Origin of the sequence: Xenorhabdus indica (assembly GCF_014467235.1) — a bacterium.
Lineage (GTDB): Bacteria > Pseudomonadota > Gammaproteobacteria > Enterobacterales > Enterobacteriaceae > Xenorhabdus > Xenorhabdus indica.
The window spans coordinates 72,743-158,636 of record NZ_NKHP01000008.1; the positions used below are offsets into that span (position 1 = coordinate 72,743).

An 85,894-nucleotide genomic window follows, 5' to 3' on the forward strand; every position below is an offset into this window, starting at 1 on the left:
GGGCTTTGAACGTCTGGTGGCTTATGTCACTGGTGTATCAAATGTACGCGATGTTATCCCATTCCCACGGACACCAAGAAACGCAAGTTTCTAATGAATCAGCTCAATAAATAAGCAAAGTTTAATCCTAAGAAAAGCCAGCATTTGCTGGCTTTTTTCATTCTATGGCGAAAACAGTGCAAAAAAAGTTCCTTGACATTTACAATTTGAAATATCTATTTTCATTTCGTTACTAATATTGTGCTTTTGTAGCATTTTGAAGGTGGATAAAACCTATGACCAATGGAACACTGAGCGCAGATTAATAAGACACTTGATACCCATAAATAGTTCCAAAAACTTTAGTGTTCTGTTTCTGGCAGTAACAGATGTCTGAATAACACCAATGAGGGTAATAATAATGAAGCGCAATATTCTTGCAGTGGTAATTCCAGCTCTGCTGGTTGCTGGTACAGCAAACGCAGCCGAAATTTTCAACAAAGATGGTAACAAACTGGATCTGTACGGTAAAGTAGACGTGCGTCATCAGTTCTCCGATAAGAGAAGCAAAGAAGATGGTGATGCTTCTTACGCTCGTATCGGCATCAAAGGCGAAACTCAGATCTCTGATCAACTGACTGGTTTCGGTCGTTGGGAATACAACCTGAAAGCTCACACTGAAGAAGGTAAGCAAGATACTGCTACTCGTCTGGCTTTTGCGGGTTTGAAATTCGCTAACTACGGTTCACTGGATTACGGTCGTAACTACGGCGTAAACTACGACATTAACGCATGGACTGACGTACTGCCAATCTTTGGTGCTGATTCCATGGCTAAAACTGATAACTATATGACTGGCCGTGCTACTGGCCTGTTGACCTACCGTAACACTGACTTCTTTGGTCTGGTTGATGGTCTGAACTTTGCTCTGCAATATCAGGGTCAAAACAGCGATCGTACTAAAAACAATCGCAGTGGTGATAAAGCAAACGGTGATGGTTACGGTTTAGCTGTTACTTATAACATAATCGATGGTCTTACTGTTGGTGGTTCTTACGCTAACTCTGCTCGTGCAAATGGCCAATGGAATACTAGTTATGCCCACGAAAAACATGCATATGCCCACGGCAAACGTGCAGAAGCATGGAACATCGGTGCTAAATACGATGCTAACAACGTATATCTGGCAGCAATGTACGGCGAAACTCGCAATATGACCCCTGGTTCAGTAAAAATTGCTGGTGACGAATACAAAGGTATTGCTAATAAAACTCAAAACGTTGAATTAGTTGCACAATACCTGTTCGCTGACTATGGTCTGAAACCATCTCTGGCTTATGTTCAATCCAAAGGTAAAGATCTGAATCGTAACAACGATGTCAAAGGTATCAACGCTGATCTGGTTAAATATGTTTCTGTAGGCTCTTACTACTACTTTAACAAAAACCTGTCTACCTATGTTGATTACAAAATCAACCTGTTGGACAAAAAAGAAGGTCAAGACACAGGTGCTCGTAACGTATTCGGTGTTGGCCTGACTTATCAGTTCTAATCATTTCTGATAAAACTGTTTAACGAAAAGTTAAACAAATTTATCTTAGAAAAGCAGCGCTCTGGCGCTGCTTTTTGTATTTTACTTTACTGTTTTTTCTGACTATTTTCTTCACTCCGTAAACTACTTCACAAGATTTTATTCTTTTTACTACTAGTGGTTGGCAAATGAGTTCCTTAAGGTTACCCTGAGCGGCGTATAACTCATTTTGGGCTTAACTCTCCAAATTTTGGAATTGAAAAAATGTTTGAGAAAATCACCGCAGCGCCTGCCGACCCCATCCTTGGTTTAGCAGATAGTTTTAAAACTGATCCCCGCGAAAATAAAATCAACCTGGGTATTGGTGTCTACAAAGATGAAACCGGTAAAACCCCTGTCCTGACGACCGTTAAAAAAGCAGAAAAACTCCTGCTGGAAAATGAAACCACTAAAAATTATCTGGCAATTAGCGGATTACCGGAATTTGGTCGCGTAACTCAAGAACTGCTCTTCGGCAACACCAGCACTATCGTTACTGACAAACGCGCCCGTACTGTACAAAGCCCAGGTGGAACAGGTGCGCTGCGTATTGCCGCTGATTTTATTGCTAAACAAACCAATGCCAAACGTGTTTGGATCAGCAACCCGACCTGGCCAAACCATAAAGGCGTTTTCACCAGCGCAGGTTTAGAGATCCGCGAATACAACTACTACGATGCGGAAAAACACGCACTGGATTTCGAAGGTATGCTTGCCAGTCTGTCTGAAGCACAGGCAGGTGATGTTATTCTGCTGCATGGCTGCTGCCATAACCCAACCGGTATTGATCCAACCGCTGAACAGTGGCAGAAACTGGCAGATTTATCTGCGGCAAATGGCTGGTTGCCTGTATTCGATTTCGCTTATCAGGGTTTTGCCAAAGGGCTGGATGAAGACGCCGAAGGTCTGCGCATTTTTACTAAAAATCACAATGAACTACTCGTTGCCAGCTCTTACTCCAAAAACTTCGGCCTGTACAACGAGCGTGTAGGTGCTTGCACTATCGTTGCAGCAGATAGTGACACCGCAGAAAAAGCATTCAGTCAGGCGAAATCTATTGTTCGTACCAACTACTCCAATCCACCAGCACATGGTGCATCTGTAGTAACAACCATTTTGTCCAACGAAGAACTGAAAACAGAATGGATTCAGGAATTGGCAGCAATGCGTGAACGCATTCAGCGCATGCGCCAGTTGTTTGTAAACACGTTGCAGGAAAAAGGGACAAAACAAGATTTCAGCTTTATCATCGCTCAAAATGGTATGTTCTCATTCAGTGGTCTGACTAAAGAACAAGTTGAGCGCCTGCGTGAAGAATACGCTGTTTATGCGGTTAGCTCCGGTCGTATTAACGTAGCAGGCTTAACATTGGAGAACATGGTTCCTCTGTGTGAAGCTATCGTTGCTGTGCTTTAACTTTCATAGGTACATAAAGCATCCTGATAATAAAGCCGCTTATTTAGCGGCTTTATTATTTTTACCTCAAAATCCTGGGCCTGAAAACTAATTGAGCGGTTTTACAAAAAGGGGTTAGTTTTTCGCTCATGGCCCAAGGTTGACATTGGCCCATGTCCGGGAATAAATTGATAATCATCTCCCAAAGGTAACACTTTTTCTTTAATAGATTGAATCAACTCATCATAATTTCCACCCGGAAAATCCGTGCGCCCGATACTGCCTTTAAACAGTACATCCCCCATTGAGATTAATTTCTCAGTATGATTAGCAAAGATAATATGCCCTGGAGTGTGTCCCGGACAATGCAAAACAGAAAGTCGGATGTAGCCTATTTGTAATGTATCCCCTTCATCCAGCCAACGTTCAGGAGTAAAGGATGGGCATTCTTTGACACCAAACATCTGACACTGAACTTCTAATGCTTCTATCCAATACGCATCGGCTTTATGTGGCCCATGAACCGGCACATTAAAATGAGTAGCAATATCAACAGTTGCACCAACATGATCAAAGTGACCATGTGTCAGTAAAATTTGAGTTAACTTTAACCCCCGACGTTCTATTTCAGATATCAGTTTTTCAGCTTCACCACCGGGATCAACAATTGCAGCCTCCAGAGTTTCCTCGCACCAGATCAACGTACAATTCTGCATCGCAGCGGTGACAGGCATAATGTGGTATTTCATTGTATTACTTAACTCCACAATCAGGATAATTTCTTAATATACCCAATAAATTTTCAAGTTATAGCACTGCGAACAGAGAAACAACTTGAAAAATGAAAGAATATATTAAGATTACCACGTCCTGACCGGGCCTGTATCAATATGAATAAAATTACTTTTTGGATAGAACCCTACTCCACCTGCTCTCATCTTCAATGCCGCCTTACAAATATGTGTCAGCTCCACCCCATCGATATGAAAATCCATTGCCTGACCACGGGTATGATAACTATGTTTTGCCACACCAGAGCTTTTATGGCGTAACATATTATTAGTTTTTAATGAACGATAGCCCGATATCAACTGAATAGATTTATTTATTCCCATTATCATTTGTAATAAGTAAATCTGGTCAAATAACTTCGGATCAATTGTTTTGATTTCATTTTGGCGATAATCACGGAATAAATAATTCAGACGATCAAGTTCGGATTTGTTATATTGGTGACCGTCAAAAAATTCGGTTTTAATGGTTTCTCCGGTATGGAGATTATCTATATGCAGGCTTCTGGGGCGTAGAGTTGTCAATGTGGCTAATGCATGTTGAGGCAATAAACCTAACCCCAATGCAACCATACCTACGCCGAGCCACTTACGGCGGTTATGATCAATATTATTCATGTATTATGCCCTGCTATTCTATGATTTATCCCCCATTGTCTTTCAAGATATGGCTTTATTCTTTATTGACTATATTTTGAAATTCATAGAGGTATATAGATAATTTCAAAACTATATTAACAATTATATTTAATCAATTAACAATACAGCAACAAACAAAAAATATTTCCTCCTACTTTTGTATATTACTGTAAATTTACCAGTTAATATTTGTGATCTGCTTTACGTATCACGATTTATATTAAACACAATTTAAATACTTATGTTGAATTAATGCAAAATATTATTTGAACGGATTAAGATAACTACGTTGTAATTAAAAGAAAAACAACCAGAAGGGATAAAAAATAAGTGGCAGAAAAAATAGCAGTGAGAAGATAAATTCCTTACTTTCACTGCATAGATGCGATTATTAATCTTTTCATTTATAATTTAATAAAAATTATGGTGACAATATATCTCGTTTGATTGCCAAAAGTTGGGACACCAGTTCAGATTTTTTTCTGGCATTGCTATCATATTCATAAATATCTTCCCGATATTGAGGCTTTCCTTTTTCATCGACCCAAGCTGTCTGATAATAAAGGAATACTGGGATTTTTTTCGGTATATTCACATACCTTGTTGTCCATGTTCTCAAAGAATTATTCACACGATGTTTATCCCAACCCGCATCTCCCAATAGCATATTGGCTAATTCAGGTGCTTTGTTAACACGTACACAACCTGAACTAATCGCTCTCATTTCCCGATTAAATGATGCCTGATTTGGTGTATCATGCAAATATATTGCCTCTGAGTTTGGCATATTAAACTTAAATCGTCCTAATGAGTTAGTTGGGCCCGGAGCTTGCCGTATCCGATAAGGGAAATTGCCAGGTGTTATTACTCGCCAATTAATTGATGAGGGATTGATAACTGTAGCATCACTATGCCAACTGGAAAAAATAGTATAACCACGACTACGAAAATAATTGGGATCACGCATGGCTCTTGGTGCTATATCTTTGCGGATCATACTGACAGGAACAGTCCAGGGAGGGTTGATTACCACATTATTCATCTCACTGCTCATAATCGGTGTCTTTCGGCTTGGACGTCCAACAACAACTTTAGAAGTTAAGACTTTTTCGCCATCCAAATAATAAAATAACGAATAATTCGGAATATTCACTAAAATTGCGGTAGGAAGATTCTCAGGAATAATGCGTAATCGCTGCATATTCAAAGCCATAATTCTGGCACGAGTTTGTGGCGTAGTATTTAGCCATACCCTTGTAGATTGCCCAATAACACCATCAGCAGGTAATCCATGTAAAGATTGAAAGCGTTTTACAGCAGCGACTAACTCTTTGTTATAAAATTGATTTTCTGGCCTGACTACTGATGCATCCAAAGTATCAGCTCGGATCAATATATTTCTTAATACGGTGACACTTTTACTACTTTGTCCGGGTCTTAACGTTTCTTTCATCAAAAATTCAGACCACGGCTGCTTATCTGATAATTGTTTTAGCATCTCACTGCGCATATTTTCATACATAGAATGATTAGGAGATAATCCCGAAATATAATCACTAAGGCTATTATGAGAAATATTTTTTTGCCAATTATCAATTGAAGCAGAAGAAGGTAAATCGATTTTATAAGGTGTTTTGCTATATAACCATGAATCCCCTTTCTTATGAATGTTATTAATGAAATGAAGATAACCTAGCATAGCATCAGATAGAATAACATCTCGTCCCATATCACTTAATTCAGGAGAATTAAGTTGCACAAGCCATTTTCCAAATTGGGGCTGAAACCCTGCTAACGATAAATCAAATAATTGTCGTTCAAAATGTTGTATAGCATTTTCATCCTGCCATAATGGTTTCATGTTATTTACCGAATACAATCTGGCTAACTTATCAGAGAAAACAGGGATTATTTTTTTCGGTAATAAATTCTGTAATTGTTCCTTACTTTCTTCAAGAGAATTTGTTAAAAATACAGGAGCTATCTGAGTAGTGGTTATGTTGCTATCTGCTTTTTTTTGTTCCCCTGACAATTGCTGGACATCATTTGTTATCAATCTATTTTGTTGATTGGCAAAGATACCCTCTGATACCACTAATATGCTACAAATAAAAGAAAATTTCAGTAATCTTACCGTATTATTTGCCATAAGAGTTCACCTCGCTTTTTATGTATACCCCTCTTTTTCATAGAGACAACTTAATCGACTGAATTCATCAGCCTTAGCACTGTACATGAGATTTACTGGGTATATCTGGCTATCCAATGACTTATTCTAATTATCGGCAGAGCTATTTTATCAGAAGAAAATAATAGTAATTATATACATAATTATTTATTAAGACAGAAAGATTTTCAATTATATACAATTACATGAGTCAAAAGAAAATTTTCACTATAATAATTTAGATTATGTTAATCTTAAAAAAGAAAAGGCACTTAAAGTTCCATTAATGAGAAATAAACATAATAAACTTTTATATTAATATTCTGAGTTAATCACCAACTCTTCTCCAAATTTTCCTGCTTTAGGTAAAAGTTGATAAGAAGAATCAGATGCTCTCTCATCCAGCTAATTTTATTATTTTTACCAGGATCATCACCAGAAAAAATAATAAGGTTCATTTTATCAGCAGGAATATGGAGCTCTTCCTGTAAATATTTGGTCACTGTTTCTGTTTTGGTTTTAGTGCGTCCTGTGATGAATTTGCTCTGGCAATTGTATTTTTGCCTGGGCTATACCGTTTAAACCAACAGCAAGCGCAGTCAGCATCACTTTATGCATCGTTTTTCCTTCTGCCATCTTGGTCACAATGGCATAGAATAATAAACACTCCTATTTCAAAACGTTATCATTATCTTTATAAATTAAAAGCCGTCATTTGATTGAATGACGGCTTTAATCTATTAGTTTAAAAAAAATTATCTTTAGAATATCACTTGAGCTTGCTCTTGCCGCTGTTCGATAGCAGGCACTTCCTGTCCAAAACCTCGCAACCCAACAACATGCACATGTTCCTGATTATTGAAGATTTTACGCACCAGTTTATAGGTTGTCCCTTTCTCTGGGCTGATATTCTCTGGCGCTGCGATAATTAACTGCATATGTAAACGTTCACATAATTCAAACAATGTCGCAATTGACTTTGCATCCAAACGGGCCGCTTCATCAAGGAACAGCAAACGACATGGAGAGATATCTTTGCCACGCAGACGACGGGATTCCTCTTCCCAACTCTGTACAACCATCACCAGAATTGACATCCCCGTACCAATCGCTTCACCTGTGGAAAGTGCCCCACTTTCCGCTTTCAGCCAACCGTCCGAACCACGGTTTACCTCGACTTCCAATTCAAGGTAATTACGATAGTCCAGTAGTTCTTCACCAATTGTTTGAGGTAAACGCTGCCCCATATCGATTTGCGGATTCAAACGCTGATAAAGTTTGGCCATTGCTTCCGAGAAAGTCAGACGCTGGCTATTAAACAGATCCTGGTGCTGCTCCTGCTGTTCAGAAAGTACATCCAGCAAAACAGAGTGGCTTTCACGTACATTCACATTCAGGCGTACACCACCTACCTGACCGAATGCAACAGTCTGCAACCCCTGGTTCAGCATACGAATACGGTTCTGCTCACGCTGAATGGTTTTACGGATGATATTGGCTACACTTTTAGAGCTAATGGCCAATTTTTGCTCGCGTGCTGTCAATTCCTCCGTTAAGCGAGCCAGTTCAATCTCCATTTGTTCAATGGCATCAACTGGATCATCGGTACGAATAATATCCTGACGAATTCTCTCACGCAGATGTTGGTACACAGCGACAAAGAACTGAATCTTACGTTCAGGACGTTTCGGATCTTCAGACAATCGCAATGCGTCACGCAAATGCTCATTATCCGCTACCGCAAGACGCAACGCTCCCAACGCCTTATCTGACATTGAACGTAACGCATCACCATCCATATAAGCCAGTTCACGACGATGGAGGCGACGTTCAACACCATTGTCTTTCACCATCCGCATTACAGCACACCAGCCAGCTTTAGAAGAAACCACCTGATCCCGTTTCAGATAATAATCACGCTCAGATTTACGCAGCTTTTTGTGGAGGTTTTCTATTTCGGCCTCACAGAATGCAATTTGTTTCTCAAGCTGATTAATTCGGGAACGATTAGTTTGCACGGCGGTATGAAGCTGATCACGACGTTCACGGGCACGACTCTCTGCATCGGCATCAGCCTGAACACCGATCTCTTTCATCTCTTGCTCAAGTTCCTGCAACATATCCCGTTTGGTGTCATAAGAACTCTTCAATGAGGCCAATACCTGACTAAACTGAGCACATTGCGATTGCTGCTGGCGCAATTGTTCACGGGCACGGCGGCGATCAGATTCCGCATGTTCAAGACGCTGACGCAGTTTGTCATTCAAGTCACTATTTTCACTAAGCATTCCCGCCGAGTCGCTGTAACTGAAATGCGCACGACGTTGTACTACTTCAGTCAGAGCAAAAGCCTGTTGTTTAGCCTTAATTTGACTATGCTTAGCTGCTTCATAATCCCGTTGTAACTGTTCATGTTGTTGGGGATCACTTTGTAAAACGGAAACCAATGGCTCAAGTTTATTCAGCGCACCACCATACTGTTGTAAGAAACGAACTGCATCTTGTGCTTCAACCATTTCTTCACGCACGGTTTCTACACGATCAATCAGTGTTTCATCCAACAAAATCGTGACTTGCGGAATCAACCGATTCAGTACAGATAAACTCTCTTTTACCTGAGACTGTTTTTGTTGATATTGTTGAGTCTGAGTCTCAAATTGTGACAATTCTCGTTCCAGCTCTGTACGGCGCTGGCTTAGGCTACGAATTTCAACTTCCGGATCGTTATCAAACGCTACGGATAAGTGTTTACCAACAAAACGACTGAAAGCCTGATGCGCACGTTGGATTTTCTGTACATCAAATGAGAGCGTTGCGTAACGCTCTGCCAGTGTATCACGCTCCAGGCTAAGAGCTTCCAGACGGTTTTCCCTTGCCGCCCGCCCAAAAAGTGGCACTTCAGGATAACGGGAATAGCGCCACTGGCGATCGGAGGATTTCACCAGAACTGCATTTTCCTGCTCTTCAAAATGGAATACGCTGTCATCGAATGATTGTGGATCACCCTCAATCAGATAGAGATCTTCCGGGCAATCTTCCAATGCTTCCAAATGTGGACGTACCAGAGAGAGATCAGGTACAACAATCGCATGACGTGCAGGGCCATATAGCGCAGAGAAATAAGGTGCATCGTCAATGGTAATATCATCGTAAATCTCTGAGAGAAGAACGCCACCAAAACGCTCCGCCAGTGCCAACAATCGGCTATCTTCTGCACCACTCGGCTGGCTCAGACGCTCAATCTGTTTTTCGAATTCACGTTTCTGTGCCGCCACATCGTCACGTTCAACAGTGATTTCACGTTCTTGTTCCAGCAACTGCTGCATATATTCCGTAACATCATTACCACTTTCGAACGTTTCACCACTCTGCTCACTAAGTTGGTTCAGCATTTCCTGCGCAGCCAGCCAAACAGGGGCACGTGATGTCAATCCTTGAATTTTCTGCTTGAGTTGCTCAAGTTCTTGGCGCATCTGCATACGGCGCTCACCACTTTTATGCGCACTCTGGCTTAATTCTTCTAGCTGGGCTTCTAATTCACCCTGCAATGCTTCCAGATCTTCCGCCTGATATTGCTGGTGATGGCGTTTACAGAAGTCTTCCAGCAAACGCTCTGCGTTTTGCTGGCTGTTCAACCGTTGTTCCAGTTCAGCCAGTTGAATACGCAATGGTTGAATGCGATCAGCCAAATGACGCTGAGATGGCCATTCACGCAGTACTTCGCGAGCACTTTGCCATGCTTCGCTGCGGCTGACTTCACCAACAACACTTTTTACTAGCTGGTAAGCTTGCTCGAACTGGCTATGAGCGGCATCGGCCACACTCAGCTTTTGTTCCAATGACAACAGGGTTTCTGTTGCCTGCTGCTCTTTAGCCTGATAGGTTTCTTGCCATTCTTCTGCATTTTCTATCGACAATTCAGGAAGCTGGCAAAACTCACGGGCACGTTCCAACGCTTGCAATGCCTGCTGGTATTGAATTGCACGGGTTTGTTGTACATCTAATGCCTGCTGATAATCAGCAAGCTGGCTTTTCAATTCGTCAACTTCCTGTTCAGCAGCCTCAGAAACCGCCTCATATTCGGCCTGCAATTCCTTCGCTTCCTCAACGACTTCAGTTTGTTCTTCCAGTCGATAAGTCAGTTCTTCAACATCAGCCTGGTAACGGTCAATTTTCTCCTGCTGGCGCATGGCTGTTTGCACCAGATTCAGGTGATCACTGGCTGCCTGATAATCCATCTCCAAATCAGAAGATGCGTCATTCTGTTCAGCAAGTTCCCGTGCCATCTCAACATGGCGATACTGTTCCGTCACTAGCTGACGACGGCCCGCAAACAATTCACTACGTAAAGCCAGTGCTTCATCTAAATGGATGCGACGCTCGTTAGCATGACGCATGTAATCAGCCGAAACATATGCCGTCGCTTCAGTGATAAGATGCTTAAACAAATCGCGGTCAGATTGAGTGACACGAATGGCTTCCAGCGTAATACGGTTTTCACGCAGAGCGGCTTCCATATCCTGAAATGCTTTTCTGACACCACTATTTTCTGGCAATAAGTAATCACGCAATGAACGGGTAATGGCACTGGAAATCCCGCCATACAGCGATGCTTCGATCAAACGGTAAAACTTGCTGCGATCACTGGCAGAACGCAGACGTTTTGGGATCACACCTAAATCAAACATCAAGGCATGGTAGTCAGCGATGGAGTTGAATTGTTTGAACTGGACGCCATCCATCTCATCAAGACGCTCTTTCAGTTCATTTAATGGCAGAACCCGCGCCTGACGTTCGCTGATGTTTTCGGTTAATAACTGTGTCGGCTGAATTGATGCAGGGACACCCTGGATCATAAAGGGCTTAATATCAACTTTCCGGTCTCGACCGGCAACCTGCTGCAAACGTACACCGGCAATGATCCGCTGATGACGGGAATTAACAACATCCAGTACAGAATAACAAACACCTGCACGCAGTTTTCCGTGCAGACCTTTATCACGGGAACCACTTGTTGCTCCTGCCTCCGTGGTATTACGGAAATGCAATAGCGTCAGGTCAGGGATCAAAGCCGTGACAAATGCTGCCATCGTCGTGGATTTACCCGCACCATTACCACCAGATAACGTGGTTACCAGTTCATCAAGATCAAACGTTCTGGCAAAAAAGCCGTTCCAGTTAACAAGTGTCAGTGAGCGAAATTTACCGCGTTCAATCATGACTGCTCATCCTCCGCACCTTCTGCTGAATGCACCGATGCTTCTTCGTGTTCACTACCTTCTCGCGATAAGCTACTTTCCACCGACATCGCCTCTCCATCACGGATCATCCGTAACTGAGCTTCACGTGGATCATCACCGCTACGCACATCTGCACCGAAACGAAATACAGCTTCGGTGATCGTAAATTTATTACTGTCATTTTGCAGGAAATAGACCATTCCTAAACGACGCAAACGGTTTAGGGAAGTACGTACTTTTTCCTGTAGTTTTAGTTTATCCAAATCAGAGCCAGTTGAGCGTTGGTTCAGCAATTTCATCAGCTTATTTTCATCTGCCAATGACAACAGCTCTTCATAAAGTTCCTGATAAGTAAATATGCCCTGATTGGATAAACGCTCCGGGCTGAGATAGAGATAGCACAGGATCTTACCCACCATCATATCCAACTCAGACAAAACAGAGCGGGAAATCAGTGTATTTGAACGCGGGCGTAAGTAGAAAAAACCTTCTGGTGCGCGAATTAACTCGACGTTATAACGTGAGTAAAAAGTTTCCAACTCCTCCTGAAAATCCATTAAAAAAGCATGATTATCAAGATCATCCATTCCAATATGACGCCCTGAACGAAGTTGGCTGTCTAATCCTGGAAAAAGTGTGTTGGATAATGCCTGAGCCAGTTTAACTGGCATAAATTGTTCAATATGTGTCGATGACATGTGCCTGCACCTTGGCTCCGTAATCATTAATCGCTAACCATTCCGCTGGCAACCCAGAGAAATCCGCTTCTGCAACGCCCAACCGTACTGCCTGATCCACCAGAATACGTGCCACATCAAAATGACGCTGGCGGGGATGCTGAGCAAGGTAGTCACGCAATACTGCCCCTAAATCCAATGGAAGTTTGGCCTGTTGGTAAATTGCCAGCGCCTGTTCCACCATCTCCGCCAGTTGCTCGTTGATTTCACTAAACTCTTCGTATTCCATTTCCGGTGGCAATTCACCCATGACTTCTTCATTGCGCAATGTTAGCTCTTCATCACGCATATCCAGCAAACGCTCTGCATTCGCGACAGTCAGCACCCACGGGTTATCAAAATAGTGTTGGATAGATTGGCGAAGACGCTGAGCAAAAATGCGGTTTTTATCCATGTCAATGGCAGTTCTAATAAATTTGTGAACATGGCGGTCGTAACCGATCCAAAGGTCAATAGCCTGCTGCCCCCAACTAATAATACGATCGAGTTTGTTTTGCAGATCAAAAACCAGTTTATCAACCAGCTCAGATCCCTCATTTACCATATTGGCATCCTGGATCCGCAGTAGATTAGCCTGTAGTTTATCACCGGCTGCCTCCAGTGTGTCCTGAAGCTCTTTCAGGGTTCCAGAGGTTTCAGACAGTAGCTGCTCACAGTTGGCGATAGCTGCCTGCCAATCCTGATTAAGCAACGCCGCAATATCTGCTTTTACGCTGTTTTGTTGCTCATCCATAATGCGCTGTGACATATCAATACTGTCAAATATTTCAGCTACTGAATATTTAAGTGGCGCAAACACATTGCGATGCCAATGAAATTCATCACCACTTTCTTCAGCAGCTTCAGCAGCACGATGCAGTTCACTGGCAACGATGGAAAGCTGCATGGAAAGACGCAATGTAGAGAATTCACGCTGGCGAATATAATAATCACTAATGCCAATCCCTAATGGAGTCAGGCGATAGATAGCATTACCCTCTGCTAATTCACTGGTAAAACGGCTAAGCAACTTTTGGCGCACCATGTCGTTAATGGCGTTGTTCGCCCTAACCGCAACCGCTTCCGCCGTTTGTTCAAAACCTTTACAAACCTCCCGGAAAGCATCAACCAGCTCTCCTTCACTCATTTCGCCATCAAGACGTTCATTATTCAATACAGCAATTGCCATCAAAAAAGCCAACCGCTCTGGTGGCAACGAAATGGAAAAATCATTCTTTCTGGCCCAGGACACAAGTTCAGGAACAGTCTGGGAATATTCACTCATAATTCGCTCTTTAAGGTAGGCTTGCGTGCCATCACATGAATGTAGCGTCCAAGGCTGATATAGGGCTCTTGTCTGCAATAACGTTGTTCAAGTTCTAGCAACGCTGGAAAATCTGTATCTTGCAATTGGCGACTTTGCAGGTAGTCGTGAAAAACCCTGACTCCTGTTTTTCCGGTTATTTCCATATTGAGCTCAACGAGCCATTGATATACCTGTTCAGGCACTAATGGATTCTGTGGCGATAGAGAACGCTTACGGCGACGCTGAATATTCGGCGTCGCCAAATGAAAATTACCCAAAATGGCATTGCGCATAACTAGTCCATTAGCATTATAAAACATTAATGAGAGTGCACCACCGGGCGTTATTATATCTCCCAATATTTCTATCGCATCTTTTTGATCGGTGATCCATTCCAATACCGCATGGAATAGAATTAAATCAACGGGCTGTTCAATATATCGGCGAATTTCCTGTACCGGACTTTGGATAAATTGCATCTGATGAAGAACGCCACGTTCTTCTGCATTACTTTTTGCCCGTTGGATCATTTCTTCAGAAAGGTCACATAATATTACCTGATGGCCTAATTCAGCTAATTGGCAAGCCATATTTCCTTCACCACCCCCTGCATCTAAAATACGCAGTGGTTGTTGAGGTAAATGGTTCAGCAATTCTTTGATATCCTGCCAGACAACGGCCTGTCTGATTTTACCTTTGGTTGTGCCGTAAATATTACGCGAAAATTTGTCTGCAATATCATCGAAATTGCGATCCCGCATGAAAAACTGCCTCACTTATCAACTAAGTTTGATGTATCTATTGAATATTTATGCTGTCTATTGCTATTTTTTTACTATTGTTATTTTGGCACAGTAATCAGTAAATTCACTACTTTTAGCCCTGAATCTACCCCTGTGCGGTGATAATTCAATCAAACCATAGGCCAATTGATGTTATTCCTGCTTAAAAAATACGTTGGTGCGCTATTAATGCCGCTACCTTTAATCATTCTTATCTCTCTGGCTGCTTTGCTTTTGTTGTGGTTTACCCACTGGCAAAAAACGGGGAAAGTTATTCTGTCACTGAGCTGGCTTGCGCTACTTTTATTAAGCTTACAACCCGTTGCTGACAAGTTGTTACTTCCTGTTGAAGGGAAATATATCCAACGCTACGAGCCTGATACCAAACATACACCGCCGATAAAATACATTGTCGTTCTTGGTGGCGATTTCACTTATAACCCGGAATGGGCACCCAGTGCCAATCTTATTAGTAATAGCTTGCCCAGAGTGACCGAAGGTATTCGGTTATATCGTCTTAATTCTGGTGCAAAAATGATTTTTACCGGGGGTAAGGGTGTTAATTCAATTAGCAGTGCAGAAATCGCTGCTATGGTAGCACAATCTTTGGGAGTTCCTGTAGAAGACACAATAGCATTAAAAAAACCGCTGGATACAGAGGAAGAAGCGATCGAGGTTGAAAAGATCGTTATGCAACAGCCTCTTATTCTTGTCACTTCCGCAAATCATATGAAACGTTCTCTGAAATTTTTCGAACAACGTGGTATGCACCCTATTCCCGGCCCGGCAAATCAACTGGCAGTCACAACTCCATTATATGGATGGGAAAAATACATTCCATCTTCCTATTCTTTTTCCCATACGGAGCGTGCCTGGTATGAAACACTGGGGAAAATTTGGCAAGCAATCAAACCTTCCAGTACGGATAAAGAGAACGAATAATTAGCAAACTCGCGGTAGAAAACCGCTAGCAGTATCACTATATACAAATACAAACCTGCTCATTCTGTTTAATAACACCCAATCCAATTAGGCGGTTCAAATCGCCTAATTACGTTTCTTATGCTCTGAATTCCGCTGGTTTTCAAAAGATCTACTATTCAAAAACCAGCGCATTCAAAATTTCTTATACTCAAAGTGCTGCAAAAGCTTTTCTGGCTGCATCCAGATCTTCCGGTGTATCCACACCAGCACCCGGTGCTTGCAGTGCTTTCGCCACGTGAATTTTTTCTCCGTACCAAAGTACCCGTAGCTGTTCGAGCATTTCGATATTTTCCAATGGACTTGGCATCCATTGTACATAGCGACGAATAAATCCGGCTCTGTAAGCATAGATCCCGATATGGCGCAGGAAATTATCTCCGATAGTCTCTTTGGAGTGCATAAAACGATCACGTTCCCACGGGATCGTGGCACGTGAAAAATAGAGCGCATAACCTTGCGCATCCATGACGACTTTTACCACATTGGGATTGAATGCTTCTTCTGCATCCTGGATTTGTACAGCAAGTGTTGCCATGCCAGCATCATTTCTTGCCAGATTATCAGCAACCTGTTTGATGATTTGTTCGGGAATAAGTGGTTCATCACCCTGAACATTCACGATAATTTCATTATCGGCAAATTGGTATTTGTCGATAACTTCCGCCAAACGTTCTGTACCTGAATGATGATTTTCACTTGTCATGCAGACTTCGCCACCTTCAGCGGCAACTGCATCAAAAACGGCCTGATTATCTGTGGCTACAATTACGCGATGGGCACCAGAACGGATAACCCGCTCCATAACCCGCACAATCATCGGCTTTCCATGTATATCTGCCAATGGTTTTCCGGGTAAACGAGATGAAGCAAAACGTGCTGGAATAATGACAGTAAACATGAATTATCTTTTTTCCTCTGTTGGCAGAACACGTGTTTCATGTTCTAACAGCACGGGAATACCATCACGGAAAGGAAAAGCGAGGCGGTCAATTTTGCAAATCAGTTCAAAATTTTCTTTATCGTAACTGAGCTTACCGTGACATACTGGGCAAGCAATGATTTCGAGTAAACGGTGATCCATACATCCCCCAAATGACGGGCTTGAAGTTTAATGCGGCTCAGAATACCACAAGCGATGCCTCACCGTTAACTCTGTTGTTTTATTCAGGGATCAAGGCACAAATATCACCTAGCATTTTTTGCCCTTGTTCTTCCGGCAAATAGGCAGAAACCGGTAAATACCACCAATTAGTCTGTGCAAACTGAGAACATTTAACAGCATCTTTTTCTGTCATCAACAAATTCTGTTCATTATTAGCTAAAGCCAATAGTTGTGCTTTTTCATAGAATTGATGGTCAGCAAACGCATGAGTTGCTTGCAGATTTACACCCAGTTGCTGCAATGTAGCAAAAAAACGCGGTGGATGACCAATTCCTGCCATCGCCACACCATTGGGAATATCACTGACTTTTCGGGGTTCTCCTGTCCGCAGATTGACGGCAACTTCACCTTTTAATGTCATGGGCAGTTCACCTGTTTCTGGCATTCCTCCATTAACCATAATGGTATTGACGGTATTTAAGCGGCCTGAAAGTTCCCTCATCGGCCCTGCCGGCAGCCAACAACCGTTACCAAAACGGCGAACTCCATCAATAACAACGATTTCATAATCACGCTGCAAAGCATAATGCTGGAGACCATCGTCGGTGATAACAATATCAACGGAAAAATGCGCCAATAATTCTTTGACAGCATCAACGCGTTTTGGAGCAACTACCACCGGCGCACTGGTACGACGCTGAATTAAAACCGGCTCATCTCCCGCTTGTGCAGTAGTCACTTCATCCGTTACCAGCAACGGGTAATGTCCAGATTTTCCACCATAACCACGGGAGACAACACCAACCCGATAACCTTTCTGTTGCAATTGCTCAACTAACCAGATAACCACAGGTGTTTTACCATTGCCTCCAGCGGTTAAGTTACCTACCACAACAACAGGAACAGGAGCTTTCCAGGAACGAAGCAAACCCGATTTATAGCCTAACTTGCGCAAACCGCTTATCAGCCCATAAAGGGCTGATAGTGGCAATAATAGGATATAGAGCCTTGAACGGCCAGACCAAATGTGCTCAATCATTGACCAAATTGCATCCGGTGTAATTGCGCATATGCACTTTCTTTCTCCAACAGAGTTGTATGGCTGCCTCTTTCGGTAATGTTACCATCTTCAATGACAATAATTTCATCAGCATTTTCAATAGTAGAAAGACGGTGAGCAATTACCAGTGATGTTCTGTTTTTCTGCAATTCATCCAATGCTGCCTGAATGGCACGCTCAGATTCCGTATCCAGTGCCGAAGTGGCTTCGTCCAGAATCAAAATCGGAGAATCACGCAGCAAAGCACGGGCAATGGCAATACGTTGACGTTGTCCACCAGAAAGCAAGACACCATTTTCACCAATCATGGTATCAAGGCCATTATCTAATTTTTTGATAAAATCCATTGCGTATGCCATCTCTGCCGCACGTTCAATTTCTGCACGATTGAACTGACCTTCACTGGCATAAGCAATGTTGTTAGCCACGGTATCATTGAACAAGTGAACATTTTGCGATACCAACGCTATCTGGTTACGTAAAGAAGACAATGTGTACTCACGCAAATCATGACCATCAAGCAAAATACCCCCTTCGCTAACGTCATAAAAACGGGTAAGAAGATTGGCAATCGTTGATTTTCCTGAGCCAGAACGCCCAACCAAAGCAATGGTTTTGCCTGCCGGGATTGTCATGGAAATATTTTTCAGAGCGGGGTGATCTTTGGTTGGATAGCAGAAAGTAACATCACGGAATTCGATATCGCCTTTCGCTTTTTTAATTTCCAACTTACCTTCATCTTTTTCCTGCTCCATATCCAGAATCGCAAACAAAGTCTGACAAGCAGCCATACCACGTTGAAATTGTGCATTAACATTGGTCAGAGATTTCAGTGGACGCATTAGAGCTATCATAGATGAGAATACCACTGTAATCTTACCCGCTGTCAGTGCGCCCATAATTTCAGGGAAGCTGGCAGCATACAAGATAAATGCCAATGCAAATGAAGCGATAATCTGGATGATCGGGTCTGAGATGGAATCAGCGGAAACCATTTTCATTCCTTGCTGGCGCATATGGTTACTGACTTTATTAAAACGTTCTGTTTCAACTTTCTGTCCACCGAAGATCAAGACTTCTTTGTGCCCTTTCAGCATTTGCTCCGCACTCGTTGTCACCATTCCCATACTATTTTGCATGTTTTTACTAATACGGCGAAAACGTACAGACACAAGGCGGATAACACCCGCAACAATCGGAGCAATAACAATCAGAATTAAGGACAGTTCCCAACTGTAATAGAACATCAGGACAAACAGCCCGATAATTGATGCTCCTTCCCTGACAACTGTAACTAAAGCACCGGAAGAAGAAGAAGCAACCTGTTCTGAATCATAGGTAATACGAGAAAGTAATGTTCCCGTAGATTGTTGGTCAAAAAAGGAGACTGGCATGCCCATCATATGATTGAACAAACGACGGCGCATCTGCATGACGACTTTGCCGGATACCCAAGATATACAATAACTTGATATAAACCCAGATATGCCACGCAAAAGCATCAATCCAATGACCACCAATGGCATCCACTTCAATACACTCATGTCTGCCTTGCCAAACCCCTCATCCAGCAAAGGCTTTAACAAGGAAAGCATCAATGTATCGCCGGCAGCATTTATAACTAGCGCAACTGCCGCAACTAACAGCCCAACCTTAAATGGTGTGATGATCGGCCACAGGCGGCGAAAGGTCTGCCAGGTAGAAAGGTCTTTATCATTCATTATTGAGTTACCAAAACCAAAAGAAATAGCGGCTTATTCTACTCATGATCACCGCGAATACCAAACCACTGATGATACCACCGTGATATTAACTGCTGTCTATATCCCTCAAGTTTAATGTGATCGTAATAAATATAACCGGTGATCTGCCCTGAAAAATCGGTACTATGCCATTGAATTTTGGCATCTTTATAACGCTGTCTGACTTTCATTGAAGGGAGCTTCCAGGGACTATAACGTGCAACTGAAACCAAAGCATATTCTGGCTTGACTCTGTGTATAAACGCAGCGGTAGATGAAGTATTACTCCCATGATGAGGAACTTGTAAGAATGTTGCATTAAGGTTTTCCCTTTCAAGGCCCAGTAAACGATATTCTCCTTGTTTTTCCAAGTCCCCCGTTAACAATAAGCTATGTTTACCATCATCGATACGGATAACACAAGACTGATTATTACCCACATTTTCTGCTTTTTCCAAAGGCCAGATAACCTGAAAAGTTAATTCCTGCCATACCCATTTTTCACCACGAATACAGGGTAAGTGAGTATGGCCAATAGAAGAACTTCTAATTTGAATATTGGGATATTTTTCACGCAGATATTCCACTCCTCCCGTGTGATCCAGATGATCATGACTCAAAATAATCTGTTCAGGAGTTAACCGATGCCAACGCAAATAAGGCTGGATGACTTTTTCTGCCATACTTCCTGTTTCCCAACGGTTTCCTGTATCGAATAGAACCGCCTTTCCTCCTTTATCAATGATAACAGACAAACCATGCCCAACATCCAGCATTGAAAAACGCCATTGGAATTCATCACCACGTTTAAAATAACAGAGAGCAACTCCAACAGAAGCACATAACAACCCTGCATAGGATTTCCACCAACCAAGTCGCCAAGCAATAACGAAAAACCAACAGGCAAAAGTAATGAAGAAAGGAATATGCCCTGTCTCAATCCATGAATGGGTAAGAACAGGCAGAGGTATTAACGCGAATGAGATAGTGTAATCAACTAATTGCCATAAAAATGGTTGAATAAGTTGGTGCAAAGGTAATATGGCGCTCAGCAATGCCAACATGATCAATGGGACTGTCAGAAAAGAGATTATCGGGACAGCCCATAAATTTGCAATCAATGAAGCAATATTAATTCCTTGAAATAGCAAAAGCTGCAACGGTAATAACATTAACATCATTCCCGATTGCATATGCAATCCACGTAGCCAACTCCATCGCCAACCATAACGAATTTTTTCAGGCAACGGCATCCAGTGAAACCAAAACAGCAACGCCATTACTGCAAAAAACGAAAGCCAAAAGCTATCAGAAAGAATAGCTAGTGGATCAAAAAGTAAAATCAGTGCAGCGCTCCATAAAGCCCACTGCCATGAAAAACAAAAATAACTTCTGCATCGTAAATATATCCAAAGTGTCAACCCTAGCATTGCCCGAATTGCCGGGATCCCCCATCCAGAAAGCCAACCATACAACATTGCAGTCAACCATCCCATGAGGAGCGGGAAACGGAACCCAATCCATTTTGCAGGGAAACAAAGCTGGACCCCTCTGGCAAAACCCCAACCAAATAAACTGGCTATTGTAATATGTAGCCCTGAAATCGCCATTAAATGCGCAATTCCTGTTTGTTGTAACAACAACCGGGCTTGTTTATCTAACCATGCTCTTTCACCAAACAATAATGCCAAAGCAATACCAGCCTGTTTCAGAGATTGTATTTCAGGTGCCAGTTCATTGATTAGTTTTTGTCTGAAATTACAATTACCATTCAATAAATTTGCCTTGATGATTTTGCCATTAAGAGGCTGACGGATTGACAAGGCATATCGTTGGCTATCATAACTCCCTTGATTCAATTGGGCATGAACAGGCCTGAGTTTCACTGTAACCTGCCATTTCTGGCCTGCACATAATGGTATTGAAGAATTCCATAATACCGACGCATAAAGTCCGGGGAAAATATATTTCCCATCACTCTCAATCAATCTGACTCTATAACGTGTTTTTTCTTCTCTACCTGCTTCATTCAACGATGCACTATCAATTATAACGGTTACTGAGCGAGTTGTTTCACTGAAATATATTATTTGAGCCAAAATCTTGTGACCATGCCAGCTCCCCCAAATCAATACCCATAATATCAGTGAAATAAGACGACTTATTTTATAGGGAATAAACCATAAAACCATTGCCACCCCCGCTAAAGCGAGGAGTTCTGTCCATTGAGGCAATTCACCAAATAATAAAAGTGGAACTGTTCCCAGGATAATAATCGCAGCAGCTTGGTTTAATTTGATAATCGGTAAAGATTTTTGCCAAAAAGAGTCCCGACAAAGTCGCTTTCGAAATATTTTCAAGAATAATTTTCGTAAAATAGATAAAAAAACAGTAGAGAGAAACAAAATAGTCTGCTGCATCCATTTATTCCTCTGTATTAAAATTCCATTCATGCAGAGAAGACTATTTGATAATGTGTACTACCGCCAGTCAGTTGAAATTTATTCTGAAAGTGTTTCGCAAATTAATTTTAGAAGAAGAGATAGTTAACAGCAAAATGTGAAATTCATCGCAATAATAAATAAATTTAATCAAAAAATGATAAAAATGATAAAAAAAGAACGGCACCCGAAGGTGCCGTAGCAATTAAGTAATAACTTCTATCTTAGCTGTTGCTATAGATATTCACGCGGTCACGTAATTCTTTACCGGGTTTAAAGTGAGGAACGTATTTACCGTCCAGTTCGACTTTATCACCCGTTTTTGGATTACGACCCACACGCGGAGCTCGGTAGTGAAGAGAAAAGCTGCCGAACCCGCGAACTTCAATACGTTCACCGGAGGCCAGTGTTTCTGCCATATGATCAAGCATTTCTTTCACTGCATCTTCAACGGCTTTAGCCGGCATATGAGATTGTTGCTCAGCAAGTCTTTCAATTAATTCAGACTTGGTCATGGTACCTCCCTAAACTACCGTATTCGGGTAATATTATCGTATCCGAAAAATATTACCCGCCGTTATTGACTTAGATTATTCGCCTTTAGCTGCTTTGAAAGCTTCAGCCATTGCGTTGTTAGCAAAGTTCACATCTTCTTGCTTGTTCACAGAAGCGATAGCATCTTTTTCATCAGCTTCGTCTTTTGCACGAACAGACAGATTGATTACACGGTTTTTGCGGTCAACACCAACATATTTGGCTTCGATTTCATCGCCAACGTTCAGAACTTGAGTTGCATCTTCAACGCGGTCACGAGAAGCTTCTGATGCACGCAGGTAACCTTCAACGCCGTTAGCTAATTCAACTGTAGCACCTTTTGCGTCAACCGCAGTTACTTTACCATTAACAATAGTACCTTTCTTGTTTACAGACAGGTAGTTATTGAATGGATCTTCTGCCAGTTGCTTGATACCCAGAGAGATACGCTCACGCTCTGCATCTACTTGCAGAACTACAGCAGCAATTTCGTCGCCTTTTTTGTATTCACGAACTGCTTCTTCACCTGCAACGTTCCAGGAGATGTCAGACAGGTGAACCAGACCGTCGATACCGCCGTCTAAACCGATGAAGATACCAAAATCAGTGATTGACTTAATTTTACCTTCAACACGGTCGTTTTTGTTGTGAGTTTCAGCAAATTGCTGCCAAGGGTTAGCTTTACACTGTTTCAGACCCAGGGAGATACGACGACGTTCTTCATCGATATCCAGAACCATAACTTCCACAACATCACCAACGTTAACAACTTTAGATGGGTGGATGTTTTTGTTAGTCCAATCCATTTCTGAAACGTGTACCAGACCTTCAACGCCTTCTTCGATTTCAACGAAGCAGCCGTAGTCAGTCAGGTTAGTTACGCGACCAGTCAGTTTAGTACTTTCTGGATAACGTTTAGCGATTGCTACCCATGGATCTTCACCCAATTGTTTCAGACCCAGAGATACGCGAGTACGCTCACGATCGAACTTCAGTACCTTAACTGTGATTTCATCGCCCACATTGACGATTTCGCTTGGGTGTTTAACACGTTTCCAAGCCATATCAGTAATGTGCAGCAGGCCATCAACACCGCCCAGATCAACGAATGCACCGTAGTCAGTCAGGTTCTTAACGATACCTTTAACTTCCATGCCTTCTTGCAAGTTTTCCAGCAACTGATCACGCTCTGCGCTGTTTTCAGATTCAATAACAGCACGACGGGAAACAACTACGTTGTTGCGTTTTTGATCCAGCTTGATGACTTTGAACTCAAGCTCTTTGCCTTCAAGGTGAGCAGTATCACGAACTGGGCGAACATCAACCAGTGAACCTGGCAGGAACGCACGGATACCGTTCAGTTCTACAGTGAAGCCGCCTTTTACTTTACCGTTGATAATACCGGTAACCGTTTCAGCTTCTTCGTATGCTTTTTCCAGCATCAGCCATGCTTCGTGACGTTTCGCTTTTTCACGGGACAGGATAGTTTCACCGAAACCATCTTCTACCGCATCCAGAGCTACGTCAATTTCATCGCCAACTTGGATTTCCAGCTCGCCCTGAGCGTTTTTGAATTGCTCTACAGGAATAGCAGATTCTGATTTCAGACCTGCGTCAACCAATACAACGTCTTTATCGATAGCAACAACAACGCCACGTACGATTGCACCTGGACGAGTTTCGATAGCCTGTAGGGATTCTTCAAAGAGTTGAGCAAAAGATTCTGTCATTTTAATGATCTTCAAGGTTTTAAATTAACGTCCATCTAGCATCCAGCCGAATGGGGTTGTTTTACATACCCCGCAACATTCCTTGTTACAAGGTGTTTTGGCATGCCAGTATATTTTACTACCCACATACCAGAATTCTATATACATCGTCTTGATGTGCAGTTGCAATAGTATAATATGCCAAAAGAGGCAATCTAAACAGGTAATGTTAACGTATTTCTCGCATAACTCAGTGCCTTACCGATCACTTCTTCAATAGACATATTAGTCGAATTTAAGATCAATGCATCCTGTGCAGGCACTAGTGGTGCAACTGCCCGATTGCGGTCGCGGAAATCCCGCTCTTGTATCTCGGACAAAAGGCTTTCAAAGTTAACACTAAAACCTTTTTCCTGCAACTGCAACATACGCCTGCGAGCACGTTCTTCCGCACTGGCATCAAGAAAAATCTTTACTGGTGCATCAGGGAAGACGACAGTTCCCATATCACGACCATCAGCAATCAAGCCCGGAGCAACACGAAAAGCCCGTTGACGGCGTAGCAATGCTTCACGGACACGCGGGAAAGTTGCCGCCTGAGAAGCGGTATTACCCACAGTTTCTGTGCGGATTTCATTACTGACATCTTCACCTTCAAGAATCACTCTGAGCTTACCATTTGCAGGAACAAAACGAACATCCAGATTTGCAGCCAGAGGAACCAGTGAGTCTTCAGACTGGATATTCACTTGATGGTGGATGGCTGCTAGTGCCAATACACGATAAATGGCCCCTGAATCAAGTAATTGCCAATCCAATGCTTCAGCCAGTGCCTGACATAATGTTCCCTTGCCTGCACCACTTGGCCCGTCAACGGTGATTACCGGGGCTATTGCTGTCATTCATTTTCCTCCTTTTTGGCTTTGCATAGCGCTTTCAGCATTGCTTTCCGACATAACAAACGGATTAACTACGAATGCAAAAAATTGCTCAATTAGCAATCAGTAAAATATGCCTTATTATACCTACTCGGAAGGTGAGTGGAATAAATACATCATAATTAATCAACAAATTTCGCCATGAATATATACTCTTTATTTCAGCCGCCATGATACGGCTCGAAATTATTGGGTATAGCTGATGGATTCAAGTTGTTTGAAATAATCGGGGAATGTTTTCGCTGTACAACCAGGATCAAGGATAGTCACTGGGGTATCCGAAAAAGCAACCAATGAAAAACACATCGCAACGCGATGATCGTTATAGGTTTCAATTTCAGCAAACTTCAGTTTTTCCGGTGGAACAATGCGTATGTAATCATGTCCTTCTTCTACTTCAGCACCAACTTTACGCAGCTCAGTCGCCATAGCATTAAGACGATCGGTTTCTTTTACCCGCCAGTTATAAATATTACGAATAGTGGTTTCACCTTTGGCAAATAGTGCAGTTGTCGCGATAGTCATAGCAGCATCAGGAATCGCATTCATATCCATATCAATGCCAATCAATGCGCCACGTTCGCATTCTACAAAATCATTCCCCCAACGTATGGTCGCGCCCATTTTCTCCAACACATTTGCGAATTTCGTATCACCCTGCAAACTGTTTTTGCCAATACCTGTAACGCGGACTGTGCCACCTCTAATCGCAGCAGCGGCAAGAAAATAAGATGCAGATGAAGCATCACCTTCAACCAGATAATGCCCCGGTGATTGGTATTGCCGTTGTCCCTTAACACGAAAGACTTGATATTGTTCGTTTTCCACTGCCACACCAAAACTGTTCATCAATGCCAGTGTAATATCGATATAAGGTTTAGAAACCAGATCTCCTTGAATATGAATTTCGGTGTCATTCAACGCCAAAGGTGCTGCCATCAATAAAGCGGTCAGAAATTGACTGGAAACACTGCCATCTACAACAACTTTTCCACCAAGAAAACCGCCTTTGATACGTAATGGAGGGTAATTTTCTTGTTCAAGATAATCTATTTGAGCCCCGCCTTGACGTAAGGCATCCACTAAATGGCCGATGGGACGTTCTTTCATTCGTGGTTCACCCGTCAGAATAACATCGTTATGTCCCAGACATAATGCAGCAGCCAGTGGGCGCATCGCTGTTCCTGCGTTCCCCAAGAATAGTTCCAGTCCATTTTTACCAGTTATAATTCCACCAATGCCATCCACTTCACAGGCAGTTCTATCATCTGATAAACGATAGGAAATACCCAATTCTGTCAATGCATTAAGCATATGGTAAATATCATCACTATCTAATAAATTGGTCAGATAAGTTGTCCCTTTAGCGAAAGCAGCAAGTAATAATGCACGGTTGGAAACACTTTTGGAACCGGGTAAATTAATAGTTCCATTAATGCAGGATATAGGTTGTAACGTCAGGGATTGCATAAACAGCGGGCTCTCCGATTGGTAACATAATGTATTTTTAATTGATGAGATAGATTCATATCGGGAGGTTTTATTCCTCCCGACCCGATAATAAAATTATTATGCGTTGCGGCGCTCAAAATCTGCCATAAATTCGACCAATGCCTGAACACCTTCATACGGCATCGCGTTATAGATTGAAGCTCTGGCTCCGCCGGCGACTTTATGTCCTTTCAAAGCGTGTAATCCTTGTGAATAGGCTTCTTCCAGAAATTTTCCATCCAGAGCCGGATTTGCCAACTGGAATGGCACATTCATGATAGAGCGGTTTTGCGGTGCGACACGGTTGATATACAGGCTACTGTTATCAATAGCCTGATACAGGCTTTCAGCTTTTGCATAATTCCGTTTTTTGATCTCCTGCAAACCACCTTGTTCTTTCAACCACTTGAATACCATACCAGAGAGATACCATGCAAATGTTGGTGGCGTGTTATACATAGAATCATAATTAGCCTGTACGGTATAGTCCAGAATGGAAGGGGTGTGCTGATGCGCTTTACCCAACAAATCTTCACGGATAATCACAGCCGTAATCCCTGCCGGCCCGATATTTTTCTGGGCACCTGCATAAATGACACCATAACGGCTCACATCAATTGGTGCAGAAAGAATGGTTGAAGAATAATCGGCAACTACAATCTTATCATCGCCAAAATCCGGCTCTTCAAAAATGGCAATGCCATCAATAGTTTCATTAGGGCAATAATGAACATAAGCAGCATCCCGATTTAAAGCCCATTCACTCATTGGCTTCACACTTTTAATGCCATCTGTTTCAGTTAGAATATTAATAACATTAGGTGTACAATATTTTTCTGCGTCTTTAGCCGCACTTTCAGCCCAATAACCGCCAACGATATAATCTGCTGACGTTTTATTGCCAAGTAAATTCAATGGCAATGCTGAAAACTGACCACGGGCACCACCATGGCAAAATAACACCTTATAATTATCAGGTATCGATAATAAATCCCGGAGATCTTTTTCTGCTTCAGCCGCAACAGAGACAAATTCTTTGCTGCGATGACTGATCTCCATAACCGACGTTCCCAGTCCATGCCAGTTGCAAAGTTCTTGTTCCGCACGACGTAATACTTCTGCTGGCAACATAGCTGGGCCAGCACTGAAATTATATACCTGACTCATTAACCCACCCTATCATTATGGATACAATAAAAATCGGACGTACTGGTTTTATCACTCCCGCTTTGCCTCTGCAATGGTTATTACCAGATTCTTTTAACTTGCGGTTAGGCCATGCTGTTTGTAAGATATTAATCCACCCAATAAAAAACTAATTATCTCCGACTAATAATTAATTCAGCTTTCATTATTTGAATTCATATTATTTAATAAAAACATGAATATCAAATTATGTGTAATACATTTCAAAGCCATTCAGCGTAAATTATTTATCAACTATTGATACAGCAAATAAAATAACAACCCCCTGTTATATAAATAAAGAAAAACCCTTAATCATTTGCGAAAGGAATAACAAGGATTCACACAATGATAAATACCACCCCCTATAATTTCGAAAGTAAATCAATATCTCCTACTGACTATGATATGATTAATCTTCTTATACAAAAAACCTCAGAAAACCCTGACCACCATGCAATAATTACAGAAGAACGCATAATCAGTTACCAAGAATTAATCTATCAAGCACGATCATTGGCATTTCACTTATATAATCTGGGTGTGAAATATGAAACTCCCGTCGCTATTTTATTGGAACCTGGAATTGAACAAATCATTAGTCAAGTTGCCATTCTAATGGTAGGTGGAAGTTGTGTTCCTCTCGATCCTGCCGTGCCTGATAACAGGTTATGCTTTATGTTACAAGACTTACAAATAAATCTGACATTAACAACTCACCAATATCAAGATCGCACCTTACCAACAGATTTCGTTATTATTAATCAAGATATACTGGAAGTTTCAAAGACTGAAGATCTTCCTAATATTCATAGAGGAAAAAACCATCGCTCCCATATTTTATTCACTTCCGGAACGACTGGAACCCCCAAAGCAGTTGAAATTGAAGCTCGCGGTATTCTACGTTTCATTGTTAATCCAACTCATATCAATTTAACTGCTACTGATATAATAGCCTCTGTTTGTAATACTACATTTGATGTTTATCTGTTCGAAATCTGGGTAACTTTATTAAATGGAGCTTCAATAGTTATTATTCCAAGAAAAATAATTATTGATCCTTATTTATTTAAAACCACATTAGAAAAGTTCTCTGTGAGCTGTCTGATTATGACGGCCACGTTATTCCACTTAACTGCTCAAACATATCCTCAAGCATTTCGTCAATTACGTTACCTTCTCATAGGTGGTGAAACACTCAATTCACATATTTTACGCCAAGTTTTACAATTCAACCCTCCCCAACATTTCATAAACTGCTATGGCCCCACTGAAAGTGTCATCATGGCCCTAACCTATGAAGCCACATTAGACGAATTAACAGAAGACAATGTACCAATAGGAAGGCCAATTGCTAATGCTGATATCTATATTTTGGATGACCAACAACAACCTGTTGCGCCAAATCAAATAGGTGAGATATATCTTGCAGGCGAGGGGTTAGCCCGTGGTTATTGGAATCGTCCAGAAATTAATGCTCAACGTTTCATGATGATTGACGTTGGGAAAAATAACCAATTAAAAAGAATATATAGAACTGGTGATTTAGGCTGGCAACGTTCTGATGGTGTTTATATGTATGCAGGGCGGATAGATAATCAGATAAAAATACGCGGGCATCGTATCGAAACTGAAGAGGTAGAAACTCAACTATTGAAAAGTCAACTACTACAATCAGCGGCTGTATGCGTCGTAAAAAAAGAGAATACAGAACCCTACTCAATTGCTTTTATCGTTCCTAAAGAACCGGAGGCTTTCTCCAAACAAACACTCACTCAATGGGCAAGTCATCATTTACCTGGCTATATGCATCCCCGGCTTGTCGTTGTTGAACATATTCCTCTTACCCAAAATGGTAAAATGGATAGAGCTCGTTTGCTAGCAGAATATTCGAAGAATCAAAAACAACAATTTCTGTCTCAACTAAATACTAAAATGAGCGAAGAGGAATTGATCGTTTTAAATATTTGGAGTCAAGTCTTAGATAATTACGATATTACGTTAGATAGCGATTTTTTTCAGTCAGGAGGTAATTCATTACAAGCTGCCAGACTTATTATTGATATCGGGAATAAGATGCAGAGACGTTTACCTGTTCAGCTCTTATATGACTCACCCACGCCAAGAAAACTAGCAACAAGTTTACAACAAAACAAGAACGAGCTCACTGATATATGTGCTGTTATGCTTAAAGATAGCCAGCTTCCTTCCGATATCCAGCCGTTATCTCAACCACTTCAACCATGGCTGGATTCAAACTCAGGGCGAGTATTATTAACCGGTGCAACGGGATTCCTGGGAGCTTTTCTCCTACGTGATCTTTTGTTGCAAACTGAAATTAATAAAGTCACTTGCCTGGTACGTGCACATAATAATGAGGCTGCCTTGCTGAAAGTTAAGGAAAACCTGAATCAATATGGTCTATGGAAAGAAGAATTTCTCTCACGATTGCAAGTTATTGCCAGTGATATTGCAAAACCTCAATTTGCCCTGAGCCAACAAATTTATGAAAATCTATCTACAGAATGTGATGTTATTTTTCATTTAGCCGCGCATGTAAATTATTCGCAGCCTTATTCTATACATTACTCTAGCAATATTTTGGGAACACTAAATGTATTACGCTTTGCTGTCAGTAAGAAAATAAAACCTCTACACTATATGTCCACTATTGCTGTTTTTGGTCCTGTCGGGCTTTTCTCTACTGTACCCAGAATATATGAAGATGATGACATAACATCTTACTTGCCTGGATTAAAATATGATTCAGGATATACACAAAGTCAGTGGGTTGTTGAGCAAATAATATGGCAGGCCAGAGACAGAGGAATACCTCTTGCGGTATATCGCCCTGGTTTTATCATGGGAGATAGTTTGACTGGAGCAAGTAATCCTAACGATTTTATATCCAGGTTGGTCAAAGGCTGTATAATGATCAACGCTTATCCACTACTCGTTAATCAACGAAAAGAGTTCGTTCCAATTAATTATGTCAGCCAACTCTTACTTGATATTTCTCGCAATAATCGCAACCTGGGAAAAGCTTATCACTTAGTTTCACCTGACAATAAGCAATCTGTCGATTTAAAACCCTTTTTTGAAATACTTAATCAGTGTGGTTATCACCTCAAAGACATGCATTATTCTGAATGGCTAAAAAAATTAGAAACCGATCAAAAGCTGATAGATAACCCCCTGCTACCATTACTGCCCATGTTATCTGAAAAAGTTTATGGTGAGCTTACACGATGGGAGGTGTACGAAAATATGCCAGCATATGATGCAAAAAATACAGAATCAGCACTAGAGACATCCGTTACATATACATCAATGGATAGTGATCTTCTAAAGCGTTATCTTACTTACTGGAAAAAAATAGGTTTTTTATCATAGTGTAGAGTTTATATTTTATACAATACAGAAAGACGTTTTCAAACGTCTTTCTGCCTGGATCAGGAATTAATATTTAGAAAACATTTCCTGAATTTTTGCTGGATCAGAAGTTTCAGTCAGAGCCAGTTGCAGAAGAACACGAGCTTTCTGCGGGTTCAAACGTTCTGATGCTACAAAACCATATTTGCTGTCATTAACTTCAGCATTCTGAGTAGTGTAACCGAAAGGAATACGGCTAGAGCGAACAACTACAATGCCATCTTTAGCTGCTTGAGCCAGTGTGTCCAAAATGGATTTATAGATATTACCGTTACCTACGCCTGCACTGATAATTCCTTTATAACCATTTTCCACAAATGCTTTTGCTGGCAGATCAGAAGCATTCGAATAGTTATAAACGATACCTACTTTTGGCAATTGGTTCAGTTTGCTGACATCAAAAACAGCTTTATCAGATCTTACTGGTGCAACAGAGTAATAGTTAACTTTACCGTTATGAATAAAACCCTGTGACCCCGCATTTACTGCCTGAAATGCCTGAACTTCAGTGGTGCTCAATTTACTGATGTCACGACCATGAATAACCGAGTCATTCATAGCTAACAAGACACCACGGTTTGCGGAGTTTTTATCTGCTGCTACAGCTACTGCATTATAGAGGTTCAATGGACCGTCAGCACCCAAAGCAGTGGATGGACGCATTGCACCAACCATTACAATTGGTTTACGGCACTGAGTCGTCAGATCAAGGAAGTAAGCGGTTTCTTCCATAGTGTCAGTACCGTGAGTGATTACAAAACCATCAGTTTTATCACAATCAGCATTGATTTTTTTCGCCAGAGTCAGCCAAACTTGATCGTTCATGTCCTGTGAACCAATGCTAACAACCTGCTCCCCTTTCAGATCAGCAATATTTTTGATAGCAGGAACAGCATTCAGCAATGAATCTATACCTACTTTACCCGCAGTATAACTGGACTGAGTTGCAGATTCACCGCCCCCAGCGATTGTCCCCCCCGTCGCCAACACAGTAATGTTTGGCAAAGCAAACGCAGAACCACTGACTAAAGCCAGAAAACTAGCCATTGCTGTTTTTTTGATCTTTTTCATTATTCAACCTCTTGTAAAAAAAGCTATTTTAGTATGTATAAGAGAAATAAATAAACTCTAATTAACAATAATTTTTGGAATTAAATAGAGGAGACAAAAAAAACTCCGTATGATATGCAATTCTTAACAGAAATCGAAGTGAATAAACGATGACGCAAACCTATATCCCAGGCAAAGATGCCGCACTGGAAGATTCAATTAATAAATTCCAGCATAAACTGAACTCTCTCGGCTTTAATATTGAAGAAGCCTCATGGCTAAATCCTGTTCCGAATGTCTGGTCAGTGCATATCCGCGATCGCGATTGTCCATTGTGTTTTACTAACGGCAAAGGAGCCAGTAAAAAAGCAGCATTAGCCTCTGCATTAGGTGAATACTTTGAGCGTCTATCAACAAATTATTTTTTCGCTGATTTTTATCTCGGAAGTCCGATTGCCAAAAGCGGATTTGTTCATTATCCAAACGAAAAGTGGTTCCCTCTGCCGGAAGATGATTCTTTGCCAGAAGGTATTCTGGACGAACATTTGCACCGTTTTTACAATCCTGCTAACGAACTTTATGGCAGTCAGTTGATTGATTTGCAATCCGGTAATGAAGAACGTGGGATCTGCGCATTGCCATTCACTCGTCAGTCCGATAATAAAACCGTTTATATTCCAATGAATATCGTTGGGAATCTGTATGTTTCAAACGGTATGTCAGCAGGTAATACCGTAAACGAAGCTCGTGTTCAGGGGCTATCCGAAGTATTCGAACGCTATGTGAAAAACCGCATTATCGCAGAATGCATTAGTTTGCCAGAAATTCCTCAAGTTGTGATGGATCGCTACCCCGGTGTTGTTGCATCAGTCAATAAATTGCAGGAAGAAGGTTTCCCACTCTATTGCTATGATGCTTCTCTGGGCGGTCAATTCCCGGTGATCTGCGTTGTACTGTTCAACCCCAATAACGGCACATGTTTTGCCTCTTTTGGTGCTCACCCTGATTTCGGTGTTGCGTTAGAACGTACCGTAACAGAACTTTTACAAGGTCGCAGTCTGAAAGATCTTGATGTCTTTACACCACCAAGTTTCGATGATGAAGAAGTTTCTGAACACACAAATCTGGAAACTCACTTTATTGATTCAAGCGGCGCAATTAGTTGGGATTTGTTCAAACAAGATGCTGATTATGAATTTGCCGACTGGGATTTCAGCGGTACAACAGAAGAAGAATTCGCAACTTTGATGGGCATTTTCAATTCGCTTGATGCAGAAGTTTATATTGCTGATTATGAACATCTTAGTGTTTATGCCTGCCGCATTCTGGTGCCGGGTATGTCAGATATTTACCCGGTTGAAGATCTGTACATTGCCAACAATACGATGGGAATTCACTTGCGTGACACGATTCTGTCCTTGCCGGATAGCCAGTGGCAACCGGAAGAATACCTTGCCTTCCTTGAACAAATAGATGAAGAAGGGCTGGATGATTTTACCCGCGTTCGTGAATTATTAGGAATTGCAGCAGGAAAAGATAACGGCTGGAGCAACTTGCGTATTGGTGAGCTGAAATCCATGTTGGCACTGGCAGGTAATGATCTGGAGCAAGCTCTGATATGGGTTGAATGGACACAAGATTTCAATTCTTCTGTCTTTACAGCAGAAAGGACAAATTATTATCGCTGCCTGCATACCCTATTATTGCTTACCCAAGAAGAAGATCGTGATCCAGACCAGTATCATCAGGCTTTTGTCAAAATGTACGGTCAAAAAGCGGTAGATGCTGCATCTTCAGCCATTGATGGGAAAAACTGTTTCTACGGATTATGGTCTGTCGATTCAGAATTAAAAGCATTACCAGCCCATCAAGCATTATTGAATGCTTATGAAAAATTACAAAAAGCCAAACGGGATTTTTGGATAAATAAGCAGGGATAAACAACCTGTTAAATTAAAGTTATTTTTGGGCAAAATTAAAACTCAGGTTAAATTAAATTTATTTTCAAATAACAAATAAATGACAATTTAACCTGTTATTTCACTTTTTCTGTATTTTTCTCAAATCCCTTCAATATAAAATATTTTTATAGTTTTTAAAAAATATTTTATATATAAAAATCAACAAACTAACCCAAAAAAAGGCTATTTTAACAGCTATAATTCACCAGAATTTCTATTTAACATGATCCATATCAAATTTAGGTCAATGCCCGTTTGTTACTATCATTACGTGCTATAATTAACTAATAATAAAGTGAGTGTTAGTATGAAAACTGACAACCCTTTTAATTTATATCCACCTGCTATAATGGCACAAATTGCTGATGATAGCGGTGTATATAAAGTCAATAAACATCTCGCAGTAACTTATTTATCAGCAATCATGGCTGGTGTATTTATTTCCATTGCTTTCGTCTTTTATATTACGGCTACAACAGGAACTTTTTCTATTCCTTATGGTTTAGCTAAATTGACCGGTGGTATCTGTTTCTCCCTGGGTTTAATGTTAATAATAATATTTGGTGTCGATCTCTTCACTTCCACAGTATTAACTATTGTTTCAAAAGCAACAGGCCGTATTACCTGGTCACAAATGCTCAAAAACTGGATTAACGTTTATATCGGTAATCTGATGGGCGCTTTATTTTTTGTCACTTTAATGTGGCATTCAGGCCAATATACCGCCGCCAATGGTTTCTGGGGCCTGAACGTATTACAGGTAGCCGATCATAAAATGCATCATACCTTTATTGAGGCACTATGCTTAGGCATTTTAGCTAATCTGATGGTATGCCTTGCTGTCTGGATGAGTTATGCAGGCCGCAGTCTTATTGATAAATTATTTGCACTAATTCTGCCCATTAGCATGTTCGTCGCAAGCGGCTTTGAACACAGCATTGCTAACATGTTTCTGATCCCTTTTGGAATTGTTATTAAAGAATTCGCTCCCGCTGAATTCTGGGAAAAAGTAGGAACAACACCGGAGCAATTTCCCCAACTGACAGTCTCAAATTTTATTACTGATAACCTGTTACCAGTTACGATTGGTAACATCATTGGTGGTTCGATATTGGTTGGGTTGACTTATTGGTTCATTTATTTACGTGGTAGCCGCTGACATTAATTTGCTTCCACACCAAATTTCCAAGTTCTACGGTTAAAAGGTAAAAGTATCATGTCCGAGTTAAATGAAAAATTCTTTGTAGCATGGCAAGGCTTTAACGAAGGTAGCTGGCAGAATGAAGTCAATGTTCGTGACTTCATTCAGAAAAACTACACGCCATATGAAGGTGATGAATCATTTCTTGCAGGCGCCACAAAAGCGACGGATATTTTGTGGGAAATGGTCATGGAAGGTATCAAAATCGAAAACCACACTCATGCTCCGGTTGATTTTGATACTCACGTTGCGTCTACAATTACCTCTCATGATGCTGGTTATATTGAAAAAGATCTGGAACAAATCGTTGGTCTGCAAACTGAAGCGCCACTGAAACGTGCCATTATTCCATTTGGTGGGATTAAAATGGTTGAAGGCTCTTGCAAAGCATACAACCGAGAGCTGGATCCGAAACTGAAACAAATTTTTACTGAATATCGCAAAACCCATAATCAGGGGGTATTCGATGTTTATACGCCTGATATTCTGAAATGCCGTAAATCCGGTGTACTAACTGGTTTACCTGATGCTTATGGCCGCGGTCGTATTATCGGTGATTATCGTCGTGTTGCACTATACGGTATTGATTTCCTGCGGGATGAAAAGTATGCACAATTCACCTCATTGCAGGAAAAATTGGAAAATGGCGAAGATCTGGAAGCAACTATTCGTCTGCGTGAAGAGATTTCAGAACAGCACCATGCTCTTGGTCAAATTAAAGCAATGGCTGCTAAATATGGCTACGATATTTCCGGCCCTGCGACCACAGCCAGGGAAGCTGTACAGTGGACTTATTTTGCCTATCTGGCTGCTGTAAAATCTCAAAATGGTGCTGCAATGTCCTTCGGCCGTGTATCCAGCTTTCTGGATATCTACATTGAGCGTGACCTGCAAGCGGGCAAATTGACTGAACAAGAAGCGCAAGAGCTGATAGACCATTTGGTGATGAAGCTGCGTATGGTTCGTTTCCTGCGTACTCCGGAATACGACGAGTTGTTCTCCGGTGACCCGATTTGGGCTACTGAATCAATAGCTGGCATGGGGCTGGATGGCCGTACCCTTGTTACCAAAAACAGTTATCGTTTCCTGAATACGCTGTACACAATGGGACCATCTCCGGAGCCCAACATGACCATTCTGTGGTCTGAAAAATTACCAGCTAACTTTAAAAAATACGCAGCAAAAGTGTCTATCGATACTTCATCCTTACAGTATGAAAATGATGATCTGATGCGTCCCGATTTCAACAGTGATGATTACGCCATTGCATGTTGCGTCAGCCCAATGGTTGTTGGTAAACAAATGCAGTTCTTCGGTGCCCGTGCAAATCTGGCGAAAACCATGTTGTATGCGATCAATGGTGGTGTAGATGAAAAACTGAAAATGCAAGTTGGCCCGAAAGAAGCCCCCATGAAAGATGATGTTTTGGATTACGACAAAGTCATCGAACGCATGGATCACTTTATGGACTGGCTGGCAAAACAGTACGTTACAGCGCTAAATATCATCCACTACATGCATGATAAATACAGCTATGAAGCCGCCTTAATGGCACTGCATGATCGAGATGTTCACCGTACTATGGCATGCGGTATCGCAGGTTTGTCTGTAGCGGCAGATTCTCTGTCCGCGATCAAATATGCAAAAGTATCACCAATCCGTGATGAGAATGGCCTGGCGATTGATTTCAAAATCGAAGGTGAATATCCCCAGTTTGGTAATAATGATACTCGTGTTGATGATATTGCCTGCGATTTAGTTGAACGTTTCATGAAGAAAATTCAGAAATTGCAGACCTATCGTAATGCAGTACCAACTCAGTCTGTATTAACCATTACCTCTAACGTTGTTTATGGTAAAAAAACGGGTAACACACCTGATGGCCGTCGTGCAGGTGCCCCATTTGGTCCGGGCGCTAACCCAATGCACGGTCGTGACCAAAAAGGCGCGGTGGCTTCACTGACCTCAGTTGCTAAACTACCATTTGCTTACGCGAAGGATGGTATCTCTTATACCTTCTCCATCGTACCTAATGCTCTGGGTAAAAATGACGAAGCACGCAAAACGAATCTGGCGGCTCTGATGGATGGCTACTTCCATCATGAAACCGATATTGAGGGTGGTCAACACCTAAATGTTAACGTAATGAATCGTGAAATGTTAATGGATGCAATGGAAAATCCTGAAAAATATCCTCAGTTGACGATCCGTGTATCTGGCTATGCGGTACGCTTTAATTCCCTGACTAAGGAACAGCAACAGGATGTAATTACGCGTACATTTACGCAAACAATGTAAATATTTATTTGTATTAGTCGCATCGTGTTACTTCAAAAATGCCATAATTTTCTCATCAGGCAAAATGGCATACACTTCAAAGCCCCTGTACAATCGGGGGCCTTTACTCTCTCAGCATCCAATCAGTTTCTGGAGAAACCCTTTCATGTCCGTACTTGGCCGTATCCACTCTTTTGAATCCTGCGGAACCATTGATGGCCCTGGTATCCGTTTTATCACGTTTTTCCAAGGCTGCCTGATGCGTTGTCTTTATTGTCATAATCGTGATACATGGGATACGCACTGTGGCAAAACGGTAACTGTCGAAGAACTTATCAAGGAAGTAACAACTTATCGCCATTTCATGAATGCCTCAGGCGGCGGAGTCACAGCATCAGGTGGAGAAGCAATCCTTCAAGCTGAATTTGTCCGTGATTGGTTCAGAGCTTGCCATGCAGAAGGTATTCACACTTGTTTAGATACCAATGGCTTTGTTCGCCGCTATGAACCAGTAATTGATGAGCTGCTGGATGATACCGATTTAGTGATGCTGGACCTAAAACAACTTGACGATGATATTCACCGAGAACTGGTCGGTGTTTCCAATCATCGAACGCTCGAATTTGCCCATTATCTGGCAAAACGCAATCAAAAAACATGGATCCGCTATGTAGTTGTACCCGGTTGGTCAGATGATGATAAATCTGTCCACATGTTGGGAGAATTCACCAGAGATATGAAGAATATCGAGAAAATTGAATTATTGCCTTATCATGAGCTTGGAAAGCATAAATGGATTGCCATGGGTGAAGAATACAAACTGGAAGAGGTAAAACCACCTTCTAATGAGACCATGGAGCGCGTGCAACGAATCCTGACTAGTTACGGACATCATGTAATTTATTGAATCCAATATTCTTCAACAGCCTCAAAAGAAATCATCACAAATCGCAACTGGTTCAATAATAAATTGCAGCCAGTTTTGCGCTAAAAAATCATTTTATTTCACTCAATAACTATTGGATTATTAATAAATTACATCCACGTCATAAATACATTAACTAAAAAAGTATTAAAACAAGCTCATTTAACAATATGATAAAAAATCATTTCCTGATGATATACCATTTAAAGTACAAGGCGATTTTATTGATTGCTTATAAAAGGAAAATTAATTTCAGTTAGTGCAAAAGAAAAATTTTAAATATAAGCAAAATCATTTGGCAATATAAGAAAGAATTTGTGCATTAATCTCTTAATAAGACCAACAATTAATCCTTGTTGATTAATAATTTTCATGAAATAATCCCTTCTACTTTACCCAAAAACTCTGTTCCGGGATGGATATAGATAAAATTTAATTTGGCAATTACTATTCAACCAGATAAAGCGGAAAAAAATGAATAATCAAGATATTAATTTCAATTCCAGGGAAAAAAGCATATCCCTAACTAAAGAAAAAGAGGTATTCATTCGTGAAGGGCAGGCTGTTGGAGCAGGAGCAGCAACAGAATGGATCGGTAATGCCTGGCAAATATTCAAAGCAAACCCAATGCAATGGATACTATTGACATTAATCTATATAGTTATCATGGCAGGCTTGAATTTTATTCCATTCCTAAATTTAGTATCTTTTCTATTTGGTTCAGTATTTGTTGCCGGTTTTATCGCTGCTGCTGAAAAACAAAGAACCACCGGTAATTTTGAAATAGAATTATTATTCTATGGATTTAAAGATAAATTAGGTACACTGGTTGCTGTTGGTGCACTTTACTTAGGCATCTATGCACTTGGGGTCATCGCGGCTGTCCTTGTGGCAGGCTTTGGTATAGTAGAACTGTTTTTGGCCTCTCAATATGGGGACCCAAATCCAGCACTATTAATGGATAGCATTTCTTCTTTTATAGGGGCAATCTTTGTCTTCTGTATTTTTAGCTTAGTCGCCCTTGCATTTATTTGGTTTGCTCCTGCATTGATTATCATTAATGATATGAAATTTGGTGAAGCCGTCTCAATGAGCCTGAATGCTGTGAAGAAAAACCTACTCGGTGGTTTTCTGTTTTTCCTGCTAATGGGAATTCTGATAGTGACTTCCATGATACCCTTATTGTTGGGCCTGATTATAACTATCCCTATGAATTTTATTACTTATTATACAACATACCGCAGTATTTTTTATACATCAAAAGGCAACAGCAGCGAAGAACAAAAATCCAGTTTGATCATCTAATAAATACTGCATAAAAATAAATAAAAGTGCTGAATATCAAAGTCAGCACTTTGTTAATAACCTGCATTATCTGAATTATTACCTAATAAATAGAAACAGTAGATAATAAAAATATCATTCTTAATGTAAAAGAAAAAAATTTCTTCGCAGTCGCTGGAAAACAGAGAACCATAGGTGATTTTAAAATAAGCTTGCTGCTCACTGGATTTAATAAATTAGGTTCTATGTAAAGCAGAGCCTGTACTTCTGATTAGTAATTTTTCTTTTATACATCTTATCATTCTTATTTTCAGTATTTTCATTTTTACAATCAGTTCTATACCCAATGGATTTCAAGTTGCGTCGCGGCGGCAAGGGAACGCATCTTATAGGCAGGATAAAACATAAATTATTGTTGATAAAAAAAGCGCCTGATATGGCGCTTTTTATTAAAGATAAAAGGTATTAGCCAATATATTCCAGCCCTTTCATATAAGGACGCAATATTTCTGGAACTTCAATACGGCCATCTGCCTGCTGATAGTTTTCCATTACAGCAACCAGTGTACGCCCTACAGCCAAGCCTGAGCCATTCAGTGTATGCACTAACTGGTTTTTTTTGTCATCTTTACTGCGGAAACGGGCCTGCATACGACGAGCCTGAAAATCCCACATATTAGAACAAGATGAAATTTCACGATAAGTATTCTGAGCAGGTAACCAAACTTCCAAATCGTAGGTTTTTCTTGCACTCGCACCCATATCTCCGGTACACAGCAACATCTTACGGTAAGGTAATTTCAGTAACTGCAATACTTTTTCTGCATGCCCTGTCAGCTCTTCCAACGCTTCCATGGATTTCTCAGGGTGAGCAATTTGAACCAGCTCAATTTTATCAAACTGGTGCATACGGATCAGACCACGAGTATCGCGGCCGTAAGAACCCGCTTCTGAACGGAAGCAAGGTGTATGTGCTGTCATTCTCAATGGAAGATCACTCTCATCCAGAATTTCACCGCGCACTAAGTTAGTCACAGGTACTTCCGCAGTTGGAATAAGTGCATAGTGACTACCAGAATCTTCTGCCAATGCCTTAGTGTGGAACAAATCTTCACCAAATTTAGGCAACTGGCCTGTACCGTACAGCGTGTCATGGTTAACCAGATAAGGCACATAAGTTTCCAGATAGCCATGTTGTTCAGTATGTAGATCCAGCATAAACTGCGCCAATACACGATGCAGGCGGGCAATTTGCCCTTTCATCACAACAAAACGCGCACCTGTTAATTTCACTGCGGCGGCAAAATCAAGGCCGTCAGTTAACTCACCCAACGATACATGATCTTTCACTTCAAAATTATACTGACGTGGTTCACCCCAACGGCTGATTTCCACATTATCACTATCATCTTTTCCGTCAGGAGAAGAGTCATCAGGAATATTCGGCATGCCTAATGCAAGATCACGGATCTCAGCCTGTAATGCCTCTAATTCAGCTTTTGCTGAATCTAACTTTTCTCCCAATTGATTTACTTCCTGGCGCAATGGTTCAATATCTTCACCACGGGCTTTAGCTGCACCAATAGCCTTCGATCGGGAATTACGTTCTGCTTGCAGGGTTTCAGTTTCAACTTGTAAAACTTTACGGCGCTCTTCTTGTTTACGCACCGTCTCCACATCAAGGGCATAACCCCTGCGAGCCAGTTTTTCGGCGACTGCGTCTAGCTCGTTACGCAGCATATTTGGATCGAGCATGCTATTCCTGTGCTTGTTGTTGTTAAGAAACTAGTTGTTAAGAAAATAGTTGTTAAAAAATAGTATTGAGAAAAAAGTCACTAAAACAGTAGCAAAATCAGTCTTGATTCACCAACCTGATATAAATTCTTTACCATATGAACCTTACCGTATCAATGACATTAACGATAGCGTTTTATTGAGCTACTTTGGTCCTGTTCCATCAACCAGTTTAATTTCTCACTAATCTTACCTTCCAGCCCTCTGCTGGTCGGGTGATAATAACGAGTATGTTGCATCTCAGGTGGAAAATAAACTTCTCCCGCCGCATACGCATTGGGCTCATCATGGGCATAACGGTATTCTTCACCAAAACCCATTTCTTTCATCAAATTTGTTGGAGCATTACGCAGATGAGCAGGAACGTCATAATCCGATTTTTCTTGTGCATCTGCCATAGCTGCTTTAAATGCCGTGTAAACAGCATTACTTTTGGGGGCACAGGCAAGATAAACAATTGCCTGTGCAATTGCACGTTCTCCTTCTGCTGCACCAACACGGGTAAAACAATCCCATGCAGCAATTGCTACCTGCATTCCACGCGGATCAGCATTGCCTACATCTTCAGACGCTATCGCCAGTAAGCGGCGGGCAACATAAAGCGGATCTCCACCCGCGGTAATAATTCTGGCATACCAGTAAAGCGCAGCATCCGGTGAAGAACCCCGGATTGATTTATGCAAAGCAGATATTAAGTCGTAGTACCTATCACCTTGATTATCAAATCGTGCACTCCGCTCTCCGCTAACCTCTTTCAGTAACTCTGGGGTCAGGATACGTTGCCCTTGTGCATTGGCTTCCGCCATATCCGACATCATTTCCAGCAAGTTCAATGAACGACGTGCATCCCCTGCGACCAACTCAGCTACCATCTGACGAGTACCGTCCGGCAACACGATATTTTGCCCACCGAGGCCATGTTCTTTATCATTTATGGCTTGAATAAGCACTTGTTCTATTTCTGCTGGCGAAAGAGATTTCAATAAATAGACTCGCGCTCGTGATAACAGTGCTGAATTTAGTTCAAAAGAGGGGTTTTCAGTCGTGGCACCAATGAACGTGATGGTGCCATCTTCAATGTGCGGCAAAAAGGCATCTTGTTGGCTTTTGTTAAATCGGTGAACTTCATCGACAAACAAAATTGTTCTGCGCCCTGCATTGCGGTTCTGTCGTGCTTTTTCTATAGATTCACGTATCTCTTTGATACCAGATGTAACGGCAGAAATACGTTCAATATCTGCTTGCGCATAATAGCCGATAATTTCAGCCAGCGTCGTTTTCCCCGTGCCCGGCGGTCCCCACAAAATCATGGAGTGAAGATGACCTGCCCGGATCGCCCTTGGCAGAGGTTTCCCCTTTGCCAATAGATGTTGCTGTCCAATATAACGATCCAGCGTAACTGGCCGCATTCTTGCAGCCAGTGGCTGAAACTCATTCTGTGAAAAATCGAGTGAAAGATTGTTCACTTAAACCTCACTGGCGCTGATCATCCAGCGTAACACCTTCTGGTAAAGTGAATTTGAATTTTGACGCATCTACGCTGGTATTCTGCTGCCCTTTCAACTGATAAGCGCTTTTCTGACCGTCTTGTTCCACTGCCGTAAATTTCTGAATAGTGCCATCAGGTGTCACTGTGATTGAAAAATGTTTCAGATTTCCATTGGCATTATTCGGCGTCAACTCAAAATTATTACCATTTTGTGTCACTCTGTATTGTTTCCAATCCGAGGGATCATTACGAGCAATCAACATAAACGGTGTATTGCCCGTAGCATCTTTCAGCCAATTAGCTGTTACTTGCTCAACAAAAGGATTGTAGAACCACAACGTTTTACCATCAGAAATCAAAGTACTTTCATCAGGCGATGTCATATGCCAATGAAACAAATTGGGACGTTTAACCCAAAGTTGCCCTTCACCATTTTGGATCGTTGAACCGTCACTGCTGGTAACAGTCTGAATAAAGTTCGCGTGAAAACTATTTACCTTACTCAATCGCCCCTGCAAACTTTGTGCAGCATCAGCCCATGCAGAACTCACGCTCATTCCCATCATCAGACAACCAATCAACATCAGTTTTTTCATGTGTGAGTACCTTCAATTCATATATTACCGGCATCACAATAACCGATGCCGAATTTAAAATGATGCTCAGTGTTCATGTGGCGGAGGTGCTAAAACTTCACGATTACCATTATGACCAGGCGCACTGACAATTTGCTGAGCTTCCATCTGTTCTACAATTCGAGCTGCCCGGTTATAACCAATACGAAATTGACGTTGTACCCCGGAGATAGATACCCGGCGTTTTTCAATCACAAATTCAACGGCCTGATCAAACAAAGGATCCAGCTCTTCATCACTATCTAATCCCAATCCTCCTTCGCCATCGTCCCCCCCTTTAATAATATTATCAATGTATTGAGGGCGACCACGCGCTTTCCAGTCATTAACAACTTCATGGACTTCTTGATCACGCACGAAAGCACCGTGGACACGTACAGGAATCGAAGAGTTTGGTGCCAAATAAAGCATATCCCCCATACCAAGCAAGGATTCCGCTCCTCCCTGATCAAGAATGGTACGGGAATCAATTTTACTAGAAACAGTGAATGCAATTCGCGTAGGAATATTGGCCTTAATCAATCCTGTAATAATATCAACAGAAGGACGCTGTGTAGCCAGTACCAAGTGGATCCCCGCAGCACGCGCTTTCTGTGCCAAACGCGCAATTAACTCTTCCACTTTTTTCCCGACTGTCATCATTAAATCGGCAAACTCATCGACCATAACAACAATATAAGGCTCTTTTTTCAGTACAGGGTGTGCCACATCCATACTGTCACCCGGCTTCCAGAAGGGATCCGGGATTGGTCGGCCCATATTTTCAGCCTGTTTGATCTTATCGTTATAACCCGCGATATTGCGCACGCCTAAAGCTGACATCAATTTATAACGGCGTTCCATTTCATTGACACACCAACGCAGTGCATTGGCTGCGTCTTTCATATCAGTGACCACTTCTGTCAACAAATGCGGAATGCCTTCGTAAACAGATAACTCAAGCATTTTCGGGTCGATCATGATAAAACGAACATCTTCTGGTTTCGCTTTATACAAGATGCTGAGGATCATAGCATTAACGCCGACTGATTTTCCCGAACCTGTCGTCCCTGCCACCAACAAATGAGGCATTTTTCCTAAATCAGCAACAACAGGCTGACCAGCGATATCTTTTCCCAAAACGATAGTTAATGGTGACGGATTATCACGGAATTTTTCACAATCCAGCACTTCCCGCAAATAAACGGTCTGGCGTTTTTTATTCGGTAATTCCAAACCCACATAAGGTTTTCCTGGGATCACTTCAACAATACGAACTGCCACAGCCGAAAGTGAACGTGCAAGATCACGAGATAAATTGGAGATGCGGGAAGCTTTAACCCCAGGCGCTAAATCCAATTCAAAACGCGTGATTACAGGACCTGGAGAGAACCCAACAACATCCGCTTTAACACGATAATCATTCAGACGAGCTTCAATTAAACGCGAAGTTTGTTCCAGTACAAACATATCAATCGGTTCTTCTGCTGCTGGAGGTTCTGTCAGAAGATCTAAAGAAGGCATCGGTGTAGTCGGCTTAGGCAATGGCTGATCATTACGTACCAAAAATGGATGAAACAGGCTTGGTTGCTGCGGTTGCTGCGGTTGCTGCGGTTGCTGCGGTTGCTGCGGTTGCTGCGGTTGCTGCGCAAAAGTATGCGTAGTTTCCGGCTGATGAGAAGTTTTTAAAACAGAAGAATCTGTTGAAACAGGAGCAATATTTTTTTCTTGTTCTGGCTGAATAGCCGCCTCTTCCTGTGGCATAGACTCAGAAGGCATAAATAATGGTTCTGCTGGCTCAGAAATTTCTACGCTATTATTTGGTGAAAAATAACCAAACATAGGCTGTTCAGACTGCTGCGAAACAGCAAGTTGGCTTTGATAACGTTCACGTTGCTGCTGTTCAAATTCTTTCCGCAACGTTTCTTCCTGCTCTGCTTGTTCATCAATACTGATTAGTACTTTATCATCACGGTCTTCAACAGATTGTTCTGCTGTTGTTGTTTTACCATGTGTTGGTTGGTTATAAATAGAGGTGAAATTTTCAGCTTTTACTTGTTCTGCCTCTTTTTCCAAATCATAACCATAACGCTCACGCTGTTGCGCAATAAATTGCTCACGCAGTATGTCTTGCTGCTGCTCATCCATTCTCTGTTCTTCAGCTTCAGCATTGAGTTCGGCCTGTCTTTCTTTCCGCTGCAAATGCTCAGACAAACGGTGAGAAGGGACTTTAATACCATACAATTCACGGCGAGTCGGTATTCGTACCGGATTCGGCCTTGGCATTTCAGGGCCTATTCCCTGTTTCATCTGAGGATTCTTCACAACAGCAATAGAGCTAGTTACTGAATCCCGCAAATCAGTACTCTCTTTTGAAGGCGGTGACATTGGTATAGCACTCTGTGTTGCTATGTCATTCCCCGGCTGCTCATCAGGCAGCTCAAATATATACCGGGTAGGCTCTTGCTCCTGACTATTTTCAGTTTGTTCTGATGCAGTCATCTGTTCAACTCCAGCCTGCCCTAATTCCGTTTGTATTGATTTTGCCTCTGGAACTATGGATATTTGCGGCTTAATCAGGTGAGATTTATTGTTTTGTTCCAGAGTAGATTGCATCTGTTCAAGTGAAGTATCTTCAGATTTAGAAGAAACTATTTCAGGTGAAATTGTTTCCTCTGATTTTTCCATAACTGGCTGTTCTGAATTGGTATTCACCAACTCTGTCACTGTTGGAACTGTCAGTAACACATCATCTTCATCATCAGCAATGGTGTTTTGAATAACATGAATTGCCTTTACAGGAGTTACTTTAGACTCCCCTTGTTTAGAATGGCTTATATCATCAGAAGACTCAGGAAAAGCTTCTTTTTCCAACTCATGATCATAATCAGTTTGTGTGCGACCACGATTAACCACAAAACTGAGCGAATCCAGAGTGTACTCCCCGATTTTTTCTGCAATGGTAAGCCAGGACCAGCCCGTAAATAATGTGAACCCGATAGCCCATGTACCAAGTAAGGCTAAAGTTGCACCAAGTATGTTAAACCACGGCAGGATCGCGTTACTGAACAGACTACCGATAACACCCCCTGAAGCAAAATCACCCAAATCATCAATATTGAGTGCAACCAAACCACATGAAGTCAAGATAAGAGTTAGGGCACCAATAACACGTAATGCCAGTGTGAAGAAATCCACATACTCTTGCCTATTTTTCTGACGGAAAGCATTCCAACAACCCAAAAGCATTAAGGGTGGGACTGCATAGGCAAGAATACCAAATGCTGAGAATAGTATGTCTGACAACCAAGCACCAATGCTGCCACCTAAATTATGAACAGGTTCATGCCAGGCAGTTTGTGACCAGCTAGGATCGGAAGGGTGAAAACTGACAAGTGCTACCATTAAATATACGGCACATATAGCAATAACCAACAGAACGGCTTCCAGAAGCCGACGGCCACTGCTTACTCTTTTTAATCTAACACGTTTGTCTTCTGTATATTCCTGGTTCAAGAAAGGCTCTCCAGGTTTTCCTGTTGATTAAACGGAACAACGCTGAGGTTAGCTCAGCGTTGAAACTGTATGCATAAACAGGAGTGTACCTAAATTTTTCCTGTTTTGCATCTATACACTGTACATTGTAGACAAAAGCTTAACGAGTCTTAATTACCAAACGGTTACTCTGTTTCACTTCTTCCATGACTACATAAGTACGCGTATCGTTAACGCCCGGAAGACGTAATAAGGTCTCACCAAGCAATTTACGGTACGCAGACATATCTGGCACACGTGTTTTCAGTAAGTAGTCAAAATCCCCTGAAACCAAATGGCACTCTTGAATTTCTTCCAATTTTTGTACAGCAGTATTGAACTGCTCAAAAACATCTGCTGCTCCACGGTTTAGGGTAATTTCAACGAATACCAGCAATGATGCATCCAGATAATGGGGATTCAGCAAAGCAGTATAACCAGAAATAAAGCCTTGACGCTCTAAACGACGTACGCGTTCCAAACAAGGTGTAGGTGATAATCCTACCCGTTTGGATAATTCCACATTAGAAATACGGCCGTCTTTCTGCAATTCGTTAAGGATATTACGGTCTATGCGATCAAGATCTTTTCCTGGACGCTTCTTATTATCTATCATCTTATTGCTCTCTCTTTATATTCCTACACCCATAACATTTTCCCTATCTCTTTTAAGCAATTGAGCTGGAAAAGATGTCTTCAAAGGCTAAAGCTCAATCTGTAACCAAGGCTTGGGGCCTGCACGTAATCTTCCAGAATACAATTTCCCAGAACTCGATTAACCAAAACACGACTTACTAGAGCACCGTCTTCCAGAATGTTATCTCCCAAAACACTATGTCTCTCAGAAAGCAGCTTATCGGCAATTTTTAATATTCTATGAGAAAATCATCTACTCCAAATTGTCTATTCTATAGAAACAATTGATTAGCGAGGCAGATAATTATCTCTTACATAGATGTTTTCGCAAATGCATAGCCGATTGTCAAAGTAAATGAACAAAAATCAGAACAACCTACCAAACAAATTTTCGGTAAATCGTTTCAATAGCTCGTTTCATGCCTAAAACGAATAAATGATGTTCAATTCAAAAAGTTAAGCACTCACTCCTTACATTCCCATTACATCACAGTTACTATCTATCGGTAAAATCGTTAATAACATGAATATTTTATCTGATAATCGCTTTTTTTAACTTATTATTTCTCCTACAATCCCTAAATCTGCAATATGCGATAATGGAAATGAGGTATTCATGAGTACAGCCAAACACAGTAAGCTCATCATTCTTGGCTCAGGTCCTGCTGGTTATACTGCTGCTGTTTATGCGGCCCGTGCTAATCTAAATCCCGTACTCATTACCGGGGTTGAGAAAGGCGGTCAATTGACCACCACGACTGAAGTTGAAAACTGGCCCGGTGATCCTGAGGGGCTAACAGGCCCTGTTTTGATGGAGCGTATGTTCCAGCACGCTGAAAAATTTCAGACAGAAATTATAACTGATCACATTAAGAAAGTTGATTTCTCAAAAAAAACATTCCATCTATATGGTGATGATCAGGAATATACCTGTGATGCCTTAATCATCGCAACAGGTGCCTCTGCTCGTTATTTGGGACTGCCTTCCGAAGAAGCATTTAAAGGACGTGGTGTTTCTGCCTGTGCAACTTGTGATGGTTTTTTCTACCGTAAACAAAAAGTTGCTGTCGTAGGTGGCGGTAATACTGCAGTTGAAGAAGCATTATACTTGGCGAATATTGCGTCTGAAGTTCACCTGATCCACCGCCGTGATACTTTCCGTTCAGAAAAGATCTTGATTGACCGTTTGATGGATAAGGTTAAAAACGGCAATATTATTTTGCATACTGATCGCACCTTAGACGAAGTTTTGGGTGATGAAATGGGTGTAACAGGTATCCGTATTCGCGATACGAAAAGTGACAACACTGAAGAACTGGATGTTGCAGGTGTTTTCATCGCTATCGGTCATAGTCCTAATACCGACATTTTTGCAGGACAGCTTGAGCTGGAAAACGGGTACATCAAAGTTCAGTCCGGTCTGCATGGAAATGCCACCCAGACCTCCATTCCCGGCATATTTGCCGCAGGTGATGTCATGGATCATGTTTATCGACAAGCTATCACTTCAGCCGGCACGGGCTGTATGGCTGCGCTGGACGCCGAACGTTTTCTGGACGGACTGGCAACTAAATAAGATTATCTTTCCCTAAAAGCGCTGTTTCGATAGCGCTTTTTAACAAGTAACTTTTTACAGGTAATATAGTGCTAGTGCGCGGAAGCTGGCAATACGATTACCAGCTTTTTGATATGCCGTATCATCATCTGCTAATCTGAAATTTTTCTTATGGACAAAACAAGACAATCTGAACTTGTTCGATGGCTGAAACAGCAAAGCGCTCCAGCCCGTCGATGGCTTCGTCTATCCATGCTGCTAGGGCTAATTGGTGGTTTACTGATTATCACTCAGGCCTGGCTTCTCGCTTCTATTCTTCAGGCGCTCATTATGGATAATGTTCCCCGTGAAAATCTCATCAACCAATTCCTGATGTTGATGGCTTCTTTCACGCTGAGAGCCATTGTCAGTGCTGTCCGGGAGCGCATCGGGTTTATCTGCGGTAAAGTCGTGCGTCAACAAATCCGCAGTATGGTATTGGATAAGCTGACACAATTGGGACCTGTTTGGGTAAAAGGCAAACCGGCTGGTAGTTGGGCGACCATTATTCTGGAACAAATTGAAGACATGCAGGATTTTTATTCCCGCTATTTACCTCAAATGACCCTTGCGGCTACTATCCCTGTCTTAATCCTTATCACTATCTTTCCCATCAATTGGGTCGCTGGTGTTATTCTGTTCGTAACGGCGCCATTAATCCCTATTTTCATGGCATTGGTCGGATTAGGGGCTGCTGATGCTAACCGACGCAATTTTGTTGCACTTGGTCGCTTAAGTGGTCATTTTCTGGATCGTTTACGTGGTCTCGAAACATTGCGTTTGTTCCATCGTGGAAAAGCCGAAATTAAACAAATTACCGAATCGACAGAAGATTTCCGACGCAGGACAATGGAAGTACTACGTATGGCATTTTTATCTTCTGCGGTATTGGAATTTTTTGCGGCTGTTTCCATTGCTGTTGTCGCTGTTTATTTTGGTTTTTCTTATCTGGGAGAGTTACATTTTGGCAGTTATGGCCTTGGCGTGACATTATTTGCCGGTTTCCTTGCACTTATCCTTGCTCCTGAATTTTTCCAACCACTGCGTGATTTGGGCACTTTTTATCATGCTAAAGCCCAGGCTGTGGGCGCTGCGGAATCACTTTTCACCTTGTTAAGCAGCAATGGGGAACACACCCCATACAGCGGCAGAAAAACCTTATCAGATAAAAAATCAGTGGCTATTGAAGCAAGTGAATTGGAAATTCTGTCACATGATGGGCATCGTCTTGCTGGCCCTTTAAATTTTACAATTGATAAGTATCAACGCATTGCATTAGTGGGAAAAAGTGGCGCAGGAAAAAGTTCACTGATAAATGTGTTACTCGGTTTTCTTCCTTACCGGGGTTCATTGAAAATCAATGGAAACGAATTGCGTGAGCTTGATCTCGATAAATGGCGTGAACAAGTAAGTTGGGTTGGACAAAACCCTCATCTGCCGGAACAAACGGTACTCGATAATATTCGTCTTGGTCAATTTGATGCGCCCCCAGAACAGATCCACGATGTAATGAAACGCGCTTATGTCGATGAGTTTGTCTGTGATCTCCCTGATGGTATAAACACAGTTATTGGTGATAATGCGGCTCGTCTATCTGTTGGACAGGCTCAGCGTATCGCTGTAGCACGGGCATTATTAAATCCGTGCCAGCTCTTGTTAATGGATGAACCCGCAGCCAGCCTTGATACTAATAGTGAACAACGCGTGATGATGGCATTGAATCAGGCATCCGGTCAGCAAACAACATTATTGGTTACACACTTACTGGAAGAAACGCTGAAATACGACCAAATCTGGGTTATGGATAGCGGGTTAATTATCGAAAAAGATAACTATCAAAATTTGAGCCAATCTCAAGGTGCATTTTCCCGTCTGTTGTCTCATCGCAGTGTGGAGCTTTAATCATGCGTGTATTATTCCCTTTTCTCGCACTCTATCGCCGCCATTGGTTTCTTATTAGTTTAGGTATGATTTTGGCAGTTGTAACCCTGCTAGCCAGTATTGGCTTACTTACGCTGTCCGGTTGGTTTCTTGCCGGCACTGCTGTAGCAGGATTTGCCGGAAAATATACCTTCAATTACATGCTGCCTGCGGCAGGTGTCCGTGGGGCAGCTATTTTTCGCACAGCCGGGCGTTATGGTGAGCGATTGGTCAGCCATGATGCTACATTCCGGGTATTGGCACATCTTCGGGTTTTTACCTTTCAGAAGATCCTGCCACTTTCTCCGGGAGGTATCGCTCGTTTTCGTCAGGGAGAGTTATTGAATAGGGTTGTGGCTGATGTCGAAACGTTAGATCATCTCTACCTACGTGTCATGTCTCCAGTTCTCGCTGCACTTGCCGTCATTGTTATCCTGACATTTGGCTTGGGGTTCCTTGATAAAACGCTTGCCTATACCCTTGGCGGTATTCTGTTAGGGCTGCTACTGACATTACCTTTTGTGTTTTATCATGTGGGTAAACCTTACGGCAGGAATATCACTTTATTACGCGGCCAATATCGAACATTGCTTACCAGTGCATTACAAGGTCAGGCAGAGTTGACCGTATTCGGTGCTCTTCTGCGCTTCCGCCACTCAATGTCTGAGATTGAATCCAAGTGGTTAAAGTGTCAGCAGCAGCAAGCTAATCTGACGGGGCTTTCTCAAGCCATTATGATTTTTGCCACTGGCATCACAGTGACACTGATATTGTGGCTGGCAGCAGCAGGTATAGGCGGAAACAATCATCCCGGAGCATTGATCGCTCTGTTTACATTCTGTGCTCTCGCTGCTTTTGAGTCTCTTGGGCCAGTCACTGTAGCTTTCCAACACATGGGGCAAGTTATCTCCTCAGCTACACGTGTCTCTCAGTTAATGCACCAGAAAGCCGAAGTTACCTTCCCTGCACACGGGCCAGAAAGTACAGATAATCTCAGTCTTGAGATAAAAAACATTGAGTTCACTTATCCTAATCAACCCTTGCCAGTATTACAGAATATTTCTCTGGCTCTGCAAGCGGGTGAACATATTGCTTTGTTGGGCAAAACAGGCTGTGGTAAATCGACTCTTTTACAATTATTGACCCGAGCATGGGATGTTAATCACGGAGAGATTTTAATCAACCAACAGCCTATCTCTCATTATGATGAAGCTACACTGAGATCGATAATGTCTATCGTTCCTCAGCGGATACATGTATTCAGCCATACTCTGCGCGAAAATTTGTTATTGGCAAAACCAGATGCTACTGATGAAGAATTAACAGCAGTGTTAAAGCAGGTCGGATTGGGAAACTTGCTAGACAACAATGAAAAGCTAAACTGTTGGATGGGCGAAGGTGGGCGCCAACTTTCTGGTGGAGAACAACGCCGCTTGGGTATTGCCAGGGCATTGCTGCATAATTCTCCACTTATGCTTCTGGATGAGCCGACAGAAGGGCTTGATGCAGATACTGAACAACAAATTCTGTCGCTATTACGCGATAGTTGCCAAAATAAAACGCTTATTGTAATTACCCATCGGTTAACTGGCTTACAATACATGGATCGTATCTGTGTAATGGATGGGGGGCGTATCATTGAGCAAGGGCAACACGACATGTTACTGTCCCAGCAAGGACGTTATTACCAATTCTATCAACGGCAGTATTATCCTGAGCAGGAGTGATAACTTTTATGTTGATAGCTCAATTGGATAACTCATATGAATTTCCTCATCCAACCAATGCATTAGCAGAGCCGAATGGTCTGTTAGCATTCGGAGGGGATTTGAGTGCAGAACGCTTAAAAGCAGCTTATAGTAAGGGAATTTTCCCATGGTTTTCGCCTGATGAGCCCCCCTTATGGTGGTCTCCGGATCCCAGAGCGGTTTTGATCCCTGGAGAATTACATACCGGACGTACTCTGCGACGTTTTATTCGCAAACATCCTTATCAAATTACGGTAAACTATGCTTTCGATCAGGTGATATATGGTTGTGGTCAGCGACAAGAAGGTACGTGGATCGGGGCTGATATTCAGCACGGTTATCAAACCTTGCATCAGGAAGGTATGGCTCATTCGGTTGAAGTCTGGCACAAACACCAGCTTGTTGGTGGATTATACGGTGTTAGTGTAGGAACGCTATTTTGTGGTGAATCGATGTTCAGCAAAATGGAGAATGCATCCAAGTGTGCTTTTGTGGCATTCTATCATCATTTTTTACGTCATAGCGGTCAGCTGTTTGATTGCCAGGTGTTAAATCACCATACAGAGGCACTGGGCGCGAAAAATATTCCAAGGAGAGAATTTCTCCAGTATCTTGAGCAATGTAAAAAACAATCATTGCAGGAAGGCTGCTGGGATACACAAGTGCTGGAATTATAATCAACACTTGGTGATTTATGCTGTTTACGGTGGGAGTGTCAATTCCATTATGAGGAAAATGATGGTTTAAAATACGACATTCCTTTACATAATGAGGGTTTTTCGGCATTATCTTGCCGGTTAAAAACTATGGTTGTTACATTTAGAGGATTAGATGGCCAAAGAAGACAATATTGAAATGCAAGGCACTGTGTTAGATACACTGCCAAACACCATGTTCCGTGTCGAACTAGAAAATGGACACGTCGTTACTGCTCATATTTCAGGCAAAATGCGTAAGAACTACATCCGCATCCTGACTGGAGACAAGGTTACAGTTGAGCTAACTCCATATGACCTGAGCAAAGGCCGTATCGTCTTCCGTAGCCGCTGATTCACATACCTTCTTAACACCACAGGTAAATGTGTTTTTTCAACATTCTCCTGTGGTGTCACTCTTAATCATACGGCCAGTGTTTTCCGTACTTATTTTTTTCCATATTTATTCTATCGTTTCCATACTTATTTATAGCACGGCATCTTCTGATTTTTTCTTATTCGACTTTTGTACACCTTTGAAATCGTATTTTAGTGCCTGCTTATCTTTATCAAGAGTAATCCTGACAGATCCGCCATGTACTAAGGAACCAAACAGCAATTCATTGGCTAAAGGTTTTTTCAGGCTATCCTGGATCACGCGAGCCATAGGACGAGCGCCCATCGCTTTATCGTACCCTTTATCACATAACCACTGACGGGCATCTGTACTGATTTCCAGAGAAACCCCTTTTTCATCCAACTGAGCTTGTAGTTCAACAATAAATTTATCAACTACTTGCTGAATAACTTCCGCAGAAAGTGCATCAAACCAAATGATGCTGTCAAGTCGATTACGGAATTCAGGGGTAAAGGTTCGCTTAATTTCTTCCATACCATCAATGCTATTATCCTGCTCGCTGAAACCGATGGATTTACGCTGTGTCTCACGCACCCCGGCATTGGTTGTCATGACTAAAATAACATTACGGAAATCCGCCTTCCGGCCATTGTTATCAGTCAATGTTCCATTATCCATAACTTGCAGCAGTATATTGAATACATCAGGATGAGCTTTCTCTATTTCGTCAAGCAGCAATACAGAATGAGGGTGTTTGATAATCGCATCTGTCAATAACCCCCCCTGATCATAACCAACATAACCTGGTGGTGCGCCAATCAGGCGGCTCACAGTATGACGTTCCATATATTCAGACATATCAAACCGCAGTAGCTTGATATTAAGTACTTTGGCTAACTGGACTGTCACTTCAGTTTTACCAACCCCTGTGGGTCCCGCAAATAGAAAAGAACCAACTGGTTTATACTCCTGCCTCAAACCAGCACGACTCATTTTAATGGCTTCTGTTAATGCTCCAATTGCTTTACCCTGACCAAAAACCAACATCTTCAAACGATCATCCAGTGTTCTCAATACATCTTTATCACTGGCTGAAACTGTTTTCTCAGGAATACGGGCAATACGAGCCACAACAGATTCAATGTCTGAAACATTGATTGTCTTTCTGCGACGGCTGACCGGGACTAACCTTGTTCGAGCTCCTGCTTCATCAATGACATCAATAGCTTTGTCCGGCAAATGGCGGTCAGTAATGTATTTCACGGATAACTCAACAGCAGCCCGAATAGCTTTCGATGTATAGCGGACATCATGATGTGCTTCATATTTGGCTCGTAAGCCATGAATAATCTGTATCGTTTCTTCAGAAGAAGGTTCAAGAATATCAATCTTCTGAAACCGCCGAGCCAAAGCGCGATCTTTCTCAAAGATATTGCTGAATTCTTGATAAGTTGTTGAACCAATTACCCGAATACGACCGCTGGATAAAAGCGGTTTAATCAGATTAGCGGCATCCACTTGCCCGCCCGAAGCAGCACCAGCTCCGATAATAGTATGAATTTCGTCGATAAAGAGAATACTTTTACTATCTTGTTCTAATATTTTTAACAAGGTTTTGAAGCGCTTCTCAAAATCGCCACGATATTTTGTTCCTGCCAGTAACGAACCAATATCCAATGAATAAATCGTACAATCTTTCATCACCCCAGGGACATCTTTTTGTACAATACGCCATGCAAGCCCTTCCGCAATCGCTGTTTTACCAACCCCGGATTCACCCACAAACAAAGGATTGTTCTTACGCCGACGACATAGCACCTGAATTGTCCTTTCCAATTCATGCTGACGTCCGACAAGTGGATCAATCTGCCCTTTCTGCGCTAACAGATTCAGGTTTGTAGTGAAATTCTCCAATCGATCTTCACCTATCACTTGTTCTTCCTGAACTGGATTAACGTTGTGATGAAGCTCACTATCGAGTTCATCTTTACGTGTTCCGTGAGATATAAAATTCACAACATCCAGTCGGCTAACATCATGCTTACGCAGTAAATAAGCCGCCTGAGATTCCTGTTCACTAAAAATCGCAACTAACACATTTGCCCCAGAAACTTCTGAGCGCCCTGAAGATTGAACATGAAATACCGCACGTTGCAAAACACGTTGAAAACTCAACGTTGGTTGTGTATCTCGATCATCATTCTCAGATAGTAAAGGGGTTGTTTGAGTGATAAAATTTTCTAATTCTTGGCGTAATATTGCCAAGTCGACCTTACAAGCCTCCAGTGCTTCTCGCGCTGATGTGTTACTTAACAACGCCAGCAACAGGTGCTCTACAGTCATAAATTCATGTCTGTTATCCCTTGCTTTGGCAAAAGCAATGTTGAGACTAAGCTCCAATTCTTGATTGAGCATAAGCACCTCCTCCCAAAATCAATAAGCCAGATCAGACCTTTTCTAGCGTGCAAAGTAACGGATGCTCGTGCTCCTTCGCATACATGTTCACTTGCGCAGCCTTAGTTTCTGCGACCTCTGCTGTATAAATACCGCAAATAGCCTTCCCTTGGTAATGGACATCCAGCATTAGTTGCGTTGCTCGTTCAACATCATAAGAAAAGAACTTTTGCAATACGTCAACCACAAACTCCATAGGGGTATAATCATCATTGTTAAGAATAATCTTATACATTGATGGAGGCTGTAACGCTTGCTTTTCTTTATCTTCAATAAATTCTTCAAAATTCAAACTGTTATAAAACTGACTCATTGTCTTTCCACTGAGTATTATCTTTCTACCGGATTTTAGTATGAACTAATTCGTTCTACCTCTATATATTTTATCACTGCATAAAGCACTCTGCTTATTCCCGTAGACGATCAGAACAAGTCTTCCACCTGAAAATCTGATACCGTTATCTATATCAAACTTTAACAATTTGAGACAACTTGACGCTATTTCTATGCTTGACGATGAAATGAATTTCACTACAGTGTATTTTATGAACACCATTCCTAGCTGAACGACTGTTCATGATCCTGAAATTTTTAGTGATTCCTGAATCCGAAATCATAATACGAGGGATAGAGAAGTATGGAAACAGGCACAGTTAAATGGTTCAATAATGCAAAGGGCTTTGGATTTATTTGTCCGACTGACGGTGGCGATGACATATTCGCTCACTATTCAACTATTCAGATGGATGGTTATAGGACGCTGAAAGCTGGACAAAAAGTGAATTTCAGTGTTAATCAAGGCCCTAAAGGCACTCATGCCAGTCTTATTGTTCCTTTGGAAGATGGCTTAAAATCAAGAAAAGAGTAATCAATTCTTAATTTCCACGCCACAGGTAAACAAACGTTATCTGTGGCGTGTTATTATCCATTATCCATATCATTTTTTCTCTGGCTAAGGATCTAAAATCAACGATAAGCTTGGCACAACATCTCACGTTTTCTATTCTTATCAACTCTAATATGCCAATTGTCTATCCACGATAGATATAAATGAGTTAGATGTAAATAAATTAGATGTAAATGAAATAGATGTAAGAATCAGGAGAGTTTTTTCATTAAATGTCAGTAACAACTGATTGTTACCTAAGGTCAGAAATTGCTATACAATTCAGGAAAATATTCTTCTATTCAGTATCAAAATCACTTCATTTTATTTAATGATTTCATCCTTATCATATAGTAAAAAACGCGTTGATTTTCAGTGGCTTTCCCTTTATCCTACTTGTTATTACAGTGTAAATTTATTGTTGTTATCATTTTTTGGGTTTTTATGACCAGCTAAAGGTATACCCGATAGATTACCTGCTGCGGCCATAAGTATGAATGTAGCTAATAATGAAACTCGTAAGATAAAGGGTATAAAAACAGATAAAAAGACATTTATTATAATAAGGATTGTGACATGTATTCAGGATTACTAATTATCCTCCTTCCATTGAGCCTGGGTTATCTGATCCGTCTAAATAATAAAATGATACTTACCAGGGTTCACCAACTGCTCAATGTCATGGTTTACCTCATCCTCGTTTTCATGGGCATCAGCCTTGCTATGCTGGAAGATCTGGGCAATAACCTACTCTCTATCTTGCTATATGCAATGACATTTTTTCTGTGCATCTTTACAACTAATTTACTGGCACTTTTCCTGTTGGATAAAAGAAAACCGTGGATTATTGCAGAGTATAAGCAAGAAAGCCCTCCTTCCCGTCTGCATATGGCGTTTGATTCCATTAAATTATGTGGTGCTCTAATATTGGGTTTTTTATTTGGTCTGACGGAATGGTCATGGTTTCATTTTGCCAGCAAAGCCAGTGAAATCACTTTAATTTTTTTACTTTTTCTTGTCGGGATTCAGCTACGCAATAACGGCATGACCCTGAAACAGACCCTGATTAATCGCCGTGGAACCATTGTTGCTATCGTTGTTGCGGTCAGTTCTCTTTTAGGCGGTATACTGGCTGCTTTTCTTCTAGGGCTACCGACCAAAACAGGCCTTGCCGTTGCATCTGGCTATGGCTGGTATTCTCTTTCTGGCATTTTACTCTCTGATGCCTATGGGCCAGTATTAGGCAGTACGGCTTTTTTCAATGACTTGGCTCGTGAACTGGCATCAATTATGCTTATCCCCATACTAATCAATCGATACCGTTCTACGGCATTGGGTTTAACCGGAGCTACATCAATAGATTTCACATTACCCATATTACAACGCTGTGGTGGTTTGAGTATCGTACCCGCTGCTATCGTTCATGGTTTCATTTTGAGCTTAATGACACCTATATTTATTGCATTTTTTACCCAGTAGACTTAGCTCATGTTTTTGGTATAAAAAATTCGCACCATCATTTAACAGCATAATACTTAATCAGAAAAAACATGTTAGAGAACAAAAAAACCAAAAAAATATCAGCGACATGATTAGTTAACCTATTAAACTGACTAAAACAACAATCTTATACAGACAATATTGCATAGTTATTCTTTTAAGATTAATATCCCATCAATCAGTTAACCATTCATATTTTTCGCATGAAAATTCAATTAAAAAACATCGATTACTTCTATGGAACTCATCAGGCTTTATTTGATATCAATTTCGAATGTGCTTCAGGAGAAACCGTAGTATTACTAGGGCCTAGTGGCGCGGGCAAAAGTTCCTTACTACGAGTCCTGAATTTACTGGAGATGCCACGTTCTGGTCAGTTAAGTGTGGCACAGCATCAATTTGACTTTAAACACCCCCCTGGTGAAAAAGAAATCCGTGTCCTACGGCAGAAAGTGGGTATGGTTTTCCAACAATACAATTTGTGGCCACACCTGACCGTAATGGATAACCTGACTGAAGCTCCCCGTCGAGTATTAGGACTACCTGAACAACAAGCGCAGGAAAAAGCGGTAAAATTACTCTCCCGTCTTCGTCTGGAAGAGTTTTCCAATCGTTTTCCATTACATTTGTCAGGCGGACAACAGCAACGTGTCGCCATTGCACGAGCGTTGATGATGGAACCTCAAGTTCTGCTGTTTGATGAACCCACTGCTGCACTTGATCCAGAAATCACATCTCAAGTCGTTGACATAATAAAAGAGTTGGCAGAAACCGGGATCACACAAATTATCGTGACACATGAGGTAGAGCTTGCCCGTAAAACAGCAAGTCAGTTCATCTACATGGAGAAAGGACGAATTATAGAAAAAGGTGATGCAAGCCATTTTTTGGAGCCTCATACAGAAGCTTTTGCTAATTATTTAGCACACTGAACCTACTATATTAATTCAGCCAATCGGATAACTCGTTAACAAAAAAATACCAATAACATTCATCAACCACATGCGCATGAATTACAGGACATGGCAATGAAAAAATTATTACTTGCAGCCTTACTAAGTTCAATAACACTATCCGCGACCGCAGCAGAAAAACAAACACTCCGTTTTGCCACTGAAGCAACCTATCCTCCTTTTGAGTTTATTGATGAAAATAATAAAATACAGGGATTCGATGTGGATTTAGCAAACGCTATATGTAAAAGGATCCATGCCGAATGTACCTTCACCAACCAAGCATTCGATAGTCTCATTCCTAGCCTGAAATTCCGCCGCGTTGATGTATTGATGGCAGGTATCGATATTACGCCTGACAGACAGAATCAAGTTGATTTCACTGATACTTATTATGACAACTCGGCCATATTTGTCACTGCCAAAGGAAAATATTCACAACTTACTGAACTTAAAGGAAAACTAGTAGGTACTCAAAACGGCACAACACATCAAAAATATCTCATGGAACAGCATAAGGAGCTAAAAAGTGTTCCTTATGACAGCTATCAAAATGCGATCCTTGATCTGAAAAATGGGCGTATTGATGCATTATTCGGTGATACTGCTGTTGTTAATGTGTGGCTAAAAAAGAATAAAGAACTGGGTACTATTGGCGAAAAAGTTACTGACAAAAATTATTTCGGTACAGGTTTAGGTATAGCTGTTCGTAAAGGTAATACCGTCTTATTGAACAAACTGAACCAGGCTCTGGCTGAAATTAAGCAAGATGGCACTTATGACACTATCTACAAGGTCTGGTTTGAACAATAATTAGCTGAATCTTTATGAATGAACTTCAATCTTTAATCAGTGCCGCTGGTATAACCGTCGGCCTTGCTATTGCATCTCTGGTAGCTGGTCTGATTCTGGCAATGCTTTTTGCTACCTGGGAATCTTCCCGTTGGAAACTCTTTGCATTTCTAGGATCCTGCTGGGTTACTTTGATCCGTGGACTACCTGAAATTTTAGTGGTTCTTTTTATCTATTTTGGGAGTTCACAACTTCTGATCACCCTGTCAGAAGGAATTGATATCAATCTTGTGGTGTGGCAATTCAGGATACAAATGGAAATTGACAGTTTTGATGTCAGCCCTTTCCTTTGTGGTGTTATTGCCCTCTCTCTACTTTATTCTGCATATGCCTCTCAAACACTAAGGGGAGCATTGAAAGCAATCCCGATAGGGCAACGAGAAGCCGGGCAAGCATTAGGGTTAAGCCAAAGCCATATCTTTTTTCGTTTAATTATGCCGCAAATGTGGCGCCATGCTTTGCCGGGGCTTGGTAATCAATGGTTAGTCTTATTGAAAGACACAGCGTTGGTCTCACTGATAAGTGTTAATGATCTGATGTTACAAACAAAAAGTATTGCCACCCGCACACAAGAACCATTCACCTGGTATATGGTTGCCGCCGCTATCTACCTGCTTATTACATTGGTGAGCCAATTTATCCTCAAACGACTTGAAGTGCGCGCTACTCATTTTGAACGGAGTACTTCTGATGTTTGAGTATGTAAAGGATATTTTACCAGGTTTACAAACCAGCCTGAGTCTGACTGTTACCGCATTGCTGGTAGCATTTATGATGTCTGTCACCCTGACTGCTATTCTGACGATGAAACTGCCGGTATTATCGCAATTGGTGAAAGGCTACATCACACTGTTTACCGGAACCCCCTTGCTCGTACAGTTCTTTTTGATTTACTACGGCCCAGGACAATTTCCGTCACTGAAAGCATATCCATGGTTATGGCAACTCATGTCCGAACCATGGCTTTGCGCTATGGTGACATTAGCATTAAATAGTGCAGCATATTCGACTCAACTTTTTTATGGTGCAGTTAAAGCAATTCCGGCCGGACAATGGCAATCCTGCTATGCTCTTGGGATGTCAAAAACGCATTCTCTGTGCATTCTGTTACCTTATGCCCTCAAAAGAGCACTTTCCTCCTATTCGAATGAGGTTGTATTAATTTTCAAAAGCACTTCATTGGCCAGTACGATAACGCTGCTGGATATAATGGGATACAGCCAACTCCAGTTTGGCCGCAGCTATGATGCAACAGTATTTGTTGCCGCAGGTATTATTTATCTTTGTATAAATGGCCTTTTAACATTACTCATGCGCTTGATTGAACGACGCACCTTATTATTTGAGCAACGTAATTAAGATTATCTGTATTATTGTTATTTTCACTTCCATTGTTGATTGCTATTTGTTATCAGTAATCTATTACCAACAAGCTGTTATCAACAATGGAAATATCTCTCATTCCGGTTAATTGCCAACAATAACTAATAATGCCAGCGTTTCATAATGCTCTGTATGGGGGAACATATCGAATAATTGTACTTTCTCTATTCGGTATCGTTCGAGCATAGTAATATCTTTTGCCATAGTTTCAGCATTACAGCTTGAATAAAGAATAAATTTAGGAGCCATACGATTAAGATATTGGCAAAGCGCCTTACCCATTCCTCTGCGTGGAGGGTTAACCAGCACCAACTCAGGGAGCTGAGATTTATCAAGAGCAAAACGTGTAGAATCCAGCGCCTGAAATTCAACATGTTTAAGTCCAAGGCTATTAGCCGAATTCTTCGCACAAGCAATAGCTTCCTCACTGATTTCAATACCAGTCAGCCTTGTCTCTTCATCTGCACAATGCAGGCCAAAACCACCTGCTCCACAAAACAGATCCCACATACTGTTTATATTCAACTCTCTGACCCACTGCCCGGCAGTTGCATAGAGTCGTGAAGCAATATCGGGATTAGTCTGGAAAAAGCTACGGGGGCGAATATACAACGGAATATTATTAAAATTTTCCTGTAGCATGTTCTTTTCAGTGAAAATGATCTCTTTTTCACCTTCCAGGATCGCCATATGAACAGGCTGAATGTTTGCGGAAATCACCACTAATTGTGGTAATTGTTCTTGTAACCACGGTAAAGCACGTTTTAACTGTTCCAACTTGGTTTCTGAACGCAACACAAATCGCAGCATAATTTCTCTGCTAGCACGACTTTCGGTCAATAAAATATATTTGAGCTCACCTTTTTTACGTGCAACGTTGTATGGAACTAATCCCGCTTTAGCAATAAATACTTTTATTACTTCGAGTACTGACTGGAAATGTTGTGGATATAAGGGACAATCGCAAAGATCGACTGTCCTACCATCCCGGTGCAACATCCCAAGTAGCGGACGCTCAACACTGCCACTCACTACCATTTTAGCTTTATTACGAAATTCAGTAAGTTGACTGGCAACAGGAGGTTGCCAGCACGTTATTGATGATAGTTGTAAAAGTTGTTGTAAATGTTCTTGTTTATCAGACAATTGTTTTAAATAGGACTTATCAAGCCACTGGCAGGAGTGACAATGCCCCGCGGTATACTGCGCACACTGCATTGTAAAAAACCACATTAAAAAATATTAGTGCAAGGTAAACGTTGATGTTTTTGTTGAAGTTTGTGATTCTTCATCTTCTACTTCCATTTCCATCTCGTTTTCCATGTCACTATTAACATAAAGGAAATTATTACTGTGAACTTCAAAGATCACATTAGCAATTTGTTCCTCACTCTGCTTCATAAAATGAGAAAATTGCTGGAAAGTCATACCAGCAGCGATAGGAAATGCCTGGCAAACAATCAGTTTGGGTAAATTTTCGTCCTGAACATCAAGAAATGCCTTAACAGTAAGGGAACTGGCATTAATCTGGCTCAAATTTGCCACTAATGGAATAATCGCAGTTGGCCTGACCTCCGCCAAAGCGGAGAAAAAGACAACCTCCCCTAACAGATCAAGCTTGGCATCAAACAAGCCATCAATGTTCTGCATATGAGGCAAATGTAATACTGGACTTGCTTCATTCTCAAAATAAGAGATTTTGAGTTTATCAAGCCAATTACGTAATGTTGCTAAATTTGGGATAACCATAGAATCCATTGAATCAACCTCATATGACTAAAAGTGACATATGCTACCTTCAGAAAACACGACTAGGATAGCAACATGAAATCGTTAACCTATTTTGTTTTTTCTTCATCAGAGCCAATCTGATGATTTTTACTTGCTTTCTTATGATCAATTCCTAAGAAAGAAAGATTATAGATCGCACGCCAGATAATATGGATAGCTGCGGGTATCAAACAACCAATACCCAATAAGATCATAGCAATGTGTGCTTCTGTCGTCATTAATAAAGGCGATAGAATTATGCTACCAGTTATCGACAAATAGACTAAAGCCAACAACCCAATTCCCAATATTTCTAATAAAATAACCAGCTTTGGCATATCAGCCAACGAACGCATCTCTTTCGATGTACTTTTCTTCATTTGTTGACTACCTTCCAAATCTGATATGTGAGATGTTTTTTTAACCGTTCTCATCAGGCTACCATACATAAATATCTGCTATATCCTTTGTCCTTCAAGTTACCTCTTTTGTTGGCTACATCTTGAAATCCATGAGGTCTAATTGGTGGGGCTGATTAAAGCGAAAGGAAATTCCTGCTTTTTTTTACCCGCTCTTACAGGCATAGTAACCCAAGATGACATACCTATGTAGTCCATGGCTATTACCAATAAGGAGTTTATTTTATATGTACACAGTCATTTTTGGTCGTCCCGGTTGTCCATACTGCGTCCGCGCTAAGGAGCTGGCTGAAAAATTAAAAACAGAGCGCAAAGATTTTGACTACCGTTATATTGATATCTGGGCAGAAGGCATCACCAAAGACGACTTATCAAAAACAGTAGGTAAACCTGTTGAGACTGTTCCTCAAATTTTCATTGATGAAAAACATATTGGCGGCTGTACAGATTTTGAAGCCTACGCCAAAGAAAATCTGGAACTATACAAATAATCGTAGCATCCGCTATTTAAGTGAGAGAAAAATTCTCTTTCTGGATAGCGGCATGCGCCTAATTATTCAACAAAACTCCGCCCCATACTTCTCAATCTACCGCCGCACTGAAAAAATTCAGTAATTTTTTTTCGATCTTGAGAACTTTCATGTTTTCACACAGTCTGAATTAGTGCCACTGCTTTTCTTTGATGTCCCCATATTGAGGAGCCCGATAGTCATCCCCTTTGGTTAAAGACTATCGGGTTTTTTGTTTATGCCGGAATTTTTTGTTTTTACAAGAAAAGAACAGTCATAAGGAACATGCACACATCAATACATTATTTACTCACTTCAATTTTAATCAGTATTAAACAACATGACGAATTTAGGCGATATCTCTTTACTAAACCACATGATAAAATTATTGTTTTGCACAGTATTTGATAAAGCACGTTATCATATTCTTACTTCAATGCACGTGTGAGGCTCATTTTGCTAGAACAACTGAACCACGATTTGTTTACTCTTATCAATGCTACACCAGATTCATCACCAGGTATGATCATGTTTTCAATCTTTGTTGCAAAATATCTGGTGTATGTATACCCCATCACCTTGGTAGTTTGCTGGCTTTGGGGGGAAAAAGACGCTATCTCACACCAGCGCATTGTTGTCAGTAAATCTTGTATTGCATTTGCCTTTGCAATAACAGTTTCAGCAATTATTGGAATGCTGGTTCCACATGCACGCCCTTTTGTTGAAGGTGTTGGTCATAATTTTCTTGCTCATGCGCCAACAGTTTCTTTCCCCAGTAACCACGGTACAGCCGTGTTTACTTTTGCACTAGCATTTATCTTCTGGCACCGCATCTGGTCAGGTTTTTGTCTGATGGTGATTGCCTGCGCTATTGTCTGGGCCAGAGTTTATGTCGGAGTTCACTGGCCAATTGATATGCTTGGCGCATTTTTGGTCAGCCTAATGGGATGTGCATTTTCCCAAATATTCTGGCACCTCTATGGAGCATGCTTGCAAAGCAAACTAACCTGCCTTTACCAATTCTGCTGTGCCTTTTTAATCAGACGAGGTTGGGTACAAAGTTAAATCAAGCTCTCAACATCGCAACAGAAAATGGATTCCCCCAGAGACTTGAGATCTTGTAACTGGGGGAACTATGATTAAGAAAGTGAGTAGTGTGGCTGTACACAATAACTTCTCATTTGACAAATCCTCTGTGTTATCTAAAAAATAAATAGATCAGCAATCGATATAAAGCACTTCGTTATATATAACATTATATAACTGTAATAAGATTACTCTTTCTTTACAAATCAAACCTTGTTTGATTTTTTTTATTCAACATCTTTTAAACATCAAGAAGATTATTAATTCATAATATTAATGAAACCAAAATCCCAATCATACAGCACACATTTCAAACCAAAATAAAAGTCATTATTATTTTACTGTTATTTCATACTGATACAGTAAAATATAGAGGAAAGAATTTATAGCTAAAGAGATAAGGATTATATTAAGCCAGAACTGAAATCCCTCATGAAAAATAATATATTAATATTTTAATAAAAAATCAGGAATAGTAAACGAACACAGAATGTTGAAATCTAATTAATGATATTTATTATCCATTTTTTTATTCATACATCTTATTTAATATTTAATTAACATCATCATAAGAACTCATAACATATTAACTTTACGATATAAATCTTACAATTGCGAGAGCGATCACGGTACATTTTACTAAAAATAATTATATTCCCCCTAGCAAAAGTCTGTGATTAAGTTTTTTTGATTTAAACATCAAAAATTAGAACTAAACTGGATCTCGAATCCTCTGCTTAAAATGACCATATTTTAGGCAATATTATTAATGTAGAAATAAAAGTGTTTAAATAAACATCAGAACAATATCTGACAATTTATTATTCATATAACGAATCCAACTCGCGCATTTTATTAATGTGCGGGTTTAGCAATTTTTAAATTTTACTTTACCGCGTTATTTCGGAGATATTTATGGACACATCTCAAACAGGTTCAATCGCATCCTCTGCTTTCAGCAAAAGCGATCATTCTACCTGGCGTAAATCAGACACTGTATGGATGTTAGGATTATATGGTACAGCCATTGGCGCTGGCGTTCTGTTTCTTCCCATAAACGCCGGTATTGGTGGGTTAATACCACTTATCATCATGACACTGCTTGCACTTCCGATGACATTCTTTGCCCACCGTGGCATGTGTCGCTTTGTCCTGTCCGGCAAAAATAGCGGCGAAGATATCACTGGCGTGGTAGAAGAACATTTCGGTAAAGTGGCAGGTTTTTTAATCACCATTCTGTACTTCTTTGCAATTTACCCTATCCTGTTGGTTTATAGTGTTGCGCTAACCAATACGGTAGAAAGTTTTATTACCCACCAGCTACATATGGATGCTCCGCCTCGTGCACTGCTGGCGCTGTTATTGATCCTGGGCGTTATGAGCATTATTCGTTTCGGCGAACAAATGATTGTCAAAGCAATGAGTGTCCTGGTATTCCCATTTGTCACCGTTTTGATGCTTCTGGCTCTGTATCTGATCCCCCACTGGAACACGGCTATCTTTGATACTTTATCACTGGAAAATGCCGTATCTTCAACCAATAGTCATGGTCTGCTGTTCACCCTGTGGTTAGCGATCCCAGTAATGGTTTTCTCTTTCAATCATTCCCCCATCATCTCTGCATTTGCTGTAGCAAAACGTGAAGAGTACGGTGAAAATGCGGAAAAAAAATGTTCACGCATTCTGGGCTATGCTCACATCATGATGGTACTGACAGTCATGTTCTTCGTCTTTAGCTGCGTACTAAGCCTGTCACCTGAAAATCTGGCAGAAGCCAAAGCACAAAACATTACTATTCTGTCTTATCTGGCTAACCATTTTAATGCACCAGTCATTGAATACATTGCACCGTTCATTGCCTTTATCGCAATTACCAAATCATTCCTTGGTCACTATCTGGGTGCCCGTGAAGGTTTTAATGGCATCATTAACAAGGCACTGAGCACACAAGGAAAAACTATTCAGCACAAGACGCTGAATCGTATCACCAGTTTGTTCATGCTAATCAGTGCCTGGATTATTGCAACACTTAACCCAAGTATTTTGAACATCATTGAATCTCTGGGTGGACCAATCATTGCCATGATCCTGTTCATCATGCCAATGTATGCTATTCATAAAGTTCCAGCTATGCGCAAATATGCAGACAAACCAAGCAATATCTTTGTCATTGTTACAGGTTTAATCGCCATTTCAGCAGCCATTTATTCTGTGATGTAATGTATATATCAGGCAGCTTTCTACAATCGTTACCCTAAAACAAAATCGCTGCCCTGAAACAAATGCCAGCCACGATAAAGGTGACTGGCATTTGTTTAATTTCTGAGTATTTTCAAATTATTATTTTTTTACTTATTCATTCACTAATTGAAAATTGAGTTAAACCAACCGCTGACGGTCAGTACAATAAAATCCCAAACGCGGCCAAAGAACCCTGTCTCCTCAACGGCTTCTTTGACTACCAGCGGGCGTTGTTCAATGACCTTGCCATCCAGCATAAAATTAACCGTTCCTACAACCTGATTTTTTGCCAATGGCGCTTCCAGTGGTGTCTGATTCAGTGTAAAACTTGCTTTCAAATTACCCGACTGCCCACGCAAAACCGTAACTGCCGCATCTTTTTCTACCCCTAAAGCAACTTCCGGGCGAGTTCCATACCACACTTTTTCTGTTACTAGTACATCATCGGCCTTAAGCGAGGTACTGGTTTCATAAAAACGGAAACCCCATACCAGGAGCTTTTCACTGTCCACAAAACGAATTCGATCACTTGGAGCACCCAGAACAACTGAGATTAAACGCATTGGACCTTCTGTTGCAGAAGCAACAAGATTATATCCTGCTCCACTGGTATGGCCTGTCTTTATACCATCCACGCTCATGTTTTGATTCCACAACAAACGGTTACGGTTAGGCTGACGGATTTTGTTGAAAGTGAATTCTTTTTCTTTATTCAGCGCATATTCTTCTGGAACATCACGGATCATTGCCTGACCCAAAAGTGCCATATCACGAGCAGTACTATACTGCCCGGCGGCATCTAAACCATGAACAGTCTTAAAATGAGTATTTGTCAGACCTAGCGATTGGGAGTATTTATTCATTAAATCAACAAAAGCATCCTGACTACCTGCAACATGATCTGCAAGAGCAATGCTGGCATCATTACCAGACTGGATCACAACACCACGATTTAAATCAATGACTTTGACTCTATCTCCGGGTTTTAAAAACATCAGGGAAGACCCTTTAAGTACCGGATTACCTGTCGCCCAGGCATCTTTTCCGACAGTGACCAAATCCTCTTGGGAAACTTTGCCAGCTTTCATCGCCTGCCCAATCACATAACTGGTCATCATCTTTGTCAGACTCGCAGGATCCAAACGCTCATCAGGGTTATGTGACGCCAGAATTTTTCCACTGGCATAGTCCATCAAAATATAAGCTTTAGCATCAATCTCTGGCGCAGCCGGTTCATTTATCGCGTATACGTTGGTACTTGCCAGCCAAAAAACACTTAGCCCCACTGTAAAAAACTTTATTATCTTTATCTGACCTCTTTTTTTCATCATCGATCGCCTTTTTTCTCTGACAGCCAAAATATAAAACCTCTATTAATATAGGATGTTATGAGATAAGTCTCCAACCCAATAACGTAAAGATTTTTCTGTCATTCACATGAATTCATTGTCATATTATCAATAACTCAGAACAACCTGATATTAAGGAGAAAATGATGCTGACAGTCTGGGGCCGTAAGAATTCATCAAATGTAAAAAAGGTTCTTTGGTGTCTGGAAGAATTAAAGATCCCATACCAGCAAATTGATGTTGGTGGAAAATTTGGCAAACTTGATGATCCAAAATATTTACACATGAACCCTAATGGCGTTATTCCATGTTTACAGGACGATGATTTTATCCTGTGGGAATCAAATGTGATAGTCCGTTATATTGCGGAAAAATTTGGCAAAGATATTCTATATCCAACTGATATTAAAGAAAAATATAATGTCGAAAAATGGATGGATTGGATAAGCTGTAATCTCTTTCCTCCTATCAAACAGCTCATGATAAACCTTGTCAGAACTCCAGAAGCGCAACGCGATCAAAAAATCATATCTCAAGCATTAGCAGAGATAGAAAAACTACTGAAAATTGCTGATGAAACATTGGGCAAACAAACCTATCTTTCCGGTGATAAATTTGGTATGGCTGATATCGCCCTTGCCCCCTTTGTCTACCTATGGATTAATGTCGTGACAGAACGACTATCGCTGCCAAACTTAGAACGCTGGTATCAATTAATGACTGAAAGGCCAGCGTTCAAAAAAATCGTTATGATTGAAATAAATTAATTACAGGCTCATCGGCATTCTACCGGGATCTGGATATTGGTACTCGAACCCCAGTTCCCGGCAAATGCGACTTCCATCAACCGTTTTACATTTCCCAGTCTGATTTTCCATTTCCTCATCTTCCGGTTGTAAAAATTCTGGCGGGGTTAAATTAAGCTGACGACAGGCTTGTAAGTAAAACTCCGATCTTTTAGGGTGTTCCGGAGCACACAAATTATAGATATTGCCTCCTTCAGAACGCTGAATAAGGAGTTTAATAGCAGAGATAGCATCATCCTGATGAACTAAATTAACTGCGTTTTCTCCCCCAGCAATCGCTTTCTGCCCTGTCAAAAAACGTCCTGCATGGCGACCACTACCTACCAAACCCGCCAAACGCAGGATATCAACAGATGTATTGGGTAAGTGATGCAACCAGTTTTCCAGCTCAACTAATGCTCTGGCAGATTGAGTTTCAGGAAACAATGGCGCATCTTCATTGAGATGGCCGACAGAAGAACCATAAACGGAAGTTGAGCTGGTAAAAATAATATGAGGGACAGAATACGAGAGCGCAGTATCAACAAGTAACTGTACTGCTCTGACATACTCTGCCCCACCTCCTGCAACTCTGCTAACAGGCAATGTCAGAACCAATACATCAACTGACATAAGTTGTTCAAGTTTATCAGGTGTACAGATGATTTCAGGGGTCAAATTCAATAAATGACAGTCAACTCCACACATACAAGCTGCTTCAACACCATCCGGGGTTGTTTTGCTACCGACTACCTGTATACCACTCCCTTGCAAGGCTTGTGCCAGTGGCATTCCTAACCATCCCAGTCCAATAATTGAAACCTTTTTCACCATGATTCTCCCCAGCCCATATGATTTTGATTATTGAAGCAAATTACGCCTGTAAAAGATATCACCCGCTCACTTTCCTAAAGAGGATAAAAATAATTTTCATATAAAACAAAAAATTAATAGCGAAAAATAACTTTTTTAAAAAAAAGGTTGCTTTCCATATAGAGGATCAGATAGGTTAAATAGCAGACAGTTAATTTCTTATATCTGCTAACATCTAACATATAGCAAACATATATATAAAGTTAAGCATAAAGTTTTCCTGAAGTCACAAAGTAAGCCAAACATAAGTAACGCTAAAACATGCCATTGCTTACAAAACCGTGACTTGGAAGGCGATAAATATACACTCAAATTATTAATCACATACTCGACAGAGAGCATACATATTATGAATCGTATTCAATTTAACCATCACCATCATCATCCTGATTAGTCTTTCAGGCTGTTGTGTGCTGGAAGACGTTTAATAACTCTTCCGGTGGTGTGAATGCGATAAAAAAACCCTCGGAAGATTTTCCGGGGGTTTTTTTATGCCCAACAGATTCCGAGTTGCCTAATTTTTAAATTTATATATTGATATAGGGTAGACATAACATGTTAGATAAAACTCGATTACGGATAGCTATGCAGAAATCAGGACGCTTGAGTGATGACTCCCAGGCATTACTGGCACGCTGTGGCATCAAAATCAATTTACAACAACAACGCCTGATCGCATTCGCAGAAAATATGCCTATTGATATCTTACGTGTCCGTGATGATGATATTCCTGGTCTTGTAATGGATGGTGTTGTCGATTTAGGTATTGTTGGTGAAAATGTACTCGAAGAAGAATTGCTTAGTCGTCTCGCACGGGGAGATAGTCCGCAATATACCACACTGCGCCGCCTTGATTTTGGCAGTTGCCGCCTTTCTCTCGCCGCCCCTCTTGATTATGACTATACTGGCGTAGAATGTTTGCAAGACTCTCGTATCGCTACCTCTTACCCGCACCTATTAAAACACTATCTGGATCAAAAAGGTATTCAATTCAAACCCTGTCTTCTCAATGGCTCTGTTGAAGTTGCTCCCAGGGCAGGATTGGCCGATGCCATCTGTGATTTGGTATCAACTGGTGCAACATTGGAAGCAAATGGGCTGCGGGAAGTTGAAGTTATCTATCGTTCAAAAGCCTGTCTGATCCAACGTGATGGTGAAATGCCAGAAACAAAACAACAACTCATTAATAAGTTGATGATCCGCATTCAAGGTGTCATTCAGGCTCGTGAGTCCAAATACATCATGCTACATGCTCCAAGTGACAAGTTAGAAGAAATTATCTCATTACTGCCGGGCGCAGAACGCCCAACTATTTTGCCTCTGGCTGGAGCTCAAAACCGTGTCGCCATGCACATGGTCAGCAGTGAAACTCTATTCTGGGAAACGATGGAAAAACTCAAGACACTGGGTGCCAGCTCCATTCTTGTTTTACCCATTGAAAAGATGATGGAGTAATCCTGATGAGTGCTAATCTTAATATAACTTTGAGCAATACCGCTGATTTTAACACCATCATTCACTGGCAAGAATGTACGCCGGAACAGCAACAAATGCTGCTAGCCCGCCCTGCTGTTGCCGCATCTGAAAATGTTACCAGTACGGTAAAACAGATCCTAAAAACCGTCAAAGAGCGAGGAGATGAAGTATTACGGGAACTTAGTCAACATTTCGATAATATCGCAGTTAATACCATCCAAATTTCTGTAGATGCGATTAACACCGCAACCAAACGCCTGGCACCAGAAATCAAACAAGCTATGCAACAGGCCATGAACAATATCCGCCTGTTTCATGAAGCACAAAAACCAACAGTAATTGAAGTAGAAACTATACCCGGTGTGTATTGCCAGCAAATTACACGGCCAATTGATTCAGTAGGGCTATACATCCCCGGAGGTTCCGCGCCATTACCTTCCACTGTGCTAATGCTCGGCACTCCCGCCCGTATCGCAGGATGCCGTAAAGTAATTTTATGCTCTCCACCACCGATTGCTGATGAAATACTCTACGCTGCCCAATTATGCGGTATCAGCGAAATATTTCAGATTGGTGGTGCTCAAGCCATTGGAGCAATGGCATTTGGTACAGAATCCATCCCTAAAGTGGATAAAATTTTTGGTCCAGGTAGTGCCTGGGTCACCGAAGCCAAACGACAAGTAAGCCAACACCTTGATGGTGCAGCCATTGATATGCCGGCTGGCCCCTCAGAAGTACTGGTAATTGCAGACAATAGTGCTAATCCCACATTTACCGCAGCAGACCTACTTTCACAAGCAGAACATGGCCCAGATTCCCAAGTTATATTGGTCACACCTGACGAAAATTATGCCAAGCAGGTCATTCGTGAAATCGAGAAACAACTCCTCACGCTGCCACGTCAACAAATCGCTATTCAGGCCTTACAATCCAGCCGTATCATTGTCACTGCTAATATTGACCAATGTGTGACAATCAGTAACCAATATGGCCCTGAGCACTTGATCATCCAAACGCGGCAACCAGAACAGCTTGTAGACAAAATCACCAATGCGGGTTCCATTTTCCTTGGCAACTGGTCGCCTGAATCTGCGGGAGATTATGCTTCTGGTACAAATCACGTATTACCAACTTATGGTTATACCTCAACCTACTCAAGCCTCAGTTTGGCTGATTTCCTGAAAAGAATGACAGTTCAGAAACTCACACCACAAGGTTTAAAAAAACTTGCACCAACTATAGAAACACTGGCACAGGCAGAACAACTCACTGCGCACAAGAATGCGGTCACATTACGTATAGCTGCTCTGAACAGTACAGATAGTGCAGACAATGCCGACACTCATCCCAAAGCTTAAGGAGCAATAATGAGCACTGTTTTTGATGTCAATTTACTGGCAAGAGAAAATATCCGCAAATTAGTCCCTTATATGTCAGCCCGTCGTCTGGGTGGCAAGGGTGATATTTGGTTAAATGCCAACGAATATCACACCGCCCCTGATTTCCAATTCTCGGAAAAAACGCTCAATCGCTATCCTGAGTGCCAACCTGTAACGGTTATTCAGCGTTATGCAAATTACACAAACCTGCAACCAGAACAAGTGCTTGTCAGCCGTGGAGCAGATGAATCCATAGAGCTGCTGATCCGCGTTTTCTGCGAACCGGGTAAAGATGCCGTTCTGTTTTGCCCTCCAACATACGGTATGTACAGTGTCAGCGCTGAAACCTTCGGTGTCGAGCAGAAAAAGATCCTCAGCAGTACTGACTGGCAGCCAAATACTACAGCAATCCAAAATAATCTGGATCGCGTCAAATTGATCTATATCTGCAACCCGAATAATCCAACAGGTAATTTGATTGATCCCGCTGCATTACGCCAGATCCTCGAACTTACCCACAATCGTGCCATTGTTGCCATTGATGAAGCCTATATCGAATTCAACCCGCAAAATACTACCATTCACTGGCTAAAAAAGTATCCCCACTTGGTGATTTTGCGAACCCTCTCGAAAGCTTTTGCTTTAGCAGGGCTACGTTGTGGATTTACTCTGGCTTCTGCCGATATTATCGCGCTAATGTTGAAAGTGATTGCTCCTTATCCACTTGCTACGCCTGTTGCAGATATCGCAGCACAGGCACTAACTGCAACAGGCATTCGGACAATGCAAAACCGGGTAGGAGAAATTATTGCTAATCGAGCTTATCTACAAGCAGCACTTGATGAACTGATATTGGTGGAAAAGGTATTTCCCAGTGAAGCCAACTATATCCTGGTGAGATTCACCAATGCTGAATTAGTATTCAGAGCATTATGGGATCAGGGCATTATCCTGCGCGATCAACAAAAACAACCGGGATTAGAAAATTGCTTACGTATTACTGTTGGCAACCGTAGTGAATGTGAGCGGCTTGTCAATGCCATTGCTACTCTTTGCAAACAAATTTGCAAACAAACTCAACAAGTACAGGAAACAGAAAATCCATGAGCCAGAAATTGCTTTTCATTGACCGCGATGGAACATTGATTACTGAACCACCAACGGACTATCAAGTCGACCGCCTTGATAAATTGGCTTTTGAAGCTGACGTGATCCCTGCTCTACTGACCCTGCAAAAATTCGGTTACAAACTAGTTATGGTCACTAACCAAGATGGATTAGGTACAAGCCGTTTTCCTCTAGCTGATTTTGAACCACCTCATGCTCTGATGATGCAAATTCTTACTTCACAAGGTATCCAGTTTGAAGAGATATTAATCTGTCCTCACAAACCGGAAGATAACTGTGATTGCCGCAAACCAAAACTCGGTTTGGTGGAGAAATACCTGGCAGATGGTGTTATGGATACCAAGAACAGTTACGTGATTGGTGATCGGGAAACTGACCTGCAATTAGCCCGAAAAATGGGAATACAAGGCATTCGTTATCAAGCTGATTCACTGGACTGGTCAGCCATTTGTGAACAGTTGACCCATAAAGATCGTCATTCCAGCGTAAACCGTAAAACGAAAGAAACTACGATCAATATTGACATTTGGCTGGACCGAGAAGGAGAGAGTCGCATTAATACAGGCGTCGGTTTCTTTGATCATATGCTGGATCAGATCGCCACTCATGGTGGTTTTCGCATGAACATTCAAGTTGAGGGTGATCTTTATATTGATGATCATCACACTGTTGAAGACACTGGTCTTGCATTAGGGGAAGCTCTGAAACAAGCATTAGGTGATAAACGTGGTATTGCCCGTTTCGGATTTACGCTTCCAATGGACGAATGTCTTGCCCGTTGCGCCCTGGATATTTCCGGCCGACCACACCTTGAATATAAAGCTGAATTTAAACATCAACGTGTTGGGGATTTAAGTACAGAGATGATCGAACATTTTTTCCGTTCCCTCTCTTATACAATGGGATGTACCTTACACCTGAAAACTAAAGGTAAGAATGATCACCATCGTGCCGAAAGTTTGTTTAAAGTTTTTGGCCGCACCCTAAGACAAGCTATCCGCATAGAAGGCGATACCTTGCCCAGCTCTAAAGGTGTCTTATAAGAGAAAATGATGATGAAAGTTGTTATTTTGGATACAGGCTGTGCCAATCTTGCCTCCGTTGCCTATGCTGTCCGTCGGTTAGGCTATGCACCTGTAATCAGCCATGATGCAGATATTGTTAAATCAGCCGAGAAACTGCTCTTACCGGGTGTAGGCACAGCTACTGCCGCAATGGATCAACTTCAACAACGGGAATTGATCTCCCTGATCACTTCTCTCACTCAGCCAGTATTAGGGATCTGTCTGGGTCTGCAACTTCTGGCTGAAACCAGCGAAGAAGGCGGTAATATCTCATTACTCAAGTTAATCCATTCTTCTGTTAGAAAAATGGCAACTTCTGGTTTGCCATTACCACACATGGGATGGAATCAAGTTAATGCTCTCGCCGGGCATCCCTTATTCCACAATATTAAAAATAATGCTTATTTCTATTTCGTACACAGTTATGCCCTGCCTGTTGGCGAATACACTATTGCTCAAACGAATTATGGCAATCCATTCAGTAGCGTAATTGCAAAAAACAATTTTTTGGGTGTGCAATTCCACCCTGAGCGATCCGGCGCGGCGGGAGCACAGCTATTGAAAAACTTTCTGGAGATGTAATCGCATGATTATACCTGCATTAGATCTAATCGATGGCAACGTTGTGCGTTTGCATCAAGGTGATTATGACCGACGCCGGGATTATGGAAATTCTCCCTTATCCCGTTTACAGGAATATGAACAAACAGGTGCCAAGCTATTGCATCTGGTGGATTTGACCGGAGCAAAAAATCCTGCAAAACGCCAAATGACATTGTTACGTAAGCTACTGGCAGGTATTTCCATTCCTGTACAAGTCGGTGGCGGTATTCGTTCAGAAAACGATGTCAAAGCGCTCTTTGAAGCCGGAGCAAGTCGGGTAGTTATTGGCTCAACTGCGGTCACCCAACCAGAATTAGTTAAGCAATGGTTTCAAGATTACGGAGCAGAAGCCATAGTGCTGGCACTGGATATCCGCATCAATACAGATGGTGTTAAACAAATTGCCATTAGTGGTTGGCAGGAAAACAGTAAAGCCACACTTGAACAAATTGTTGAACAATATCTTCCTGTTGGCCTAAAACATGTTCTATGTACCGACATTTCCCGTGATGGCACACTGAATGGTTCTAATATTTCGCTATATCAGGAAATCAGTCAATGCTATCCACAAATCGCATTTCAAGCATCCGGAGGGATCGGTAGCCTTGCCGATATTTCTCCCCTGCCTGCATCTGGTGTTGCAGGTGTGATCGTTGGTCGCGCGTTACTTGAAGGGAAATTTACACTGAGGGAGGCTATTCAATGTTGGCAAAACGCATAATCCCTTGCCTTGATGTACGCGATGGACAAGTGGTTAAAGGAGTACAATTTCGCAATCATGAGATTATTGGGGATATCGTTCCCCTTGCACAACGCTACGCCCAGGAAGGTGCAGACGAACTGGTATTTTACGATATCACCGCCTCTTCTGATGGCCGTATAGTCGATAAAAGCTGGGTTGCGAAAGTAGCTGAAATGATTGATATCCCTTTTTGTGTTGCTGGTGGGATCAAAACCGTCGAAGATGCAGGGAAAATCTTATCATTCGGTGCAGATAAAATTTCTATTAATTCCCCTGCTTTAGCAGATCCTTTTTTGATTAACCGTCTGGCTGATCGCTATGGGGTTCAGTGTGTCGTGATCGGTATTGATACATGGTTTGATGAAAAGAACAATAGCTATCAAGTATACCAATTTACCGGAAATGAAAAACGCACTATCGCAACTTCATGGCAAACATTAGATTGGGTCAAAGAAGTACAACAACGTGGAGCCGGTGAAATTGTCCTGAACATGATGAATCAGGACGGGGTGCGTAATGGTTATGATCTCGCCCAACTTAAACTGGTTCGGGAAGCCTGCTCTGTACCCTTGATTGCTTCCGGTGGTGCAGGTGCCCCAATACATTTTCTAGACGCCTTCAAAATAGCGAATGTTGATGGTGCCTTAGCCGCTTCCGTTTTCCACAAACAGATCATCAACATTGGTGAACTGAAACAGTATCTGGCAGCACAAGGGGTTGAAATAAGAACATGTTAACGATACCAGCATTAACACAACAAGAAATTGAAAAATTAGATTGGGAAAAAGTCGATAACCTCTTGCCCGTTATCGTGCAACATGCCGTGTCTGGTACAGTGTTGATGATGGGTTACATGGATCAGGAAGCACTAAATGTGACGCTAAATTCAGGCAAAATTACCTTTTTCTCACGCACTAAACAGCGGTTATGGACTAAAGGTGAAAGCTCCGGTAATTTTCTGGAATTAGTTGAAATTCACTCTGACTGTGATAACGATACTCTCCTTATCCTTGCCAATCCTGTCGGACCAACCTGCCATAAAGGCACTGAAAGCTGTTTTGCTTCCGCACAAACAGGATGGGGCTTTCTTTACCAACTGGAACAGTTAATAGCAAGTCGAAAAAATTCGTCCCCGGATAGCTCCTATACTGCCCGCTTGTACGCCCGTGGGACAAAACGCATTGCGCAAAAAGTGGGAGAAGAAGGTATAGAAACTGCATTAGCAGCAACTGTTAATGATAAAGAAGAACTCACCAATGAAGCTGCGGATTTGATTTATCATCTATTGGTATTACTACAAGATCAAGATTTGGATCTTAGTTGTGTCATCCGCCAATTGCAAAAAAGGCATTCAATTAAGGAATAGTTTTTAAGCAATATTTTTTAAGCAATAACTTTTAAAGAATCGTTTTCTGAACAGGAATCGAAGTTAGAAAATACGCCACTTCGTTAATTTACCTGAATAAAACGAAGTGGCTTTTTACTAAACCTTACCCTTACCAGATAAGATGGCAGAGTTTGTGAAAAATGTTATGAAGAAAAAATATTATGAATCACTACATTGCTTCTTCGAAAATAGCAACAATCTCTTCATGTGATGCCTGAATCGGATTGGTGAAACCACAAGCATCTTTTAAGGCATTAGCTGACAATGTTGGAATATCTTCTGATTTAACATTCAGTTCAGCTAACCCCGCCGGGATATTGACATCTTTTGCCAGTCTGCTGATCTCTTGAATACATACTTCTGCACCCTCTTGATCATCAATATTCGTAACATTGGCTTCCATCGCAGCAGCAATATCTTTCAAGCGAGATGCTGCGGCTTTGGCATTAAAACGCTGTACATGAGGTAATAACACCGCATTACAGACACCATGTGGCAGATCATAGAAACCACCTAATTGATGCGCCATCGCGTGAACATAACCCAAAGAAGCATTGTTGAATGCCATACCCGCTAAGAATTGGGCATAAGCCATATTTTCACGCGCTTCTACATCACTGCCATCTTCAACAGCACGACGCAAATAACGGCTGATCATTGTTACCGCTTTTAATGCACAAGCATCAGTGATCGGATTAGCCGCTATAGATACATAGGCTTCAATCGCATGAGTCAATGCATCCATACCCGTCGCAGCCGTCAGTCCTTTTGGCATTCCAATCATCAATGCAGGATCATTAACTGATAAGATCGGGGTCACGTTTTTGTCCACAATTGCCATTTTAATATGGCGATCTATATCTGTGATAATACAAAAACGTGTCATTTCGGAAGCTGTCCCTGCCGTGGTATTAATCGCTATCAGCGGCAATTGGGGTTTTGCAGAGCGATCAACACCTTCATAATCACGAATATCACCACCATTTGCCGCCACCAAAGCAATACCTTTTGCACAATCGTGCGGTGAACCACCCCCCAGAGAAATTACAAAATCACAATCATGCTGACGCAGAATAGCCAGACCTTGTTCGACATTGATCGTAGTTGGGTTCGGATTCGTCCTATCATAAACTGCACTTTTTATCCCTACATCAGTCAATAACTTCTGAACTTTCCCAACAACACCAATCTCGTTCAGTACACAGTCAGTGACGATTAAAGCCTGTTTGTAGCCATAAGTTTTCACTAACTCAACGGCTTCATTCAAGCATCCCATACCGATTTTATTCACCGGCGGGATAAAGAAAGTTGATATTGCCATTAGGAACTCCTTAGATTTTACTGAGGTATCTCAAATCCTGATGTAAGAGAAGTGGTTTACAATCTGTCACTTATCTGCATCAGTAATTTTGACTCATATCAATAACCCCTAGTGTAGGATTAAAAAATAAACTGAATTTCACTAAACCTAAAAAATAAAAATTTATTTTAAGATGAGTCAAATACAGGATTAAACATTCAAAGCGCTACCGGATAGCACTCAAGTATCGCCATACCGGAATTAGTCACATTCAGAATGCCCTCTAGTTAACCAGAAACAAATTAAATAAAATTTATATTTTGCTATAATTCAACCAGACAAAATAGGTGATTATTCTATGAATAATATTTTTATTCTGGTAATAATTGGGCTGATGGTTATCTGCATTATTGTGATACATCACGCTTTTGATGCAAATATGGCTCACTGGCTGGTGCAATTTGCTGAATGGTTGGTGAGATAGAGATCACTTTTTTATATATTATTTATTAAAAAATTTTGCTACAAAAAAGGTGCTGAAAACTCAGCACCTCATCATTTTTAAAGTTAAGTATTTATTATAAATAACTAACCATTATGATAACCATTCAGTATGAAATACACCTTCTTTATCGATACGCTTATAGGTATGTGCTCCGAAATAGTCACGCTGTGCCTGAATCAGATTGGCAGGCAAAACGGCAGAACGATAGCTATCGTAATAAGAGATAGCCGCAGAGAAAGTTGGTGTTGGAATACCATTCTGCACACCATAAGAAACAACATCACGCAGAGCTTGCTGATATTCATCAGCAATTTGTTTAAAGTAAGGTGCCAGCAACAGGTTAGCAATATCTTGGTTTTCGTTGTAAGCATCCGTGATTTTTTGCAGGAATTGCGCACGAATAATACAGCCAGCACGGAAGATTTTGGCAATTTCACCGTAGTTCAAATTCCAGTTGTATTCATCAGAAGATGCTTTCAACTGTTGGAAGCCTTGCGCATAAGAAACGATCTTACCTAAATACAAAGCACGACGAACTTTCTCAATAAATTCTGACTTATCACCTTTAAATGACTGGACTTCTGGCCCTGACAGAACTTTAGATGCAGCTACTCGCTGATCTTTCATAGAAGAGATGTAACGCGCGAAGACAGATTCAGTAATCAACGTTACTGGAACGCCCAGATCCAGAGAACTCTGACTAGTCCATTTACCAGTCCCTTTGTTAGCTGCTTCATCCAGGATCACATCTACCAGATATTTACCTTCTTCATCTTTCTTATTGAAAACATCAGCAGTAATTTCAATCAGATAACTACTCAGATCACCCTGATTCCAATCATTGAATACATCCGCCAGTTCCTGATTGCTCAGATTCAGTGAATGCTTCAGCAGAGAATAAGCTTCAGCAATTAGCTGCATATCACCATACTCAATGCCATTGTGAACCATCTTCACGTAGTGGCCTGCTCCATCTGGGCCAATATAAGTCACACAAGGCTCACCATCTGCTTGAGCAGCAATCTCTTTCAAAATCGGTGCAACCAGTTCATAAGCCTCTTTCTGACCACCCGGCATAATTGAAGGGCCTTTTAATGCACCTTCTTCACCACCGGAAACCCCTGTACCAATAAAGTTAAAACCTTGAGCGGATAATTCACGATTACGGCGGATAGTATCCTGAAAATAGGTGTTGCCACCATCAATCAGAATGTCACCCTTATCCAAATGCGGCGTCAGAGATGCAATGGTTTTATCCGTAGCTTCACCTGCCTTAACCATTAACAGAATACGACGTGGCCTTTCCAGCGAATCGACAAACTCTTCAATGGAATAACTTGGAACTAATTTTTTCCCTGGATTTTCAGCGATCACTTCATCAGTTTTATCGCTGGAGCGGTTAAAAATTGATACAGAGTAACCACGGCTCTCAATATTCAACGCCAGATTGCGCCCCATAACCGCCATACCGACAACACCGATCTGTTGCTTGGACATGAATAACTCCCGTCTGATAATGACTTGCTGCCTACCAAAACGTTGTACATGTAACAATATCGCGTACAACAAAATATAGTAGACAATTTGTTAATGAGATCACATATTAACTCAGGAATGGGTATCGGGGATAGTTATTGATGCAACCGATATTGTGATACTGTTTTTTTGCTGAAAAAATTTCCAACTGCAATAAATCGCCTATTGATATTTTGACAATCAATCCTCATTATTCAGAGGTCGGCACAAGCCGTCACAGTAAAAGGTAAAATAAACTATATGGAATGGATCGCTGATCCAACGATATGGGCAGGTCTGGCCACACTTATCGTTTTAGAAATTGTTCTCGGAATTGACAACTTAATCTTTATTGCCATTCTGGCAGATAAACTTCCTGAAAAACAGAGAGATAAAGCCAGACTCACTGGTTTGTCCTGTGCCCTGCTGATGAGGTTGCTCTTATTATTCAGCCTCTCTTGGCTTATTTCTCTGACAACACCATTGCTGACCTTGTGGGATCATCCATTCAGTGCCCGTGATTTAATTATGCTGATTGGGGGAATGTTCCTACTGTTTAAAGCCACAATGGAGTTGAATGAACGGCTGGAAGGAAAAATCCTGCATACCAATCAACAGCGTAAAGGAACAAGTTTTTGGGCGGTTGTTGTACAGATTATTGTCTTAGATGCTGTTTTCTCACTGGATTCCGTTATTACCGCCGTGGGTATGGTTAATCATATTGGTATCATGGTTACTGCGGTCATCATCGCCATGATCCTGATGATATGGGCCAGTAAGCCTCTGACAAAGTTTGTTAATGCCCATCCTACCATCGTTATACTGTGTCTCAGTTTTCTACTGATGATTGGTTTCAGCCTGCTAGCCGAAGGCTTTGGCTATAAAATACCGAAAGGCTATCTTTATGCTGCCATTGGCTTCTCCATTATGATCGAAGCACTAAATCAATTCGCCCATTTCAATCGTCGCAAATTCCTGAGTGCTTCGCGCTCACTACGCGAGAGAACCGCAGAAGCTGTCCTCCATATTTTAAATGGCAAACGTGAAAATGCGGATTTGGATAACCATACTTCCAGTTTGATCGCGGATCATGAAGAGCATAAAGAAGTTTTTGAACCACAAGAACGGCAAATGATTGCCCGCGTTTTTAGTCTCGCACAACGTACAGTCAGCAGTATTATGACCTCACGCCACGACGTGGTTTACCTTGATGTTCACTCACCTACTGACAAATTGGCTATATTACTGGAGCAAAAACCACACACTCGGATTGTCGTCACGGATGAAAAAACCAGTGATGAACCGCTAGGTGTAGTTCATGTGATTGATATCCTTAATCAACAACTCACTCATAAGACATTTAATTTGCGGCAATTAGTACAACAACCTTTGATTTTCCCTGAATCTCTCTCTTTACTTCAGGCGTTAGAACAATTCCGTCAGGCACAAACTCACTTTGCTTTTGTTGTGGATGAATTTGGCTCCGTTGAAGGTATTGTCACAGTCACAGATGTAATGGAAACCATCACAGGAAACTTGCCTGTAGGCAGTGGAGAGATTGATGCTCGCCATGATATTCAGGTTACAGAAGAAGGGCATTGGATTGCCAATGGATTTATGCCGCTGGATGATCTGATACTTTATATTCCACTACCACTGGATGAAAAACGCGAATACCAAACACTGGCGGGCCTGTTAATGGAATATCTACAACATATTCCACAACAAGGGGAACAACTACAAATTGGCGATTATCTTTTTGAACCACTGGAAATCACCAGTCATCGCATTAACAAAGTGAAAATCACCTTGCTAAAAGTAGAAGAAGAGATGAAAGAATAATTCACTCGTGATACACATCATTTACTGACAAAAACCGACACTGTGTCGGTTTTTTCATTTCTGACAAATTTCATTATTTTGATTTAATTTGAATTTCCAGATAATTAATCCGCTTAATCTTGCAGATGCAATGTATGTCTCATATAGGCAGGACCTGCCTACATTTCTCCACGAACACATGTTTACCAAAACAATGAGCTTATTAAACAGTCAACTGTTATAGCTCAGGCAAATGCTACAGGAACTTGTGTTGTAACAGGCGGGTTTGTGAATTATTCCATTGACTTGTCATTGATAAATAAGGGGATTACATGAGTACGAAATATTTTTCATTGTTGACAGATTCAGGTGCCAATAAACTGGAAAACGCTGCAACCTCAGGTAACAAGCTTGAAATTACACACATGGCAGTTGGCGACGGAAATTTGCCAACACCGAATGCTAATCAAACTCAATTGATTAATGAAAGATATCGTGCAGAAATTGACAGATTATTCATTGATCCTAAAAACCCTAACCAAATTGTTGTTGAACAGGTACTCCCAGAAGATGAGGGTAGCTGGTGGATCCGTGAAATAGGTCTATTTGATAAAAGTGGTACGCTAGTTGCTATCGGAAACTGTGCTGAACTGTACAAATCACAAAAGCATGAACAAACAATTCGTATGCTTTTACCTATTGATAACATAAATTTGGTAGGTTCGTTTGAAGAATTATTTTCTGGCTTAGCAACTCGCAGATACGTAAGGGACAGAATCGGAGACCATGCAGACAGCCGTAACCATCCAGATGCCACATTGAAAAACAAAGGATTTGTTATTTTAAGTAATGCTGTAGACAGTAACAGTGAGGCCCATGCAGCAACATCAAAAGCCGTGAAATCAGCTAATGAGTTAGCCCAAAAAGCCTATGATTTAGCTAATCCAGAAAATGCCAAGAAGAAATGGGTGCCGTTAACCCGCCGTGTCAATGACAAAGAGCTGGTCAATGACGTTACCCTGGTGGCCGCGGATGTTGATGCCTATACCAAGGCTGAAACCGATGCGCGGATTAAAGACGGTGATGCACAAGTCATGAAAGTGGCAGACAGCAAAGTGCCGTTAACCCGCCGCATCAATGACAAAGAGCTGGTCAATGACATCACTCTGGTCGCCGCGGATGTTGATGCCTATACCAAGGCCGAAACCGATGCGCGGATTAAAGACGGCGATACCCCGATCATGCAGGAAGCCAAACACGCGTTGCAAGTGGCGGACAGCAAAGTGCCGTTAACCCGCCGTGTCAACGACAAAGAGCTGGTCAATGACATTACCCTGATGGCCGCGGATGTTGATGCCTATACCAAGGCTGAAACCGATGCGCGGATTAAAGACGGCGATGCACAAGTCATGAAAGTGGCGGACAGCAAAGTGCCGTTAACCCGCCGTGTCAACGACAAAGAGCTGGTCAATGACATTACCCTGATGGCCGCGGATGTTGATGCCTATACCAAGGCTGAAACCGATGCGCGGATTAAAGACGGCGATGCACAAGTCATGAAAGTGGCGGACAGCAAAGTGCCGTTAACCCGCCGTGTCAACGACAAAGAGCTGGTCAATGACATTACCCTG

The 85,894-nt window shown here is 41.4% G+C and carries 68 protein-coding genes, 1 pseudogene and 1 other annotated feature (1 of these 70 only partly in view); of the genes and pseudogenes, 36 read left to right on the top strand and 33 right to left on the bottom strand.

Annotated features, from left to right (window positions below; all coding sequences use genetic code 11):
* The 3 genes from asnS to Xind_RS08295 all read left to right on the top strand — a co-directional run.
* Positions 1 to 94: the 3' portion of an asparagine--tRNA ligase gene (asnS, locus tag Xind_RS08285; RefSeq protein WP_047678901.1), read on the top strand. It extends 1,307 nt beyond the left edge of the window; only the last 94 of its 1,401 coding nucleotides appear in the window; its start codon lies off the left edge, out of view; it ends in the stop codon at positions 92 to 94.
* Positions 95 to 400: 306 nt separating this feature from the next.
* Entirely contained in the window at positions 401 to 1,531 is a 1,131-nt protein-coding gene (locus Xind_RS08290; protein ID WP_187649837.1) for a porin, read from the top strand.
* A gap of 243 nt (positions 1,532 to 1,774) precedes the next feature.
* On the top strand, positions 1,775 to 2,965 hold the full coding sequence (locus Xind_RS08295; protein WP_187649838.1) for an amino acid aminotransferase: 1,191 nt from the start codon (positions 1,775 to 1,777) through the stop codon (positions 2,963 to 2,965).
* Positions 2,966 to 3,066: 101 nt separating this feature from the next.
* Here the strand turns inward: Xind_RS08295 and Xind_RS08300 are convergent, their stop codons facing one another.
* The 8 genes and pseudogenes from Xind_RS08300 to cmoM all read right to left on the bottom strand — a co-directional run bounded on the left by Xind_RS08300 (position 3,067) and on the right by cmoM (position 14,564).
* A complete protein-coding gene (locus Xind_RS08300; protein ID WP_187649839.1) occupies positions 3,067 to 3,693 on the bottom strand; it encodes an MBL fold metallo-hydrolase in 627 nt (208 codons plus the stop codon).
* Between the two features lie 111 nt (positions 3,694 to 3,804).
* A complete protein-coding gene (gene mepK / locus Xind_RS08305) occupies positions 3,805 to 4,353 on the bottom strand; it encodes a peptidoglycan L,D-endopeptidase MepK (protein WP_187649840.1) in 549 nt (182 codons plus the stop codon).
* Between the two features lie 442 nt (positions 4,354 to 4,795).
* On the bottom strand, positions 4,796 to 6,523 hold the full coding sequence (ldtD, locus tag Xind_RS08310) for a L,D-transpeptidase (protein ID WP_047678911.1): 1,728 nt from the start codon (positions 6,521 to 6,523) through the stop codon (positions 4,796 to 4,798).
* 333 nt (positions 6,524 to 6,856) lie between these two features.
* Positions 6,857 to 7,080, bottom strand: a pseudogene (locus Xind_RS08315) (HAD family hydrolase); the annotation flags it as partial.
* A gap of 222 nt (positions 7,081 to 7,302) precedes the next feature.
* Positions 7,303 to 11,760, bottom strand: a complete 4,458-nt coding sequence (mukB, locus tag Xind_RS08320) for a chromosome partition protein MukB (RefSeq protein WP_187649841.1) — start codon at positions 11,758 to 11,760, stop codon at positions 7,303 to 7,305.
* Positions 11,757 to 12,479 (bottom strand): chromosome partition protein MukE, encoded by a 723-nt coding sequence (mukE, locus tag Xind_RS08325; protein WP_187649842.1) that lies wholly within the window; start codon positions 12,477 to 12,479, stop codon positions 11,757 to 11,759. Before mukE ends, mukB begins: the two co-directional genes overlap by 4 nt.
* Entirely contained in the window at positions 12,460 to 13,782 is a 1,323-nt protein-coding gene (gene mukF, locus Xind_RS08330) for a chromosome partition protein MukF (RefSeq protein ID WP_047678917.1), read from the bottom strand. Before mukF ends, mukE begins: the two co-directional genes overlap by 20 nt.
* The gene (cmoM, locus tag Xind_RS08335) at positions 13,779 to 14,564 is read right to left on the bottom strand and encodes a tRNA uridine 5-oxyacetic acid(34) methyltransferase CmoM (protein ID WP_047678919.1); all 786 of its coding nucleotides are present in this window, start codon (positions 14,562 to 14,564) and stop codon (positions 13,779 to 13,781) included. Before cmoM ends, mukF begins: the two co-directional genes overlap by 4 nt.
* A gap of 171 nt (positions 14,565 to 14,735) precedes the next feature.
* Between cmoM and elyC the strand changes: the two genes are divergently transcribed.
* Positions 14,736 to 15,527 carry an envelope biogenesis factor ElyC gene (gene elyC, locus Xind_RS08340; RefSeq protein WP_187649843.1) on the top strand — a complete coding sequence of 264 codons (792 nt, stop codon included), beginning with the start codon at positions 14,736 to 14,738 and terminating at the stop codon, positions 15,525 to 15,527.
* 190 nt (positions 15,528 to 15,717) lie between these two features.
* Here elyC and kdsB read toward each other — a convergent pair whose 3' ends face one another.
* The 10 genes from kdsB to serC all read right to left on the bottom strand — a co-directional run bounded on the left by kdsB (position 15,718) and on the right by serC (position 27,753).
* Positions 15,718 to 16,467: a 3-deoxy-manno-octulosonate cytidylyltransferase gene (kdsB, locus tag Xind_RS08345; protein WP_187649844.1), complete on the bottom strand. Its 750-nt coding sequence runs from the start codon at positions 16,465 to 16,467 to the stop codon at positions 15,718 to 15,720.
* A gap of 3 nt (positions 16,468 to 16,470) precedes the next feature.
* Positions 16,471 to 16,650 (bottom strand): Trm112 family protein, encoded by a 180-nt coding sequence (locus Xind_RS08350; protein WP_187649845.1) that lies wholly within the window; start codon positions 16,648 to 16,650, stop codon positions 16,471 to 16,473.
* Positions 16,651 to 16,729: 79 nt separating this feature from the next.
* The gene (lpxK, locus tag Xind_RS08355; RefSeq protein WP_187649846.1) at positions 16,730 to 17,710 is read right to left on the bottom strand and encodes a tetraacyldisaccharide 4'-kinase; all 981 of its coding nucleotides are present in this window, start codon (positions 17,708 to 17,710) and stop codon (positions 16,730 to 16,732) included.
* A complete protein-coding gene (gene msbA / locus Xind_RS08360) occupies positions 17,707 to 19,455 on the bottom strand; it encodes a lipid A ABC transporter ATP-binding protein/permease MsbA (RefSeq protein WP_187649865.1) in 1,749 nt (582 codons plus the stop codon). Before msbA ends, lpxK begins: the two co-directional genes overlap by 4 nt.
* 35 nt (positions 19,456 to 19,490) lie before the next feature.
* Positions 19,491 to 21,893, bottom strand: a complete 2,403-nt coding sequence (locus Xind_RS08365; protein ID WP_187649847.1) for a ComEC family protein — start codon at positions 21,891 to 21,893, stop codon at positions 19,491 to 19,493.
* A gap of 245 nt (positions 21,894 to 22,138) precedes the next feature.
* Positions 22,139 to 22,429, bottom strand: coding sequence for an integration host factor subunit beta (gene ihfB / locus Xind_RS08370; RefSeq protein ID WP_038269281.1), 291 nt, complete (start codon positions 22,427 to 22,429; stop codon positions 22,139 to 22,141).
* 75 nt (positions 22,430 to 22,504) lie between these two features.
* Positions 22,505 to 24,178 carry a 30S ribosomal protein S1 gene (gene rpsA, locus Xind_RS08375; protein ID WP_047678930.1) on the bottom strand — a complete coding sequence of 558 codons (1,674 nt, stop codon included), beginning with the start codon at positions 24,176 to 24,178 and terminating at the stop codon, positions 22,505 to 22,507.
* Between the two features lie 194 nt (positions 24,179 to 24,372).
* Positions 24,373 to 25,059 (bottom strand): (d)CMP kinase, encoded by a 687-nt coding sequence (gene cmk / locus Xind_RS08380; protein ID WP_047678932.1) that lies wholly within the window; start codon positions 25,057 to 25,059, stop codon positions 24,373 to 24,375.
* Between the two features lie 222 nt (positions 25,060 to 25,281).
* Positions 25,282 to 26,565: a 3-phosphoshikimate 1-carboxyvinyltransferase gene (gene aroA, locus Xind_RS08385; RefSeq protein WP_187649848.1), complete on the bottom strand. Its 1,284-nt coding sequence runs from the start codon at positions 26,563 to 26,565 to the stop codon at positions 25,282 to 25,284.
* Between the two features lie 99 nt (positions 26,566 to 26,664).
* A complete protein-coding gene (gene serC, locus Xind_RS08390; RefSeq protein WP_047678936.1) occupies positions 26,665 to 27,753 on the bottom strand; it encodes a 3-phosphoserine/phosphohydroxythreonine transaminase in 1,089 nt (362 codons plus the stop codon).
* 366 nt (positions 27,754 to 28,119) lie between these two features.
* Here serC and Xind_RS08395 point away from each other — a divergent pair, with 366 nt between their 5' ends.
* A complete protein-coding gene (locus tag Xind_RS08395) occupies positions 28,120 to 31,164 on the top strand; it encodes an amino acid adenylation domain-containing protein (RefSeq protein ID WP_047678938.1) in 3,045 nt (1,014 codons plus the stop codon).
* 66 nt (positions 31,165 to 31,230) lie between these two features.
* On the opposite strand, the gene ansB is transcribed toward Xind_RS08395, so the two are convergent.
* Positions 31,231 to 32,274: an L-asparaginase 2 gene (gene ansB / locus Xind_RS08400; RefSeq protein WP_187649849.1), complete on the bottom strand. Its 1,044-nt coding sequence runs from the start codon at positions 32,272 to 32,274 to the stop codon at positions 31,231 to 31,233.
* Between the two features lie 149 nt (positions 32,275 to 32,423).
* On the opposite strand from ansB, the gene ycaO reads away from it, so the two are divergent.
* From ycaO to Xind_RS08425, 5 genes are all read left to right on the top strand, one after another.
* Complete coding sequence (gene ycaO / locus Xind_RS08405) at positions 32,424 to 34,193, top strand: 30S ribosomal protein S12 methylthiotransferase accessory factor YcaO (protein WP_047678942.1); 1,770 nt, start codon at positions 32,424 to 32,426, stop codon at positions 34,191 to 34,193.
* Between the two features lie 328 nt (positions 34,194 to 34,521).
* On the top strand, positions 34,522 to 35,373 hold the full coding sequence (focA, locus tag Xind_RS08410; RefSeq protein WP_187649850.1) for a formate transporter FocA: 852 nt from the start codon (positions 34,522 to 34,524) through the stop codon (positions 35,371 to 35,373).
* 57 nt (positions 35,374 to 35,430) lie between these two features.
* Positions 35,431 to 37,713 (top strand): formate C-acetyltransferase, encoded by a 2,283-nt coding sequence (gene pflB, locus Xind_RS08415; protein WP_187649851.1) that lies wholly within the window; start codon positions 35,431 to 35,433, stop codon positions 37,711 to 37,713.
* Between the two features lie 145 nt (positions 37,714 to 37,858).
* The gene (pflA, locus tag Xind_RS08420) at positions 37,859 to 38,599 is read left to right on the top strand and encodes a pyruvate formate lyase 1-activating protein (RefSeq protein WP_047678948.1); all 741 of its coding nucleotides are present in this window, start codon (positions 37,859 to 37,861) and stop codon (positions 38,597 to 38,599) included.
* A gap of 492 nt (positions 38,600 to 39,091) precedes the next feature.
* On the top strand, positions 39,092 to 39,922 hold the full coding sequence (locus Xind_RS08425; RefSeq protein ID WP_187649852.1) for a BPSS1780 family membrane protein: 831 nt from the start codon (positions 39,092 to 39,094) through the stop codon (positions 39,920 to 39,922).
* A gap of 444 nt (positions 39,923 to 40,366) precedes the next feature.
* On the opposite strand, the gene serS is transcribed toward Xind_RS08425, so the two are convergent.
* The 5 genes from serS to lrp all read right to left on the bottom strand — a co-directional run bounded on the left by serS (position 40,367) and on the right by lrp (position 47,948).
* Positions 40,367 to 41,656, bottom strand: a complete 1,290-nt coding sequence (serS, locus tag Xind_RS08430; protein ID WP_187649853.1) for a serine--tRNA ligase — start codon at positions 41,654 to 41,656, stop codon at positions 40,367 to 40,369.
* Between the two features lie 161 nt (positions 41,657 to 41,817).
* Positions 41,818 to 43,161: a replication-associated recombination protein A gene (locus Xind_RS08435; protein ID WP_047678954.1), complete on the bottom strand. Its 1,344-nt coding sequence runs from the start codon at positions 43,159 to 43,161 to the stop codon at positions 41,818 to 41,820.
* Between the two features lie 7 nt (positions 43,162 to 43,168).
* A complete protein-coding gene (gene lolA, locus Xind_RS08440) occupies positions 43,169 to 43,780 on the bottom strand; it encodes an outer membrane lipoprotein periplasmic chaperone LolA (RefSeq protein WP_047678956.1) in 612 nt (203 codons plus the stop codon).
* 66 nt (positions 43,781 to 43,846) lie between these two features.
* Positions 43,847 to 47,314, bottom strand: a complete 3,468-nt coding sequence (locus Xind_RS08445) for a DNA translocase FtsK 4TM domain-containing protein (RefSeq protein WP_187649854.1) — start codon at positions 47,312 to 47,314, stop codon at positions 43,847 to 43,849.
* 139 nt (positions 47,315 to 47,453) lie between these two features.
* Positions 47,454 to 47,948 carry a leucine-responsive transcriptional regulator Lrp gene (lrp, locus tag Xind_RS08450; RefSeq protein WP_004256338.1) on the bottom strand — a complete coding sequence of 165 codons (495 nt, stop codon included), beginning with the start codon at positions 47,946 to 47,948 and terminating at the stop codon, positions 47,454 to 47,456.
* 636 nt (positions 47,949 to 48,584) lie between these two features.
* Between lrp and trxB the strand changes: the two genes are divergently transcribed.
* The 5 genes from trxB to infA all read left to right on the top strand — a co-directional run bounded on the left by trxB (position 48,585) and on the right by infA (position 54,280).
* Entirely contained in the window at positions 48,585 to 49,544 is a 960-nt protein-coding gene (trxB, locus tag Xind_RS08455; RefSeq protein WP_047683630.1) for a thioredoxin-disulfide reductase, read from the top strand.
* Positions 49,545 to 49,694: 150 nt separating this feature from the next.
* The gene (gene cydD / locus Xind_RS08460; protein WP_047683633.1) at positions 49,695 to 51,464 is read left to right on the top strand and encodes a heme ABC transporter permease/ATP-binding protein CydD; all 1,770 of its coding nucleotides are present in this window, start codon (positions 49,695 to 49,697) and stop codon (positions 51,462 to 51,464) included.
* Between the two features lie 2 nt (positions 51,465 to 51,466).
* On the top strand, positions 51,467 to 53,209 hold the full coding sequence (gene cydC, locus Xind_RS08465) for a heme ABC transporter ATP-binding protein/permease CydC (RefSeq protein ID WP_047683636.1): 1,743 nt from the start codon (positions 51,467 to 51,469) through the stop codon (positions 53,207 to 53,209).
* 8 nt (positions 53,210 to 53,217) lie between these two features.
* Positions 53,218 to 53,907 carry a leucyl/phenylalanyl-tRNA--protein transferase gene (gene aat / locus Xind_RS08470; RefSeq protein ID WP_047683639.1) on the top strand — a complete coding sequence of 230 codons (690 nt, stop codon included), beginning with the start codon at positions 53,218 to 53,220 and terminating at the stop codon, positions 53,905 to 53,907.
* A gap of 154 nt (positions 53,908 to 54,061) precedes the next feature.
* A complete protein-coding gene (infA, locus tag Xind_RS08475) occupies positions 54,062 to 54,280 on the top strand; it encodes a translation initiation factor IF-1 (RefSeq protein ID WP_002211347.1) in 219 nt (72 codons plus the stop codon).
* Between the two features lie 132 nt (positions 54,281 to 54,412).
* Here the strand turns inward: infA and clpA are convergent, their stop codons facing one another.
* Together clpA and clpS are read right to left on the bottom strand one after the other, a co-directional pair.
* A complete protein-coding gene (gene clpA / locus Xind_RS08480) occupies positions 54,413 to 56,698 on the bottom strand; it encodes an ATP-dependent Clp protease ATP-binding subunit ClpA (RefSeq protein ID WP_047683643.1) in 2,286 nt (761 codons plus the stop codon).
* Positions 56,699 to 56,729: 31 nt separating this feature from the next.
* Positions 56,730 to 57,050, bottom strand: a complete 321-nt coding sequence (clpS, locus tag Xind_RS08485) for an ATP-dependent Clp protease adapter ClpS (RefSeq protein ID WP_047683646.1) — start codon at positions 57,048 to 57,050, stop codon at positions 56,730 to 56,732.
* A gap of 324 nt (positions 57,051 to 57,374) precedes the next feature.
* Between clpS and cspD the strand changes: the two genes are divergently transcribed.
* The 6 genes from cspD to artM all read left to right on the top strand — a co-directional run bounded on the left by cspD (position 57,375) and on the right by artM (position 62,287).
* Positions 57,375 to 57,605 carry a cold shock-like protein CspD gene (cspD, locus tag Xind_RS08490; RefSeq protein WP_047683649.1) on the top strand — a complete coding sequence of 77 codons (231 nt, stop codon included), beginning with the start codon at positions 57,375 to 57,377 and terminating at the stop codon, positions 57,603 to 57,605.
* Positions 57,606 to 58,199: 594 nt separating this feature from the next.
* Entirely contained in the window at positions 58,200 to 59,102 is a 903-nt protein-coding gene (locus Xind_RS08495) for a LysO family transporter (protein WP_047683651.1), read from the top strand.
* 224 nt (positions 59,103 to 59,326) lie between these two features.
* The gene (artP, locus tag Xind_RS08500) at positions 59,327 to 60,055 is read left to right on the top strand and encodes an arginine ABC transporter ATP-binding protein ArtP (RefSeq protein WP_047683654.1); all 729 of its coding nucleotides are present in this window, start codon (positions 59,327 to 59,329) and stop codon (positions 60,053 to 60,055) included.
* A gap of 96 nt (positions 60,056 to 60,151) precedes the next feature.
* Positions 60,152 to 60,889: an arginine ABC transporter substrate-binding protein gene (artJ, locus tag Xind_RS08505; protein WP_047683657.1), complete on the top strand. Its 738-nt coding sequence runs from the start codon at positions 60,152 to 60,154 to the stop codon at positions 60,887 to 60,889.
* 14 nt (positions 60,890 to 60,903) lie between these two features.
* The gene (artQ, locus tag Xind_RS08510) at positions 60,904 to 61,626 is read left to right on the top strand and encodes an arginine ABC transporter permease ArtQ (RefSeq protein ID WP_047683660.1); all 723 of its coding nucleotides are present in this window, start codon (positions 60,904 to 60,906) and stop codon (positions 61,624 to 61,626) included.
* A complete protein-coding gene (artM, locus tag Xind_RS08515) occupies positions 61,619 to 62,287 on the top strand; it encodes an arginine ABC transporter permease ArtM (protein ID WP_047683663.1) in 669 nt (222 codons plus the stop codon). Before artQ ends, artM begins: the two co-directional genes overlap by 8 nt.
* A gap of 108 nt (positions 62,288 to 62,395) precedes the next feature.
* Here artM and rlmC read toward each other — a convergent pair whose 3' ends face one another.
* The 3 genes from rlmC to Xind_RS08530 all read right to left on the bottom strand — a co-directional run bounded on the left by rlmC (position 62,396) and on the right by Xind_RS08530 (position 64,461).
* Positions 62,396 to 63,529 carry a 23S rRNA (uracil(747)-C(5))-methyltransferase RlmC gene (gene rlmC / locus Xind_RS08520; RefSeq protein ID WP_187649855.1) on the bottom strand — a complete coding sequence of 378 codons (1,134 nt, stop codon included), beginning with the start codon at positions 63,527 to 63,529 and terminating at the stop codon, positions 62,396 to 62,398.
* A gap of 24 nt (positions 63,530 to 63,553) precedes the next feature.
* Positions 63,554 to 64,069, bottom strand: coding sequence for a type III secretion system chaperone family protein (locus tag Xind_RS08525; RefSeq protein WP_047683669.1), 516 nt, complete (start codon positions 64,067 to 64,069; stop codon positions 63,554 to 63,556).
* Positions 64,070 to 64,149: 80 nt separating this feature from the next.
* Entirely contained in the window at positions 64,150 to 64,461 is a 312-nt protein-coding gene (locus Xind_RS08530; RefSeq protein WP_047683708.1) for a YbjC family protein, read from the bottom strand.
* Between the two features lie 266 nt (positions 64,462 to 64,727).
* Between Xind_RS08530 and Xind_RS08535 the strand changes: the two genes are divergently transcribed.
* The 3 genes from Xind_RS08535 to Xind_RS08545 all read left to right on the top strand — a co-directional run bounded on the left by Xind_RS08535 (position 64,728) and on the right by Xind_RS08545 (position 68,315).
* Positions 64,728 to 64,991, top strand: coding sequence for a GrxA family glutaredoxin (locus Xind_RS08535; protein WP_047683672.1), 264 nt, complete (start codon positions 64,728 to 64,730; stop codon positions 64,989 to 64,991).
* A 474-nt stretch (positions 64,992 to 65,465) separates the two neighbouring features.
* On the top strand, positions 65,466 to 66,074 hold the full coding sequence (gene ybjG / locus Xind_RS08540; protein WP_047683675.1) for an undecaprenyl-diphosphate phosphatase: 609 nt from the start codon (positions 65,466 to 65,468) through the stop codon (positions 66,072 to 66,074).
* Positions 66,075 to 67,010: 936 nt separating this feature from the next.
* Positions 67,011 to 68,315, top strand: a complete 1,305-nt coding sequence (locus tag Xind_RS08545) for an HAAAP family serine/threonine permease (protein WP_187649856.1) — start codon at positions 67,011 to 67,013, stop codon at positions 68,313 to 68,315.
* 143 nt (positions 68,316 to 68,458) lie between these two features.
* Here Xind_RS08545 and Xind_RS08550 read toward each other — a convergent pair whose 3' ends face one another.
* Positions 68,459 to 69,667: a serine hydrolase gene (locus Xind_RS08550; RefSeq protein WP_047683681.1), complete on the bottom strand. Its 1,209-nt coding sequence runs from the start codon at positions 69,665 to 69,667 to the stop codon at positions 68,459 to 68,461.
* 164 nt (positions 69,668 to 69,831) lie between these two features.
* Here Xind_RS08550 and Xind_RS08555 point away from each other — a divergent pair, with 164 nt between their 5' ends.
* Positions 69,832 to 70,452, top strand: a complete 621-nt coding sequence (locus Xind_RS08555) for a glutathione S-transferase family protein (RefSeq protein WP_047683686.1) — start codon at positions 69,832 to 69,834, stop codon at positions 70,450 to 70,452.
* Here the strand turns inward: Xind_RS08555 and Xind_RS08560 are convergent, their stop codons facing one another.
* Positions 70,453 to 71,304, bottom strand: coding sequence for an SDR family oxidoreductase (locus Xind_RS08560; protein WP_156115393.1), 852 nt, complete (start codon positions 71,302 to 71,304; stop codon positions 70,453 to 70,455).
* A gap of 408 nt (positions 71,305 to 71,712) precedes the next feature.
* Positions 71,713 to 71,836: a sequence feature (His leader region), on the top strand.
* Positions 71,837 to 71,898: 62 nt separating this feature from the next.
* On the opposite strand from Xind_RS08560, the gene hisG reads away from it, so the two are divergent.
* Genes hisG through hisIE form a run of 8 tightly spaced genes read left to right on the top strand, consistent with a single transcriptional unit; the run spans position 71,899 to position 79,101 of the window.
* Complete coding sequence (gene hisG / locus Xind_RS08565; RefSeq protein ID WP_047683689.1) at positions 71,899 to 72,798, top strand: ATP phosphoribosyltransferase; 900 nt, start codon at positions 71,899 to 71,901, stop codon at positions 72,796 to 72,798.
* A gap of 5 nt (positions 72,799 to 72,803) precedes the next feature.
* Positions 72,804 to 74,177 carry a histidinol dehydrogenase gene (gene hisD / locus Xind_RS08570; RefSeq protein ID WP_187649857.1) on the top strand — a complete coding sequence of 458 codons (1,374 nt, stop codon included), beginning with the start codon at positions 72,804 to 72,806 and terminating at the stop codon, positions 74,175 to 74,177.
* A 9-nt stretch (positions 74,178 to 74,186) separates the two neighbouring features.
* A complete protein-coding gene (hisC, locus tag Xind_RS08575) occupies positions 74,187 to 75,305 on the top strand; it encodes a histidinol-phosphate transaminase (RefSeq protein WP_187649858.1) in 1,119 nt (372 codons plus the stop codon).
* Positions 75,302 to 76,369: a bifunctional histidinol-phosphatase/imidazoleglycerol-phosphate dehydratase HisB gene (hisB, locus tag Xind_RS08580; protein ID WP_047683695.1), complete on the top strand. Its 1,068-nt coding sequence runs from the start codon at positions 75,302 to 75,304 to the stop codon at positions 76,367 to 76,369. The genes hisC and hisB overlap by 4 nt, the downstream gene beginning before the upstream one ends.
* A 12-nt stretch (positions 76,370 to 76,381) precedes the next feature.
* Positions 76,382 to 76,972: an imidazole glycerol phosphate synthase subunit HisH gene (hisH, locus tag Xind_RS08585; protein ID WP_047683715.1), complete on the top strand. Its 591-nt coding sequence runs from the start codon at positions 76,382 to 76,384 to the stop codon at positions 76,970 to 76,972.
* A 4-nt stretch (positions 76,973 to 76,976) separates the two neighbouring features.
* On the top strand, positions 76,977 to 77,714 hold the full coding sequence (gene hisA, locus Xind_RS08590) for a 1-(5-phosphoribosyl)-5-[(5-phosphoribosylamino)methylideneamino]imidazole-4-carboxamide isomerase (RefSeq protein WP_047683697.1): 738 nt from the start codon (positions 76,977 to 76,979) through the stop codon (positions 77,712 to 77,714).
* A complete protein-coding gene (hisF, locus tag Xind_RS08595) occupies positions 77,696 to 78,472 on the top strand; it encodes an imidazole glycerol phosphate synthase subunit HisF (protein ID WP_047683698.1) in 777 nt (258 codons plus the stop codon). The genes hisA and hisF overlap by 19 nt, the downstream gene beginning before the upstream one ends.
* Positions 78,466 to 79,101 carry a bifunctional phosphoribosyl-AMP cyclohydrolase/phosphoribosyl-ATP diphosphatase HisIE gene (gene hisIE, locus Xind_RS08600; RefSeq protein ID WP_047683702.1) on the top strand — a complete coding sequence of 212 codons (636 nt, stop codon included), beginning with the start codon at positions 78,466 to 78,468 and terminating at the stop codon, positions 79,099 to 79,101. Before hisF ends, hisIE begins: the two co-directional genes overlap by 7 nt.
* A gap of 190 nt (positions 79,102 to 79,291) precedes the next feature.
* Here hisIE and yiaY read toward each other — a convergent pair whose 3' ends face one another.
* On the bottom strand, positions 79,292 to 80,443 hold the full coding sequence (gene yiaY / locus Xind_RS08605) for an L-threonine dehydrogenase (protein WP_187649859.1): 1,152 nt from the start codon (positions 80,441 to 80,443) through the stop codon (positions 79,292 to 79,294).
* Positions 80,444 to 80,780: 337 nt separating this feature from the next.
* Here yiaY and Xind_RS22240 point away from each other — a divergent pair, with 337 nt between their 5' ends.
* Complete coding sequence (locus Xind_RS22240) at positions 80,781 to 80,906, top strand: hypothetical protein (protein WP_276511067.1); 126 nt, start codon at positions 80,781 to 80,783, stop codon at positions 80,904 to 80,906.
* A 111-nt stretch (positions 80,907 to 81,017) separates the two neighbouring features.
* On the opposite strand, the gene gndA is transcribed toward Xind_RS22240, so the two are convergent.
* On the bottom strand, positions 81,018 to 82,424 hold the full coding sequence (gene gndA / locus Xind_RS08610; protein WP_187649860.1) for an NADP-dependent phosphogluconate dehydrogenase: 1,407 nt from the start codon (positions 82,422 to 82,424) through the stop codon (positions 81,018 to 81,020).
* 279 nt (positions 82,425 to 82,703) lie between these two features.
* Between gndA and Xind_RS08615 the strand changes: the two genes are divergently transcribed.
* Together Xind_RS08615 and Xind_RS08620 are read left to right on the top strand one after the other, a co-directional pair.
* On the top strand, positions 82,704 to 84,284 hold the full coding sequence (locus Xind_RS08615; protein ID WP_047683705.1) for a TerC family protein: 1,581 nt from the start codon (positions 82,704 to 82,706) through the stop codon (positions 84,282 to 84,284).
* Between the two features lie 311 nt (positions 84,285 to 84,595).
* Positions 84,596 to 85,894: phage tail protein (locus Xind_RS08620; protein ID WP_187649861.1), on the top strand; the 1,299-nt coding region annotated here is incomplete at its 3' end.

What these genes read in the sequence shown, in the direction of transcription:
- Xind_RS08290 (WP_187649837.1), top strand. Translation starts at nt 401, where the DNA reads ATGAAGCGCAATATTCTTGCAGTGGTAATTCCAGCTCTGCTGGTTGCT.
- Xind_RS08295 (WP_187649838.1), top strand. Translation starts at nt 1,775, where the DNA reads ATGTTTGAGAAAATCACCGCAGCGCCTGCCGACCCCATCCTTGGTTTA.
- Xind_RS08300 (WP_187649839.1), bottom strand. Translation starts at nt 3,693, where the DNA reads ATGAAATACCACATTATGCCTGTCACCGCTGCGATGCAGAATTGTACG.
- mepK (WP_187649840.1), bottom strand. Translation starts at nt 4,353, where the DNA reads ATGAATAATATTGATCATAACCGCCGTAAGTGGCTCGGCGTAGGTATG.
- ldtD (WP_047678911.1), bottom strand. Translation starts at nt 6,523, where the DNA reads ATGGCAAATAATACGGTAAGATTACTGAAATTTTCTTTTATTTGTAGC.
- mukB (WP_187649841.1), bottom strand. Translation starts at nt 11,760, where the DNA reads ATGATTGAACGCGGTAAATTTCGCTCACTGACACTTGTTAACTGGAAC.
- mukE (WP_187649842.1), bottom strand. Translation starts at nt 12,479, where the DNA reads ATGTCATCGACACATATTGAACAATTTATGCCAGTTAAACTGGCTCAG.
- mukF (WP_047678917.1), bottom strand. Translation starts at nt 13,782, where the DNA reads ATGAGTGAATATTCCCAGACTGTTCCTGAACTTGTGTCCTGGGCCAGA.
- cmoM (WP_047678919.1), bottom strand. Translation starts at nt 14,564, where the DNA reads ATGCGGGATCGCAATTTCGATGATATTGCAGACAAATTTTCGCGTAAT.
- elyC (WP_187649843.1), top strand. Translation starts at nt 14,736, where the DNA reads ATGTTATTCCTGCTTAAAAAATACGTTGGTGCGCTATTAATGCCGCTA.
- kdsB (WP_187649844.1), bottom strand. Translation starts at nt 16,467, where the DNA reads ATGTTTACTGTCATTATTCCAGCACGTTTTGCTTCATCTCGTTTACCC.
- Xind_RS08350 (WP_187649845.1), bottom strand. Translation starts at nt 16,650, where the DNA reads ATGGATCACCGTTTACTCGAAATCATTGCTTGCCCAGTATGTCACGGT.
- lpxK (WP_187649846.1), bottom strand. Translation starts at nt 17,710, where the DNA reads ATGATTGAGCACATTTGGTCTGGCCGTTCAAGGCTCTATATCCTATTA.
- Xind_RS08365 (WP_187649847.1), bottom strand. Translation starts at nt 21,893, where the DNA reads ATGCAGCAGACTATTTTGTTTCTCTCTACTGTTTTTTTATCTATTTTA.
- ihfB (WP_038269281.1), bottom strand. Translation starts at nt 22,429, where the DNA reads ATGACCAAGTCTGAATTAATTGAAAGACTTGCTGAGCAACAATCTCAT.
- rpsA (WP_047678930.1), bottom strand. Translation starts at nt 24,178, where the DNA reads ATGACAGAATCTTTTGCTCAACTCTTTGAAGAATCCCTACAGGCTATC.
- cmk (WP_047678932.1), bottom strand. Translation starts at nt 25,059, where the DNA reads ATGACAGCAATAGCCCCGGTAATCACCGTTGACGGGCCAAGTGGTGCA.
- aroA (WP_187649848.1), bottom strand. Translation starts at nt 26,565, where the DNA reads ATGCAATCCCTGACGTTACAACCTATATCCTGCATTAATGGAACTATT.
- serC (WP_047678936.1), bottom strand. Translation starts at nt 27,753, where the DNA reads ATGAGTCAGGTATATAATTTCAGTGCTGGCCCAGCTATGTTGCCAGCA.
- Xind_RS08395 (WP_047678938.1), top strand. Translation starts at nt 28,120, where the DNA reads ATGATAAATACCACCCCCTATAATTTCGAAAGTAAATCAATATCTCCT.
- ansB (WP_187649849.1), bottom strand. Translation starts at nt 32,274, where the DNA reads ATGAAAAAGATCAAAAAAACAGCAATGGCTAGTTTTCTGGCTTTAGTC.
- ycaO (WP_047678942.1), top strand. Translation starts at nt 32,424, where the DNA reads ATGACGCAAACCTATATCCCAGGCAAAGATGCCGCACTGGAAGATTCA.
- focA (WP_187649850.1), top strand. Translation starts at nt 34,522, where the DNA reads ATGAAAACTGACAACCCTTTTAATTTATATCCACCTGCTATAATGGCA.
- pflB (WP_187649851.1), top strand. Translation starts at nt 35,431, where the DNA reads ATGTCCGAGTTAAATGAAAAATTCTTTGTAGCATGGCAAGGCTTTAAC.
- pflA (WP_047678948.1), top strand. Translation starts at nt 37,859, where the DNA reads ATGTCCGTACTTGGCCGTATCCACTCTTTTGAATCCTGCGGAACCATT.
- Xind_RS08425 (WP_187649852.1), top strand. Translation starts at nt 39,092, where the DNA reads ATGAATAATCAAGATATTAATTTCAATTCCAGGGAAAAAAGCATATCC.
- serS (WP_187649853.1), bottom strand. Translation starts at nt 41,656, where the DNA reads ATGCTCGATCCAAATATGCTGCGTAACGAGCTAGACGCAGTCGCCGAA.
- lolA (WP_047678956.1), bottom strand. Translation starts at nt 43,780, where the DNA reads ATGAAAAAACTGATGTTGATTGGTTGTCTGATGATGGGAATGAGCGTG.
- lrp (WP_004256338.1), bottom strand. Translation starts at nt 47,948, where the DNA reads ATGATAGATAATAAGAAGCGTCCAGGAAAAGATCTTGATCGCATAGAC.
- trxB (WP_047683630.1), top strand. Translation starts at nt 48,585, where the DNA reads ATGAGTACAGCCAAACACAGTAAGCTCATCATTCTTGGCTCAGGTCCT.
- cydD (WP_047683633.1), top strand. Translation starts at nt 49,695, where the DNA reads ATGGACAAAACAAGACAATCTGAACTTGTTCGATGGCTGAAACAGCAA.
- cydC (WP_047683636.1), top strand. Translation starts at nt 51,467, where the DNA reads ATGCGTGTATTATTCCCTTTTCTCGCACTCTATCGCCGCCATTGGTTT.
- aat (WP_047683639.1), top strand. Translation starts at nt 53,218, where the DNA reads ATGTTGATAGCTCAATTGGATAACTCATATGAATTTCCTCATCCAACC.
- infA (WP_002211347.1), top strand. Translation starts at nt 54,062, where the DNA reads ATGGCCAAAGAAGACAATATTGAAATGCAAGGCACTGTGTTAGATACA.
- clpA (WP_047683643.1), bottom strand. Translation starts at nt 56,698, where the DNA reads ATGCTCAATCAAGAATTGGAGCTTAGTCTCAACATTGCTTTTGCCAAA.
- clpS (WP_047683646.1), bottom strand. Translation starts at nt 57,050, where the DNA reads ATGAGTCAGTTTTATAACAGTTTGAATTTTGAAGAATTTATTGAAGAT.
- cspD (WP_047683649.1), top strand. Translation starts at nt 57,375, where the DNA reads ATGGAAACAGGCACAGTTAAATGGTTCAATAATGCAAAGGGCTTTGGA.
- Xind_RS08495 (WP_047683651.1), top strand. Translation starts at nt 58,200, where the DNA reads ATGTATTCAGGATTACTAATTATCCTCCTTCCATTGAGCCTGGGTTAT.
- artP (WP_047683654.1), top strand. Translation starts at nt 59,327, where the DNA reads ATGAAAATTCAATTAAAAAACATCGATTACTTCTATGGAACTCATCAG.
- artJ (WP_047683657.1), top strand. Translation starts at nt 60,152, where the DNA reads ATGAAAAAATTATTACTTGCAGCCTTACTAAGTTCAATAACACTATCC.
- artQ (WP_047683660.1), top strand. Translation starts at nt 60,904, where the DNA reads ATGAATGAACTTCAATCTTTAATCAGTGCCGCTGGTATAACCGTCGGC.
- artM (WP_047683663.1), top strand. Translation starts at nt 61,619, where the DNA reads ATGTTTGAGTATGTAAAGGATATTTTACCAGGTTTACAAACCAGCCTG.
- rlmC (WP_187649855.1), bottom strand. Translation starts at nt 63,529, where the DNA reads ATGCAGTGTGCGCAGTATACCGCGGGGCATTGTCACTCCTGCCAGTGG.
- Xind_RS08525 (WP_047683669.1), bottom strand. Translation starts at nt 64,069, where the DNA reads ATGGATTCTATGGTTATCCCAAATTTAGCAACATTACGTAATTGGCTT.
- Xind_RS08530 (WP_047683708.1), bottom strand. Translation starts at nt 64,461, where the DNA reads ATGAAGAAAAGTACATCGAAAGAGATGCGTTCGTTGGCTGATATGCCA.
- Xind_RS08535 (WP_047683672.1), top strand. Translation starts at nt 64,728, where the DNA reads ATGTACACAGTCATTTTTGGTCGTCCCGGTTGTCCATACTGCGTCCGC.
- Xind_RS08545 (WP_187649856.1), top strand. Translation starts at nt 67,011, where the DNA reads ATGGACACATCTCAAACAGGTTCAATCGCATCCTCTGCTTTCAGCAAA.
- Xind_RS08550 (WP_047683681.1), bottom strand. Translation starts at nt 69,667, where the DNA reads ATGATGAAAAAAAGAGGTCAGATAAAGATAATAAAGTTTTTTACAGTG.
- Xind_RS08555 (WP_047683686.1), top strand. Translation starts at nt 69,832, where the DNA reads ATGCTGACAGTCTGGGGCCGTAAGAATTCATCAAATGTAAAAAAGGTT.
- Xind_RS08560 (WP_156115393.1), bottom strand. Translation starts at nt 71,304, where the DNA reads ATGGTGAAAAAGGTTTCAATTATTGGACTGGGATGGTTAGGAATGCCA.
- hisG (WP_047683689.1), top strand. Translation starts at nt 71,899, where the DNA reads ATGTTAGATAAAACTCGATTACGGATAGCTATGCAGAAATCAGGACGC.
- hisD (WP_187649857.1), top strand. Translation starts at nt 72,804, where the DNA reads ATGAGTGCTAATCTTAATATAACTTTGAGCAATACCGCTGATTTTAAC.
- hisC (WP_187649858.1), top strand. Translation starts at nt 74,187, where the DNA reads ATGAGCACTGTTTTTGATGTCAATTTACTGGCAAGAGAAAATATCCGC.
- hisB (WP_047683695.1), top strand. Translation starts at nt 75,302, where the DNA reads ATGAGCCAGAAATTGCTTTTCATTGACCGCGATGGAACATTGATTACT.
- hisH (WP_047683715.1), top strand. Translation starts at nt 76,382, where the DNA reads ATGAAAGTTGTTATTTTGGATACAGGCTGTGCCAATCTTGCCTCCGTT.
- hisA (WP_047683697.1), top strand. Translation starts at nt 76,977, where the DNA reads ATGATTATACCTGCATTAGATCTAATCGATGGCAACGTTGTGCGTTTG.
- hisF (WP_047683698.1), top strand. Translation starts at nt 77,696, where the DNA reads ATGTTGGCAAAACGCATAATCCCTTGCCTTGATGTACGCGATGGACAA.
- hisIE (WP_047683702.1), top strand. Translation starts at nt 78,466, where the DNA reads ATGTTAACGATACCAGCATTAACACAACAAGAAATTGAAAAATTAGAT.
- yiaY (WP_187649859.1), bottom strand. Translation starts at nt 80,443, where the DNA reads ATGGCAATATCAACTTTCTTTATCCCGCCGGTGAATAAAATCGGTATG.
- Xind_RS22240 (WP_276511067.1), top strand. Translation starts at nt 80,781, where the DNA reads ATGAATAATATTTTTATTCTGGTAATAATTGGGCTGATGGTTATCTGC.
- gndA (WP_187649860.1), bottom strand. Translation starts at nt 82,424, where the DNA reads ATGTCCAAGCAACAGATCGGTGTTGTCGGTATGGCGGTTATGGGGCGC.
- Xind_RS08615 (WP_047683705.1), top strand. Translation starts at nt 82,704, where the DNA reads ATGGAATGGATCGCTGATCCAACGATATGGGCAGGTCTGGCCACACTT.